The sequence below is a fragment of the Achromobacter sp. HZ01 genome (genome assembly GCF_003267925.1).
Lineage (GTDB): Bacteria > Pseudomonadota > Gammaproteobacteria > Burkholderiales > Burkholderiaceae_B > Achromobacter > Achromobacter pulmonis_A.
Window position 1 is genome coordinate 1 of sequence record NZ_LWKV01000003.1, and the last position, 114,194, is coordinate 114,194.

The 114,194-nt window shown below is 67.9% G+C and carries 94 protein-coding genes, 2 tRNA genes, 1 rRNA gene, 1 other RNA gene and 1 pseudogene (1 of these 99 running past the window's edge); 70 read left to right on the forward strand and 29 right to left on the reverse strand.

What is annotated here, in order from left to right; translation table 11 throughout:
• Nucleotides 1–110 precede the first annotated feature (110 nt).
• A 5S ribosomal RNA gene (rrf, locus tag A6B37_RS16085) occupies nt 111–223 on the forward strand.
• Between the two features lie 170 nt (nt 224–393).
• Entirely contained in the window at nt 394–759 is a 366-nt protein-coding gene (locus A6B37_RS16090) for a hypothetical protein (RefSeq protein WP_168202223.1), read from the forward strand.
• Between the two features lie 242 nt (nt 760–1,001).
• Here the strand turns inward: A6B37_RS16090 and A6B37_RS16095 are convergent, their stop codons facing one another.
• Nucleotides 1,002–1,280, reverse strand: a complete 279-nt coding sequence (locus A6B37_RS16095; RefSeq protein WP_006217453.1) for an SWIB/MDM2 domain-containing protein — start codon at nt 1,278–1,280, stop codon at nt 1,002–1,004.
• 147 nt (nt 1,281–1,427) lie between these two features.
• On the opposite strand from A6B37_RS16095, the gene A6B37_RS16100 reads away from it, so the two are divergent.
• Together A6B37_RS16100 and pyrC are read left to right on the forward strand one after the other, a co-directional pair.
• Nucleotides 1,428–2,621, forward strand: a complete 1,194-nt coding sequence (locus A6B37_RS16100; RefSeq protein ID WP_111826354.1) for a M20 aminoacylase family protein — start codon at nt 1,428–1,430, stop codon at nt 2,619–2,621.
• A 10-nt stretch (nt 2,622–2,631) separates the two neighbouring features.
• Entirely contained in the window at nt 2,632–3,696 is a 1,065-nt protein-coding gene (gene pyrC, locus A6B37_RS16105; RefSeq protein WP_102775392.1) for a dihydroorotase, read from the forward strand.
• Between the two features lie 66 nt (nt 3,697–3,762).
• Here the strand turns inward: pyrC and A6B37_RS16110 are convergent, their stop codons facing one another.
• Nucleotides 3,763–5,589 (reverse strand): ATP-binding cassette domain-containing protein, encoded by a 1,827-nt coding sequence (locus A6B37_RS16110; protein WP_111826355.1) that lies wholly within the window; start codon nt 5,587–5,589, stop codon nt 3,763–3,765.
• 123 nt (nt 5,590–5,712) lie between these two features.
• On the opposite strand from A6B37_RS16110, the gene rnpB reads away from it, so the two are divergent.
• The 16 genes from rnpB (at nt 5,713) to lpxC (ending at nt 24,777) form a co-directional block, all read left to right on the forward strand.
• Nucleotides 5,713–6,118, forward strand: an RNA gene (gene rnpB / locus A6B37_RS16115) — RNase P RNA component class A.
• 343 nt (nt 6,119–6,461) lie between these two features.
• Nucleotides 6,462–6,890, forward strand: coding sequence for a division/cell wall cluster transcriptional repressor MraZ (mraZ, locus tag A6B37_RS16120; protein WP_043542651.1), 429 nt, complete (start codon nt 6,462–6,464; stop codon nt 6,888–6,890).
• A 7-nt stretch (nt 6,891–6,897) separates the two neighbouring features.
• On the forward strand, nt 6,898–7,995 hold the full coding sequence (gene rsmH / locus A6B37_RS16125; protein ID WP_102775394.1) for a 16S rRNA (cytosine(1402)-N(4))-methyltransferase RsmH: 1,098 nt from the start codon (nt 6,898–6,900) through the stop codon (nt 7,993–7,995).
• Complete coding sequence (ftsL, locus tag A6B37_RS16130) at nt 7,995–8,285, forward strand: cell division protein FtsL (protein WP_111826356.1); 291 nt, start codon at nt 7,995–7,997, stop codon at nt 8,283–8,285. The genes rsmH and ftsL overlap by 1 nt, the downstream gene beginning before the upstream one ends.
• A complete protein-coding gene (locus A6B37_RS16135; RefSeq protein ID WP_102775396.1) occupies nt 8,282–10,012 on the forward strand; it encodes a penicillin-binding protein 2 in 1,731 nt (576 codons plus the stop codon). The genes ftsL and A6B37_RS16135 overlap by 4 nt, the downstream gene beginning before the upstream one ends.
• A complete protein-coding gene (gene murF, locus A6B37_RS16140) occupies nt 10,009–12,870 on the forward strand; it encodes a bifunctional UDP-N-acetylmuramoyl-L-alanyl-D-glutamate--2,6-diaminopimelate ligase MurE/UDP-N-acetylmuramoyl-tripeptide--D-alanyl-D-alanine ligase MurF (protein ID WP_111826357.1) in 2,862 nt (953 codons plus the stop codon). The genes A6B37_RS16135 and murF overlap by 4 nt, the downstream gene beginning before the upstream one ends.
• The gene (mraY, locus tag A6B37_RS16145; RefSeq protein ID WP_102775398.1) at nt 12,860–14,029 is read left to right on the forward strand and encodes a phospho-N-acetylmuramoyl-pentapeptide-transferase; all 1,170 of its coding nucleotides are present in this window, start codon (nt 12,860–12,862) and stop codon (nt 14,027–14,029) included. The genes murF and mraY overlap by 11 nt, the downstream gene beginning before the upstream one ends.
• Complete coding sequence (gene murD, locus A6B37_RS16150) at nt 14,026–15,558, forward strand: UDP-N-acetylmuramoyl-L-alanine--D-glutamate ligase (RefSeq protein WP_111826358.1); 1,533 nt, start codon at nt 14,026–14,028, stop codon at nt 15,556–15,558. The genes mraY and murD overlap by 4 nt, the downstream gene beginning before the upstream one ends.
• Nucleotides 15,555–16,748: a putative lipid II flippase FtsW gene (gene ftsW, locus A6B37_RS16155; RefSeq protein WP_111826359.1), complete on the forward strand. Its 1,194-nt coding sequence runs from the start codon at nt 15,555–15,557 to the stop codon at nt 16,746–16,748. The genes murD and ftsW overlap by 4 nt, the downstream gene beginning before the upstream one ends.
• Nucleotides 16,745–17,821 carry an undecaprenyldiphospho-muramoylpentapeptide beta-N-acetylglucosaminyltransferase gene (gene murG, locus A6B37_RS16160; protein WP_111826360.1) on the forward strand — a complete coding sequence of 359 codons (1,077 nt, stop codon included), beginning with the start codon at nt 16,745–16,747 and terminating at the stop codon, nt 17,819–17,821. The genes ftsW and murG overlap by 4 nt, the downstream gene beginning before the upstream one ends.
• Entirely contained in the window at nt 17,818–19,224 is a 1,407-nt protein-coding gene (gene murC, locus A6B37_RS16165) for a UDP-N-acetylmuramate--L-alanine ligase (RefSeq protein WP_102775402.1), read from the forward strand. Before murG ends, murC begins: the two co-directional genes overlap by 4 nt.
• Nucleotides 19,221–20,171 (forward strand): D-alanine--D-alanine ligase, encoded by a 951-nt coding sequence (locus tag A6B37_RS16170; protein ID WP_111826361.1) that lies wholly within the window; start codon nt 19,221–19,223, stop codon nt 20,169–20,171. The genes murC and A6B37_RS16170 overlap by 4 nt, the downstream gene beginning before the upstream one ends.
• A gap of 12 nt (nt 20,172–20,183) precedes the next feature.
• A complete protein-coding gene (locus A6B37_RS16175) occupies nt 20,184–21,008 on the forward strand; it encodes a cell division protein FtsQ/DivIB (protein ID WP_102775404.1) in 825 nt (274 codons plus the stop codon).
• A 4-nt stretch (nt 21,009–21,012) separates the two neighbouring features.
• On the forward strand, nt 21,013–22,239 hold the full coding sequence (ftsA, locus tag A6B37_RS16180; protein ID WP_102775405.1) for a cell division protein FtsA: 1,227 nt from the start codon (nt 21,013–21,015) through the stop codon (nt 22,237–22,239).
• Between the two features lie 190 nt (nt 22,240–22,429).
• Nucleotides 22,430–23,611, forward strand: coding sequence for a cell division protein FtsZ (ftsZ, locus tag A6B37_RS16185; RefSeq protein WP_102775406.1), 1,182 nt, complete (start codon nt 22,430–22,432; stop codon nt 23,609–23,611).
• Nucleotides 23,612–23,853: 242 nt separating this feature from the next.
• Entirely contained in the window at nt 23,854–24,777 is a 924-nt protein-coding gene (lpxC, locus tag A6B37_RS16190; RefSeq protein ID WP_102775407.1) for a UDP-3-O-acyl-N-acetylglucosamine deacetylase, read from the forward strand.
• A gap of 285 nt (nt 24,778–25,062) precedes the next feature.
• Here lpxC and A6B37_RS16195 read toward each other — a convergent pair whose 3' ends face one another.
• The gene (locus A6B37_RS16195; RefSeq protein ID WP_102775408.1) at nt 25,063–25,470 is read right to left on the reverse strand and encodes a DciA family protein; all 408 of its coding nucleotides are present in this window, start codon (nt 25,468–25,470) and stop codon (nt 25,063–25,065) included.
• A 127-nt stretch (nt 25,471–25,597) separates the two neighbouring features.
• On the opposite strand from A6B37_RS16195, the gene A6B37_RS16200 reads away from it, so the two are divergent.
• The 7 genes from A6B37_RS16200 (at nt 25,598) to A6B37_RS16230 (ending at nt 34,626) form a co-directional block, all read left to right on the forward strand.
• Nucleotides 25,598–26,566 carry a M23 family metallopeptidase gene (locus A6B37_RS16200; protein WP_102775409.1) on the forward strand — a complete coding sequence of 323 codons (969 nt, stop codon included), beginning with the start codon at nt 25,598–25,600 and terminating at the stop codon, nt 26,564–26,566.
• Nucleotides 26,567–26,771: 205 nt separating this feature from the next.
• Complete coding sequence (gene secA / locus A6B37_RS16205) at nt 26,772–29,507, forward strand: preprotein translocase subunit SecA (RefSeq protein ID WP_111826362.1); 2,736 nt, start codon at nt 26,772–26,774, stop codon at nt 29,505–29,507.
• A gap of 16 nt (nt 29,508–29,523) precedes the next feature.
• On the forward strand, nt 29,524–30,243 hold the full coding sequence (locus A6B37_RS16210; RefSeq protein WP_111826363.1) for a VOC family protein: 720 nt from the start codon (nt 29,524–29,526) through the stop codon (nt 30,241–30,243).
• Between the two features lie 103 nt (nt 30,244–30,346).
• Nucleotides 30,347–31,099: a GntR family transcriptional regulator gene (locus tag A6B37_RS16215; protein ID WP_111826364.1), complete on the forward strand. Its 753-nt coding sequence runs from the start codon at nt 30,347–30,349 to the stop codon at nt 31,097–31,099.
• Nucleotides 31,096–32,082: a tripartite tricarboxylate transporter substrate binding protein gene (locus A6B37_RS16220; RefSeq protein WP_102775413.1), complete on the forward strand. Its 987-nt coding sequence runs from the start codon at nt 31,096–31,098 to the stop codon at nt 32,080–32,082. Before A6B37_RS16215 ends, A6B37_RS16220 begins: the two co-directional genes overlap by 4 nt.
• Before the next feature lie 55 nt (nt 32,083–32,137).
• The gene (locus A6B37_RS16225) at nt 32,138–33,832 is read left to right on the forward strand and encodes a thiamine pyrophosphate-binding protein (RefSeq protein WP_102775414.1); all 1,695 of its coding nucleotides are present in this window, start codon (nt 32,138–32,140) and stop codon (nt 33,830–33,832) included.
• 11 nt (nt 33,833–33,843) lie between these two features.
• Nucleotides 33,844–34,626 carry an SDR family oxidoreductase gene (locus A6B37_RS16230; protein WP_111826365.1) on the forward strand — a complete coding sequence of 261 codons (783 nt, stop codon included), beginning with the start codon at nt 33,844–33,846 and terminating at the stop codon, nt 34,624–34,626.
• A 5-nt stretch (nt 34,627–34,631) separates the two neighbouring features.
• Here A6B37_RS16230 and pagP read toward each other — a convergent pair whose 3' ends face one another.
• From pagP to A6B37_RS16250, 4 genes are all read right to left on the reverse strand, one after another.
• Nucleotides 34,632–35,186, reverse strand: a complete 555-nt coding sequence (pagP, locus tag A6B37_RS16235) for a lipid IV(A) palmitoyltransferase PagP (protein WP_102775416.1) — start codon at nt 35,184–35,186, stop codon at nt 34,632–34,634.
• Between the two features lie 139 nt (nt 35,187–35,325).
• Entirely contained in the window at nt 35,326–36,798 is a 1,473-nt protein-coding gene (gene mgtE, locus A6B37_RS16240; RefSeq protein WP_102775417.1) for a magnesium transporter, read from the reverse strand.
• 10 nt (nt 36,799–36,808) lie between these two features.
• Nucleotides 36,809–37,219, reverse strand: a complete 411-nt coding sequence (locus A6B37_RS16245; RefSeq protein WP_102775418.1) for an acyl-CoA thioesterase — start codon at nt 37,217–37,219, stop codon at nt 36,809–36,811.
• 105 nt (nt 37,220–37,324) lie between these two features.
• Nucleotides 37,325–38,410, reverse strand: a complete 1,086-nt coding sequence (locus A6B37_RS16250) for a YeiH family protein (RefSeq protein WP_246842499.1) — start codon at nt 38,408–38,410, stop codon at nt 37,325–37,327.
• A gap of 114 nt (nt 38,411–38,524) precedes the next feature.
• On the opposite strand from A6B37_RS16250, the gene A6B37_RS16255 reads away from it, so the two are divergent.
• On the forward strand, nt 38,525–39,418 hold the full coding sequence (locus A6B37_RS16255) for a LysR family transcriptional regulator (protein WP_111826366.1): 894 nt from the start codon (nt 38,525–38,527) through the stop codon (nt 39,416–39,418).
• Between the two features lie 5 nt (nt 39,419–39,423).
• Here A6B37_RS16255 and A6B37_RS16260 read toward each other — a convergent pair whose 3' ends face one another.
• A complete protein-coding gene (locus A6B37_RS16260; protein ID WP_111826675.1) occupies nt 39,424–40,620 on the reverse strand; it encodes a M20 aminoacylase family protein in 1,197 nt (398 codons plus the stop codon).
• 78 nt (nt 40,621–40,698) lie between these two features.
• On the opposite strand from A6B37_RS16260, the gene A6B37_RS16265 reads away from it, so the two are divergent.
• On the forward strand, nt 40,699–42,396 hold the full coding sequence (locus tag A6B37_RS16265; RefSeq protein WP_168202224.1) for a long-chain-fatty-acid--CoA ligase: 1,698 nt from the start codon (nt 40,699–40,701) through the stop codon (nt 42,394–42,396).
• Here the strand turns inward: A6B37_RS16265 and A6B37_RS16270 are convergent.
• Entirely contained in the window at nt 42,393–43,268 is an 876-nt protein-coding gene (locus tag A6B37_RS16270; protein WP_102775422.1) for an inositol monophosphatase family protein, read from the reverse strand. The two genes, A6B37_RS16265 and A6B37_RS16270, sit on opposite strands and share 4 nt — an antisense overlap.
• A 163-nt stretch (nt 43,269–43,431) precedes the next feature.
• On the opposite strand from A6B37_RS16270, the gene mnmC reads away from it, so the two are divergent.
• From mnmC to A6B37_RS16300, 6 genes are all read left to right on the forward strand, one after another.
• Nucleotides 43,432–45,303, forward strand: coding sequence for an FAD-dependent 5-carboxymethylaminomethyl-2-thiouridine(34) oxidoreductase MnmC (mnmC, locus tag A6B37_RS16275; RefSeq protein ID WP_111826368.1), 1,872 nt, complete (start codon nt 43,432–43,434; stop codon nt 45,301–45,303).
• Nucleotides 45,304–45,572: 269 nt separating this feature from the next.
• Nucleotides 45,573–47,798, forward strand: coding sequence for a TIM-barrel domain-containing protein (locus A6B37_RS16280; RefSeq protein ID WP_111826369.1), 2,226 nt, complete (start codon nt 45,573–45,575; stop codon nt 47,796–47,798).
• Nucleotides 47,799–48,007: 209 nt separating this feature from the next.
• The gene (locus tag A6B37_RS16285) at nt 48,008–49,096 is read left to right on the forward strand and encodes a methionine ABC transporter ATP-binding protein (RefSeq protein ID WP_102775425.1); all 1,089 of its coding nucleotides are present in this window, start codon (nt 48,008–48,010) and stop codon (nt 49,094–49,096) included.
• The gene (locus A6B37_RS16290; protein WP_102775426.1) at nt 49,053–49,706 is read left to right on the forward strand and encodes a methionine ABC transporter permease; all 654 of its coding nucleotides are present in this window, start codon (nt 49,053–49,055) and stop codon (nt 49,704–49,706) included. The genes A6B37_RS16285 and A6B37_RS16290 overlap by 44 nt, the downstream gene beginning before the upstream one ends.
• 43 nt (nt 49,707–49,749) lie before the next feature.
• Nucleotides 49,750–50,547, forward strand: a complete 798-nt coding sequence (locus tag A6B37_RS16295) for a MetQ/NlpA family ABC transporter substrate-binding protein (RefSeq protein WP_102775427.1) — start codon at nt 49,750–49,752, stop codon at nt 50,545–50,547.
• A 68-nt stretch (nt 50,548–50,615) separates the two neighbouring features.
• A tRNA-Lys gene (locus A6B37_RS16300) sits at nt 50,616–50,691 on the forward strand.
• On the opposite strand, the gene A6B37_RS26090 is transcribed toward A6B37_RS16300, so the two are convergent.
• Entirely contained in the window at nt 50,681–50,878 is a 198-nt protein-coding gene (locus A6B37_RS26090; RefSeq protein ID WP_168202225.1) for a hypothetical protein, read from the reverse strand. The genes A6B37_RS16300 and A6B37_RS26090 overlap by 11 nt on opposite strands.
• Here A6B37_RS26090 and A6B37_RS16305 point away from each other — a divergent pair.
• From A6B37_RS16305 to A6B37_RS16320, 4 genes are all read left to right on the forward strand, one after another.
• The gene (locus A6B37_RS16305; RefSeq protein WP_168202226.1) at nt 50,877–51,116 is read left to right on the forward strand and encodes a type II toxin-antitoxin system Phd/YefM family antitoxin; all 240 of its coding nucleotides are present in this window, start codon (nt 50,877–50,879) and stop codon (nt 51,114–51,116) included. The two genes, A6B37_RS26090 and A6B37_RS16305, sit on opposite strands and share 2 nt — an antisense overlap.
• Complete coding sequence (locus tag A6B37_RS16310) at nt 51,113–51,508, forward strand: type II toxin-antitoxin system VapC family toxin (RefSeq protein ID WP_111826371.1); 396 nt, start codon at nt 51,113–51,115, stop codon at nt 51,506–51,508. Before A6B37_RS16305 ends, A6B37_RS16310 begins: the two co-directional genes overlap by 4 nt.
• Before the next feature lie 62 nt (nt 51,509–51,570).
• Nucleotides 51,571–51,810 (forward strand): BrnA antitoxin family protein, encoded by a 240-nt coding sequence (locus tag A6B37_RS16315; protein WP_246842500.1) that lies wholly within the window; start codon nt 51,571–51,573, stop codon nt 51,808–51,810.
• 87 nt (nt 51,811–51,897) lie between these two features.
• Complete coding sequence (locus A6B37_RS16320; RefSeq protein ID WP_146748012.1) at nt 51,898–52,557, forward strand: hypothetical protein; 660 nt, start codon at nt 51,898–51,900, stop codon at nt 52,555–52,557.
• 20 nt (nt 52,558–52,577) lie between these two features.
• Here the strand turns inward: A6B37_RS16320 and A6B37_RS16325 are convergent, their stop codons facing one another.
• The gene (locus tag A6B37_RS16325) at nt 52,578–52,913 is read right to left on the reverse strand and encodes a hypothetical protein (RefSeq protein ID WP_111826373.1); all 336 of its coding nucleotides are present in this window, start codon (nt 52,911–52,913) and stop codon (nt 52,578–52,580) included.
• A gap of 201 nt (nt 52,914–53,114) precedes the next feature.
• Between A6B37_RS16325 and A6B37_RS16330 the strand changes: the two genes are divergently transcribed.
• The 15 genes from A6B37_RS16330 (at nt 53,115) to A6B37_RS16400 (ending at nt 80,394) form a co-directional block, all read left to right on the forward strand.
• Nucleotides 53,115–53,723 carry an STN domain-containing protein gene (locus A6B37_RS16330; RefSeq protein ID WP_168202227.1) on the forward strand — a complete coding sequence of 203 codons (609 nt, stop codon included), beginning with the start codon at nt 53,115–53,117 and terminating at the stop codon, nt 53,721–53,723.
• A complete protein-coding gene (locus A6B37_RS16335) occupies nt 53,720–54,253 on the forward strand; it encodes an RNA polymerase sigma factor (RefSeq protein ID WP_102775439.1) in 534 nt (177 codons plus the stop codon). The genes A6B37_RS16330 and A6B37_RS16335 overlap by 4 nt, the downstream gene beginning before the upstream one ends.
• A 74-nt stretch (nt 54,254–54,327) precedes the next feature.
• Nucleotides 54,328–55,284, forward strand: a complete 957-nt coding sequence (locus tag A6B37_RS16340; protein ID WP_246842501.1) for a DUF4880 domain-containing protein — start codon at nt 54,328–54,330, stop codon at nt 55,282–55,284.
• Nucleotides 55,285–55,411: 127 nt separating this feature from the next.
• On the forward strand, nt 55,412–69,328 hold the full coding sequence (locus A6B37_RS16345) for a filamentous haemagglutinin family protein (RefSeq protein WP_111826376.1): 13,917 nt from the start codon (nt 55,412–55,414) through the stop codon (nt 69,326–69,328).
• A gap of 144 nt (nt 69,329–69,472) precedes the next feature.
• Nucleotides 69,473–71,194: a ShlB/FhaC/HecB family hemolysin secretion/activation protein gene (locus A6B37_RS16350; RefSeq protein WP_246842502.1), complete on the forward strand. Its 1,722-nt coding sequence runs from the start codon at nt 69,473–69,475 to the stop codon at nt 71,192–71,194.
• Nucleotides 71,195–71,230: 36 nt separating this feature from the next.
• Nucleotides 71,231–73,102, forward strand: a complete 1,872-nt coding sequence (locus A6B37_RS16355; protein WP_111826378.1) for a MotA/TolQ/ExbB proton channel family protein — start codon at nt 71,231–71,233, stop codon at nt 73,100–73,102.
• An 11-nt stretch (nt 73,103–73,113) separates the two neighbouring features.
• A complete protein-coding gene (locus A6B37_RS16360; RefSeq protein WP_102775444.1) occupies nt 73,114–73,533 on the forward strand; it encodes a biopolymer transporter ExbD in 420 nt (139 codons plus the stop codon).
• Between the two features lie 10 nt (nt 73,534–73,543).
• Nucleotides 73,544–74,269, forward strand: a complete 726-nt coding sequence (locus A6B37_RS16365) for an energy transducer TonB (protein WP_102775445.1) — start codon at nt 73,544–73,546, stop codon at nt 74,267–74,269.
• Between the two features lie 42 nt (nt 74,270–74,311).
• Nucleotides 74,312–76,045 (forward strand): putative porin, encoded by a 1,734-nt coding sequence (locus tag A6B37_RS16370; RefSeq protein ID WP_102775446.1) that lies wholly within the window; start codon nt 74,312–74,314, stop codon nt 76,043–76,045.
• A 14-nt stretch (nt 76,046–76,059) separates the two neighbouring features.
• The gene (locus A6B37_RS16375) at nt 76,060–76,764 is read left to right on the forward strand and encodes a DNA repair protein (protein ID WP_168202229.1); all 705 of its coding nucleotides are present in this window, start codon (nt 76,060–76,062) and stop codon (nt 76,762–76,764) included.
• A gap of 33 nt (nt 76,765–76,797) precedes the next feature.
• Nucleotides 76,798–77,313, forward strand: coding sequence for a YbjN domain-containing protein (locus A6B37_RS16380; protein WP_102775447.1), 516 nt, complete (start codon nt 76,798–76,800; stop codon nt 77,311–77,313).
• A 55-nt stretch (nt 77,314–77,368) separates the two neighbouring features.
• Nucleotides 77,369–78,388, forward strand: a complete 1,020-nt coding sequence (locus A6B37_RS16385; RefSeq protein ID WP_246842522.1) for a peptidylprolyl isomerase — start codon at nt 77,369–77,371, stop codon at nt 78,386–78,388.
• A 175-nt stretch (nt 78,389–78,563) separates the two neighbouring features.
• Nucleotides 78,564–78,779, forward strand: a complete 216-nt coding sequence (locus tag A6B37_RS26095; RefSeq protein ID WP_168202231.1) for an MbcA/ParS/Xre antitoxin family protein — start codon at nt 78,564–78,566, stop codon at nt 78,777–78,779.
• The gene (locus tag A6B37_RS16395; protein ID WP_146196947.1) at nt 78,776–79,249 is read left to right on the forward strand and encodes an RES domain-containing protein; all 474 of its coding nucleotides are present in this window, start codon (nt 78,776–78,778) and stop codon (nt 79,247–79,249) included. Before A6B37_RS26095 ends, A6B37_RS16395 begins: the two co-directional genes overlap by 4 nt.
• Nucleotides 79,250–79,419: 170 nt before the next feature.
• A complete protein-coding gene (locus tag A6B37_RS16400) occupies nt 79,420–80,394 on the forward strand; it encodes a tripartite tricarboxylate transporter substrate binding protein (protein WP_102775451.1) in 975 nt (324 codons plus the stop codon).
• 12 nt (nt 80,395–80,406) lie between these two features.
• Here the strand turns inward: A6B37_RS16400 and A6B37_RS16405 are convergent, their stop codons facing one another.
• Nucleotides 80,407–80,826, reverse strand: a complete 420-nt coding sequence (locus A6B37_RS16405) for a hypothetical protein (protein ID WP_102775452.1) — start codon at nt 80,824–80,826, stop codon at nt 80,407–80,409.
• The gene (locus tag A6B37_RS16410; protein WP_102775453.1) at nt 80,823–81,263 is read right to left on the reverse strand and encodes a transcriptional repressor; all 441 of its coding nucleotides are present in this window, start codon (nt 81,261–81,263) and stop codon (nt 80,823–80,825) included. Before A6B37_RS16410 ends, A6B37_RS16405 begins: the two co-directional genes overlap by 4 nt.
• A gap of 99 nt (nt 81,264–81,362) precedes the next feature.
• On the opposite strand from A6B37_RS16410, the gene A6B37_RS16415 reads away from it, so the two are divergent.
• On the forward strand, nt 81,363–82,142 hold the full coding sequence (locus tag A6B37_RS16415) for an AraC family transcriptional regulator (RefSeq protein ID WP_102775454.1): 780 nt from the start codon (nt 81,363–81,365) through the stop codon (nt 82,140–82,142).
• A gap of 10 nt (nt 82,143–82,152) precedes the next feature.
• Here A6B37_RS16415 and A6B37_RS16420 read toward each other — a convergent pair whose 3' ends face one another.
• Complete coding sequence (locus A6B37_RS16420) at nt 82,153–82,614, reverse strand: YkgJ family cysteine cluster protein (protein WP_102775455.1); 462 nt, start codon at nt 82,612–82,614, stop codon at nt 82,153–82,155.
• A gap of 119 nt (nt 82,615–82,733) precedes the next feature.
• On the opposite strand from A6B37_RS16420, the gene A6B37_RS16425 reads away from it, so the two are divergent.
• Nucleotides 82,734–83,339 carry a DNA-3-methyladenine glycosylase I gene (locus tag A6B37_RS16425; RefSeq protein WP_111826380.1) on the forward strand — a complete coding sequence of 202 codons (606 nt, stop codon included), beginning with the start codon at nt 82,734–82,736 and terminating at the stop codon, nt 83,337–83,339.
• Between the two features lie 4 nt (nt 83,340–83,343).
• Here A6B37_RS16425 and A6B37_RS16430 read toward each other — a convergent pair whose 3' ends face one another.
• Complete coding sequence (locus tag A6B37_RS16430) at nt 83,344–85,248, reverse strand: LTA synthase family protein (protein ID WP_111826381.1); 1,905 nt, start codon at nt 85,246–85,248, stop codon at nt 83,344–83,346.
• Nucleotides 85,249–85,579: 331 nt separating this feature from the next.
• Here A6B37_RS16430 and A6B37_RS16435 point away from each other — a divergent pair, with 331 nt between their 5' ends.
• Entirely contained in the window at nt 85,580–87,670 is a 2,091-nt protein-coding gene (locus tag A6B37_RS16435) for an AsmA family protein (RefSeq protein ID WP_111826382.1), read from the forward strand.
• A 13-nt stretch (nt 87,671–87,683) separates the two neighbouring features.
• Here A6B37_RS16435 and A6B37_RS16440 read toward each other — a convergent pair whose 3' ends face one another.
• The gene (locus tag A6B37_RS16440) at nt 87,684–88,295 is read right to left on the reverse strand and encodes a TetR/AcrR family transcriptional regulator (protein WP_102775459.1); all 612 of its coding nucleotides are present in this window, start codon (nt 88,293–88,295) and stop codon (nt 87,684–87,686) included.
• Nucleotides 88,296–88,411: 116 nt separating this feature from the next.
• On the opposite strand from A6B37_RS16440, the gene A6B37_RS16445 reads away from it, so the two are divergent.
• Both A6B37_RS16445 and A6B37_RS16450 read left to right on the forward strand, forming a co-directional pair.
• Entirely contained in the window at nt 88,412–89,158 is a 747-nt protein-coding gene (locus A6B37_RS16445) for an SDR family oxidoreductase (RefSeq protein WP_111826678.1), read from the forward strand.
• Between the two features lie 118 nt (nt 89,159–89,276).
• A tRNA-Lys gene (locus A6B37_RS16450) sits at nt 89,277–89,352 on the forward strand.
• Between the two features lie 246 nt (nt 89,353–89,598).
• On the opposite strand, the gene A6B37_RS16455 is transcribed toward A6B37_RS16450, so the two are convergent.
• The gene (locus A6B37_RS16455; RefSeq protein ID WP_102775460.1) at nt 89,599–90,189 is read right to left on the reverse strand and encodes a hypothetical protein; all 591 of its coding nucleotides are present in this window, start codon (nt 90,187–90,189) and stop codon (nt 89,599–89,601) included.
• A gap of 366 nt (nt 90,190–90,555) precedes the next feature.
• Here A6B37_RS16455 and A6B37_RS25985 point away from each other — a divergent pair, with 366 nt between their 5' ends.
• The 5 genes from A6B37_RS25985 (at nt 90,556) to A6B37_RS16475 (ending at nt 93,207) form a co-directional block, all read left to right on the forward strand.
• The gene (locus A6B37_RS25985; RefSeq protein ID WP_146748013.1) at nt 90,556–90,876 is read left to right on the forward strand and encodes a hypothetical protein; all 321 of its coding nucleotides are present in this window, start codon (nt 90,556–90,558) and stop codon (nt 90,874–90,876) included.
• A 119-nt stretch (nt 90,877–90,995) separates the two neighbouring features.
• Nucleotides 90,996–91,289, forward strand: coding sequence for an antibiotic biosynthesis monooxygenase (locus A6B37_RS16460; protein WP_102775645.1), 294 nt, complete (start codon nt 90,996–90,998; stop codon nt 91,287–91,289).
• Nucleotides 91,290–91,392: 103 nt separating this feature from the next.
• Complete coding sequence (locus A6B37_RS16465) at nt 91,393–92,040, forward strand: HAD family hydrolase (protein WP_111826383.1); 648 nt, start codon at nt 91,393–91,395, stop codon at nt 92,038–92,040.
• 107 nt (nt 92,041–92,147) lie between these two features.
• Complete coding sequence (locus tag A6B37_RS16470; protein WP_102775463.1) at nt 92,148–92,795, forward strand: OmpA family protein; 648 nt, start codon at nt 92,148–92,150, stop codon at nt 92,793–92,795.
• Between the two features lie 82 nt (nt 92,796–92,877).
• Entirely contained in the window at nt 92,878–93,207 is a 330-nt protein-coding gene (locus A6B37_RS16475) for a 4a-hydroxytetrahydrobiopterin dehydratase (protein ID WP_111826384.1), read from the forward strand.
• 54 nt (nt 93,208–93,261) lie between these two features.
• Here A6B37_RS16475 and A6B37_RS16480 read toward each other — a convergent pair whose 3' ends face one another.
• The 3 genes from A6B37_RS16480 to A6B37_RS16490 form a co-directional block, all read right to left on the reverse strand.
• The gene (locus tag A6B37_RS16480; RefSeq protein WP_102775465.1) at nt 93,262–93,960 is read right to left on the reverse strand and encodes a DUF6776 family protein; all 699 of its coding nucleotides are present in this window, start codon (nt 93,958–93,960) and stop codon (nt 93,262–93,264) included.
• Between the two features lie 171 nt (nt 93,961–94,131).
• A complete protein-coding gene (gene murU, locus A6B37_RS16485) occupies nt 94,132–94,818 on the reverse strand; it encodes an N-acetylmuramate alpha-1-phosphate uridylyltransferase MurU (protein WP_111826385.1) in 687 nt (228 codons plus the stop codon).
• Complete coding sequence (locus A6B37_RS16490; protein WP_111826386.1) at nt 94,818–95,858, reverse strand: phosphotransferase; 1,041 nt, start codon at nt 95,856–95,858, stop codon at nt 94,818–94,820. The genes murU and A6B37_RS16490 overlap by 1 nt, the downstream gene beginning before the upstream one ends.
• Before the next feature lie 188 nt (nt 95,859–96,046).
• Here A6B37_RS16490 and A6B37_RS16495 point away from each other — a divergent pair, with 188 nt between their 5' ends.
• The 3 genes from A6B37_RS16495 to rsmA are packed head-to-tail and all read left to right on the forward strand — an operon-like array spanning nt 96,047 to nt 100,851.
• The gene (locus A6B37_RS16495; RefSeq protein ID WP_111826387.1) at nt 96,047–98,443 is read left to right on the forward strand and encodes an LPS-assembly protein LptD; all 2,397 of its coding nucleotides are present in this window, start codon (nt 96,047–96,049) and stop codon (nt 98,441–98,443) included.
• The gene (locus A6B37_RS16500) at nt 98,440–100,041 is read left to right on the forward strand and encodes a peptidylprolyl isomerase (protein WP_102775469.1); all 1,602 of its coding nucleotides are present in this window, start codon (nt 98,440–98,442) and stop codon (nt 100,039–100,041) included. Before A6B37_RS16495 ends, A6B37_RS16500 begins: the two co-directional genes overlap by 4 nt.
• Nucleotides 100,042–100,059: 18 nt before the next feature.
• Nucleotides 100,060–100,851: a 16S rRNA (adenine(1518)-N(6)/adenine(1519)-N(6))-dimethyltransferase RsmA gene (gene rsmA / locus A6B37_RS16505; protein WP_111826388.1), complete on the forward strand. Its 792-nt coding sequence runs from the start codon at nt 100,060–100,062 to the stop codon at nt 100,849–100,851.
• 26 nt (nt 100,852–100,877) lie between these two features.
• Here rsmA and A6B37_RS16510 read toward each other — a convergent pair whose 3' ends face one another.
• Complete coding sequence (locus A6B37_RS16510) at nt 100,878–102,020, reverse strand: glycerate kinase (protein ID WP_111826389.1); 1,143 nt, start codon at nt 102,018–102,020, stop codon at nt 100,878–100,880.
• A gap of 103 nt (nt 102,021–102,123) precedes the next feature.
• On the opposite strand from A6B37_RS16510, the gene pyk reads away from it, so the two are divergent.
• Complete coding sequence (gene pyk / locus A6B37_RS16515; protein WP_111826390.1) at nt 102,124–103,566, forward strand: pyruvate kinase; 1,443 nt, start codon at nt 102,124–102,126, stop codon at nt 103,564–103,566.
• Nucleotides 103,567–103,579: 13 nt separating this feature from the next.
• Here the strand turns inward: pyk and A6B37_RS16520 are convergent, their stop codons facing one another.
• On the reverse strand, nt 103,580–104,809 hold the full coding sequence (locus A6B37_RS16520; RefSeq protein WP_111826679.1) for a spore maturation protein: 1,230 nt from the start codon (nt 104,807–104,809) through the stop codon (nt 103,580–103,582).
• A 132-nt stretch (nt 104,810–104,941) separates the two neighbouring features.
• Here A6B37_RS16520 and A6B37_RS16525 point away from each other — a divergent pair, with 132 nt between their 5' ends.
• The gene (locus A6B37_RS16525; protein ID WP_111826391.1) at nt 104,942–107,218 is read left to right on the forward strand and encodes an acyl-CoA dehydrogenase; all 2,277 of its coding nucleotides are present in this window, start codon (nt 104,942–104,944) and stop codon (nt 107,216–107,218) included.
• Here A6B37_RS16525 and def read toward each other — a convergent pair.
• The 7 genes and pseudogenes from def to glyQ all read right to left on the reverse strand — a co-directional run bounded on the left by def (nt 107,172) and on the right by glyQ (nt 113,439).
• Nucleotides 107,172–107,705: a peptide deformylase gene (gene def, locus A6B37_RS16530; protein ID WP_102775474.1), complete on the reverse strand. Its 534-nt coding sequence runs from the start codon at nt 107,703–107,705 to the stop codon at nt 107,172–107,174. The two genes, A6B37_RS16525 and def, sit on opposite strands and share 47 nt — an antisense overlap.
• An 18-nt stretch (nt 107,706–107,723) precedes the next feature.
• A complete protein-coding gene (gene gloA, locus A6B37_RS16535; RefSeq protein WP_102775475.1) occupies nt 107,724–108,119 on the reverse strand; it encodes a lactoylglutathione lyase in 396 nt (131 codons plus the stop codon).
• Nucleotides 108,120–108,155: 36 nt separating this feature from the next.
• Entirely contained in the window at nt 108,156–109,133 is a 978-nt protein-coding gene (locus A6B37_RS16540; protein ID WP_111826392.1) for a SprT family zinc-dependent metalloprotease, read from the reverse strand.
• Nucleotides 109,120–109,848 (reverse strand): lysophospholipid acyltransferase family protein, encoded by a 729-nt coding sequence (locus tag A6B37_RS16545; protein WP_102775477.1) that lies wholly within the window; start codon nt 109,846–109,848, stop codon nt 109,120–109,122. The genes A6B37_RS16540 and A6B37_RS16545 overlap by 14 nt, the downstream gene beginning before the upstream one ends.
• 4 nt (nt 109,849–109,852) lie before the next feature.
• A pseudogene (gene gmhB / locus A6B37_RS16550) lies at nt 109,853–110,455 on the reverse strand (D-glycero-beta-D-manno-heptose 1,7-bisphosphate 7-phosphatase); the annotation flags it as partial.
• On the reverse strand, nt 110,389–112,527 hold the full coding sequence (glyS, locus tag A6B37_RS16555) for a glycine--tRNA ligase subunit beta (protein WP_111826393.1): 2,139 nt from the start codon (nt 112,525–112,527) through the stop codon (nt 110,389–110,391). The pseudogene gmhB and the gene glyS, both read right to left, overlap by 67 nt.
• Entirely contained in the window at nt 112,528–113,439 is a 912-nt protein-coding gene (glyQ, locus tag A6B37_RS16560) for a glycine--tRNA ligase subunit alpha (protein ID WP_102775480.1), read from the reverse strand.
• A gap of 235 nt (nt 113,440–113,674) precedes the next feature.
• Here glyQ and A6B37_RS16565 point away from each other — a divergent pair, with 235 nt between their 5' ends.
• Nucleotides 113,675–114,194 carry the 5' portion of a crotonase/enoyl-CoA hydratase family protein gene (locus A6B37_RS16565; protein ID WP_102775481.1) on the forward strand. The gene runs 248 nt beyond the window's last position, so 520 of the gene's 768 nt are visible here — the first part of the coding sequence; it begins with the start codon at nt 113,675–113,677; its stop codon lies off the right edge, out of view.

A 114,194-nucleotide genomic window follows, 5' to 3' on the forward strand; every position in this document is an offset into this window, starting at 1 on the left:
ATGAGAGCCCTCCGCGGGCGCTTGTCGAGCAAGTCTCCAGGCGCGCGCTGGCAGGGCCGGCTCCAGAATCGGAGCGTTTGCCAGCATGGGCAGGCGTTCGAACAGCTATGCCTGACAACCATAGCGAGGTGGTCCCACTCCTTCCCATCCCGAACAGGACAGTGAAACGCCTTTGCGCCGATGATAGTGGACGGACGTCCGTGAAAGTAGGTCATTGTCAGGCGCCAATCCCGAAACCCCACAGCTCGCGCTGTGGGGTTTTTCTTTGTCTTGCGCAAACCTGCGATCAGGCTGCAAGCCGCGCCAGCGTTGAATGTGCCGAAATAACAACGGCCGTGGGCGGGTCGACTTTGTGCGGTAAGATTGACCGAGTCAATTCGTTGGAGCGTTATCGTGAGTGATCCCCAGACCCCCGTGCCCGGTACGACTTTAGATCTGCGCACGCTGACCCACGTGGCCTACGGCCTGTACGCGCTGGGCTTTCTGACGAGTGGATTTCTGGGCATCGCCACGCTGGCCGCCGTCGTGCTGATGTACGTCAAGCGCTCCGACGCCGCGGGCACCGTGTACGCCTCCCACTTCGACTGGCTGCTGCGCACCTTCTGGTGGGCCTTGCTGTGGCTTGCCATCAGCGCGATCGCCACGCTTATTTTCATCGGCTGGATCGGCCTGGCCGCCACCGTGGTGTGGGTGCTGTATCGCCTCATCAAGGGCTGGCTGGCGCTGCTGGAAGGCTCTGCGCCCACCACGTACGCCTGATTCGCGCAGACCCACGCAAAGGCCGGCATATGCCGGCCTTTTCCATTGGACGGCCGCAAGCAGCGCTCAGGCGCGAAGGCTTGGAGAGGAAGTGCGGAGGTAGGGGAGTCGCTGCGCTGCCGGCATGGCTGCCGCAGGCGGAGGAAGGCGCCAGGCGTGGGTCGGGAGGCTCGCCCGGCACTGGAGCCAGGGCGTCGAGGCGAGCTGGAGGCAGGGACGTACGGGGTACGCCCTTTGCCTGCTTACTTCAGATGTGCGTTGACCAGTTTGGTCAGTTCGAACATCGTGACCTGATCCTTGCCGAAGATCGGGCGCAGCTTGGCATCGGCGTTGATGTTGCGCTTGTTGCTGGCATCTTGCAGGTTGTGCTTCTTGATGTATTCCCAGATCTTCTTGGTGACCTCGGTACGCGGCACGGCTTCCGAGCCGATGACAGCAGCCAATTCGGCGCTGGGGGTCAGGGGCTTCATGAATGCAGCGTTCGGCTTGCGCGCGGTCGCGGGTTTGGAGGTTGTGGCCATAATGCGGCGCTCCTTCTCTGGCTGTTGGAAAAATTGTCCTGCGGCCGGAGCATAACGTGTCTCTACCCTAAAGACAAAGGCATTTATCCTCTGTAGCAACTAAAATGCACAGATTCTTCCTACTCTATCGTCTTTCTGTAACCTCCTATGTACGCACGTTCTCCGTTGGAATCGATTCGGCTGTTTCATGACGAATTGACGGCGCTGCGGCGCGATTTGCACGCGCATCCCGAGCTGGGTTTCGAGGAAGTGCGGACGTCCGGGATTGTCGCGGGCGCGCTGGAGGCGCTGGGGATCGAGGTGCACCGTGGCATCGGCAAGACCGGCGTGGTGGGCGTGATCCGCGGCAAGCGCTGCGACAGCGGGCGCATGATAGGGCTGCGCGCCGACATGGACGCGCTGCCGATGACGGAAGACAACGACTTCGCCCACAAGTCGACCAAGCCCGGCCTGATGCACGGCTGTGGCCACGACGGCCACACGGCCATCCTGATCGGCGCGGCCAAGTATCTGGCGCAGACGCGCAATTTCGACGGCACCGCGGTGCTGATTTTCCAGCCTGCGGAAGAAGGGCGCGGCGGCGCGCGCGCCATGCTGGAAGACGGCCTGTTCGATACCTTTCCGTGCGACGCGATCTACGCGCTGCACAACTGGCCCGGCCTGAAGCCGGGCACGGTGGGCATCAATCCCGGACCGATGATGGCCGCGGCCGACCGCTTCGAGATCCAGATAACCGGACGCGGCGGCCACGGCGCGCATCCGTATCAGACCATCGACCCCGTCACCATCGCGGGACAGATCATCACGGCCTTGCAAACCATCGTGTCGCGCAACGTGAATCCGCTGGATTCGGCGGTGGTGTCCATCGGCTCGCTGCAGGCCGGCCATCCCGGCGCGATGAGCGTGATTCCGCGCGAAGCGAAGATGGTGGGCACCGTGCGCACGTTCCGCAAGTCGGTGCAGGAAATGGTGGAGACGCGCATGCGCGAGCTGGTCTCGGCCATCGCCGGCGCGTTCGGCGGCACGGCCGAAGTGATCTACGAACGGATCTATCCCGCCACCTTGAACACGCCGCAGCACGCGAACCTGGTGGCCGACATCGCTACCGAAATGATAGGCAAGGAGAACGTGGTGCGCGACCTGGTGCCGTCCATGGGCTCCGAGGATTTCTCTTTCATGTTGCAGAGCAAGCCGGGCGCCTATTTCCGGCTGGGGCAGGGCGGAGCCGATTCCGGCTGCGTGCTGCACAACTCGCATTTCGATTTCAACGACGCCGTCATTCCCCTGGGCAGCGCGATGTTCTGCGCGCTGGCCGAACGGGGCATGCCGCTGGCAGACTAAGAAGCTTTCCATGTCCACGCAAAACACGACCCAGCTCACCATCACCCGGCCGGACGACTGGCACCTGCACCTGCGCGACGGCGCGGCGCTGGAGGCGGTGGTGGCCGACACCGCGCGGCAGTTCGCGCGCGCCATCATCATGCCGAACCTGCGTCCGCCGGTGACCAACACCGAACAGGCGCTGGCCTATCGCGGCCGCATCCTGGAGGCGCTGGCCAAGGCGGGCGGCAATCCCGCCGCGTTCACGCCGCTGATGACGCTCTACCTGACCGACAACACCTCGGCCGAGGAGATCTTCCGCGCGCACGAGTCGGGCCAGGTCTATGCGGTCAAGCTGTACCCCGCCGGCGCCACGACCAACTCGGACGCGGGCGTGACCGATCTGCTGGGCAAATGCACCAAGGCGCTCGAGGCGCTGGAAAAATGCGGCATGCCGCTGCTGGTGCATGGCGAAGTGACGGACCCGTCGATCGACGTGTTCGACCGCGAAGCGGTGTTCGTCGAGCGCGTGATGCTGCCGCTGCGCCGCGCCTTCCCGGCGCTGAAGGTCGTGTTCGAGCACATCACTACCAAAGAGGGCGCGCATTACGTGCGCGACGCCGAAGGGCCGATCGCCGCGACCATCACGCCGCAGCACATGCTGTACAACCGCAACGCGATCTTCCAGGGCGGCGTGCGTCCGCACTGGTACTGCCTGCCGATCCTCAAGCGCGAAACGCATCGCCAGGCGCTGGTCGAGGCCGCCACCAGCGGCAGCCCGCGCTTTTTCCTGGGCACCGACAGCGCGCCGCATGCACGCGGCCTGAAGGAACATGCCTGCGGCTGCGCTGGCTGCTACACGGCGCTGCACGCGATGGAGCTGTACGCGACCGCGTTCGACGCGGCCGGCAAGCTGGACAAGCTGGAAGGCTTCGCCAGCTTCCACGGCCCGGACTTCTACGGCCTGCCGCGCAACACCGGCACGCTGACGCTGGTGCGCGAAGCCTACACGGTGCCCGAGGACCTGCCTTTCGGCGACACCACGCTGGTGCCGCTGGCCGCGGGCGAGGCGCTGGCCTGGCGCGCCCACGTCTGAGACGGAAAAAGGGCTGCCTCGCGGGCAGCCCTTCGCAGGTGCGCTATATAGATATGGCGCGTCGGATCACAGCGAGCTTTCGCGCCGCGCTTCCAGCAGTTCCCAGCGCGCGAAGCGTTCTTCGAGCTCGCTTTCCAGCTTGGCCAATTCGCTGTTGATGCGTTCGACCTCGGCCGGCGCGTCGCGGTACAGGCTGCCGTCGGCCAGCTTGCCGGCCAGTTCGGCCTGCTGCGCTTCCAGCGCCGCGATGGCGTCGGGCAGGCCTTCCAGTTCACGCAGCTCCCACGAGTTCATCTTGGCGGCGCGCGCCGGCTTGGGACGCGCGGCCTTGGCGCGCGCCGCGCCGTCGTCGGCCGGCCTGGCGGCGGGCGCGGCCTCCTCGGCGGGCGCGGCCGGCGCGGGCCGCTGCGCGAGCCATTCGTCGTAGCCGCCGACGTAGTCGCGCCAGCGGCCATGGCCTTCGTAGGCGATGGTCTGGGTGACCACGTTGTTCAGGAAGGCGCGGTCGTGGCTGACCAGCAGCACGGTGCCTGCGTATTCCTGGAGCAGCTCTTCGAGCAGCTCCAGCGTTTCGATGTCGAGATCGTTGGTGGGCTCGTCCAGCACCAGCACGTTGGCGGGCCGCGCGAACAGGCGGGCCAGCAGCAGCCGCGCGCGTTCGCCGCCCGACAGGCTGCGCACCGGCGAGCCGGCGCGTGCCGGCGAGAACAGGAAATCGCCCAGGTAGCTCATGACGTGCTTGCGGGCGCCGCCGATTTCGACCCATTCGCTGCCCGGGCTGATGATGTCGACCAGCGTGGCGTTCTCGTCCAGCTGCGCGCGCATCTGGTCGAAGTAGGCGACCGAGACGTTGGTGCCCATGCGGGTGGCGCCGCTGTCGGGCTGCATTTCGCCCAGGATCAGCTTGAGCAGCGTGGTCTTGCCGGCGCCGTTGGGGCCGATGATGCCGATGCGGTCGCCGCGCAGGATGGTGGTGGAGTAATCGTCCACCACGACTTTGTCGCCGAAGGCCTTGCTGACGTGCTCGAGTTCGGCGACCAGCTTGCCGGAACGCTGGCCCTCGGCCAGCGCCAGTGACACGTTGCCCACGCGCTCGCGGCGTTCGGCGCGTTCGACGCGCAGGCGCTCCAGGCGGCGCACGCGGCCTTCGTTGCGGGTGCGGCGCGCCTCCACGCCCTTGCGTATCCAGACTTCCTCCTGGGCCAGCAGCTTGTCGAAGCGGGCCTGCTCCAGCCGTTCGGACTCCAGCCACTGGGCCTTGCGTTCCTGCCATTGCGAGAAATTGCCGGGAAAGCTCAGCAGCCGGCCGCGGTCCAGTTCGACGATGCGGGTGGCGATGGCGTCCAGGAAGCGGCGGTCGTGGGTGATGATGACCGCGGCGCCCTTCCAGCCGCGCAGCATGTCTTCCAGCCAGGCGATGCCGTCGAAGTCGAGATGGTTGGTGGGTTCGTCGAGCAGCAGCAGATCGGGTTCGTCGACCAGCGCGCGGGCCAGCGCGACGCGCTTGCGCGTGCCGCCGGACAGGCCGGCGATCTGCGCGTCGGCGGGCAGGCCGAGCTTTTCGATCACGGCGCGCACGCGCGAAGGGCGCTGCCAGTCTTCGTGGTCGCCTTCCACATTGCAGACCACGTCGAAGACCGTGGCGTTCTCGTCGAGCTCGGGCTCCTGCTCGACGGTGGCCACGCGCAGGCCCGAGCTGCGGGCGATGTCGCCGTCGTCGGGCAGGGTGCGGCCGTCCAGCAGCCTCAGCAGGGACGACTTGCCGGCGCCGTTGCGGCCGATCAGGCCGATGCGCTCGCCGGCCTGGATGGCGAAATCGGCGTGGTCCAGCAGCGGATGGTGGCCGTAGGCGAGCTGGATGTCGGTAAGGGTGATGAGAGTAGCGAGTGCCATGTAATGGAGCAGCGTCTGCGTCTGTGCGAATCAAGGCGTATTGTCGCAGGAACCCGCGCGGGCGTCGGCGGTGGCGCGGGCCTTGGGGGACGGAGCCGCCACCTGTACTAGAATACGAACCGCAAGACGGGTCGGGCGATCGCGGTGGATGCGAATCCATCGAGGAAGGTCCGGACTCCACAGGGCAGGATAACGGCTAACGGCCGTCCGGCCGCGTCCTCGGGCGCGGTTGAGGAACAGGGCCACAGAGACGAGTCTGCGGGGCGGGCGCGCGGCGCGCGCACAGGTACGGCCATCTCCGTATCGCGCCGTCCGGCAACGGGCGGCGGCATCGCAGGGTGAAACGCGGCAACCTCTATCCGGAGCAACATCAAATAGGCATGCGTGCGGCCTTCGGGCCGCGAAGGGCGGCTCCGTCCGAGCATGCGGGTAGATGGCTACAGCGGCCCAGCAATGGTCCGCGCAGAGGAATGATCGTCCGCCAGGGCAACCTGGTGTACAGAATCCGGCCTATAGACCCGTCTTGCAACTCATTCTCGAATGCGCGGCCGTCCCGGCGCCGGGCGGACCGGGCTGCGCCATTTTTCGGGCGGCCCCGGACGCCGCAGGCGGTGGGAAGCCTCGCCAATAGGAGCGAAGGACCGATCGTAAAACAATGCAAAGCCATTGTTAGCCGCTACTTCTGAAGAAGGACTTTTAGATAGTGCCGCAACCTCCTGATTTATTGGGAGGTTTTTGTTTTTGCGGATTTACATATTGGCCTAAGTCCTTGTTGTGATTGAAAAAATTGCAACCTCTCCCTTGACCGCCCCTTTCCCATACCGTAGAGTGGGAAATAGTAGGAAATTGTGCAATTAAGTGGGGTAAAAGTGGTGTTTCAGGGAAGCAGCGCGCTCACGCTGGATGCCAAGGGACGGATCTCGATTCCGACCCGGCATCGTGACGCGCTCATGTCGCAGGCCGATGGCCGGCTGACCCTGACTCGCCACCCCGACGGCTGTCTGCTGGTCTACCCGCGGCCCGAGTGGGAAAAGAAGCGCGAGCAGATCGCCGCGTTTCCCATGTCGGCCCGCGCGTTGCAGCGGCTGTTGCTGGGCAACGCTCAGGACGTGGAACTGGACGGCTCGGGCCGGGTCCTGATCGCGCCTGAACTGCGCAACGCTTCCGGTATGACGCGCGATGTGATGCTGCTCGGATTGGGCGCGCACTTCGAGCTGTGGGACGCCGCTACCCTGGCCAGCCGCGAGGCTGAGGACCTGGCCAAGGGTATGCCGGATGTGTTGAATCAGTTTTCGTTCTGAAAAAGTTATGGAATTCGAACATCGGCCCGTCTTGCTGGAGCCGACGGTGGACGCGTTACTGCTGGCCGGCTTCGGCGGCAAGGGCGCGGCACGGTCGCAAGAGCAAGGCGGGCCGGCTGCGGCTACGCGGGCGCAAAGCGGCGTCTTCGTCGACGGCACTTTCGGCCGCGGCGGGCACAGCCGCGAGCTGCTCGGCCGTCTCGGCCCGGACGCGCGGCTGGTGGTGTTCGACAAGGACCCGGAGGCGATCGCCGTCGCCAATGTATTGGCGGCAGCGGACCCGAGGGTCACCGTGGTGCATGGCGGCTTCGCCACCATGGCCGAAGAATTGCAGCAGCGCGGCATCGGCAAGGTCGATGGCGTGATGCTGGATCTGGGCGTTTCGTCGCCTCAGATCGACGATGCCGAGCGCGGTTTCTCGTTCATGCGAGACGGCCCGCTCGACATGCGGATGGACACCACTCGTGGTCCCACGGTGGCGGATTGGCTGGCGCAAGCCAGTGTGGATGAGATGCGGGAGGTCATAGCGGATTATGGCGAAGAACGGTTTGCTTTTCAGGTTGCAAAGGCGATTGCTGCTCGCCGCGCAACAAGGCCGCTGCGCACCACGCTCGAGCTTGCCGAGTGCGTCGCCGGCGCCGTCCGCACGCGCGAAAAGGGGCAGCATCCGGCCACACGCACCTTTCAAGCTTTACGGATTTACATCAATCGGGAACTCGAAGAGCTCGCGCGCACCCTCGCGGCAGCTCTAGACCTGCTGGCTCCGGGGGGGAGATTGGCGGTGATCAGCTTTCATTCGCTCGAAGACCGTATGGTCAAGCAGTGCATCGCGGCGGCGGCTCGTCCGGCTGCCGCGCATGCGCGCCTGCCGCTGCGTGAAAGCGAAATGCCCCAGCCGGTGCTGCGTTCCCTGGGCCGCGTGGTGGCCGAGGACGACGAAGTCTCGGGCAACGCGCGCGCCCGCTCCGCCATCCTGCGCGTGGCCGAACGCACGGAAACCCCGCTGCCCGCAGAGGGCGGCGCCGCGTTCGTCAAGATCGGCTCCCTGCCGGGCAGCGATCTGGCTCCGCCGCCGCGGCGCGGCGGCAAGGGAGGGCGCCGCTGATGGGTCGCGTCAACCTGATCGTTGCGGCTTTGCTGATGCTGTCGGCCATTTCCCTGGTCACCAGCCGGTATCAGTCGCGCCAGCTCTTCATCGAGCTGGGGCGCGATCAGGCCCAGGCGCGCGACCTGGAAACCAACTGGCGGCGCCTGCAGCTGGCGCGCGCCGAACTCGCCCGCAACGCGCGGGTGGACGCCATCGCGCGTGAGGGCCTGAAGATGATCTCCATCGTTCCGGACCGCACGCTCTATCTGAACCAGGCGCCCGTCTCCACCGCCGGAGGTGCCCAATGAAGCGGGTGCCCTTCTTCGACAACCCCGTGCTGCGCGGGCAATTGCCCACCTGGCGCGCGCGCCTGGTGCTGATCCTGCTGTTCGGCGGGTTCGTCGTGCTGGCCGGCCGCGCCCTGTTCCTGCAGGGGCTGTCCACCGAATTCCTGCAGCAGCAGGGCGAGCGCCGCTACGAGCGCACGCTGACCCTGCCCGCCACGCGCGGCAAGATCCTGGACCGCAACGGCGCGGTGCTGGCCTCCAGCGTGCCGGCGCGCGCCATCTGGGCGATTCCCGAGGACGCCAAGCAGGCCACGGCGGCGCAGCTCGACTCGCTGGCCAAGCTGCTGGAGATGCCGGTGGCCGACCTGCGCCGCCGCCTGGTCGACGAGGACAAGAACTTCGTCTACCTGAAGCGCCAGGTCGCCATGGACGTGGCCGACCAGATCAAGCAATTGGGCCTGCCCGGCATACACCAGCAGCCCGAAACCCGCCGCTACTATCCGGACGGCGACGTGATGGCCCACGTGGTGGGCTTCAACAGCGTCGAGGACCAGGGCCAGGAAGGCGTCGAACTCACGTTCAACCAGCAGCTCTCCGGCCGTCCGGGCAGCCGCCGCGTGATCAAGGACCGGCTGGGCCGCGTCATCGAGGACGTGCAGGCCGTGACCCTGCCGGTCGACGGCCGCGACCTGCGCCTGTCCATCGACACCCGCCTGCAGTACCTGGTGTTCAAGGCCCTGAAAGACGCCATGGACAAGCACCAGGCCAAGGGCGCGACCGCCGTGGTCGTGGACGTGCATACCGGCGAGATCCTGGCGCTGGCCAACGTGCCGACCTTCGATCCCAACAAGCGCGAAACCTTCCACGGCGCCAACCTGCGCAACCAGGCGATCACCGATACCTTCGAGCCCGGCTCCATCATGAAGCCGTTCACCGCCGCGCTGGCGCTGGACCTGGGCCGCATCAGCACCAAGACCCTGTTCGAGACCGGTAATGGCCGCTTCCAGTACCAGGGCAGCACGATCAGCGACGTGAGCCGCAACGGCACGCTGGACGTGGCCGGCGTGCTGCGCAAGTCCAGCAATATCGGCATGACCATGATCTCCGAGAAGCTGGAATCCCGCGAGATGTGGGACCGCTTCACCGAACTGGGCCTGGGCCAGGCCCCCCAGGTGGGATTCCCCGGCGCCGCGCCCGGCCGCCTGCGTCCCTGGGACCGCTGGCGCCTGATCGAAAAGGCCACCATGGCCTACGGCTACGGCCTGTCGGTGTCGCTGCTGCAGGTGGCGCGCGCCTATACCGTCTTCGCGCGCAACGGCGACATGGTCTCGCTCACGCTGGTCAAGCGCGACAGCGATCCCACCAGCGTCAAGATCTATACGCCCAAGACCACCGCGCTGGTGCGCGGCATGCTCGAGGCCGCCGCCGGTCCCGAAGGCACCAAGGCCGCGCAGGTGCAGGGCTACCGCGTGGCCGGCAAGAGCGGCACCGCGCGCAAGATCGTCGACGGCAAGTACAGCAAGCAGCGCTACCGCAGTTCGTACGTGGGCTTCGCGCCGGTGTCCGATCCCAAGATCGTCGTGGCCGTGTCCATCGACGAACCGACCGTCGGCGGCTATTACGGCGGCGCGATCGCCGCGCCGGTGTTCTCCCAGATCGTGGGAGGCGGCCTGCGGCTGATGGGGGTGCGTCCGGACGCGCCCTTCGAATCCACAATTGTTGCTGGTCTCAAGGAGCCAGGCAGATGAGCGCCAAAGGCTTCCTCTCTACTTCCCCCGCCGCCACGGTCGCCGAGATCGTGGCGTGGTTGCATGCGCGCGTCTCGCTGACCGCGCACCTCAAGCTGGACTCCCGCGATATCGAGCCGGGCGACGTGTTCGTCGCCTGCCCGGGCCTGTCCAGCGATGGACGCCTCTATATAGATAAGGCATTGGCGCTGGGCGCCAGCGCGGTCCTGTTCGAAGCGCCCGCCAGCGCGGCCGTCGAGGCCGCGGCCGGGCAGGCGCAGATGCTGCCGGTGACCGGCCTGCGCGCCCTGCTGGGCGATCTGGGCGACACCTGGTACGGCCGGCCGTCGGCCGCGCTCGCGGTGGTGGCCGTGACGGGCACCAACGGCAAGACGTCTTCGGTGCAATGGATCGCCCATGCGCTCAGCCGCAACGACAAGCCCTGCGGCACCATCGGCACGCTGGGCGCGGTGCTGCCCGACGGGCAGACGCTGGGCGGCGAGCTGACCACCCCCGACGTGCTGACCGTGCACCGCACCCTGGCCGCCATGCGCGACGCCGGAGCCAAGGCGGTGGCCATGGAGGCCTCGTCCATCGGCATCGAGCAGGGCCGCATGGACGGCGTGCGCGTGGCGTTGGCGGCGTACACCAACCTGACGCGCGACCATCTCGATTACCACGGCACCATGGAGCGCTACGAAGCGGCCAAGGCGCGCCTGTTCACGTGGCCTGGCCTGACCGCCGCCGTGATCAACGCGGACGACGAGGCCGGCCGGCGCCTGATCGCCAGCCTGCCCGCGGAACTGGCGATGGGCTACAGCCTGAGCGATGCGCCGGAGGTTCCCGCCCGGATGCGCGCGCGCGACCTGCAGGCGACCGCCCAGGGCCAGATCTTCACGCTGGTGTCGCCGCATGGCGAGGCCCAGATCGTCACGCGCCTGCTGGGCGCGCACAACGTTTCCAACCTGCTGCTGGTGGCGGGCGTGCTGTATCAGCTGGGCCTGCCGTTCGCGCAGATCGCCCGCGAGCTGGCCGCCACCGATCCGGTGGACGGCCGCCTGCAGACCGTGGAACCGCTGGGCTCGAACGGCGCCCAGGCCGGCACCGGCCGCGGCCCGCTGGTGGTGGTGGATTACGCCCATACGCCCGACGCGCTGTCGCGGGCGCTGTCCGCGCTGCGCGCCGTCGCCGCCGCGCGCTCGGGCCGCCTGGTCTGCCTGTTCGGCTGCGGCGGCGAGCGCGATCCGGGCAAGCGTCCCGAGATGGGCCGGATCGCGGCCGAGCTGGCCGACCACGTGGTGGTGTCCAGCGACAATCCGCGCCGCGAATCGCCCGAAGACATCGTCCGGCAGATCCTGGCCGGCATTCCCGAGTCCGCGCATGCCGTGGTGCAGGTCGATCGCGCGCGCGCCATCATGCAGACCATCTGGGCCTCGGCGCCCGAGGACGTGGTGCTGCTGGCCGGCAAGGGCCACGAGACCTACCAGGACATCGGCGGCGAGAAGCTGCCGTTCGACGACCGCGAATGGGCGCGCCTGGCGATGCTGCTGCCGCAGGTCAAGGGCGTGTCCACCGACACGCGGCGCATCGACGCCGGCGAGCTGTTCGTGGCGCTGGTGGGCGAGAATTTCGACGCGCACGATTACCTGGACCAGGCCGAGGCGCGCGGCGCCTGCGCGGCCGTGGTGGCGCATCCGGTCGCCGGCGCGCGCCTGCCGCAGCTGGTGCTGGGCGATACCCGCGTGGCGCTGATGCGCATCGGCGCGGCCTGGCGCGCCCAATTCTCGCTGCCGGTCATCGCCGTGACGGGCAGCAACGGCAAGACCACCACCAAGGAAATGATTTCGGCCATGCTGGCCGAGTGGCGCGGCGCGGAAGGCCGCCTGGCCACCGCCGGCAACCTGAACAACGACATCGGCGTGCCGTTGACGCTGCTGCGCCTGCGTCCCGGGCATCGCGCCGCGGTGTTCGAGCTGGGCATGAACCACCCCGGCGAAATCGCCCAGCTGGCGGCGCTGGCCGCGCCCACGGTGGCGCTGGTGACCAACGCCCAGCGCGAGCACCAGGAATTCATGCACAGCGTGGAAGCGGTGGCGCACGAGAACGGCGCGGCCATCGCCGCGCTGCCCGACGACGGCGTGGCCGTCTATCCGGGCGACGAGCCGTATTCGACGGTCTGGGATGCGCTGGCCGAGCCGCGCCGCGTGCTGCGCTTCGGCCTGCAGCCCGGCCTGGACGTGTACGCCGAGCAGATCCTGGCCGACGTCGACGCCACGCGCTGCCGCGTGGTGACGCCGATCGGCACGGCCGACCTGGCGTTGCCGGTGCCAGGCCTGCACAACCTGCGCAATGCGCTGGCGGCCATCGCCAGCGCCATCGCGGCGGGGGCGCCGCTGGACGCCGCGGTGCGCGCGCTGGCGGGTTTCAGCCCGGTGGCCGGCCGCATGCAGCGCAAAAAATTGAGTGACGGAACGTTGCTCATCGACGACACCTACAATGCGAACCCCGACTCGGTTCGCGTGGCCATCGAAGTGCTGGCGCGCGTCGACGGCACGCGCGTCCTGGTCCTGGGCGACATGGGCGAAGTCGGGGACAACGGCCCCGCCATGCATGAAGAGGTGGGCAATTACGCGCGCGAGCATGGGCTCGACGCGCTCATCACGCTAGGCGAAGCCAGCCGGGCGGCAGCGGCCGCATTCGGTGTGGGCGCGCACGCCTGCGCATCGGTAGACGAAGTCGTTGCCGCGTTGCGCGGCTTGCGCCCGTCCTGCGTATTGGTAAAGGGATCGCGCTTTATGCGCATGGAGCGGGTAGTGACGGCTTTTTCGACGAATGAAGGGATGACGGCCAAGGGGCAGGGAGAGCACGATGCTGCTTGAAATCGCCCGCTTGCTTTCGGATGACGTGCGCGCGCTGGGGGTGTTCGAATACATCACCATGCGCGCGGTGCTGGCCTGCGCGACGGCGCTGCTGATCGGCCTGGTGGCCGGCCCGCGCGTGATCCGCAAGCTGACCGAAATGAAGATCGGCCAGGCCGTGCGCTCCTATGGCCCGGAGTCGCACCTGGTCAAGACCGGCACCCCCACCATGGGCGGCGTGCTGATCCTGATTTCCATCGCCATCAGCACCTTGCTGTGGGCGGACTGGACCAACCGCTTCGTGTGGGTGGTGTTGTTGGTGACCTTTGGTTTCGGCTGGATCGGCTGGATGGACGATTACCGCAAGGTGGTCTATCGCGATCCGGAAGGCATGCCGGCGCGGCAGAAGTTCTTCTGGCAGGCCACCATCGGCATGGTGGCCGCCGTGTATCTGGCGTTCGCGGTGTCGGCGCCGGCCAATACCGAACTGTGGCCGCTGTTCAAGGCCTGGGTCGGCAGCGGCTTCACGATGTCGCTGCCCACGCGCGCCGACCTGATCGTGCCGTTCTTCAAGACCGTGAGCTATCCGCTGGGCGTGCTGGGCTTCGTGGCGCTGACCTGGGCGGTCATCGTCGGCACCAGCAACGCCGTGAACCTGACCGACGGCCTGGACGGCCTGGCCATCATGCCCACCGTCATGGTGGGCAGCGCGCTGGGCATCTTCGCCTACGTGGTCGGACGGGTCGACTATTCCAAGTACCTGCTGTTTCCCTACATCCCCGGGGCGGCCGAGCTGATGGTGCTGTGCGCCGCGATCGGCGGCGCCGGCCTGGCGTTTTTGTGGTTCAACGCGTATCCGGCGCAGGTCTTCATGGGCGACGTCGGCGCGCTCGCGCTGGGCGGCGCGCTGGGCACCATCGCCGTGATCGTGCGCCAGGAAATCGTGCTGTTCATCATGGGCGGCGTGTTCGTGGTCGAGACGCTTTCGGTGATGCTGCAGGTGACCTGGTTCAAGTACACGAAGCGACGTTATGGAACAGGTCGACGCATATTCCGCATGGCTCCGCTGCATCATCACTTCGAAGTGGGCGGCTGGAAAGAAACCCAGGTGGTCGTGCGTTTCTGGATCATCAGCATGATGCTGGTGCTGATTGGCCTCTCTACCTTGAAGTTGCGATGAATACGATGGAAACCTCCCGTGACGGCGCGCCGCTCGTCCTGATCCTCGGATTGGGCGAGACGGGCGCGGCCGCCGCAAGCTGGTGCGCCCGCCAGGGCGCCCGCCTGCGCGTGGCCGACACGCGCGCCGAACCGGGCGGACTGGCCTCGCTGCGCGCCGCGCTGGCGCAGGCCGAAGTGGAATACCGCCTGGGCTGCGACGGGTCTTTCGACACCGCGCTGCTCGACGGCGTGGACCAGGTGGTGCTCAGTCCCGGCCTGGCGCCGACGCAGGCCCCGGCCGCCGACCTGCTGCGCGAGGCCGAGGCCCGCGGCATCGAGATCGTCGGCGAGATCGAACTGTTCGCACGCGCGCTGGCCGAACTGGCCGAGAAGCGCGAATACCGTCCGCGCCTGCTGGCCGTGACCGGCACCAACGGCAAGACCACCGTCACCGCGCTGACGCGCCAGCTGATCGAGGCCGGCGGCCTGTCGGTCGTGGCCGCGGGCAACATCAGCCCGGCGGCGCTGGCCGCGCTGATGACGGCGCTGGACGCCGATGCGCTGCCGCAGGTCTGGGTGCTGGAGCTGTCGAGCTTCCAGATGGAAACCACGCGCTCGCTCAAGGCCGACGCGGCCGTGGTGCTGAACGTCACGCAGGACCACCTGGACTGGCATGGCGATATGCAGGCCTACGCGGCCGCCAAGGCACGCCTGCTGAAGATGGCCCGGGTGGCCATCGTCAACCGCGAAGATCCGTACACCATCGACATGGTGCCGGCGCTCGACGCCATGAACGTGCGCACCTTCGGCCGCGACGTGCCGGAGCTGGTCGGCGACATGGGCCTGGAGCTGGGCCAGGGCGTGGCCTGGCTGACCGCCTGCGAGCCCAACGATTTCGACGAACCCGCGCCGCCCTCGCGCCGCAAGAAGGACGCGCCCGAGCCGGTGCGCGCCAAGGGCCGCATGAGCCGGCTGATGCCGGTCGACGCCCTGCGCATCCGCGGCATCCATAACGCCTTGAACGCGCTGGCCGCCCTGCAGCTCGCGCGCTGCCTGGACCTGGGCTGGGGCCCGATGCTGCGCGCGCTGCGCGACTACGCGGGCGAGCCGCATCGCGCCGCGTTCGTGCGCACCATCGGCGGCGTGGACTACATCAACGACAGCAAGGGCACCAACGTGGGCGCCACCGTGGCCGCGCTGGAAGGCCTGGGCCAGCAGGTGGTGCTGATCGCCGGCGGGCAGGGCAAGGGCCAGGACTTTTCGCCGCTGATTCCGGTGGTCTCGCGCCACGCGCGCGCCGTGATGCTGATCGGCGTGGACGCGCCCGAGATCGCCCGGGTGCTGGCCGCCACCGGCGTGAACTGCGTGACCGTCGAGACCCTGCGCGACGCCGTGCGCGGCGCCGCCGAACTGGCGCAGCCCGGCGACGCCGTGCTGCTGTCGCCGGCCTGCGCCAGCCTGGACATGTTCCGCAACTACCCGCATCGCGGGCAGGTGTTCGTGGAAGAGGTCGAGGACCTGGCCCGCGACCGTGGAGAGATCGCATGAGCCTGATCGCCGATCTCACCGCCAGCGTCAACGCCGTACGGCCCGGCCGTACCAAGATGCGCAACTTCGATCTGCCGCTGGTCATCGCGGCCTCGACGCTGCTGCTGCTCGGCCTGCTGATGGTGTATTCGGCGTCGATCGCGCTGGCCGACGGCCCGCGCTACGCCTCCTATGGCCGCTACTATTTCGTGATCCGCCACGGCCTGTTCGTCACCGCCGGCCTGATCGGCGGGGCCGTGGTCCTGGCCATCCCCATCCGCGTCTGGCAGCGCCTGGCGGTGCCGCTGTTCGGGGTGGCGATCGTGCTGCTGGTCGCCGTGCTGATTCCCGGCATCGGCCGCGAAGTCAACGGCGCGCACCGCTGGATTCCGCTGGGTCCGCTGAACTTCCAGCCTTCCGAACTGATGAAGCTGGCCGCGCTGCTCTACGCCGCCGACTATACGGTGCGCAAGCAGGAACACATGCAGGCGTTCGCGCGCGGCTTCATGCCCATGGCGGTCGCGCTGGGCGGCGTGGGCATGCTGCTGCTGCTGGAGCCCGACCTGGGCGCCTTCATGGTGATCGTGGCCATCGCCATCGGCATCCTGTTCCTGGGCGGCATCAACGGCAAGTACTTCAGCAGCCTGCTGGCGGTGCTGGTCGGCACCTTCCTGATGCTCATCTGGCTGTCGCCGTGGCGCCGCGCGCGCCTGTTCGCCTACCTGGACCCCTGGAACGAAGACAACGCCTACGGCAGCGCCTACCAGCTGTCGCATTCGCTGATCGCGCTGGGCCGCGGCGAATGGCTGGGCGTGGGCCTGGGCGCCAGCGTCGAAAAACTGCACTACCTGCCCGAGGCGCACACCGACTTCCTGATGGCCGTGGTGGGCGAGGAGCTGGGCTTTGCCGGCGTGATGCTGGTGATCATCCTGTTCGCCATCATCGTGTACCGCGGCTTCGACATCGGCCGTCAGGCCATCGCCATGGAACGCACTTTCGCGGGCCTGGTGGCGCACGGCGTGGCGATGTGGATCGGCGTGCAGGCCTTCATCAACATGGGCGTGTGCCTGGGCCTGCTGCCCACCAAGGGCCTGACCCTGCCGCTGATGAGCTACGGCGGTTCCGGCGTGGTGATGAACCTGTGCGCGCTGGCCATGCTGATACGGGTCGACGTGGAAAACCGCATCATGATGCGCGGAGGACGGGTATGACGGCCGCGCGCACCATCCTCATCATGGCCGGCGGCACCGGCGGGCACATCATGCCCGGCCTGGCCGTGGCCGACGTGCTGCGCGCGCGCGGCTGGCGCGTGCTGTGGCTGGGCAATCCCGACAAGATGGAAGGCCGGCTGGTGCCGCCGCGCGGCATCGAGCTGGTGCCGCTGCGCTTTGCCGGCGTGCGCGGCAAGGGGGCGGCGGCGCTGCTGAAGCTGCCGTTCCTGCTGGTGCGCGCGTTCGCGCAGGCCTGGTCGCGCCTGTCCGAGGTGCGCCCCGACGTGGTGCTGGGCATGGGCGGCTACGTGGCCTTTCCCGGCGGCGTGATCGCGGCGCTGCGCGGCACGCCGCTGGTGGTGCACGAGCAGAACGCCGTGGCCGGCACCGCCAACAAGTGGCTGGCCCGCATGGCGCGCCGCGTGCTCAGCGGCTTCCCCGGCGTGCTGTCCAAGGGCGAGGCCCTGGGCAACCCGGTGCGCGCCGACCTGTGCGCGCTGCCCGATCCGGCCGCGCGCTACGCCGGCCGCAGCGGCGCGCTGCGCCTGCTGGTGGTGGGCGGCAGCCTGGGCGCCCAGGCGCTGAACACCACGCTGCCGCAGGCCTTGGCGCTGCTGCCGCCGGACCGGCGGCCGGAGGTCGTCCACCAGGCCGGCGAACAGCATCTGCCCGCGCTGCAGCAGGCCTACGCCCAGGCGGGCGTGGCGGCCGACTGCCGCGCTTTCATCGACGACATGGCGGGCGCGCTGGGCCAGGCCGACCTGCTGATCTGCCGCGCCGGCGCCATGACGGTGTCCGAAGTGGCGGCGGCGGGCGTGGCGGCGCTGTTCGTGCCGTTCCCGCATGCCATCGACGACCACCAGACCGCCAACGCGCGCTTCCTGAGCGACGCGCAGGCCGCCTGGCTGCAGCCGCAGACCGCCTTGACGCCCGAGTGGCTGGCGCAGTGGCTGGGCCAGCGCAACCGACAAGAACTCCAAGCCGTCGCAGAACGGGCCCGCGCGCATGCGCGCCCCGAGGCGGCGGCGCATATCGCCGACGCATGTGAACAAGCAGCGGGGCGCGCATCATGAAGCACAGAATCCAACATATCCATTTCGTAGGCATCGGCGGCTCGGGCATGAGCGGCATTGCCGAAGTGCTGCTCAACCTGGGCTACACCATCAGCGGCTCCGACCTGCACGAGTCGGCCGTGACCCGCCGCCTGGCCGAGCTGGGTGTGAAGATCGCCATCGGCCACGTGGCCAGCAACGTCACCGGCGCCGGCGCCATCGTGACCTCGACCGCGGTGGCCGGCGACAACCCCGAAGTGATCGCGGCGCGCGCCGCGCGCATCCCGGTGGTGCCGCGCGCCATCATGCTGGCCGAGCTGATGCGCCTGAAGCGCGGCATCGCGGTGGCCGGCACCCACGGCAAGACCACCACCACCAGCCTGGTGGCCAGCATCCTGGCCGCCGGCGACCTGGACCCCACCTTCGTGATCGGCGGCCGGCTGAATTCCGCCGGCGCCAATGCGCGGCTGGGGCAGGGCGACTACATCGTGGTCGAGGCCGACGAATCCGACGCCTCGTTCCTGAACCTGCTGCCCGTGATGGCCATCGTGACCAATATCGATGCCGATCACATGGATACCTACGGCCACGACGTGGCGCGCCTCAAAAGCGCCTTCATCGAATTCACGCAGCGCCTGCCGTTCTATGGCAGCGCGGTGCTGTGCCTGGACGACGCCAACGTGCGCGAGATCATGCCGTTCGTGTCGCGTCCCATCACCACCTACGGCCTGGCCGAGGAAGCGATGGTGCGCGCCTACGAGGTGCAGGCCGAAGGCACGCGCATGCGCTTCAACGTGCAGCGCACCCACCTCGACACGCTGCTGCCCCCGCTGGAAGTGGAGCTGAACCTGCCGGGCCTGCACAACGTGCGCAACGCGCTGGCGGCGATCGCCGTGGCGACCGAGCTGGGCGTCTCCGACGAAGCCATCCGCGAGGCGCTGGCCTCGTTCAAGGGCGTCGGCCGCCGTTTCACGCAGAGCGGCGAATTCGCGGTGCCCGCCGCCCACGGCGGCGGCAGCTTCACGCTGATCGACGACTACGGCCACCATCCGGTGGAAATGGCCGCCACGCTGGCCGCGGCGCGCGGCGCGTGGCCGGACCGCCGCATCGTGCTGGCGTTCCAGCCGCACCGCTACACCCGCACGCGCGACTGCTTCGAGGATTTCGTGCGCGTGCTCGGCTCGGCCGACGCCGTGCTGCTGACCGAGGTCTACGCCGCGGGCGAGCCGCCGCTGGTGGCCGCCGACGGCCGCGCCCTGTCGCGCGCGCTGCGCGTGGCCGGCAAGGTCGAGCCCCTGTTCGTCGAGGACGTGGCCGAACTGCCGCAGGCGGTGCTGGACTTCGTGCGCGACGGCGACGTGGTGATCGTCATGGGAGCGGGTTCGATCAGCAAGGTCCCCGCCCAGGTAGGAGAGCTGGCATGAACAAGCAATTCGGCAAAGTGGGCGTGTTGTACGGCGGACGCTCCGCCGAGCGCGAGGTGTCCCTGATGTCGGGCGCCGGCGTGCACCAGGCGCTGCTGAGCGCCGGCGTGGACGCGCACCTTTTCGACACCGGCGAACGCAGCCTGGCCGAACTGGCGGCCGAAGGGTTCGAACGCGTCTTCATCGCGCTGCACGGCCGCTACGGCGAGGACGGCTCCATCCAGGGCGCTTTGGAACTGCTGGGCATTCCCTACACCGGCAGCGGTCCGCTGGCTTCCGCGCTGGCCATGGACAAGACCATGACCAAGCGCGTGTGGCTGCAGCAAGGCCTGCCCACCCCCGAATTCGAAGTGCTGGACGCCGATACCGAGCTGCGCCTGGTGCCCGACCGCCTGAACCTGCCGCTCATCATCAAGCCGCCGCACGAAGGTTCGACGGTCGGCATCACCAAGGTGGTGGGCTATTCCGACATGAAGGAAGCCTATGCCGCGGCCGCGCGCTTCGACAGCGAGGTGCTGGCCGAGCAGTTCATCGCCGGCCGCGAGCTGACCGTGGCGGTGCTGGGTTCGGGCAAGACGGCGCGCGCGCTGCCGGTGATCGAGATCGCCGCGCCCGGCGGCAACTACGACTACGAGCACAAGTACTTCTCGGACGACACGCAGTACTTCTGCCCCGCGACCCTGCCCGCCGAGGTCGCCGAGGAAGTCGCGGCCATCGCCGTCAAGGCCTACCGGGCGCTGGGCTGCGAAGGCTGGGGCCGCGCGGACTTCATCCTCGACCGCTACAACCGGCCGTGGCTGCTCGAAATGAACACCTCGCCCGGCATGACCAGCCATTCACTCGTCCCCATGGCCGCCAAGGCCGTGGGCATCAGCTATGCCGAACTGTGCGTGGCGATCCTGGCCGAGGCCGCGTGCAAAGTGCGCAGCCCCGCTCGCAACGCTTGACCTGGACATTCTGTGTGGAACGACGCCCGAACTACCAACCTGATCGCCAACACGCTAGCCGTGCTGGCGGTCTGCGCCATGCTCGTTGCGGGCGTGGTGTGGGTAGCGCAGCGCCCGTACTTCACGCTGTCGGCCATCGAGCTGGAATCGATGCCGGACACCGAGCTGCACTACGTGTCGCCGGGGGCGGTGCGAGCCGCGATCGCCGGCCGCTTCAAGGGCAACTTCTTCACGGTGGACCTGGACGACGCGCGCGAGATCTTCGAATCGGTGCCCTGGGTGCGGCATGCCACCGTGCGCCGCATCTGGCCCAACGTGCTGCGCGTGCGGATCGAGGAGCAGCAGCCGCTGGCGCTGTGGAACGAGAACCAGATGATCAACACCTGGGGCGAGGCCTTCACGGCCAACACGGGCGAGGTGGACGACGACGTCGTGCTGCCGCAGTTCGTCGGGCCCGAGGGCACCGAGTCGCTGGTGGTGCAGCGCTACGCCGAGCTGGCGCGCTGGTTCGCCCCGCTGGACATGCACGTCAAGCAGCTGGAGCTGAGCCCGCGCTACGCCTGGCGCGTGGTGCTGTCCAACGGCATGCTGCTGGACCTGGGCCGCGATCCGGGCGCCGACGCGCCGGACCCGCACGGCCTGCCCGGCGCCTTGCCCTTCGCCGCCCGAATTCAACGCTTCGTGCAAGCCTGGCCCGACGTGGCGGGGCGCCTGGAAGGGCGCACCGTGACGCAGGCCGACTTGCGCTATCCCAATGGTTTCGCACTGGCGCTGGCTCCGTTGCCTGCGTCGGAAACCAAAACCAAATCCACACCGAAACCTCCGAAGAAACGCTAACGCCATGACCCGTGACATCAAGGACCTTATCGTCGCCCTCGATATCGGCACCAGCAAGGTGGTGGCTGTGGTGGCTGAAATTTTGCCTGAAGGGCGATTCGAAGTGCTGGGCCTCGGCCAGCACGAGTCGCGCGGCATGCGCAAGGGCGTGGTCGTCAATATCGAGACCACTGTGAATTCCATCCAGCGCGCGCTTGAAGAAGCCGAGCTGATGGCAGATTGCAAGATTCGCGACGTCTACACCGGCATTGCCGGCAGCCATATCCGCAGCTTCAATTCCAGCGGCATGGTCGCCGTGAAGGACAAGGAAGTCACCGCCACCGACGTCGCCCGCGTCATCGAGACCGCCAAGGCGGTGAACATCCCGACCGACCAGCAGGTGCTGCACGTGCTGACGCAGGAATTCATCGTCGACGGCCAGGAAGACATCCGCGAGCCCATCGGCATGAGCGGCCTGCGCCTGGAAGTGCGCGTGCACATCGTGACGGGCGCGGTCAGCGCCGCCCAGAATATCGTCAAGTGCGTGCGCCGCTGCGGCCTGGAAGTGCAGGACCTGATCCTGCAGCCGCTGGCCTCCAGCCTGGCCGTGCTGACGGCCGACGAAAAGGAGCTGGGCGTCGTGCTGGTGGACATCGGCGGCGGCACCACCGACGTGGCCATCTTCACCGGCGGCGCGATCCGCCACACCGCCGTGCTGCCCATCGCCGGCGACCAGATCACCAACGACATCGCGGCCATGCTGCGCACGCCCACGCCCGATGCCGAGGAAATCAAGCTGCGCTACGGCGTGGCCAAGCAGGTGCTGGCCAGTCCCGACGAATCCGTGGAGGTTCCCGGCCTGGGCGACCGCGGCCCGCGCCAGGTCAAGCGCCAGGCGCTGGGCGCGGTGATCGAGCCGCGCGTCGAAGAGCTGTTCACCCTGGTGCAGCAGGTGGTGCGCGACTCCGGCTACGAGGACCTGCTGGCTTCCGGCGTGGTGCTGACCGGCGGCTCGGCGCAATTGCCCGGCATGGTCGAGCTGGCCGAGGACGTGTTCCTCAAGCCGGTGCGCGTGGCGGTGCCCGAATACGAAGGCAGCCTGGCCGACGTGATGCGCAATCCGCGCTTCTCGACGGTGATGGGGCTGTTGCAGGAAGCGCGCATGCAGCGGGTGCGCGGCCGCAAGGTCGCCGCCCAGACCGGCAACTTCAAGAGCCTGCTGGCGCGCATGAAGGAATGGTTCATGAACTAGGTTGAGGGGGGCAGGTTGGGGCCTGCTCCTTGGTCCGGTCGGCTGGCGGTATCGCAGGCCGGGCCAGAAGAGGGGAGGCGCTTCAAACCCGCTGCGGGCGACGCCGGCGACGTGTTTGAGGCGATTCACAAAAAATAGGTTGTTGGGGAATTTTTGTGATTTGCAAAATCGGACTTGTGAGGGAGTCATCATGATGAACTTTGAGATGCTTGAAAACACCACCAAAGGGACCGTTATCAAGGTCGTTGGTGTGGGCGGTGCGGGCGGCAATGCCGTCGCGCACATGATTCGCAACGGCGTGCACGGCGTGGATTTCATCTGCGCCAACACCGATGCGCAGGCGCTGGCGGCGACCAACGCCCCGGTGCAGATCCGTCTGGGCCGCACCGGCCTGGGCGCGGGCGCCAAGCCCGAGCAGGGCCGTGCCTCGGCCGAAACCGCGCGCGAAGAGATCCGTGCCGCCCTGAACGGCGCGCACATGGTCTTCATCACCGCCGGCATGGGCGGCGGCACCGGCACCGGCGCCGGTCCGGTCGTGGCCGAAGTGGCCAAGGAACTGGGCATCCTGACCGTGGGCGTGGTCACCAAGCCCTTCACCTTCGAAGGCAACAAGCGCCTGAAGATGGCCGAGGACGGCATCGCCGAACTGGCCAAGCACGTGCATTCGCTCATCGTGGTGCTCAACGAGAACCTCTATGAACTGATGGACGAGGACGCGACGCAGGAAGACTGCTTCCGTTCGGCCGACGACATCCTGCACAACGCTTGCGCGGGTATCGCCGAAATCATCAACGTCGAAGGCAACGTCAACGTCGACTTCGAAGACGTCAAGACGATCATGGGCGAGCAGGGCCAGGCCATGATGGGCACGGCGTCGGCTTCCGGCGCGGACCGCGCCCGGGTCGCCGCCGAGCAGGCCATTGCCTGCCCGCTGCTCGAAGGCGTGGATCTGAACGGCGCGCGCGGCGTGCTGGTCAACATCACCGCCAGCCGCTCGCTGAAGATGCGCGAAACGCGCGAAATCATGGAAACGATCCGCAGCTACGCTTCGGACGACGCCACCGTGATCTTCGGCACCGCCTACGACGAATCCATGGGCGAAACCCTGCGCGTGACCGTGGTCGCGACCGGCCTGGGCCGTGCGCAATCGCGTCCGCAGCTCGTGCAGAACACCGCCGAGGTGCTGCGCACCGGTACCGACAACATGCCCATGGGCGCGATGCCGGCCGGTCAAGGCGACTACCGCAACCTGGACATGCCCTCGGTCATGCGCAACCCGCGCAGCCAGGCTTCGGCCCAGGTGCGCGCGCTGGAAAGCTCGGGCATGGATCATTTCGACATCCCGGCGTTCCTGCGCAAGCAGGCGGATTGAACCAAAGAGCCCATTCCGGGCTCTAAAGCGCACTCCCTCATCTCCGGCCCGCCTGTCCCCTCGGGCGGGCCGGAGGCGGAGCGGTCCGTGTCTCCCTTGCACGGCATAAATAAGGGGACGGAGGTATAGGTCGGTCCGGACGCCTGATGGCGCCAGGGATCGGACAGCGTTACAATACGTCAGTTACGCCGGCAATCTATTGGTTATCTTGCCGGCTTTCTGGCTCAAATCACCCAAGTCTCATGTTCCGACAGCGCAGCATTCAGAATCTCGTCCGCACGACAGGCGTCGGCGTCCACTCCGGACGGCGGGTCGAGCTCACCTTGCGCCCGGCACAACCCAACACCGGTATCGTTTTCCATCGGGTCGATCTGCCCGAGGTCGTGGACCTGCCTGCCCAGGCGTCCGGCGTGGGCGACACGCGCATGGCGTCCGTGCTGCAGCAGGGCAACGTCCGCGTCTCCACCGTCGAACACCTGATGTCCGCCCTGGCCGGACTCGGCATCGACAACCTGCACGTCGACCTGACCGCGGAAGAAGTCCCCATCATGGACGGCAGCGCGGCGACCTTCGTCTACCTGCTGCGCTCGGCCGGCATCGTCGAACAGAACGCGCCCAAGCAGTTCATCCGCGTGCTCAAGCCCGTGGAAGTGCGCGAAGGCGAAGGCCGCAACGAGAAGTGGGCGCGCCTGGAGCCGCACGAAGGCTTCGCGCTCGCGTTTTCCATCGACTTCCGCCACCCCGCGATCGACTCCACGGCCAATTTCGCCGAGATCGATTTCGCCACCCATTCCTACGTGCGCGAGATCGCCCGCGCGCGCACCTTCGGTTTCGTCAACGAGGTCGAGGCCCTGCGCTCGATGGGCCTGGCCCGCGGCGGCAGCCTGGACAACGCCATCGTGATGGACGAGTACCGCGTGCTCAACAGCGACGGTCTGCGCTACGACGACGAGTTCGTCAAGCACAAGATCCTGGACGCCATCGGCGACCTGTACCTGCTGGGCAAGCCCCTGGTTGCGCGCTACGTGGCGTGCAAGTCTGGCCACGGCCTGAACAACCAGCTGGCGCGCGCGCTGCTGGCCCAGCGCGATGCCTGGGAACTGATCAGCTACGAATCGCAGGCGGAGGCGCCCCAGGCGTTCCGCCACGAGTGGAAGCTGGCCTGAAGGCTCCCCCCCTACGCGCTTACGCGCGCCCCCCCAGGGGGGCGACACCTGCAGACCGGCGGAGCCGGATCTGGCGTTGTCCCCGCTTGCTCCTGGCAGCAGCGGGTTAATGCCCCGACTGTCTTTGCGGGCCTCAGCGTTGCGATGGCTCCCCTTGGACGATGGGGGGCGTCATCCTCTCGCGCTTAGGGCGTAAACCGGTGGCAAACCATAGTATGGCTCCGTCCGAGAACTTGGTTTCGCTTGGTTTCGGGACGCGGCTGCGGCCGCACAAGCGGGGCGGGTTCAGCTACTCTTGTGGTGCCTGAGCAGTTTGGCGACCGCGTCGGCCAGCGGTCCGGGACGCAGCTTGCCTTGCAGCGTTTCGAAGGCGCCCAGCGCGGTTGCGCCCAGCGGTTGCGCTTCCTTCGGGGGGCGGGGCTGGCGGGCGCCGGGCGTGGGCAAACCCGCTTGTACCTTGACGGCGATTTCGTTAAGGTTCCAGCCTTGGTCGGCCAGAGTCCGCGCGATGCGCGGGGCCAGCTGACGCATCTTGGCCGCATGAGCGGCACTCGGCACCACCAGGTGCAGGCACTGGTTTTCCAGCTTGCCCACCTGGCAGACGGCGCCCAGCGGGGCGGGCAGAACCGCCGCCACCGCGTACTGGATTTGCAAGTGCTTGCGGGCGGTCGCCAGGACGCCGGCGCCCCGCATGTCATGACCCAGCCATCCCAGGGCGGTATTGTCCTCGCGCCGGCTGGAACTGGAACGTTGGCGGTATGAAGTGGGTCTATTCATGCCGGCTCTATGAATTAGGAAGCAAACCTTGAAAATCGTGATTATGCACGCCCGTGACGGGAAGGACGGGCATTTCACCCTGGGCGGCGGCCACCTCGCGCTGTTCCTGGGGCTCGCCTTGATCACGGCCGCCATCTGCGGCGCCGCGCTACAACGATACCTTACTCCGGTATCGCCGGCCGTACACACCGTGGGCTGGCCCCTGGCCAGCCAGCCGGGGCGCGACGCCGATTTCCTGCGCGGCAACATGAACCTGCTGGCGGCCAAGGTGGGGGCGCTGCAGGCCAAGCTGGTCAGCATCGACGGCCTGGGCCAGCGCGTGGCCAAGGTCGCCGGCGTGGCCTACACCGATCCCGAACTCGCCAAGCAGCTGGCCGTGGCCCAGCCGGAAGCGCTGATCCAGCCCGAGGCCACCGAGGTCATGGACGACCTCTTCACCGACCACCCGCCGCCCAGCGCCGCGTCGGCCGAAGCCCTCGGGCGCCAGCTCGACGAGATCCAGGCCAGATTGTCCCAGCAGACCGATAACCTCAAGCTGCTGGACGCGGCGCTGACCCGCCGCTCGGCCGACCAGGCCCGCATGCCGACGGCCATGCCGATCACCGACTATCCCTACCTCAGCTCCTCCTACGGCTGGCGCCGCAACCCGGTGACCGGCCGCAGCGCCATGCACGAGGGCCTGGACTTCGCCGCGCCCTCGGGCACGCCCATCCTGGCCGCCTCCGGCGGCGTGGTGCTGGAATCCAAATACCATCCGGGCTACGGCAACATGGTCGAGATCGACCACGGCGACGGCCTGATCACCCGCTACGCCCACGCCTCTTCGCTGCTGGTCAAACAGGGCCAGCTGGTCGACCGCGGCCAGCCCGTGGCCCGCGTCGGCAGCTCGGGACGCTCCACCGGCCCGCACCTGCACTTCGAAGTGCGCCTGGCGGGCCAGCCGCTGGACCCGCGCCTGTTCCTGGGACCGCAGCAGAACGCGCCGCCCGCCGTGGCCCACGCCTCGCGCTGAACTGCCGCTGAACTGGCGGCACTCTGGCCGGTCAAACTGCCCGACAGTGCTACCCTGGTGTTGATAGATCCAGGCTATTGCGCTTCAGGTGCGTTAAACTGGTTCGTTTCCCAGCGGACCCCCGCTCAACCAATAACATCAAGTCACGGGCGACGCTGCCCATCCCTGGCGACAGGGCGGCGTGTCCCGTGCGGCCGACATACGCATGGTTTCTCTGCTCAAAAAACTCATAGGCAGTCGCAACGACCGGCTGCTTAAGCAGTATCGCAAGCTGGTAACCCAGATCAATGGGCTCGAGTCCAAGATCTCCGCGCTCTCCGATGCGGAGCTGGCGGCCAAAACCGAGGAGTTCCGTTCCCGCCACGCCCAGGGCACGTCCCTGGACGAGCTGCTGCCCGAGGCCTTCGCCGTGGTGCGCGAGGCGGGCAAGCGGGTGTTCGGCATGCGCCATTTCGACGTGCAGATGCTGGGCGGCATCGCCCTGCACAACGGCAAGATCGCCGAAATGCGCACGGGCGAAGGCAAGACGCTGATGGCGACCCTGCCGGTCTACCTGAACGCGATCGCCGGCAAGGGCGTGCACGTGGTCACGGTGAACGACTACCTGGCCCGCCGCGACGCCGAATGGATGGGCCGGCTGTACCGCTTCCTGGGGATGAGCACGGGCGTGGTGGTGCCGCAGCAGCCCAACGAGGAAAAGAAGGCCGCCTACGCCGCCGACATCACGTACGGCACCAATAACGAGTTCGGCTTCGACTACCTGCGCGACAACATGGAATACCGTGTTGAGGACCGCCGCCAGCGCGGCCTGTTCTACGCCATCGTCGACGAGGTGGACTCGATCCTGATCGACGAGGCCCGCACCCCGCTGATCATCTCCGGCCAGGCCGAGGACCACACCGAGCTCTACATCCGCATGAACGCGGTGCCGCCGCTGCTCAAGCGCATGGCCGGCGAACCCAAGCCGCAGGAACCGGAACCCGAAGGCGACTACTGGGTCGACGAAAAGAGCCAGCAGGTCTACCTGTCCGAAGCCGGGCACGAGAACGCCGAGGGCATCCTGGCCCGCCTGGGCATCCTGCCCGAAGGCGAATCGCTGTACGACCCGCGCCACATCGCGCTGATGCATCACCTGATGGTGGCGCTGCGCGCCAACACGCTGTTCTTCCGCGACCAGCAGTACGTGGTGCAGGACGGCGAAGTGGTCATCGTCGACGAATTCACCGGCCGCCTGATGGTCGGCCGCCGCTGGTCCGACGGCCTGCACCAGGCGGTCGAGGCCAAGGAAGGCGTGAAGATCCAGCACGAGAACCAGACGCTGGCCTCGATCACGTTCCAGAACTACTTCCGCATGTACGAAAAGCTGTCCGGCATGACCGGCACGGCCGACACGGAAGCGTACGAATTCCAGGAAATCTACGGGCTCGAAACGGTCATCATCCCGACCAACAAGCCCATGGTCCGCAAGGACCAGAACGACCAGGTCTTCAAGACCGACCAGGAAAAGTACAACGCCATCCTCAACGACATCCGCGACTGCCACGAGCGCGGCCAGCCGGTGCTGGTGGGCACCACCAGCATCGAGAACTCCGAGCTGCTGTCGGGCCTGCTGAAAAAGGCCAAGCTGCCCCACGAGGTGCTCAACGCCAAGCAGCACGCGCGCGAAGCCGAGATCGTCGCCGAGGCCGGCAAGCCGGGCCACATCACCATCGCCACCAACATGGCCGGCCGCGGTACCGACATCGTGCTGGGCGGCAGCGTCGACAAGCAGGTCGACCTGATCCGCGCCGACGAATCGCTGTCCGAGGAAGAAAAGCAGGCCCGCATCGAAAAGGTGCGCGCCGAATGGAAGCCGCTGAACGAGCAGGTCAAGGCCGCCGGCGGCCTGCGCATCATCGGCACCGAACGCCACGAGTCGCGCCGTATCGACAACCAGCTGCGCGGCCGCGCCGGCCGCCAGGGCGACCCCGGTTCCTCGCGCTTCTACCTGTCGCTGGAAGATTCGCTGATGCGCATCTTCGCCGGCGACCGGGTGCGCGCCATCATGGAACGCCTCAAGCTGCCGGAAGGCGAGCCCATCGAGGCCGGCATGGTGACGCGTTCGATCGAGACCGCGCAGCGCAAGGTCGAAGGCCGCAACTTCGACATCCGCAAGCAGCTGCTCGAATACGACGACGTGGCCAACGACCAGCGCAAGGTGCTGTACTCGCAGCGCAACGACGTGCTGGAGGCCGCGAGCGTGGGCGAGACCGTGCAGAGCCTGCGCGACGCCGCCGTGATCGAGATGTTCAACGTCCACGTGCCGCCGGAATCGGTGGAAGAGCAGTGGGACGTGCCGGCGCTGCAAAAGGCGCTGGAAGCCGATTGGCACGTCCAGCTTCCGCTGGTGGAAATGCTGGAAAAAGAGGCCAACCTCACCGACGACGACCTGCGCGAACGCGTGGTGGCCGCCGCGCGCGATGCCTACCAGGCCAAGGTCGACCAGGTCGGCCAGGAATCGTGGTCGCAGTTCGAGCGCTCCATCATGCTGCAGGCCATCGACACGCACTGGCGCGAGCACCTGTCGGCGCTGGACTACCTGCGCCAGGGCATCCACCTGCGCGGCTACGCGCAGAAGAACCCCAAGCAGGAATACAAGCGCGAAGCCTTCGAACTGTTCTCGGGCATGCTGGACCGCATCCGCGACGACGTGGTGCGCGTGCTGATGACGGTGCGCGTGCAGTCGCAGGAGCAAGTCGACCAGGCCGAGGCCGAAGCCGCCCAGTCGCACGTGCAGAATGTGCAGTACCATCATTCCGACTACGACGAAGCGCTGGCCCAGCAGGATTCCGAGGGCGGCGCCCAGCCGGTGCGCAACGTGGTGCCCAAGGTCGGCCGCAACGATCCGTGCCCCTGCGGCAGCGGCAAGAAGTACAAGCAGTGCCACGGCAAGCTCGTCTGAACCCGGAGACCTGACCATGCTGCATCCCGTCGGCCGTACCGAATTCGATCACGCAGTGGTCATGGTGCGTGACCGGCTGGATGCGTTGGCGCCGCATTTCGAGCGCCAGGGCTTTCGCCTGAGCGACAAGTCGGTGCATAACCTGGGGTCGTGCAACCGCCTGATCGTGCTGGAAGGCGCTTACGTCGAACTCCTGGGCTGGCCGCCCGGCGCGCCGCCGGCGCGCAAGGAGATCGCCGACTCGCCCTTCGGGCTGGAGGCGCTGGTGTTCCGCACCTACGACGCCGAGGCCACCTACGAACGCCTGCGGGCCGCGGGGTTCGCCGTCAATCCGGTCCAGGAACTGACCCGCGCGGCCATGCTGGACGGCGAGGAAGTCCAGGCCCGTTTCCATACCGTGCGTTTCGCCGAGCAGCCGCTGCCCGGCATCCGCATGTATTTCTGCCGCCACCTGACGCCGGAATGCGTGTGGCAGCCCGACCTGATGGCGCATCCCAACGGTGCGCGCAGCCTGCTGCGCATCGACGCCCGCGCCGCCGACGCGCGCGCGGTGGCCGAGCGCCTGGCGCAGGTCGCCGACGTCGTCGCGGAGCCGGCCGGCGAAGGCTGGGACGTGCCGCTGGCCAACCTGCGCATCCACGTGCGGCCCGACGAGTCGGCCGCCCGGCCGGTGCTGTGCTCCCTTACCCTGGAAAACCGCGACGGCGCCCATTACGCGCTGGATACGGGGCTGTAATACCGTAGGTCGTTCACGTCCCGCCCCGGACAAACCCGCATTGCCGCCCAAAGTGTATGCACTTTAGTATGCACTTAATCCGACCACGCAATCCGGCGGCGCCATGCCCACTCCCAACCCGATCCGTCCCGCCGCCCGCACGCAGGCGGCCCAGGCCGAACTGTACGGCGCCGTCAAGGCGATGGCCGTGCGGTTCGAGTTCAAGCCTGGCGAGCGCATCAACGAGGTGGAGCTGGCGCGCCGGCTGAACGTCAGCCGCACGCCGCTGCGCGAGGTGCTGAACCAGCTGATGGTCGAGGGTTTCCTGACGCGCTCGGTGAACCGGGGCTTCATCGCGCGCCTGCTCGACGCCAAGCAGATCCACAGCCTGTACGAGTACCGCGCGGTGCTGGAGGCCGGCATCGTGCGCGCCGCCTGCGAGCGCGCCAGCGACGAAGAGCTGGCCGGCCTGCGGGCCTTCGTCGAGCGTTCGCGCGACGTGCCCGAGGACAGCGAGGCCACGCGCCTGCTGGAACTGGACGAAGCCTTCCACCTGACGCTGGCGCGCTATTCGCGCAACGAGGAATTCGTGCGGGCGCTGGAAAGCGTCAACGCGCGCATCCATTTCGTGCGCTGGATCGACATGCAGCAGGGCCGCCGCGGCCATACCCAGGGCGAGCACCTGCGCATCGTCGAGGCGCTGGAGCGCCGCGACATCGAGACGCTGCCGGGGCTGATGAGCGCGCACATCGGCCGCCGGCTGGACCAGATCACCGACGTCATCCGCACCGGTTTTTCCACGATCTACATGCGGGACCAGGCCGAACCCGCATCGCCAACGCCGGCCAACACCATATCAGCAGGGGAAAAGCAATGAACCACAGCTTGAAACGCGGACTGGCGGCGTTATGCGTGCTGGCCGCCGCAGGGGGCGGCCTGGGCGCGGCGCCCGCCTGGGCGGAAGAGCGGCCGCTGGTGATGGTGGTGCCCTATCCGCCGGGAGGCAGCACCGACATCCTGGCCCGCATCCTGCAGCCGCGCCTGTCCGAGGAACTGGGCGGGCGTCCGGTGGTGGTCGAGAACCGCCCGGGCGCGGCCAGCCAGATCGCCACCGCCTTCGTGGCGCGCGCCGAGCCCGACGGCAATACGCTGCTGGTCAGCTTCGACAACCACGGCATCAATCCCGCCGTAAAGCCCAAGCTGCCGTACGACACCTTCAAGGACTTCGTCGCGATCTCGCAGACCGTGCGCTTCCCGCTGGTGATCGGGGCCAACCCGAGCGTGCCGGGCAAGACGCTCAAGGAGTTCCTGGCGGCGGCGGCCAAGCAGCCGCCCAACAAGTTCAACTACGCCTCCACCGGCGTCGGGTCGCTGAATCACCTGGCGCCCGAAGAGCTCAAGCGCCTGTCCAAGGTCGAGCTGCTGCATGTGCCGTACGGCGGCGGCGGGCCGGCCATCCAGGCCGTGGTGGGCGGGCAGGCCAGCATGACCTGGCTGAGCTTCGCGGCGCTGCGCGGGCAGATCCAGGCCGGCAAGATCAAGCCGCTGGCCGTGGCCGGCGACAAGCGCCTGCCCGACCTGCCCAACGTGCCGACGGTGGCCGAGTCCGGCTTTCCCGGTTTCGTCGCCTATTCGTGGAGCGGCATGTTCGCGCCCAAGGGCACGCCCGAGGCCACGGTGAAAAAACTGACCGCGGCGTTCCAGGCCGTGCTGGCCGATCCCGCGATCAGGAAGAAAGTGACCGAGGCAGGCTTCGAGATCGTGGCCTCCGACGGCCCGGCGCTGGACGCCTACGTGAAGTCGGAATACGAGCGCTGGAGCGCCTTCATCAAGAGCAGCAAGATCAACCTGGACAACTGAACGGCGCGCGGCCGGCATGCCCGGCCGCCGCGCGAGCCACAACACTGGAGACGACATGGAAAACCTGACCGGCGCCGAAGCAATGGTGCGGATGCTGCAGCACAACGGCGTCAAGCATATTTTCGGCCTGTGCGGCGACACCAGCCTGCCGTTCTACGACGCGCTGTACCGCCTGGACCACGGCATGCGCCACATCCTGACGCGCGACGAGCGCAGCGCCGGCTACATGGCCGACGCCTATGCCCGCGTGACCGGCAAGGTCGGCGTGTGCGAAGGCCCCAGCGGCGGCGGCGCGACCTATCTGCTGCCGGGCCTGGTGGAGGCCAATGAATCGTCCGTGCCGGTGCTGGGCATCACCTCCGACGTGGCGGTGGGCTCGCGCGGCAAGTACCCGCTGACCGAGCTCGACCAGGAGGCGCTGTACCGCCCGCTGACGAAATGGAACCGCACGATCGACCGCGCCGACCAGATCCCCGGCATGGTGCGGGCGGCGTTTCGCGCGATGACGACCGGCAAGCCGGGCGCGGCCCACCTGTGCTTCCCGTACGACGTGATGAAGCAGCAGGTGGACGCCTCCGACATCTGGGCCCAGCCCGAGCACGGCAGCTACCCGGCGATGCGCTGCGCGCCGGACCCGGCCGACGTGGCGCGCGCGGCGCAGCGGCTGGTCGGCGCGCGTTCGCCGGTCATCATCTGCGGCGGCGGCGTGGTGATCGCCGGCGCCAGCGCCGCCCTGCAGCAGCTGGCCGAGGCGCTCAAGGCGGCGGTCTGCGTGACGGTGAGCGGGCAGGGCAGCCTGGCCGACACGCATCCGCTGAACGCGGGCGTGGTGGGCTCGAACGGCGGCGTGATGGCGACGCGCGAAGTGGTCGCGGCCGCCGACGCGGTGCTGTTCGTGGGCTGCCGCGCCGGTTCGACCTCGACCGAGCACTGGCGCTTCCCCAACCGCGACGTACCCATCCTGCACATCGACATCGACCCGATGGTGATCGGCGCCAACTACCTGACCGAAGTCGGCATGGTGGGCGACGCCAGGCTGGCGCTGGAGGCGCTGGGCGCCGAAGTGGCCGAGCGCCTGGCCCATCGCCCCGCCGACGCGGTCGACGGCGCGGTGCTGGCCGGCCGCGCCAAGGCGGCGCGCCGCGCCCAGCTGGAGCCGCTGGCCGGCAGCCTGGACACGCCCATCCGCCCCGAGCGCGTGGTGCAATCGCTCAACCGCCTGCTGCCCGACGACGCCGTGGTGTGCGCCGATCCCGGCACGCCTTGCCCGTATTTCTCGGCCTATTACGACGTCTCGCGCCCGGGGCGCCACTTCATCACCAACCGCGCGCACGGCGCGCTGGGCTTTTCCATGTCGGCCGCGCTCGGCGCCTGGGTGGGCCGGCCGCAATCCAAGTGCGTGTCGGTGATGGGAGACGGCAGCTTCGGCTTCACCGTGGGCGAGCTGGAGACCATCGTGCGGCACAAGGCGCCGCTTTTGATGGTAGTGTTCTCGAACTCGGTCTACGGCTGGATCAAGGCCAGCCAGAAAGCCGGCTACGACAAGCGCTACTACAGCGTGGACTTCGATCGCACCGACCACGCGCGCATCGCCGAGGCCTACGGGGTGAAGGCATGGCGCGTCGAGGACCCGGCCAAGCTGGACGCGGCCATCAAGGCGGCCATGGAGCATGACGGTCCGGCGCTGATCGACGTGGTGGCCCAGCCGCTGCAGGACGCCGCGGCGCCGGTCAGCCAGTGGATGGGTTGAAGGAGACAGGCATGGATCTGGGCATCAGCGGCAAGACGGCACTGGTATTCGGCGGCAGCCGCGGCATGGGCCGGGCCTGCGCCCTGCAGCTGGCGCGCGAAGGCGTGGCGGTCACGATCGCCGCGCGCAATCCGGCGACGCTGGAGCAGGCCGCCGCCGAGATTTCGCGCGAGACCGGCGTGGGCGTGGGCTGGGTGTCGGCCGACCTGACCCTGCCGCAGGGCCGCGACGCCGCCATCGCCGCCTGTCCGCGGCCCGATATCCTGATCAACAACGCCGACGGGCCGCTGCCGGGCGACTTCCGCGACTGGTCGCACGAGGACTGGATGGCGGCGCTGGACGCCATGATGCTGGGGCCGATCGACATGATCCGGCGCGTGGTGGACGGGATGATCGAACGGCGCTTCGGCCGCATCGTCAACATCGTCTCGCGCAGCGTCAAGGCGCCGCACGCCGAACTGGGCCTGTCCAACGGCGCGCGTTCGGGGCTGATCGGCTTCGTGGGCGGGCTGGCCCGGCAGACCGTCAGGCACAACGTCACCATCAACAACCTGCTGCCCGGCGCCTTCGCCACCGATGCGCAGGTCAGGCACATCCAAGGCATGCTCGAGCAGTCCGGCGGCAAGACCTTCGAGCAGTTGTGGGACGAGCGCGGGCGCTCGAACCCGGCGGGCCGCTACGGCCAGCCCGAGGAGCTGGGCGCGCTATGCGCCTACGTCTGTTCGGCCCACGCGGGCTACATGACGGCGCAGAACATCCTCATCGACGGCGGCGGCTACCCCGGCACGTACTGAGCGCTTCAGAACTGCCAGCGGCCGAACATGAACAGCACGTTGCCCGCGCCGCTGGAGCCCGGGATGTAGGTCGCGTAAAGCATGGCGTCCTTGTAGCCCGCGCTCACCAGCGGCAGGATGCCGGGGAAAGGCACGTAGCTCATGATGTCGCTGCGCGCCGTCAGGAACACGGTATAGCCCGCGCCCAGGCGGAAGTTCTCGCTGACCTGGCCGATCTTCAGGAAGCCGTAGCCGGCGATGGGCTCGATCTTGCTGTGCGAATCCAGGAAGGCCATGGCGTACAGGCCCTGCCAGTCGCCGTCTTCGTCGTAGATGCTGCGCCCGTAGCCGCCGCCCCAGGCCAGTTCGTTGAAGCTGTCGATCTTCTCTTTGCTGTAGGTGGCGCGGTTATGCCACGAATAGCCGGTCAGGTAGAGATCGTTGCCGCCTTCCGACCAGATCTGGTCCAGGCGGTTGCAGGCCGATTGCGCCCACGAGGGCATGCTGTCACAGGCTTGGGCGGCGGAGGCGAAGAAGGAGAGCAGCAGACAGAGGAGCGCTGCCCGGAGTCTGGCGGTCATTGCGGGCGCTGATGGGATGGATATGACAATCCCATTACTGTAATGGAATGACCGCCGCTATCCCTGTCAGCTAGCTGTCAAGAATGCCGTCCCCCTGGGAGAGCCAGGAGGACGGGCGCCGCAATGTGTTGCAGGTAGGCTACAGGAGGAAGATGGTCGCCAGGCCGAGGAAGATGAAAAAGCCCAGCGAGTCGGTGGCGAAGGTCAGCAGCACCGAGGAGCCCATCGCCGGGTCCTTGCCGAAGCGCGCGCGCACCATCGGCACCAGCACGCCGACCGAGGCGCCGACCAGCATGTTGCAGATCATGGCGGCCATCATCACCAGCGCGATCGACACCGAGTGCGAGATCGCCCAGGCGAACAGCGCGGCCACCACGCTGCCGCACAGCCCCACCAGCAGGGTCACGAAGAGCTCGCGCTTGACCAGCTGCCACAGGTTGCGTCCGGTGATGCGGCCCATGGCCAGCGCCCGGATGATGAGCGTCATGGTCTGGTTGCCGGAGTTGCCGCCGATGCCGGCCACGATGGACATCAGGAAGGCCAGGATGACGATCTGGCTGACCGTGCCTTCGAACTGCGAGGCCACGAACGAAGCCGTAGCCGCGGTACAGAGATTGAACAGCAGCCACGGCGCGCGGTTGCGCAAGGCGGTGGCGACCGGCGCGAAGATGTCTTCTTCCTGCAGACCGGCGCGCGACAGCGCCTGTTCCTGGGAGTCCTCGCGCATCACGTCCACCACGTCGGCGATGGTGACGCGGCCGATCAGCCGGCCCTGGTCGTCCATCACGGGGGCGGACACCAGATCGTAGCGTTCGAACGCGCCGGCGGCGTCCGCGTCGGAATCGAGCGGATTCAGCGTCAGGAAATCCGAGTTCATGACCGCGCGCACCTCGGTCTCGGGCTCGCTGACCAGCAGGCGCGACAGCGGCAGGATGCCTTGCAGCTTGTCCTGGCGGTCGACCACGAAGATCTGGTCGGTGTGGTCCGGCAGCTCGTGCAGGCGGCGCAGGTAGCGCAGCACGACCTCCAGCGTCACGTCCTCGCGCACGCGGACCATTTCGAAGTCCATGATCGCGCCCACGCTGTCTTCCGGATAGCCCATGGCTTCCAGCAGCTGCGCGCGTTCTTCTTCGGTCAGGCCCTTCTGGACTTCGGCCACCACGTCCGGCGGCAGGTCGGGCGCCAGGTCGGCCAGCTCGTCGGCGTCCATGCTGCCGGTGGCGGCCACCAGGTCCTGGCGGTCCATCGCTTCGATCAGCGATTCGCGCACCCAGTCTTCGACTTCCAGCAGCACGTCGGCGTCGTGCTCCGGGCTGACCAGCGCCCAGATCGCCTGGCGCTCGTCCTTGGGCAGCGATTCGAGGATGAAGGCGATGTCGGCCGGATGCAGCCCGTCCAGCAGCGTCTTGAGTTCGGCTTCGTGCTGGCGGTGGACCAGGTCTTCGACCAGCGAGGCCTTCGAGTCGCCTTCTTCCTGGCGATGCACGAGGTCGGCGACCAGCTGCTGGCGGCGCAGGCGCTCCTGCACTTCGGCCAGGGCGTGCTGGGCGTCTTCCGGGTCGAGGCGGCGGGGCGTCGCGGGCGGTTTCTGCGCGGCGGCGGACTGCGTCATGCGTTACGGCTCAAAGGGTGGGGAGGGGGCGGCCGCGCCGCGCTTCGTCGGTGGCGACGTAGGTCAGCGTGGCTTCGGTGACCTTGACGATCTCGGCGTCCAGGCGCTGGCGTTCCGCGTAGACCTCGACCGACACCGTGATCGAGGTGGTGCCGGTTTTGATGATGGAGGCGTAGAAGCTGAGCAGGTCGCCCACGAACACGGGCTGCTTGAACTGGAAGGCGTTGACCGCCACGGTGGCCACGCGTCCGGCGGCGCGCCGCGCGGCGGGGATGGAGCCGGCGATGTCGACCTGGGACATGATCCAGCCGCCGAAAACGTCCCCGTGGATATTGGCGTCCGCCGGCATCGGCATGACGCGCAACACCGCGTCGCGGTCGGCGGGCAAGGTCGTGGTAGGGGTTTTGTGGCTGGAGGCCATGCGGCTGACTCCGCTGCAAGAGAACCAGCCGATTATGCAGGAAAAATGCGACTGCCGCGTGCGTGTGCAAGGCCCGCCGCGGCAAGCAGCCGCGGCGGGCGCGCATCAGTAGGCCAGCTTGACGATGGCGTAGCCGCCGGCCAGCAGCCACACGTACAGGATCAGGCCCAGCGCCATCACGCGCGGGCCGGCCTTGCGGATCTGGGCGAAGCGGGTTTCGATGCCCAGCGCCGTCATGGCCATGGTCAGCGCGAACACGTCCAGGCGGCGGATGGCGGCCACGATGTCGGCGGGAATGATGTTCAGCGAATTGACGATGGCCAGCACCAGGAAGCCGACCGCGAACCAGGGGATCGGCAGCTTGGCGCCCTTGGCCTGGCCGCCGGCGTGCGAGGCCGCGCTGCGCAGGTACATGCCCAGCACCAGCAGGACCGGCACCAGCAGGGCGACGCGCGTCATCTTGACGATGGTGGCGACTTCGGTGGTGGCGGGGTCGACGTTGCTGGCCGCGCCGACGACCTGCGCCACTTCGTGGATGGTGCCGCCGATATAGATGCCCAGCGCCTGGGTGTCGAAGCTCAGCCAGCCCGCGTGGTAGAACACCGGGTACAGGAACATGGACAGCGTGCCGAACAGCACCACCGTGGCGACGGCCACCGCGCTCTTGTGCGGCGCGGCCCGCAGGGTGGGCTCGAAGGCCAGCACGGCGGCGGCGCCGCAGATGGCGCTGCCGGCGGCGGTCAGCATGGCGGTGTCGCGGTCCAGGCCCAGCAGGCGCTGGCCGGCCACGGTGCCGATCAGCAGGGTGCTCAGCACCACCGCCACCGAAACGGCCAGCCCCGGCAGGCCGACGGCCGCGATCTGCTGGATGCTGATGTTCAGGCCGTAGAAGGCCACGGCGATGCGCAGCAGGCGGCGGGCGGTGAAATTGACGCCCACGCCCCAGTCGGCGGGCATGGTGCCGCGCAGGAAGTTGCCATACAGCATGCCGCAGACGATGCCCACCACCAGGGGCGAAAAGCCCAGCTGGCGGATGGCGGGCAGGTCGGCCAGCTGCATGACCGCGGCCGACATCAGGCCGACGAACAGCACGCCGTTGAGCTTGTCGCGCCAGGGCGTGGCCGCGGCGGCCGCGGACACCGGCGGCGTGGCGGGCAGGGGGGCGGCGGCGGTGCTGGAGGAATTGCTCATGGTTGGACCTGGTACATATCTAAATAACTAGACGAAATATTAGGGGCTGGTCTGTTATTTGAAAAATTGTTATTTTGAATATGTAATATCGGATTAACTGATAATTAGCCCGCCATGACTCCGGACCAGCTGCTTACCTTCGCCTCGGTGGCCGATACCGGCAACATCAGCCGCGCCGCCCTGGTGCTGAACCTGTCCCAGCCCGCGGTGTCGGGCCAGCTGCGCATGTTGCAGGAATGGTTCGGCGAGCCCCTGTACCGCCGGAGCGGGCATGGCATCGTGCTGACCGAGGCCGGCGAGCGCCTGGCCGAACAGGCCCGGCAACTGCGCCAGGTGTACCGCCAGGCGCAGGCCGTGCGCGAATCCTGGCGCGGCCTGGAAACCGGCGCCCTGCGCCTGGGCGCCAGCACCACGCCGGCCAGTTATCTGTTGCCCAGCCTGGTGGCGGACTTCCGCCGCGCCTTTCCCTCGGTCAGCCTGCATCTGTCCGACGGCAACACCCGCGAAATCGTCGAGCGCTTGCCGGCCCTGGACCTGGCCTTCATCGAGGGCGACGTGCCGACGGGCCTGCCGGCGGACACGGCGGTGCACGCCTGGCGGCAGGACGAAGTGGTGGCCATCGTGCGGGCGGACCACGCGCTGGCGGGCAAGGGGGCGGTGACCCTGCGCGACCTGGCCGCTTCGGCGCTGGTCATGCGCGAACCCGGTTCGGGCGTGCGCCGGCTGGTGGAGCGCGCGTTTTCGGACGCCGGGCTGGCGCCGTCGGTGGGCCTGGAACTGGCCGGGGTGGAAGGCGTGAAGCAGGCGGTGCGCGCGGGCCTGGGCGTGGGCTTTGTGTCGGTCATGTCGATGCGCCACGAGGACGGGGCGCTGGCGGCCCTGCGCCTGTTGCCGCGGCCGCTGACGCGGACCCTGAGCATCCTGGTGCCGCACGCGGACGCGGCGGCGCGGGCGGCCGAACGTTTCCTGGCGATGTGCCTGGCGGTCGGCGCGCCCGAAGCGGTGTAACGGAACTAGTCCTTGGCCAGGCGCTTGAGCGCCAGCTGGACCCAGTAGGTGCCGCCCAGCGGCAGCAGCTCGTCGTTGAAATCGTAGCTGCCGTTGTGCAGCATGCACGGGCCCAGGCCGTGGCCGCTGTCGCGGTGCTCGCCGGTGCCGTTGCCGATCCAGACATAGCAGCCCGGCAGCTCCTGCAGCATGAAGGCGAAGTCTTCCGCGCCCATGGTCGGCTGCACGTGGTCGTTGACGTTGTCCTCGCCGACGATGTCGCGCAGCACCTCGGCACAGAATTCGGCCTCGGCGGGGTGGTTGATGGTGGGCGGATAGTTGCGCTGGAATGTGAATTCCATTTCGCAGTCCATGGCCGCGCAGGTATGGCGCGCGATCTCTTCCATACGGCGTTCGATCAGGTCCAGCGTCTCCAACGTGAACGTGCGCACGGTGCCGCGCAATTCGGCATGGTTGGGCACCACGTTGTCGGCGCTGCCGGCATGGATCTGGGTGATGCTGAGCACCGCGGCGTCCAGCGGATTGCGGTTGCGCGTGATGATGGTCTGCAGCGACTGGGCCAGCTGCACGGCCGCCATGACCGGGTCTATGCCCAGGTTGGGCATGCCGGCGTGCGAGCCCTTGCCCTTGACGACGATGGAGAACTCGTTGCTGGAAGCCATGATGGGGCCGGGGGTCAGGCCGAACTGGCCAGGCTTCATGCCGGGCCAGTTATGCATGCCGAACACGGCTTCCATGGGGAAGCGCGTGAACAGGCCGTCGTCGATCATGCGCTTGGCGCCGCCGCCGCCTTCCTCGGCCGGCTGGAAGATCACGTAGACGGTGCCGGCGTAGTCGCGGTGCTGCGACAGGTAGCGCGCCGCGGCCAGCAGCATGGCGGTGTGGCCGTCGTGGCCGCAGGCGTGCATCTTGCCCTCGTGCTTGCTGGCGTGCGCGAAGGTGTTGACCTCCTGCATGGGCAGCGCGTCCATGTCGGCGCGCAGGCCCACGGCGCGTTCGCCCGGCAGGTTGCCGCGGATGATGCCGACCACGCCCGTGCCGCCCAGCCCGCGATGGATTTCGATGCCCCATTCCTGCAGTTTCGCGGCGACCACGTCGGCCGTGCGGAACTCCTCGAAAGCCAGTTCGGGATGGGCGTGGATGTCGCGCCGGATCGTGGAAATATCGCGGTGCCACGCGACGATGGGTTCGAGCAGTTTCATGGCATTGCACTCGGGCGGAATATGGGAACGCAACAAGGTTATCATCAATCAAAAATCGATTTAATGGAGACAACTACCATGACGCGTCCGTGGCTTGCCCATTACCCGCAAGGCGTTCCGGCGGAGATCTCGACCGAGGGATATTCCTCTCTGACCGACCTGCTGGACCGGGCCTGCAAACAGTATGCCTCCCGCATCGCGTGCACCGCGATGGGCAGCGACATCACGTACGCGCAACTGGACGCCCATGCCCGCGCATTCGCGGCCTGGCTGCAAAGCCTGGGCCTGCCCAAGGGCGCGCGCGTGGCGCTGATGATGCCCAACGTGCCCGCCTATCTGGTCAGCATGCTGGGCACGCTGCGCGCCGGCCTGGTCGTGGTCAACGTCAATCCGCTCTACACCGCCGAAGAACTGCAGCGCCAGCTGCTCGACAGCGGCGCCTCGGCCATCGTCATCCTGGAGAACTTCGCGCATACGCTGGAGCGCGTGACCGACCGCGGGCAGCTCAAGCACATCGTCGTGACCGGCCCCGGCGACCTGCTCGGCGGCCTGAAGGCGCCGCTGGTGAACCTGGTCGCCCGCCATATCAAGAAGCTGGTGCCCGCCTGGCGTATCGACGGCGCCCACGAACTGCCGCGGGTGCTGAGCGACGGCGCGAAGCTGCCTTTCAAGCCGCCGGTCCTGTCCATGGACGACGTGGCGGTGCTGCAGTACACCGGCGGCACCACCGGCGTGCCCAAGGGCGCCATGCTGTCGCACCGCAACCTGACGGCCAACGTGCTGCAGACCGAGGCCGTGGCCCAGCCCGTGGTGCACGACCTCGCCGGCCAGCAGCTCACCATCATCAGCGCGCTGCCGCTCTATCACGTGTTCGCGATGACGGTCTGCGGGCTGTATGGCCTGTACGCCGGCATGCGCAACGTGCTCATCATCAATCCGCGCGACCAGCCTTCGCTGATCAACGCGTGGCGCAAGACGCCCATCAACATTTTTCCGGGCGTCAATACGCTGTTCAACGCGCTGGCGCACAACGAGGATTTCGCCCGCCTGGACTTCTCCGCGCTGCGCCTGACGCTGGGCGGCGGCATGGCGGTGCAGCGCCAGGTGGCCGAGCGCTGGCTGAAAATCACGGGCCGGCCGCTGGTCGAAGGCTACGGTCTGTCCGAGACCTCGCCGGTGGCCACCGTCAATCCCACCAACGCGACCGAGTACTCCGGCTCCATCGGCCTGCCGCTGCCGTCGACCGACGTGGCCATCATGGACGACGAGGGCCGCGAGGTGCCGCTGGGCGAGCGCGGCGAAGTCTGCATCCGCGGTCCCCAGGTCATGCTGGGGTATTGGCAGAAGCCCGAGGAAACCCGCCAGTCCATGACGGCCGACGGCTATTTCCGCACCGGCGACATCGGCATCATGGACGAGCAGGGCTATACCCGCATCGTCGACCGCAAGAAGGACATGATCGCGGTGTCGGGCTTCAAGGTCTATCCGAACGAAGTCGAGGCCGCCGTGGCGCAGCATCCGGGCGTGCTGGAGTGCGCGGCCATAGGCGTGCCGGACGAGCATTCCGGCGAGGCCGTCAAGGTGTTCGTGGTGAAAAAGGACCCGTCTCTTACCGAGTCCCAGATCCAGGAATGGTGCCGCGAACGGCTCACCGGCTACAAGCGTCCGCGTTTCGTGGAATTTCGCGACGAACTGCCCAAGAGCAACGTGGGCAAGATCCTGCGCCGCGAACTGCGGCCCGATGCGCCGGCGTCGGACCCGGGCAAGGCCGCCTAGGCGGCGGCGCCGAGGTGCGGCGCGATCATCTCGTGCAGGGCGCGCTCGACGGCGCGGTTGCCGGCCACGACGCGCCCGCCGATGGGCCAGGGATCCTGCCGATGCATGTCCGAGCAGGCGCCGCCGGCCTCGCGCACGATGAGCGTGCCCGCGGCCACGTCCCAGGGCGCCAGCCCCATTTCCCAATAGCCGTCGTAGCGGCCGCAGGCGGTCCAGGCCAGGTCCAGGGCGGCCGCGCCCATGCGGCGCACGCCGCGCGAGCGGTTGATGGCGTCGTGCAGCATGGGCATGTACTGCGCGGCGAATGAAAAGTCGCGGAACGGGAAGCCGGTGGCCAGCACCGCGTCCTCGATGGTCTGGGTGCGCGAGCACTGGATGCGCCGGCCGTTGAGCCAGGCCCCCAGCCCGTAGACCGCGGTGAAGAGCTCTTCGCGCTGCGGGTCGTAGACCGCGCCGGCCACGGGGGTGTCCTGTTCCAGCGTTTCGGTGGCCGAGACCGCGGTGCCGGCGTGGGCCACCAGCGCGATCGACACGGCGTAGTGCGGAATGCCGTGCAGGAAATTGGTGGTGCCGTCCAGCGGGTCGATGTACCAGGTGGCGTCGCCCTGCGGCTTGCCCCCGGTTTCCTCGGCGACGATGCCGAACTGGGGCGTGCGGGCTTGCAGTTGCTCGATGATGGCGGCTTCGGCCTCGCGGTCCGCCTGGGATACCAGATCGTTGCGCGCCTTGCGGTCGATCACCAGGTCGCTGCGGTGATGCGCGTAGGATTGCAGGATGGCGGCGCCGGCATGCGAGGCTGTGACGGCCGCGTCGATCGCGGCGCACAGGTCGATGGGCGAGGCCAGCGAACGGGGCTGATCGTAAGTATCCATGAATCGAGTGTAAGCCCATGTATGAGTCAAATCGGTGGCAAGCGGCCCGAAACCGCGCCGCCGCGTGGCTTTCGCCCAACGTATGGACCGCGGTCCGCCGATAATTTGCGTTTATCCCGAATTTCCGGGCTTGGCCCGATACTGTTTGTTTCCGCCGCACCCAATGTCCGTTACCTATTCCCCCCTGATTCCCGCCGTGGCCGAGTTCGACGCCGAAGGCAGGCTGTTCAGCCCCGCCTATGGCGACGTCTACCATTCGCCCTCCGGCGCGCTCGGGCAGGCCGAACACGTGTTCCTGCGCGGCAACGGGCTGCCCGGGCGATGGCGCGGCCGCGGCGCCTTCACGGTCTGTGAAACCGGCTTCGGGCTGGGACTGAATTTCCTGGCGCTGTGGCGCGCCTGGCGCGAGGACCCCCAGCGTCCGGCCGCCCTGCACGTGCTTGCCATAGAAGGACACCCCTTTGCGCGCGCCGACCTGGCGGCCCTGCTGGAGCGCTACGCGCCCGAACCGCTGGCCGGCCTGGGGCGGCAGCTCGCCGATCGCTGGCCGGAGCTGCTGCCCGGACTGCACCGCCTGGAATTCGAAGGCGGGGCCGTCACGCTGACGCTGGGCTTCGGCGAGGCGCAGGCGCTGGCGCCCCGGTTGAGCGCGCGGGTGGATGCTTTCTTCCTGGATGGCTTCGCGCCCGAGCGCAATCCCCGCATGTGGGCGCCGCCGCTGCTGCGCGATCTGGCGGCGCTGGCCGCGCCGGACGCCACGGTGGCCACCTGGGCCTGTACCGGCGAGCTGCGCCGCGCCTTGCAGGAAGCGGGCTTCAACGTGCGCCGCGCCCCGGGCTACGGCGGCAAATGGCACATGACGGCGGGCGAGGCCGCGCGGGAAGGCGCGGTGGCCGCCGGGCTGCGTCCCGTGGCCCACCGCCACGCCGTGGTGGTGGGCGCCGGCCTGGCGGGCGCGGGCATCGCCCAGGCGCTGGGCCTGCGCGGCTGGCGCGTGACCGTGGTCGACGCCGGCCGCGCGCAGGGCGCGCCCGCGCATGCCGGGCACGTCGCCGCGGCGCTGACCCCGGTGCTGGCGCGCGACGACAATACGCGGGCGCGCCTGTCGCGCGCCGGCAGCCAGCGGGCGCAGGCGCGCTGGCTGGGCCTGGCAGGGGACGCCGCCCCGCGGGTCTGCGGCACCGTCCAGCTCGAACGCGACGCCGGCCGGTCCGCGGCGATGGCCGGCACCCTGGAGGCGCTGGCGTTTCCGGCGCAATGGGTGCGCCAGGTCGACCGCGACGAGGCCAGCCAGCTGGCCGGCCTGCCGCTGGCGCGCGGCGGCGTGTTTTTCGCGCAGGGCATGCTGGTGCAGCCCGGGCGGCTGATAGAAGCCCTGCTGGCCACGCCCGGCGTCACGGTCCAACCCGGCGCGGCGGCGCGGGTCGAGCGGGCCGGGCAGGGCTGGCGCGTGCTGGACGCAGCCGGCGCCGAACTGGCGCAGGCCGATACCGTGATCCTGGCCAATGCGGCGGGGGCGCAGGGCGTGCTGGCGGCCAGCGGACTGCTGGAGCCGCTGCCGCGGGTGGCGCAGATGCATGCGCTGGCCGGGGAGGTCACGCTGGTGCCGGCCGCGGCGCTGGCGGGCGGACCGCGCTGCATCGTCGGCGGCGAAGGCTATCTGCTGCCGGACACCGGCGCGGGCTGCGTGGCCGGCAGCACTTATGTGCATGGCGCCGCCGAGGCCCGGGTGAGCGCCGAGGGCCAGCGCGTCACGCTGGACAAGGCCGCGGGCCTGCTGGGCAGCGTGCCCGCGGCGTTCCAGGCCCTGGAGCCGGGCAGCCTGCCGGGCTGGGCGGGATGGCGGGCGGTGCTGCCCGGCCGCCTGCCGGCGGTGGGCGAACTGCCCCAGGCGCCCGGCCTGTGGCTGGCCGTGGGCTATGCCTCGCGGGGGCTGTCGTGGTCGGCGTTGATGGGCGACTTGATCGGCGCCCGGTTGCAGGGCGAACCCGCGCCGCTGGAGACCGACCTGGCCAGGCTGGTGGCGCCGCGCTGAAAAAGTCGGGACGCAGGGCGGGGCGCACGGGGACGGTGGCGTAGAATGCTGGAATTGCCAGGATTTGACGCCAATTGGGCCGGAATTGGTGCCACACCCGGCGCGTCGAGGGCCCGGCAGGCATTCCGCCCGTGGGCGATGACCGGGGGCTTTAGACCCCTTTTTTGGACGATATGGCCGTCCAAAAGAGGGACCGAGTTTATTTCAAAGCCCAAATCCGTCAAAATAGCGTCTTTTGATGGTTTTTGGCTTAAGCCGGGGGATGCTCTGTGCCGCCCAAGTTCGACTTTGCCCATACTACCCAGCTCGATACCGTCGAGCTGCTGACGTCCCGTCCCAGTCGCGTAGATTTCGACGCGGGCGATGGGTTGCACCTGGTAGTCGAGGCGCATGCGCCTGGTGTGTTCCGCCTGCGCTGCGGCGAGGCGAATCACCTTACCGATGACAAGCCCACTGCGCGCGCCCGCGCCGTGGCGGAGATGCTGCTCGCGCGCCAGGAAGCGGTGGGTGAAGCCACCGTCGCCCCGCGCGACGACGGCGACGGCTGGCGCATCGCCCAGGGCGACGTGGTGCTGGAGCTGCTGTCCAACCCCGTGCGCGTGGCGCTCTACCGCAACGAAGAGCGCGTGCTGGAATCCGAGGTCTCCGCGCATACGCCCGCGTTCGGGCACAACGCGCTGGACCAGGCCGAAGACGCCGTCTGGACGGCCGGCTTCACGCTGCAGGCCGACGAGCGCGTGTACGGCCTGGGCGAAACTCCCGGAGACCTGAACCGCCGCGAAGAGTCCGTGGTGTCCGACGATCCGGAGCACCGCGCGCTGCCGCTGGCCTGGAGCCCGCGCGGCTGGGGCCTCTATGTGAATTCCATGCGCCGCGTCGAGCACTCGGTCGGCGTCGCGCCGGCCGATTCCGCCTACGTGCTGACGCTGGACGACGCCGTCCTCGACCTGTTCCTGTTCGTCGGCGAGCCGGGCGAAATCCTCAACCAGTACACCGCGCTGACCGGCCGCGCCGGCCAGCCCTCGCTGTGGGCGATGGGCGCGTGGCTGCAGCAGGCCTCGGGCGAAATGCCGACCGAGACCGTGGCGCTGGTGGCGCGCATGCGCGAGAACCAGATCCCGGTCGACGCCGTGACGCTGGCGCAGCCGGCGGCCTGGGGCTTCCAGGCGGACAAGACCGTATTCGAATGGGACGCCCAGCGCTTCCCGGACGCCAAGCAGATGCTGGCGCTCTTCCACAAGCACAACGTGCACGTCGCGGCCTCCGGTTTTCCCGGCGTGCTCAAGACCAGCCCCTTGTTCGAGGAACTGGAAGACCGCGGCTGGCTGCTGACCAGGGACGACGGCTCGGCCCAGGTGTTCGACGGCAACGCCGCCACCTCGGGGCAGCCCTACGGCCTGCTGGATCTGACCTACCGCGACATCTATAACCTGTGGGTGGAGCGCCATCGCCAGCTGGTCGAAGACGGCCTGGACGCGCCCGCGTGCGACGCCCAGATCGCCATTCCCGACGGCGTGAGCGCCCGCAACGGCGAAACCGGCCCGGCGCTGCGCAGCATGTACCCGCTCCTGGTGCGCCGCGCGCTGTTCGACGCGGTCGCCGGCCTCAAGGTCCCGCCCGAGGGCGTGGTGCCCAGCGCCGACCTGTTCCCGGCCGCGCAGCGTCTGCCGTGGCAGGTCGGGCCGCAGGTCGAGAACAGCTGGGAAGGCCTGCGCCATACCCTGCGCACCGCCTTGTCCATCGGCGCCAGCGGCGTGCCGGTGCAGGTGCACGGCATCGGCTCGGCCTCGCGCGACCGCGCCGGCATGACGCCCGAACTCTATTTGCGCTGGCTGACCGCCGGCGTGTTTTCGTCCAACTTCTCGTTCCAGGGCGTGGCGGGCCTGATGCCCTGGGACTTCGGCGAAGAGATCCTGGGGCACGCCAAGACCTGGCTGCAATGGCGCTACCGCCTGGTGCCCTACGTGCTGGGCGCCATCGAGGATTCGGCGCGCACCGGCCTGCCGGTGCAGCGCTCCATGGCCATGTCGTTCCCCAACGATCCCCATGCCCACGACTGGGACCTGCAATACCTGCTCGGCCCGGCGCTGCTGGTGGCCCCCGTGACCGAGCCCGGCAAGCAGGTCCGCGTATACCTGCCCAAGGGCGAGGCCTGGTGGGACCTGAACACCGGGCACCGCTACGAAGGCGGCACCACCTGGACCATGGATTGCGACTTCGGCCAGTTCCCGGTGTTCGGCCGCGAGGGGCACATGCTCTGTCTGGGACCGGCCGCGCAGCATACGGGCGAGTTCAACTCGGCCCGTATCCTCGACGAGGTCTGGATGTTCGGCATGCCGGTGCACAATCCGGTCGTCATGCGCAACAAGATCCGCGTGATGCAGATGCAGGGCTCCAGCTACATCAAGGGTCTGGAAGGCCTGCGCATTTCCCCGTCCGAGGGGCTGGAAGTCAAGCGCCGCGGCGCCGAGGTCCGCATCTCGCGCGCACGTTGATCGCGGGGCCCGCCTCCACGGAGGCGGTCCGGAAAGCAGATGGGCAGTCAGGAGGACATTCCTTCCCGGCTGCCCATTTCCGCCTTTATGAAGGACACTTGCCGCAGGGCCGGCAAGCGCGGATTCGGGCCTTTATATTACTTAAAGTTATAAAAAATGGAAAAAACGGTCGTTCTCTTTAGAAGAGAGAAGATACAAAATCGCTTGCCATGATTCACATCGAGAACCTATCCAAGACCTATGCCACGCCGCATGGACAATTCCAGGCGCTGCGGGGCATCAACCTGCACATCGCGCAGGGCGAGGTCTTCGGCATCATCGGCCCCAGCGGGGCCGGCAAAAGCACGCTGGTCCAGTGCATCAACCTGCTGGAGCGGCCCAACGAAGGTTCGATCGCCATCGGCGGCCAGCCCCTGACCGGCCTGTCCGAGGCGCAGCTGCGCGCCCAGCGCCGCCGCATCGGCATGGTGTTCCAGGGCTTCAACCTGCTGTCGCGCCGCACGGTGTACGGCAACGTGGCGCTGCCGCTGGAAATCGCCGGCGTGGACAAGGCCGAGATCCCGGCGCGCGTCGAGCGCCTGCTGGCGCTGGTCGGCCTGGAGCATCTGCGCGACCGCTATCCCAGCCAGATCAGCGGCGGCCAGAAGCAGCGCGTCGGCATCGCCCGCGCCCTGGCCAACAACCCCGACGTGCTGCTGAGCGACGAGGCCACCTCGGCGCTGGACCCGGAAACCACGCACAACATCCTGGCCCTGCTGCGCGACATCAACCGCAAGACCGGCGTGACCGTGGTCATGATCACGCACCAGATGGAAGTGGTGCGCGAAGTCTGCGACCGCGTGGCCGTGCTGTCGCAGGGCGAAGTGGTCGAGATGGGCAGCACGCGCGAAGTGTTCGCGCAGCCGCGCCATGAAGTGACCCGCGCCATGGTCTCGGCCGCCACCGCTTCCGAACTGACCGACGCCACGCTGGCGGCGGTCAGGCAGCGCATCGAGACGCTGGCCGCGGCCAAGCCGGACCAGGCCCTGCGCCTGCTGCGCCTGTCGCTGACCGGCAACGACGCATCCGGGTCGTTCCTGTCCGACCTGACCAAGCAGCATTCGCTCGACGTGGACCTGATCCAGGCCCGTGTCGAAGACATCCAGGGCGTGGCCGTGGGCACGATGTTCGTGCTGGCCCAGGGCGCGCCCGCCGCGGTCAAGGACGCCATCGCCGCCCTGACCGCCCGTGACATCTCCGTAGAAGAAATCGCCCATGAGCCCGCAACTGATCGACCTGCTTATTACGTCGCTGCTTGACACCCTCCTGATGGTGGGCGTGGCCAGCGCCATCGCGGTGGTGGTCGGCATTCCGCTGGGCGTGGTCCTGACCGTGACGGCCCGCGGCAACATGCTGGAAAACCAGTCCGTCAACCACGTGCTGGGCGCCATCATCAACGCCACGCGCTCGGTGCCCTTCGTCATCCTGATGGTCGCCATCATCCCGTTCACGCGCTTCGTGGCCCAGACCTCGATCGGCACCACCGCCGCCATCGTGCCGCTGTCGGTCGCCGCCATCCCGTTCATGGCCCGCATCGCCGAGAACGCCATGCGCGAAGTCGATCCGGGCCTGATCACCGCGGCGCGCGCCATGGGCGCCTCGCCCATGCAGATCATCCTCAAGGTGCTGCTGCCCGAATCCCTGCCCGGCCTGGTGGCCGCCACCGTGGTCACCATCGTCAGCCTGATCGGCTATTCCGCGATGGCCGGCGCCATCGGCGGCGGCGGCCTGGGCGACCTGGCCATCCGCTACGGCTACCAGCGTTTCCAGTCCGACGTGATGGCCGCGGTCGTCATCGTGCTGATCGTGCTGGTCCAGGTGGTGCAGAGCCTGGGCGACCGCTACGTGCGCCGCATCTCGCACCGCTGAGCGATTTTCTTCCCCCACTTCCGATATTCGGGATACACGCAACATGAGCATCAAGGTTTTGAAGTCGCTGGCCGCGTTCGCCCTGGGCGCCGCCGTATTCGCCCAGCCCGCGCTGGCCCAGGACAAGCCGCTGAAAATCGGCGTGACCGCCGGCCCGCACGCCCAGATCTTCGACGTGGTCAAGCAGGAAGCCGCCAAGCAGGGCCTGAAGATCGAAGTCATCGAATTCTCCGACTACGTGCAGCCCAACGTGGCCCTGGCCTCGGGCGACCTCGACGCCAACAGCTACCAGCACCAGCCCTACCTGGACAACGCCAACGCCGACCGCGGCTACAAGCTGGTCAGCATCGCCAAGACCGTGATCTTCCCCATCGGCATCTACAGCAAGAAAATCAAATCGCTGTCCGAGCTGAAGGAGGGCGCCCGCTTCGCGCTGCCCAACGATCCCACCAACGGCGGCCGCGCCCTGTTGCTGCTGCAGGCCAACGGCCTGATCAAGCTGCGCCCCGACGTTGGCCTGAAAGCGACCCCGATCGACGTGGTCGAAAACCCCAAGAAGCTGCGCTTCATCGAACTGGACGCCGCCCAGCTGCCGCGCTCGCTGGACGACACCGACGCCTCGGCCGTGAACACCAACTTCGCCCTGGAAGCCGGCTTGAACCCGGCCAAGGACGCCATCGCCCAGGAATCGCCCGACTCGCCGTACGCCAACGTGCTGGTGGTGCGCGAAAAGGACAAGGACCGTCCCGAATTCGCCAAGCTGGTCAGCGTCTACCACAGCCCGGCCGTGAAGCAATTCATCGAGACCAAGTACAAGGGCGCCGTGGTCGCGGCCTGGTAAGCACGGCAAGTCGGGAATCATTTTTTTGACAAACTTCCCGTAACACGCCATAATGTCTGGCTTCGGTCGGGTTGATAGCTCAGTCGGTAGAGCAGCGGACTTTTAATCCGTTGGTCGCGAGTTCGAGTCTCGCTCAACCCACCACCCCTTCCTTTTTTAGGAAGGCAGAAGAAGGCAGAAGAGAATCAAGCACTTGCGAGCAATCGCGGTGCTTTTTTTTCGCCTGTAGTGAACGAAAGCGGCAGTCGAGTCCGCCACCCATGAAATTACTATTTTCAATGGTCATTTTTGATAAGATGAACTGCATCATCCATCCATGGGAGGCCGTCATGTCGACCCTGCATGTGTCGAAAACCGAGTTCAAGGCCCGGGCGCTGGAGCTTTTCCGGCAGGTCGAAGCGACGGGCGAGCCCATTGTCGTAACCGACCACGGCAAGCCCGCGCTGGAAATCCGGCCCTATCGGGCGGCGCCGCAACGGGATCCGCTGGAGGTGTTGCGCGGGTCCGTTTTGCGGTTCGACGATCCCTTGTCTCCCGTCGGCGATGATGTGTGGGAGGCAGCGCAATGATCGTATTGGACACCCATGTGCTGATCTGGTGGGCGGCGGGCGATCCGCAGCTTAGCCGCGCCGCGCGCGACGCCATCGAGGCAGAGGCCCAGGATGGCGAAATCCTGGTCTCGGCCATCAGCGCTTGGGAAGTGGCGATGCTGGCCAAGGCCGGGCGTCTGGCTTTGACCATGGAGGCCGAGGCCTGGCTGGATACGGTCGCCCAGGTGCGCGCAATCCGGTTCGTTCCGGTGGATGTCGGCATTTCGATCCAATCTGTCTACCTGCCCGGGGAGTTTCACAAGGACCCGGCGGACCGCATCATCGTGGCCACGGCGCGGCGTCATTCGGCCCCTCTGATCTCTGCTGATATGAAGATTCGTGGTTACCCCCACGTTCAGACTATCTGGTGAGGCAACCGATCCTGCGAAAGCATAAGGCCGCCTACTGATCGTGTACGCAAAGGAGAAACTCGATGCCCAAGAAGATTGATCCCGAAGTGGCCGAGTTCGAGGCCGCGCTATTGCGCAGTGCGGACCAGGCGGTCGCAGGTCGCCACGCCCGTGTCCATACGCCGGAGCAAATTTCGGCACGGCGTCGTGGCCGGCCGGTCGGAAGCACTGCGGCCGTGCGTAAGTCCCCTACCACGATTCGTCTGGATGAAGAAGTCCTGGCTGCTTTCAAGCCACGGAGCAGGGGTGGCAGACACGAATAAACTGCTCTGAGGGACTGGCTGAAGATGCATCGGTTGACTTGACCAGCGCTCAGGCGACGTCTGTGCGATAAGCCAGCTCCAAAGCAAATGGGCCGCCTTTGGAACGTGGGGGGCTTTGTCTCGTCCGTTCAGGCTTGCAGGTTCACCAACTTTGCCATCAGCCGGTCTAGGCTGGATTTGCAGCAACACTTTGACCCTTCGAGCCGTCATCACGCGGTCAGAACAGCCGGTCACAATCGCGCATTCTTTTCAGTCGCCTTCAGCGAGATGCGCAGCACCCGTGCCACTTCCCATGACGTGACCCGCCGACCGGGCGTGATTGCCTGGTGGCGCCGCCTGCGCGCGATGTTGCAGGGGCTGTTGGGGCTGGGGCTGATCGCGGCGCAGGCGCCGTCGGTTCAAGCGCAGACCGTGCCGCAACATTGGATCAGCTATGCACAGTTGGCCAGTAACCAATTCCAGGCCTGGCTGAGCGACCCCGACAACGAAGCCGTGGTGCGCCTGCACGAAAAAATGCAGGACCGCCTGTTGAACAGTCGCTCGTCGACGCCGCCGGGGCCGCTGGTGGTGCGGGTATGGGTGGCGGCGGCCGGCAAGGTATATCGCGTGGAGTTCGCGAGCCTGGGCGATGCGCAGGCCGATGCGGACCTGCACCGGATATTGACGGCACAGCCGTTGTCAGCGCCGCCGCCGCGCGATATGCGCCAGCCGATGGCGCTGCGTCTGAACCTGGAATTTCCGACCTGAGATCCCGCTTTCTTTGAACGTCAGGGGCGGGGCGGGCGCTGCGGCCGGGCCGATGCGCCGAAGGTGTTGCCCATGCGATTGGACGTCGCCGCGCGATTGAACTGGCCGATCTGGTTGCCGGGGCGCGAGACGATGTCTTGGGACGCCAGGGCGGGGTTGTCGCGCGGCGCGTTCGGCGCAGGCGCGATCTGGGCGTTGAGGCACTCGTACGACAGGGCGCGATAGCCATTGACCTCGACATCGACACAGGCGGACTCGGCGGGCTTTCGGGCAGAGGCGGCCTGCTGGGCGGCGGCCGCGACGGGCAGGGCCAGGCCAAGCAGCAGTAACCATTTGGGCGTAAGGGCAACGGACATGAGACGGCTCCTTCAGTGCTACCGAGCGCGAACACAGTGTAGTGTTACCTGCTGCGGCGTGCCGTGAAAGATTCATGTCATGCGCCGGCTGCAAGATGTTGCATCCTTTTTCCGCGCCCCTGTTTTGTCGATGCCAGCACTTGGGCAATCCCCCTTTTTCCTCTGCTCCCGCCATCCATGCGTGTGGTCTGGTTGTTGACGATGACGGTCATGCTGTGGGCGGCCGGGGCGTCGGCATGGGCACAAGCGTCGGCCGAGACGCACGTGTTCGATCTGCCGGCCCTGCCGTTGGAGCAAGCCTTGCGGCGCTATGGCGAAATCACGGGGCTGTCGATTTTCTTTGACACCGAGCAGGTGCGCGGCAAACGCAGCCCGTCCGTTCGCGGCCGTTATGCCCGGACCGAGGGTTTGAGCCGTTTGTTGAAGGGCACGCAGATGCGCGCGCAGTCGGTGTCTTCGGGCGTGGTCACGGTCGTGCCGTTGGAGGCCGAGGCGCCCGCGCCGGATCGAGGCAATGTGCTGGCGCTGTCCTACGACGGATACCTGCAGCAAAGCATCTTGCATGTGCTGTGCGCGCAGCCTGGCTTGCAGGCCGACCGTCTACGCATCGCATTGCGCTTCTCCATCAATAAGGATCGCCGCGTCGAAGACCTGCGCGTGCGGGTCCAGGCGCGGCCCGAGCTGGAGCCCGTCGTGCGCCAGGCCCTGTCGCAGGCGCGCCTGCGTCCGCCGCCGGCCGGCCTGGCGCAACCCATGATCCTGCTGGTGTCGCCGCAGGCCGCCGCCCGGTGGGGAGGCTGCCAGCGATGAGCAGGAAGGGGGTGGAGCGCCTGCAGCAGCTGATCACGCAGGGTTACGACGCTTTGCGGCGGCAAGTGGCCTACCGTCTCGGGGGCTCGTCGGACATGGCTTCGGACGCGTTGCACGAAGCCTATGTGCGCCTGGCGTCGCAGGACAATCTCGATGAGGTGCGCCACCCGCACGCCTATCTGGTCAATACCGCCGTCAATGTGGCGATCGACCGCATCCGCAGCGACGCCCGCCTGCTGGGCGACGATGAGATCGAGGCCGTGTTCGAGCAGGCGCGCGGCGCGCAGCCGGGGCTGGATAGCGACCTGGCTTCGCGCCAGCGCCTGGACACGGCGATGCGGGCGCTGCAGGACATGCCGCCGCGCCAGAGCGCCTTGCTGATCGCACATCGCGTCCACGGCGAAGATACCGAAAGCCTGGCGCGCCGCTGGGGCATCTCGGCGCGCATGGTGCGCCGCGAGATCCAGACCGCCGCTCAAACCTGCATGGCCGCCATGGAGGCTCGCGATGTTCCGAAGAAAACCCGATGACCGGTTCCGGTTTTGCGCCGTCAATCGTCTGGTCTGTTGATAGCACTTATTTTTGAACGATGAACAAGGCCTTCATGGCGACCGAACCCAACGCTCCAGACGATGACGTTCTGCGTCAGGCGCGCGCGTGGGCGGTACTGCTCAAGACCGGCCAGCCGACCACGCGCGATCTGGAATCCCTGAAGGCCTGGTGCGCGCAAAGCGCCGGGCACGCCCGCGCCTGGTCGCAGGCCGCGCATGAATGGCAGGCCGTCGAGACCGCCGCGCGGCGCGTTCCGCAGGCCCGGCCTGCGCGCAAGGTCCACGGTTTCGCGGGTGCGCGCGCCGGGCGCCGCGCCTTTCTGGGCGGCGCCGTGGCCGCTGGCGCGGCGTATCTGGCCGTGAGCCCGCCCTGGGGGCTGTGGCCATCCTGGTCGGAGTTCAGGGCCGACTACCGTACAGGCGCGGGGGAACAACGCTCGCTGGAGCTGCCGGGCCAGGTGCGCGTCACCTTGAATACGCGCACCAGCATCACCGTGAACGACGCCGCCGCCAGGCCGCGCATCGACCTGATCAGCGGCGAGGCCGCCGTGTCCGCGCCCGCTTGTGAAATCGTGGCGGGCGTGGCCAGCGTCAGGTTCGACCACGCCGATATCGAAATGCGCCAGCTGGAAGACGGCCGCGTGCGCGTGCGCTGCCAGCGCGGCGCGGCCGAGTTGCGGCATCCGGCCGGCAGGGTGGCGTTGGCGGCGCAACAGGAAGCCTTTTACGACGAAAGACGCGTCGGCCCCGCGACGCCGCTGGCCAAGGCAGCGTCGGCGTCCGCCTGGCGCGAGGGGGTGGTGGTGTTCGATGACCTGCCGCTGGATCAGGCGGTGCAGGAGATCAACCGCTATCGGCCGGGCAGGGTGGTGCTGGTCGACGACGCCTTGGCCGATCGACGGTTCTCGGCCCGCGTGCGGGTAAGCGACTTGGACCAGGCCCTGGAGCTGCTGCGGACGGCGCATCACATCCGTTTGCGCCGCGTGGGTGAGCTGGTGCTGATCGGCTGAGTGTCACAAAAGCCTGTCATGAAAGATTCATGGCTTGGTATTTCCGCGTTTCGCGCGTCGAACGTCTAGTGGAAAAGCGTCCGCCCCGATGCTGCCATTTTCACGCTAGATCCTGGAACCGTCGCACATGACTCACCCCGCTGTTTCCGCTCGCTATCGCTTGACCCCTCTGGCCGCGTCGCTGTCGGCCTTGGCCATGCTGAGCGCATTGTCGCTGGGCAGCGCATCCGTTGCGCACGCTTCCGGCGCGTGGTGGGTCGGCGCGGACGTCGCCAAGCAGACGCGCACCCTGCGCCAGAACTCGCCGGGCCTGAGCGCGCAGACGGCGGCCGAACAGCGCCGCCAGGCGACGCAGCAACTGCGCCGTTCGGTCGACAACCTCAATCGCGTGGCCGGCGAAGCGGGCGCCATCGCCCAGGCCCAGGCGCGCCAGACAGCCGCCTGGCAGAAGGAGCGCAATCGCCCGGCGCAGGCCGGCGACTCCCCCGACGGCCTGACGCAGGGCGGCTTGTGGGACAAGGACGCCAACGGTCAGGCGCTGCCCTGGATCGGGGTGTCCGACAAACGCGCCGTGGCCAGCAATGCCCAGGGCAAGACCACGGTGACCGTCGAGCAGACCCAGGCCAAGGCGATCCTGGACTGGGACACTTTCAACATCGGCCGCAACACCGAGGTGGTGTTCGATCAGGCGACTTACGCCAACGCGGCCGCCCGCAGCGGCGCGCGAACCGCGCAGTCGGAGTGGGCGGTGCTCAACCGCGTGGTCGGGGCCTCGGCCAAGCCCAGCCAGATCCAGGGTTCGATCCGCGCCGATGGCTCGGTCATGGTGGTCAATCAGAACGGCGTGATCTTCACCGGCAGCAGCCAGGTCAACGCGCGCAACCTGGTGGCGGCGGCGGCCAGGATCAGCAACGACCAGTTCCTCAGCCGCGGCATCTACGGCGCCGACGCCAACACGGCCTCGTTCACCGAAGCCCTGGGCAACGTCTCTGTGCAGGCGGGCGCATTGATTCAGACCCATGAGCCCGCCAGCGTGACGCAGGGCGGCGGCTATGTGCTGCTGATGGGCCAGGAAGTGCGCAATGACGGCGACATCCGCACCCGCAAGGGCCAGACGCAGTTGGCGGCGGGCGACAGTTTCGTGATCCGCAAAGGACTGGTCACCAACAGCACCGATGGCGGCACGACCTACTCGACCACGCGCGGCAATGAAATCGCGCCCAAGGCCGACGCCAATCTCGACCTCGCGCGCATCGACCCGGCGATTCAGCGCGGCCTGGTGCAGAACACCGGCCTCATCCAGGCCCGCGAAGGCGACATCACCCTTGCCGGCCACGACGTGCGCCAGAACGGCGTGGCGCTGACAACGACCTCGGTCAACGCGCGCGGCACCATCCATTTGCTCAATAGCGCGGGCGACGCGCAAGGCCAGGTCACGCTCGGCAAGGATTCCATTACCGCCATCCTGCTCGAAGACGATGGCCAGTCCGCCTTCGATGGCCAGCGCAATGCCTTGATCGAAGCGTCCGCCACGCTGGACCAGCAGCGGCGGGGCATCAGCGGCACCTTCGATAATCTGTCCAAACAGTCCGACCGCCGGGACCAGTCCCGCATCGAGATCGTCTCGGGCCAGAACGTGGATTTCACCGACGGCAGTCTGACGCTGGCTACCGGCGGCCAGGTGGCGGTGAGCGCCGAAGGCAGCGCCACGATCCACGCCGGCGCGGCCGTGGACGTCTCGGGCGCCGTGGGCGTGCAAGTGGCGATGGCCTCGAACAACGTCCAGATCAACATTCAGGGCAACGAGCAGCGCGACGCCTCGGGCAATCGCGAGTCCGGCAATCTGAACAACACCAATGTGTGGGTGGACCGCCGTTACCTGGTGCTGGTTCCGGCCGGTACGGGCGGCTATGAAACCGACCGATGGTATACCCAAGGCGGCCTGCTGGAAGTGGGCGGGTACCTGGGCACCACCGGCCATACCATCGGCGAGTGGATGGCGCAGGGCGGCACGGTCAACTTTGCCGGCGGCGGGGTGACGACGCGAGCGGGCTCGAGCATCAACCTCTCGGGCGGCTCGCTGGACGTGCAAAGCGGCTATCTCAACCAGAGTTGGCTGCGCGGCGGCGACGGCCGTCTCTATACCGTGGATCGCGCGCCGGGCGATCTGCTCTTTCCCGAGGACGCCTCGTACACGGGCTATGAACGCAAGAGCGTGCGCTGGGGGCGCACGGACACCTTCCTCAATCCCTTAATCGCCAAGGCGCAGCGCTGGGAGGAAGGCTACACGGTGGGCCGCGACGCGGGCCGCCTGATCATCGGCACGCGCCAGGCCACGCTGGACGGCGATGTGGAAGCCAAGGCTTTTCAGGGCGTGCGGCAGATCAACGCGCCGCAGTCGCGCCTGGACGGCTATCAGCAGAGCCAGACGGCCGCGCCGCGGCGCGCGGGCCTGATCCTGGGCAGCTGGCAGCCGGTGTATGACGAGGCCTCGGGCAATCTGCGTTATACGCCGGGGGCGGTGGCTGACGAGATCGTGCTGGGCATGCCGCGCGATCCGGAGGACGCCGAGGCGGCATCGACGCAAACCGGCCCTGCGCGCATCACACTGAACGCAGACTGGCTCAATGGTCTGGAACTGGGCGAGTTGCGCGCCTACGCGAACGGCGCCGTGCAGGTCGACGGCGCGGTCAAGGTGGCGGCGGGAGGCGAGATCGCGCTGCATGCGACGCAAGTCGACGTCAATGCAGACCTGACCGCGCGCGGCGGCGTCATCACCTTGGGCGACATGGTCGAGCAATACCCCAACGTCAGCTCGGGTTGGCAGGACCTGCCGTTGGCGACGACGGCGCCGGCGGGCTATACGGCGCGCGTGTCGATCGGCGAAGGCGTGACCCTGGACGCGCGCGGCGTCTGGAGCAATCTGCAGCAAGGCGACGGCAACCTCGGCGGTATGCCGTACATCGACGGCGGTCGCATCGTCGCGCGCAGCAGCGGCGACGTCACCGTCGGCAAGCGCGCACTGTTGGATGTGTCCTCGGGCGCCGCGCTGCTGGGCGATGACAGTCTGCTCGGAGGCAAGGGCGGCGACATCACGCTGGCCGCCGATGCCTACGCGGCGGCCACCGCCGCCAAGGGAGGGCTGACGCTGCAAGGCGAATTGCGCGGTTACGGCGTCGAAGGCGGTGGCACGCTGACCCTGCAAAATGGCAGCGCCGTCGTGATCGGCGGACTGGTGGCTGGCGCCGACGGCGCCTTGCAGGCAGGCCAGAGCGCGCCGGTGGACCTGGTCACGAGCGAAGATTTCACCATTGCCGAAGGCGCGGTGTTGCCCCTGGACTACCACTCCATCCGCACGCACGCCAATCCCGGCGAGGCGGTGGGCGGCGCGCCAAGAGTGATCGCGAGCGATTCGTCGACCTGGCTGACGGTGGGAGCCGATTGGACCCTGCCCAAGGCCAGCAGCGAAAACGCCTCCTATAGCGTCAACCTGTCGAACGGCCAGTCCCTGAGGGTCGCGGGCTATACCGGCAGCTGGTACGTGCCGCCGACGTTGCCTGCGGGTACGGTCATCACAGGGATCGTCAACCCGGCGAACTTTCCGACCAACTATGTCGTGGATGCCGCGATACATGCCAATGGCATACCGCTTGCGCCCACGCCGGTTGTGATCCCGGCGGGTAATCTCGCGCCCACGGATGTCACCTTCTCGGCCGGGACCTTGATCCGCGCGGGCGCGAGCCTGCCGCGCGCGGTAGCGGTCGAGCCCTTGCTGCTGCTGGACGCCGGCCTTTTCCAGCAGGGGTTCTCGCATTACGCGGTGACGGGCGGCGATGGCCTGGCCGTGGCCAAAGGCGCCGATCTGCGCGTGACCATGCCGGTCTTGCAGGCCGACCTCTCCACCGCGCGCGGCGTCGCCACCGGCGCCGATCCGCACGCGGCGCTGGCGATGTGGCTGCCGCCTTTGTTCACCGAAAGCCCGACGCGCGGCGCGCTGACGCAGCGAGGCGGCGCAAGCCTGACTCTGGCCGCCGGCAACGCGCGCAGCACGTTGGAGAACGCCGATGCGCCGCCGCTCGTCATCGCCGAGGGCGCGCGCATCGAGGTCGATCCGGGCAAAAGCATCGTCTTGCGGAACAACGGCCAGATCACCATCGACGGTACGCTGCGCGCGGCGGGCGGACGCATCGGCGTCTACGGCCTGGGCGCCGGCGCGCAGGACGTCACGCGTCTCAAGGGGCATGACGGCTCGGTGTGGATCGGGCGCGAGGCGGTGCTGGATGTCGCGGGCCTGGCTCAAAGCGCGCTGGATAGCCAGGGCCGTCGTTACGGCACGGTGCTCGATGGCGGGCGCATCGAGATCGGCGGCGCGTACCGGGCGTACGCCACCGAGGCCGACGCCATCGACAATTTCATCGTCATCCGCGAGGGCGCGCGCCTGGACGCCTCGGGTGCGGCGACGACGCTGGATATGAACGGAATGGGCGCGTTGCGGGTGGCCTCCGACGGCGGCGTGATCCATCTGGCCAGCTTCAACGGCCTGTATCTGGATGGAGAGATGACGGCCGCCTCGGGCGGCGCGGGCGCGGCCGGCGGCACGCTGTCGCTGGCGCTGGAGTCGCCCAACTACCGCATCGGGGGCAGACCGGCAGACCGCGTGCTGGCGCCGCGTGAGTTTCAATTGCTGCGGGAGCAGACGCCGGAAGGCCTGGCAGCAGACCTGCGGCCGGGGCAATCCGATGCCGGGCTGGTCTATGGCCATGGCCGCATAGGCGCCGACCGCATCGAGGCAGGCGGTTTCGATAACCTGTCCTTGTTGGTCAGCGGCGTCTTGTCGCTGGAAGGCGGCGTCGATCTGACGCTCGGCCAGGGGCTGAACCTGGCCGCCACGGCCTTCGCGCTGACCGACGGCGCTTCCGCCGGCAGCCGCGTCGCGCTGGCCGCGCCCTATGTGCGCCTGGCGGGCGCCTCGCGTCTGGGCAAGGACCAGCACATCATGCCGGCCCTGAACGCACCCACCTCGACCCAAGGCGGCATGGTCGAACTGGGCGACGCCACGCAGCTGCGCGTGGAAGCCGGCGTGCTGGATGTCATCAACAAGGTTGCGTTCGGCGCCTATGGCTATTCGATGCAGGGCGACAAGGCACTGGTGTCGCGCCAGGGATTCGAACTGGTGGAACTGCGCAGCAGGAACGATCTGCGGTTCCTGAAGCATACGGTCGGCGACCGTACGTCCCTGACGACCGAGGGCGATCTGTTGCTGGCGGCCAGCCAGATCTATCCGGCCACCGGCGCCCTGGGCGAGGTGATCGCCGGGCGTCGCGGCGCGTTCAACCAGTGGGGCTCCTATGAAACCCGCTACGACGCCGCGCGCAGCCTGCGTATCGAACGTAGCGGAGACGGCGCCGCGCCGCCCACGCCGTACTCGGCCTTCGGCACGTTGCGCCTGTATTCGGCCAATATCGAACAGAGCGGCGTGCTGCGCGCGCCGCTGGGTATCCTGGAACTGGGCATCGCCGCGAGCGGCGAACAACCGCCGGGCACGATCACCCTGCGTCCGGGCAGCATCACCTCGGTGAGCGCGGCGGGCCTGCTCATGCCTTATGGCGGCACCGTCGACGGCCTGACCTATAACTACGCGAGCGCGGATGCCTTCTATGCCGGCCTGGGCGGCGCGCTGGGCAATGTGAGCCTGACGGCCGACAGTATCGAGGTCCAGTCCGGCGCGCGGATCGATCTGTCCGGCGGCGGCGAGCTGACCGGCGCGGGCTTCTTGACGGGGCGCGGCGGGTCGACCGACGCGCGCCTGAATCCGTTGATGCAGGTGAAGTGGGATGGCAGCGGCTTTACGCTGCCGTCGCTGTCCAGCAACCCGGTCTACGCCATCGTGCCCGGCGCGCAGCCTGCCGCCGCGCCCATCGCGGCGGAGAAGGGCGCGGGCGATCCGATGATCGGCCGGCAGATCACCGTCGGCGACGGCGTGCCGGGCCTGGCGGCCGGAACCTATACCTTGTTGCCGTCCACCTATGCATTGCTGCCTGGCGCTTTCCGCGTCGAGTTGAATGGCCGGGCCGTCGGCAACGCCGCGTTCGGCAGCGGCGGGCGCATGCGCAATGCGTCCTACACCACGGCCGCCCGCCTGGGTTTCGCCAATACCGGCATTGCCGACGTGCAGACCACCTCGGTGGTGTTGACGCCGGCCGACACGCTGCGCACCTACTCGAACTTCAACGAGACGAGTTACGCGCAGTTCGGCCAGAATTGGGCGCTGCGCGACGGCGCGCCGCGCCCGCAGCTCGAGCGCGACGCGCGGCAGCTGAACCTCACGCCGGGCAGCCGGCTGGATGTCGCCGCCGGCACGGTGGACTTCACCCCCGCCAAGGACGGGCGAGGCGGCGCCGCGGTTCTGAACGGCAGCCGCATCGAGATTCTGGCCGACGGCGCCACGCCCACCGAAGGCTTTGTGGGCACGTCGGTTCATGCCAGCACGCTCAACAACTTGAAGGCGGCCACCATCAGCATCGGCGGCGCGCCGACCTCCACCTTTGTCACGCAGACCGCCAGCGGATTCTCCACAGAAAATTCCTGGCAGGTCGGCCTCGGCAGCGGCACGACCGGCGAGCTCATCCTGCGCCGGGGCGCCATGCTGGAAGCCGGCTCCGTCTTCCTGGTGGTGAGCAACAAGGAACAAGGCCTGACCATCGAGCAGGGCGCGGGCATCAATACGCTGGGACAGGGCAGGGCGGCCTGGGATTCGAACGACGGTTATGTGCTGCGACCAGGACAGGCCGGCGTGCTGGCCGTCACCAACGGTTGGCTGAACCTGACCTCGCCGACGGCTGACGATTACGGCATGAACGGGGCGGGCTATCTGCACATCGGCACTTGCGCGGCGGGCGCAAGCTGCGCGGGCGATACCATGCTGTATTCGGAAGGCAGCATTACCGCCGCGACCAACAAGTCGCTGGAACTGGGCGAGTCGGTACGCTACGGAACGCGCAACCTGACGCTGGCCGTGGGCGGCATCAACATCGGCACGACCGCGACGCTGGCGCAGGCCAAGGCCGCGGGTGTCCTGCCTGCCGGCCTCACGCTGAACCAGGACGTGCTGTCGCGCCTGTTGCGGGGCGACATCAGCACCGGCGCGCCGGCGCTGGAGAACCTGATACTTACCGCAAGCGACTCGGTCAATTTCTATGGCAGCGTGGACCTCAGCACCATCGACAAGGCGACGGGAAAATCGTCGCTCGAGCGCCTGGTGCTGGGCGCGCCGGCCTTCTACGGGCATGGCGGCGCGGGCGACGTGGCCCGCATCGAGACCGGCACGCTGGTCTGGAACGGCGCGACCACGCCTGCCGGCAATGTCATCGCGGGCGGCGCGGGCACGGGCAGCGGCCGCTTTGTGGTCGATGCCCGGACCATCGAGTTCGGCTACGGCCCGCTGAGCCAGCCCGACACCGTGGGCACGCATGAGCGTCTGGCATTGGGCTTTGCCGGCGTCGACCTCAACGCCAGCGAGCGTATCACCGCCAACCATAAGGGCACGCTGTCGGTCTATCAATCGCAGGGGGCCTGGGACGAGGCGGCCAAGGCCTGGACCTACAGCGGCGGCAATCTGCGTCTCAACACGCCGTTGCTCACGGGCCAGGCGGGATCGGTCAACAATATCAAGGCGGGCGGGGCGATCGTGGTTGCCGCGCCGGCCGGTTCGGCATCGCCCCTGGCCGACAACGCGACCCTGGCGAATGCGCTGGGCGCGACGCTGGGCCTGGATGCCGGCACGCGCCTGACGCTGGATACCGCCGTGCTGCTGCCCAGCGGCAAATTCACCGCATCGGCGCAGCAGGATGTGGTGCTGGAAGACGGCGCGCAGCTGGACCTGGCCGGGCGTGAACTGCATTTCTTTGACGTCAGCAAGTACAGCTGGGGCGGCGACGTCATTCTCGACAGCCGTCAGGGCAGTGTCGTGCAACAAGCTGGGTCGACCATTGACCTGTCGGCGAAGCAGAACCGTGCGGGCAGGCTGACGGTGCTCGCCCTGGCGGGTACGGCCGACCTGAACGGCACGATGCGCGGCGGCAGCACCGGCCATTACGATGCGGGCGGCACGCCCGTGCCATATGCGGCAGGCTACATCGACGTACGAGCCGGGCGGATCGCGGATTTCTCCGGCCTGAATTTGCGCCTGACCGAAGGCGAAGTCTTCGGCGGCCGCAGCTTCCAGCTCAAGCAAGGCGATCTTGTCATCGGCAGCGAACTCAAGGCCCGCGAGATCAACATCTCGGTCGATAACGGCAGCCTGACGGTCAACGGCACGATCGACGCCAGCGGAGAACGCGCCGGCAGCATCCGCCTCGCCGCCAACCAGGGCGTGACGCTTGCCGGCGGCGCCGTGCTCGACGCCAGCGCCAGCGTATTGCGCCGCGACAGCTACGGCCAGGTCATCGAGGCGCCCAACCGCGCCATCGTGGAGATCGACTCGGGCTATGGCCGTCTGACATTGGCCGACGGTGTGCGCATGGACCTTGCCGTGGATGGCGCAAGCGCGAACTACGGCACGGTGACCTTGAATGCCCCGCGCCTGGGCGGCGCCAGCGGCAACGACGTCGACATCGACGCCCGGGGCGCGGTAGTCATTACCGGAGCCAGGTCCATCGCCGTCAACGCCTTCCATTCCTATGACGATGCGCCGGTTGGCACGGACGCCTCTGTCGACGGCCGCAGCTATCAACGCATAGACCAAGCCTACCTGGACGCCAAACACGCCGACAGCATTGCCTTCATCAACAACGCCCTGGCCAACGACACGCTGATGCAGGGCAAGCTCGCGGGGCTGCGCGGCTATACCGAGCAGTTCCACCTGCGCCCCGGCGTGGAGATCGTCAGCAACGCGGCGGTCAATCCCCATGGGGATCTGCATGTGGATGGCGATATCGATCTCTCGGGCTATCGCTATGCCAGCGTCAACCCGGGTACGCAGCGCACCGGCGTCTACGGTTCGGGCGAGGCCGGCGCGCTGGTGCTGCGCGCCCAGGGCGATCTGACGCTGTTCGGCAGCATTACCGATGGCTTCGATACGACCCGGCTGGGGGTGACGAACGACGACAACGGCTGGGTCCTGCCCGCCGGCCGCATGCCCTTCGGCGGCGATCTCGTCATCCCGCACGGCGGCATGGCGACGCTGGATGCGGGCACGCAATTCGCCAGCGGCCGCACGCTGAACTATGACTTGCCGGTCGACGGCCTGACGCTTCCTGCGGGAACGCGTCTGCCCGTCACCATGCCGCTGGCGCAGCGCTTGACGCTGCCCGCCGGCACGGTGCTGGCCTCGGCGGTGTTGGATGCCTCGGGCAACGTCGTTCACCCCGCCGGCTCGGTGGTGCAAACGCCGCTGACGCTGGACGCCGGCATGCAGCTGGCCGCGGGCTTCCGCCTGCCCACGCAGGCGGAGATCGGCGCCACCATCTGGCCCAAGGGCGTCATGCTGCCGGTGGCGATGAAGCTGTCACGGCCGCTGGCGCTGGCCAAGGGCGCGCTCGTGCCTTCCGAGACCGACGTGGTGCTGCCAGGCGGCGTCGAGATGGTCAACTTGCGGCCCACCGGCGCCGATGGCACGCAGGGCCGCAATCTTGCACTGGCGCCGATGCTGCCGGCCGGCTCGCAGTCCTGGGATCTGCGCCTGGTGGCGGGCGCCGACCTGCAGGCCGCGGACACGCGCCTGACCCTGGCGAACACGACGGCCCAGCTGCGCCTGGCGGATCCGCATTTCGGCCTGGGCGCCATGGTCACCGAGGTCCCGGGCACCGGCGGCAAGCCCTCTTACGTATGGGGCGACCTGAGCCAGTTCCAGGCCTTCATGGACATGATGGGGGTCGCGCTCAGCTCGCCGCCGGTATCGGGCGAGCCCGTCACGCAGGCGCAGATCGACGAGCTGGTGGCGTTCGGGCTCATCGGTTCGACTCCCGACGAACTGAATGTCTACGGCATGGGAGAGATGGTCAATGTGAAGGCTCCGGGTTTTGCGTGGGCCGACCTGAGCCAGTTCCAGGCCTTCATGGACATGATGGGAGTCGCGCTCAGCACGCCGCCGGTATCGGGCCAGCCTGTCACGCAGACGCAGATCGACGAGCTGATCGCGTTCGGGCTGATCGGTTCGAGTCCCGATGAATTGAATGTCTACGGCATGGGAGAGATGGTCAGCGGGTCGGCCGGCGGCCCGCCGGAGACGGTCACGTCCTATCATCCCGCGCGCCAGCAGCTGTTCAGCGTGCTGCGCACCGGCGCGGGCGACCTGGACCTGGTGTCCGGGGGCGATTTCAATATGACCTCGCTTTACGGCGTCTATACGGCGGGCACGCCGTCGGCCTCGATGGGCGACGCCTATCAGCGGGCGCGGGGGCGCTTGAGCGACGGCACGATATTGCGCGCCGAAGGCGCGGGCTTCGAGTCGCTGGTCGATGGCGGCGCCCAAAGCCTGTACGCGGCCTGGTATCCGGAGCGCGGCGGCAACGTGCTCCTGCGCGCGCAAGGCGATATCAAGGGCGACCTGATCGGCGGCAACGAGAACTACGGCGATCCTGCGGGTTATAAGTTCTGGAACTCGCGCGAGCAGATTCCCACGGTCACGGTGGGCAGCTGGTTATGGCGCCAGGGCACGGGCAGCATCGGAACCGGGCCCGAAGCCACGCCGGCTTCGTGGTGGATCAACTTCGGCACCTATGTGGCGGGCGATGCCAGAGGCACCTACGACGCGTTCGGTTCACGCTTGTTCAACAACGATCCGTTCCTTGTGGGCTTTACCGGCATCGGCACGCTGGGCGGCGGCAATCTGACCGTGGAAGCGGGCGGCGACGCCGGCATCATCGATGCGCGCGGCATCGCTTCGAGCTGGAACCTGCGGGCGCATACACCACGCAGCCAGGGCCTGCACCTGGCCGTGGCCGGCACCGGCCGCATCACGCCGGCCGGCGAGCTGGTGCAGACCGGCGGCGGCGATCTTACCTTGCGCCTGGGCGGGGCGCTCAACCCCAACCCGCAATTGCGGCGCAACGAATACGACCTCAACGGCACTTTCGTCAACCTGCGCGGCGCCACGGCGATTCATGCCGGAACTGTCGGCGGCGTGAAGGTGAACTACGGCGGCGGGCGGGACCAGATGGACTCGCGCCTGGGCAACGTGTATACGGCCGCGGGCGGTGTGGCCGCCGGCGGCCCCATCCTGGTGCTGGGCGACTCGGCCGTCCGTATCGATACGCGCGGCGACCTGGTGCTGGGCGGCGCGGCCGATCCGGGCCGCACGATGCAGCTCAGCGCGACGCCATTCACCTACCAGGGCGCGGCGCATGACGGCGACGGCTGGAGCTGGTTCTCCCTTTGGACGCCGGCCACCGCGATCGATCTGTTGAGCGCGGGCGGCAATCTTACGCCGACCTCGGCCTGGGATGACATCGCGGGCAGTGAAGACGCGCGTTGGGACAGCGCGGGACATAATCAGTCGGCCAACGGCGACGGCTCGTTCTATCCGTCGATCCTGCGCGCGGTTGCGGCCAACGGCAGCCTGTACTACGGCGCCAGCGCAAGCGGCGCGACCGCCGCCATCCAGGGCCCGGTCCTGCGCTATGGCCACGGCACCGTACTGGCGCCGTCGCCGGTGGGCGCACAGTTTGTCAACGCCACCGGCAAGGGCGAACTGCAATTGCTGGCGCAGGACTCTATCCTGGGCGCGGGCTATGTGCTCTCGGCCTCCACGGCCGATCCGCTGGCCATGGCCAGCCCCTTCCGCCCCGGGTTTGTCGGCAAGCTGGCCGAGACCGGCGGCGGCCCCTGGGGCGGGTCCGCCCTGTTGGTCACCAACGCCGCTGCCGAATCGCAGCCCTACAACGACTGGATCACGATCGGGTACAGCGGCGCGCCGAACCCCGATGGCGGACGACGGAATACGGCTGCGCTGTTCACCTTTGGCAGCCCCGCGACCATCGCGGATGCGGTCGCGGGGCGTGCGCCGGCGCGCTATTACGCGGTGCAGGGCGATATCGTCGGCTTGCGCGTCGGCCAGGCGGTGCTGCCCAGTTTTCAGGCGGATTTCGAGCAAGGGCGTTATGAGGCGTCGATCCCGGTGTCGATCCGCGCCGGCCGGGATATTGTCGGGTCCGGCACCACGCTGGGCGAGAAAGACGCCACCGTGGGCGCCGCCAAGGCGGGTAACGCTTCGACGCGCGGCAACCTGATCGCGCATGCCTATGCCGACGAGATATCGGTGGTGGAGGCCGGCCGCGATGTCCGTGACAGCAGCTTCTACATCATGGGGCCCGGCCTGCTCGAAGTGTCGGCGGGCCGTCACGTCTACCTGGGCAACAAGGGTGAAATCAAGAGCCTGGGGCCGATCGGCGGCGGCGCCGCGTCGGGGGATCGCAGCGGCGGCGCCGGTATTTCGGTGTCGGCCGGCATGGGCGAGGGCGTGTACTGGAACGCCTTTGCCGAGCGCTATCTGAATCCGGCCAATCAGGCAGCGCTGGATCTGCCGCTGGCCGACCAGCCGGGCAAAGTCGTGACGGTCTACGGCGGCTCGCTGAAGCTGGAGCAATGGCTGCAAGACGAGTTTGGCTATACCGGCGACGCGTCGGGCGCCGAGGCTTTCCTGACGCAAAAGCAGGCCGAGCTGTATGCGGCGCGCGCGGCCGCGCTTGCCGAGGGGCGTACCGCCAGCAGCCGTTCGCTGGCGCGCGAGTTCCAGCGGGAGAGCCAGCTGCATCTGGTGAACTGGTTGAGCGAGCGCTTTGGCGGCGCCAACGGTCTCGCCCTGCATTACGATGCGGCGACCATGGACGCGCGGACCTTCTTCGACGCGCTGCCGGCGCAGCAGCAGCGCGCCTATCTGCGCAATGTCTACTACGCCGAGTTGCGTGAGTCCGGCCGCGAATACAACGAGGCCGGGGGCAAGCGCGCCGGCAGCTATCTGCGCGGCCGCGAAGCCATCGCCACGCTGTTCCCCGCGCAGGACGCGCAGGGCAAGGCGTTGAGTCATGAAGGCGACCTCACCATGTTCAGCAGCGCGATCTACTTCAACGCTGACTACGTGAGCAACCCCATCGGGCAGTCACGTCCGCGCGCGGGCGCCAAATACATCACCAAGGCGCAGTGGGAGGCCATGGGCAGCCCCGGCTACAACGTGTCGTTCTATGACGTGTTGGACGCGGGCATCCACACCAACTTCGGCGGCGACATCAACCTTATGACGCCGGGCGGGCGCACGCTGGTCGGCATAGACGGCGGCTTCAATCCGGGGCCGGGTTCGGGCGTGATCACGCAGGGCGACGGCAATATCAACATCTATGCGATGGACAGTATCCTGATGGGTCAGAGCCGCGTCTTCACGACCTTTGGCGGCAGCATCCTGGCCTGGTCGGCGCAGGGCGACATCAACGCCGGTCGCGGCAGCAAGACCAGCATGGTCTACACCCCGCAGCGCCGCGTGTACGACAGCATCGGCAACATCGCGCTGTCGCCGACGGCGCCCAGCACCGGCGCCGGTATCGCGACGCTGAATCCGATCCCCGAGGTTCCGCCGGGCGATATCGATCTGATCGCGCCGCTGGGCACCGTCGACGCGGGCGAAGCGGGTATTCGCGTCTCCGGCGATGTCAACGTGGCCGCCTTGCGCGTGGTCAACGCGGAAAATATCCAGACGCAGGGCGAGGCCACCGGCATTCCGGTGATCGCCGCGGTCAACGTCGGCGCGCTCACCAGCGCGAGCACGGCGGCCTCGAACGCGGCCACGGCCGCCTCCGATGCGGCCCAGGGTGCGCGCGCCGCCGCGCAGAAGGCCCTGCCGTCGATCATCAGCGTGCAGATCCTGGGCTTTGGCAATGAACCGCTTTCGGGCGGCGCCCCGGCGACCGAGCCCACCAGCGCGGTGCCTCCGGCCGGGCAGCAGGCGCAGCGCTATACGCCCAACCACATGGTCCAGGTGCTGGCCCGCGGCTCCCATCCGCAAGGCGACGTGTCGAGCCTGACGCCGGACGAGTTGCGAAGTCTGGGCTTGTAAGCCCGATGCGGGGTGGCGAGTCAGGCCGCGGCGGCAGGGGACGCGCCGCGGCTGAGGCGCGCGCCCCGCTTCCGCGGATTTCTGCATGAAGTTTTTGTGACATCGAGCACTCCGCACGATCGCCGTTCGTCTAGGAATGTGTAAATGAGCATGACAGCCGGTTTTCTGGCGTATCTGCCCGAGCCACGGCTGTCTCCATTCCTAAAACCAACCGGTATTGAGTGCGGTTCCATGCATCAGTTGAAAAACGCAGGACAGGGCGTGTGGTTCAAGGTCTTGGGCGCGGCATTGCTGGCGCTGGGCATGCAGTCCGGCGCCCACGCCCAGGATGGCGCAGACGAGGCTGCCGCGCCGCCTTCCCGGCAAACGGACGAGCGCCGCGTCAACATCAGCGAATACATCGTGCGCGGCAACTCGGTGCTCAACGCGACCGATATCGAAAAAGCCGTCTACCCATTCCTCGGGCCTGAACGCACGATGTCCGACATCGAGTCGGCCCGTAATGCTTTGCAAGACAGCTATCACCAGAAAGGTTATCAATCCGTGTACGTCGACCTGCCCGAGCAGCAGGTGACGGGCGGGGTCGTGATTCTGCAGGTGACCGAGACCAAGGTGGGGCGTTTGCGCGTGGTGGGCGCGCAGCACTATTCGCCGCTGGAGATCCGCGAAGAGGTGCCGGCGCTGCAGGAAGGCGAGGTGCCCAACTTCAATAAGGCGCAGGTCGAGCTGACGGCGCTCAACCGTACGTCCAGCCGCCAAGTCATGCCGCTGGTGCGGGAGGGCAAGTTCCCCGGCACCATGGACGTCGACCTCAAGGTCGAAGATAAAAGCCCCTGGAGCGCCAGCGCCGGCCTGAACAACGATTACAGCGCCGACACCGAGAAGCTGCGCGCCATGTTCACGCTCGGCCATGACAACCTGTGGCAGCGCGGTCATGCATTCTCGCTGACCTTTTTCACCGCGCCCCAGGAGCCGTCCAACGCCCGGGTGTGGTCGGGCTCGTACTCCATGCCCCTGTCCGACCGCTGGAGCCTGCAATTCGCGGGCTACAAGTCCGACAGCGACGTGGCCACCATCGGGGGCACCAATGTGCTGGGCCGCGGCCACTCGTTTGGCGCGATGGCGACCTACAGCATGGAGCCGTTGGGCAATTGGTACAACAGTTTCTCCTTCGGCCTGGACTACAAGGATTTCGACGAGCAGATCCGTTTCGGCGATGATCGCGATCGCGTGCCGCTCAAGTATCTGCCGTTCACGCTGTCGTACGACGGCTATCGCTATACGGAGATTGCGCAGAGCTCGGTCAGCATGAGCCTGGTCGCGGCCTCGCGCAGCATGTTCGGCGTGGGCAGCAGCGAAGAAGACTTCGACTACAAGCGCTACATGGCCAGCCCCAGCTTCGCGCTGTTGCGCGGCGATCTGACCCACACCCAGAACTTTGGCCGCGATTGGCAGCTGTTTGCGCGCGGCGGCTTCCAGCTGGCGTCGGGCGCGCTGGTGTCCAACGAGCAGTTCTCGGCTGGCGGCGCGACCAGCGTGCGGGGCTACCTGGCCGCGGAACGCGCGGCCGATGAAGGCCTGATGGCGTCGCTTGAATTGCGCACGCCATCGCTGTCGCGCTGGACCGGCCCGCTCGTGAATGAATGGCGCTTCTTCGCTTTCGCCGATTGGGCATTCCTGCGCCTGCGCGATCCGCTGCCCGAGCAACAGCATTCCTTTGGCCTGGCCAGCGTCGGCCTGGGTACCCGCATACAGGTTTTCGACTGGCTGTACGGCGGCCTTAGCTGGGGCTATGCCCTGCGCGACGGCGACGTCACCAAGAAAAACGATTCGCGCCTCAACTTCAATCTGCGCGCCACCTATTAACCCATACGGATGAAGGCCTTCCGGAGCACGACTACCATGCAACGCTTACTCTTTCTGATGCTGACCCTGGTCGTCAGCGCGTTCCCGCTGACCGCCAAGGCTTGGTGGCAGGCGGATTGGAACTTTCGCAAGCAGATCTCGGTGGATACGACGGCGCAGGCCGGCGCCATCAATGACAACGTGGGCCGCGTGCCGCTGCTGGTGCGCCTGCACACCGGCAACTTCGCCTTTGACGGCGTCAATGAAAACGGCTCGGACCTGCGCTTTGTCGCCAGCGACGACAAGACCGTGCTGAACCATCAGATCGAAAGCTTCGATCCGCTCTTGGGCATGGCGCTGGTCTGGGTCGACATTCCGGAGGTCGTGGGCGCGCAGCGCCAGGATATCTGGATGTACTACGGCAACCAGCAGGCGCCGGCGACTTCCAACGGCCAGTTGGCTTTCGACCCCAACTACACGCTGGTGTACCACTTCAACGGCGCGCCCGACGCGCCGCCGCGCGATGCCACCGCCTACAGCAACCACGCGCAGACCGCACCGAACGGCCTGGTGGACGGCGTGATCGGTCGCGCCGCGCAGTTCTCCGGCGGCGCGCCGCTGATGCTGCCCGCCAGTCCCTCGATGGCGCTGCCTTCCGCCGGCGCCTTCACGTTCAGCGCCTGGGTGCGCGCCGATCAGCCCGCCGGCACGCAGCTCGTCTATGCCCGTCGCGATGGCGGCAATTCGCTGCTGATCGGCTTGGACAATGGCGTGCCCTTTGTCGAGGTCAGCGGCCAGCGCTCGCAACCCGGCCAACCGCTGTCGCCGGCCGCCTGGCAACACCTGGCCGTGACCGCCGATGGCAGGCAGGTCGTGCTGTACGTCAACGGGCAGCCCGCCGCCACCCTGGGCGTCAGCCTGCCCGCGCTGAACACGGTCGCCGCGATCGGCGGCAACGTGCCCGGGGCCGCGGCGGCGGTTCCTGCTGCCGCGCCCGCCGAAGGCGATGCGGCGACGGCTGTTCCCGCCGCTGACGCGCAAGCCGCCGCGCCTGTAGCGCCTGCCGTGGTTTACACGCCTTTCATCGGGGCCATCGACGAAATCCGCATCTCCAAGATCGCGCGTCCGGCGGCGGTCATCAGGGCCGACGCGTTGGCCCAGGGCGCCGAGTCGCGCCTGGTGGCCTACGGCGCCGACGAAGAGCAATCGGGCTTCGGCTTTGGCGGCCTGGGCTATCTGCTCAATGCCGTCCCGCTGGACGCCTGGATCGTGATCGCCGTGCTGGTCTTCATGATGATCCAGTCGTGGGTGGTCATGATCTCCAAGAACCGCAAGGTTGCGCGCGTGGAAGAAGGCAATGCCCGGTTTCGCCAGGCTTTCTCCAAGGTCGGCAACCGTCTTGAGATGCTGATGGACGACGCTGCGCTGAAGGGCGCCTTGGGCGAGGCTCCGCTGTGGCGTCTGTACGAAGTCGCCGTCAACGAACTGCGGGTGCGCCGTGCGCAGGGCGCCGACACCTCGTCGATCTCCGGCGCCACCATAGAAGCCATCCGCGCTTCCATGGACGCCGTTCGCACCAGAGAAGCGCAGACGCTGGGCCGCCGCATGGGAGTGCTGTCCAACGCCATCGCCGGCGGCCCGTACATCGGCCTGCTGGGCACGGTGCTGGGGATCATGGTGGTGTTCCTGGGCACCGCCATGGCGGGCGACGTGAACATCAACGCCATCGCGCCGGGCATGGCGGCCGCGCTGCTGGCTACCGCCATGGGGCTGTTCGTCGCGATCCCGGCGCTGTTTGGCTACAACCGGCTGCAGGGTCGCAACAAGGACGTGGGCGCCGACATGCGCGTGTTCGTCGATGAGTTCGTGACCCGCCTGGCCGAGGTGCATGGCGAAAGCCAGGTCGCCGAAATCGCTCGCGCTGCTTAAGGAGATTCGACATGGCATCCGTGTCCACGAGCGATGACGATGACGGCGCGCCCGTCGACGGCATCAACATCACGCCGCTGGTCGACGTGCTTATGGTGGTGCTGGTCATGTTCATCCTGACCGCCACCGCCCAGATCTCCGGCATCCAGGTCAAGCTGCCCAAGGCCAGCAGCACGGTGTCGCTGGCCCAGCCCAAGACCAAGGCCATTTCCATCAACGAGGCCGGCCAGGTGTTCCTGGACGCCTATCCGGTGACCCTGCAGGAGCTGGAAGACCGTCTGCGCACCGAGAAGGCGCTGAATCCGGACTTTCCGATCATCGTGCGCGGCGACGCCGTCGTGCAGTACCAGAAAGTGGTCGAGGTACTGGATCTGCTGCGCCGTCTCGAACTCTCCCAGGTTGGCCTGGTAACCGGCAAGCCGACCCCTTAGAGCGCGCAACATGTCGTCGAACTTTCCTGATCCAGCCGAACGCAAGGGCAAGCGCCGGGCGGTCCGCATCGCCAAGGGCGTGGGGATCGTGGCGGTGCTGGCCGCGCTGGGCTATTTCGCCTGGCAATGGGCCAACGATATGGCGGGCGTGAAGCGACAGGCGCCGCAGGTGCCCGCGATCATTCCGCTGCCGCCGCCTCCGCCGCCGCCTCCGGAACCCGAACAGCCGCCGCCCGAGCCCGAGACAAAGCCGGAAGAAGTGGTCGAGCCGGAACCGCAGCCCGAGCCCGAGCCGATGGAAGAAGCGCCCAAGCCCGAGGACAACGCGCCGCCTTCGCCGTCGGACGATCTGGCCGACCCCATGCAGATGGACGCCGATTCGCAGGCGGGCAGCGACGCCTTCAATATCGGCGCGGGCCAAGGGCGCGGCATGTCGGGCTCTGGCGGCGGCCGCGCCGGCAACGCCACTTACAGCCAGTACATGGCCTACGCCCTGCAGAAGATCCTGCGCGAGGACGATCGGACTCGCAATCTGATTTTCCGCATGAACGTCGACATCTGGCTGAACCAGGCCGGGCAGATCCTGCGCGTCGAGCTGACCCGTTCCAGCGGCGATGCCGAGATCGACGAAAAAGTGATAGCCGCGCTGCGCGCCGTGCCCTCCGTGGGCGAACGTCCGCCAGCCTCGGTCAGCATGCCCATCCGCGCGTCCTTGTCGGGCCGCCGCCCATCCTGACCGCATCGTCCTGAACGTGATTCCTAGATTCGGAGTTTGAAGATGAAATTTGAATCCACACGATTGGCCGTTGCATTGGCCGTCGCTATGGTGATGGGCGCGAACCCTGGCGCCGCGCAGGCGCAGACCTCCTCCAACGCCACGATCAACCTGATCCGCATGCTGGTCGAGCAGGGCGTGCTCAAGCAGGAGCAGGCCGACGCCCTGGTCAGGCAGGCCGAGGCCGAAGCCGCCCAGGCCCAAAAGACCCAGACGGCGCAGACGGCCCAGATCGGCGCGGCGGGCGCCGCTATCGCCCAGCCGGGCGACGTGCGCGTGCCCTACATCCCCGAGTCCGTGCGCGCCAGCATCCGCGACGAGGTCAAGCAAGAGGTCATGGTCCAGGCCAAGGCCGAGAACTGGGCCCAGCCCAATACCTTTCCCGACTGGGTCTCCCGCATCACGGTCGAAGGCGACGTGCGGGCGCGCTACGAGTCGCGCCTGTACGACTCGTACAACGCCGACAACATCATCAACTTCAACGCGTGGAACAACAACGGCCCGATCCGCATCACCGCCAACGGCCAGGATTACTCGCTGGATTTCCCGTACACCAACACCCGCCAGGATCGTCGCAATATGCTGCGCGTCCGCGCGCGCCTCGGCGTCAAGGCCCAGATCTCGGATCAATGGCTGGCCGGCGTGCGCCTGGCTTCGGGCAGCGATGACAGCCCCGTGTCCACCACCCAGACGCTGGGCGGCGGCATGAGCAAAAAAGACGTGTGGCTGGACCAGATGTACATCGCATATCGCCCCAGGGAGTGGGTCAACATGACGGCAGGTCGGGCCGCCAACCCCTTCCTGTCGACCGACATGCTGTATTCGAACGACTTGAACTTCGACGGCGTTTCGGCCGTGTTCAAGCAAGCCCTGGCCGACCGTCCGGTCACGATGTTCGGCACCCTGGGCGCATTTGCCCTGGAACAGACCTTCGGCAAGTGGTCCGACAGCAGCTGGAGCGAAGGCGAGACCGAGAACAAGTGGCTGTTTGGCGCGCAGGTCGGCGCCAAGTGGGAAATCAACAAACGCAACACGCTGACCGGCTCCCTGGCGTATTACCGCTTTGACAATATCTCCGGTCAGCGGTCGTCGCCTTGCCGCACCGACTACGCGGTCTGCGATACCGATTGGTCGCGCCCGGCCTTCATGCAGCAAGGCAACACCGCCTTCCTGCTGCGCAACCTGATTCCCGCCATTCCCGGGGACCCGACCAACGCCGCCAACGACCAATACCAATACGTCGGCCTGGCCTCGAAGTTCAACCTGCTCGATATGAACCTCATCTGGGATACCGAGGCTTTCGACGGTCTGGGCCTGCGTCTGCACGGCAACTACGTGCGCAACCTGGCCTACGACGAAGGCGAGATGCGCAGCCGCGCCGGCGGTGTCGGAAACATCGTCAACAATCGCGCGGGCGCGAACGGCGCGTCGATAGAAAGCGGCCCCAATGCCTGGATGCTGCAGGCGGCGTTGGGCCGCGGCCTGGACTTGCGCAACAAAGGCGACTGGATGGTGTTCGCGGGCTACAAGTACATCCAACCCGACGCCATGCCGGACGGCTACAACGATTCCACGTTCCATCTGGGCGGCACCAATGCGCGCGGCTACTTCCTGGGCGGCGGTTACGCCTTTGACGACAACGTCTACGGCCTGGTGCGCTGGACCAGTTCCAAGGAAGTCTACGGCGCGCCGTACGCGGTCGACATCGTGCAAGCGGAAATCAACGCGCGCTTCTGATGGGAAAGGCAAACATGAGAACTTCAGTTCGTACCCGCATGCAGGCGCCGGGCCGCCTGGCGGCATTGGGGCTCGCGCTCGCGGCGGTCCTGGGCGCGCCCGTGACGGCCCAGGCGCAAAGCATGGAAGAGCGCCTGCGCACCGAGCTGCGCAGCGTCACGCAACAACTGCAACAGCTGCAAAGCGAACGCGCTCAGCTCAACGCCGCCAAAAGCACGGCCGAAGCGCAACGCGACGCCGCGCAAAAAGAGATCGAGCAACTGCGCGGCCAAGGCAAGCAACTGCAGCAAAAGCTGGAGGCGGCGCAGACCGAAGCCGGCAAGTTGGACCAGGTGCGCGAAGCTGCCCGGGAACAGGTCGCCGCCAGCCAGGCGCATGCCGCCCAGGTGCGCGGCGCCTACGACGAATTGCTGGGCATGGCGCGCGCCAGCGAGGCCAGGCGCAACAGCCTCGAAACCGCGCTCAAAGCAAGCGAAGGCCTGCTGACGATGTGCGAAAGCAAGAACGCCGATATGTATGCCGCCGGCAAAGAACTGCTGGCGGCCTACGAGTCGTTCGGCACGGGCGACATGCTGAAGATCCGGCAGCCCTTTGCCGGCAAGGCGCGAGTCCTGTTCGACGAGCAGGCCCAGGCCTATGGCGACAAGCTGTACGACGCGCAGTTCATTAGAGACGCGCGCCAGCCGCCGGCCGCCGCGGAATCCAGGCCCGCGGATTGAGTTTTCATTTTTCTTACATGGAAGCAACACACAATGACTGACAGCACTTCTCTCATTCAGACCGTCACGGCCGACAGCCTGACCGAGCTGCTGCAAGACGCCGGCCTGCGAGTGAGCCGTTCCGATCAGAACGGCCCGGTGCAGTTGCTGAGCGCCAGCCAAGGGGCGGGATTTTCCGTGCGTTTCGGTAATCCCGGGCCGAAGGAGGGCGAGTTCGTCGACTACACGTTCAGGTGTGCGCTGCACGTACAGGGCGAACTGCCCGACGACCTGGTGGGCTCATGGAACGTGGGCAAGCGTTTTGCGTGCCTGACGGTGCAGGGCGGCTCCTTCCTGGTGCTGGAAATGGACGTGGTCGTCGCCGGCGGCGTCAGCCAGAACCACCTGCGCGCCATGATCGAACTGTGGGACCGCCTGCTGCAGGAGTTCTTGATGTTCCTGCGCCAGTATGTTCGGCAGGAGGGCGGGCAGCAGCCGGAGGCGGCCGAGGCCGCGGCGCAGGAAGAGGGGGGAGCGGCCAGCCACGCGGCGCAGGAAGCCGTCGCGTGATCGTGATCAGTCCTTTTCGAGAACGTTTATGAACGAATGCAATATCTTGCGCGCGGTGGCGGCAGCGGGTTTGAGCGTGGTCTTGCTGGGCGCCTGCGGCGACAAGAGCGAAGCCCAGGCCAAAACGTCGGAAAAAGCCGCCGCACCCGCGCAGGCCAGCGCCGACGGGACGCGGGCGGCCAGGCAGACCGCGACGCCTGCGGACAAGCCTGTCGCCACGCTGGGCGAGGTCTCGATCTCGCGGGCCGACATCGAGGACGTCCTGCGCGGCCTGACCATCGAGCAACGGACGCAGCTGCAGGCGGACCGGGCCTCGCTGGACCAGTGGCTGCGCGCGCGCCTGGCCGAAAAGGCCCTGATCGCGCAAGCGGGCAACCAGGGGTGGGCCAGCCGCCCGGAAATCCGTCGCGCGCTGGAACTGACCCGCGACCAGGTCGTGCTGCGAACCTATCTGGAGTCTGTCAGCGAACCGCCCGCGGACTACCCTTCCAGGCAGGAACTGCAGGCCGCCTACGATCAGAACAAGGCGCGTCTGACCGTGCCGGCGCGCTATCGCATCAGTCAGATCTACCTGGCCGCGCCGTATACCGACGGGCAGGCCGTGGCGCGCGCCAGCAAGCAGGCCGCCGATCTGGTCAAGCGCGCCCGCGCCGAGAAAGCGGATTTCGCCGCCCTGGCGCGCGAGTACTCGCAAGACAAGACCACCGCGGAAAAAGGCGGAGACAGCGGCGAAATGGCGCTGCAGCAGTTGATCCCGGGCCTGCGCGAAGTCGTGCAGAAAATGGCCGAGGGCGAGGTCAGCGATCCGATCCAGCTGCCCGGCGGCATCCACATCGTCAAAGTCGTGGACGTCCGCGAAGCGCAGGCGCAACCTCTGGCGCAAGTGGAAGATCAACTGCGCGCCGCGTTGCGCACCCAGCGCCAGCAGCAAGCCGCGCGCGCCTACCTGGAGGGTCTGATCAATGGCGGAACAGTCAGTATCGATGGCGGGGAAGTCAACGCCGCTTTCGAGGCGGCATCTCATCCAGCAGTCAGCGCGGCGAGCCCCCCTCCATCCCCGGTGGCCGTTCAATAAGGACGATGCCGGGCAGGGTGCGCGCGTCCGGCTCAACCAGCGCATCCGGGCGTCGCTGGGCTATGTCAGCTCGCCCAGGTCCGTCGCCATCGGGCCGGCGCTGCTCGACGCCCTCCAGGACAGCCTCACGCCGGAACGCCTGGCGCGGCTGTTGCCCCAACCCGGGCCCGCCGCGATGAGCCGCGAGTATGTCGTCGCGCTGTACCGGGGCTTGCGCGTCGTCTGGCTGGCCGAGTTGGTCTTTGGCGATCGGGACGCGGCCCGCGCCTGGCTGGACCAGCCCAAGGTCCGTCTGCAAGGCCGCGCGCCGCTGGACTCGGCACGCACCGCGAGAGAAGCGGATTTGCTCGAACGTTGGCTGATCATGATCGACGAAGGCAGCTTGATATGACGACACTTTGGCGCTTGAGCAACCGCGACGCGCTGATCGGCACGGCGCCCCTGGCGAGCCGTTGGACCCACGCCGGCGCGCCGGTCATCGTGCTGGATGCGTCTCCCGTCGCCGCGTTGCTTGCGCGCCTGGCCCTGGTCGAGGTTCGACGTCCCGACGAGCTTCCGCGCGGCTATCGCCTGCTCGAAGTGCAGGTCCCGGCGCGCTGCATCGCCAGTCCCGAGCCGCCGCGTTTCTGGCCGCACGACCTCGGCGTCACCCGCGCCTTCGGCCGCAAGTGGCTGGAACAAGGCCCCTTGCTGCTGCGCGTGCCTACCATGGCAGGCGCCCCGCAGTTTCTGCTGAACTGCGCGCATTCCGATTTGTCCCTGTGCAAGACCAGGGAGGGAGAGGCGCATCCTTTCCTGGGGATGATGGGCGCCGTCGAGTCGGTGCTCGCGGACGGCAGCGACTGGTTGAGCTATTCGTAGGCTTCGGAACGCCGTCGGCCATCGCGGGAAATCCTGTCCTATGCCAACAGGACTTATTGGCATGGGATTTTCTGCAGAATGGGCGCGAGCCAGTATCGCGGCGCGCCGACGGACGACCGGCCAGGTCGAGTCTCCCGCGCATGTTGGCCGCACTAGCCAAGGAGACAGACTTGAACCGACGCCACTTTCTTGAAGCGCTCGCGGTCACGGCCATGGCCGCCGCCCCGCTGGCCCGCGCACAGGGCACCTATCCCAACCAGGTCATCAAGTGGGTGGTGCCGTACTCCGCCGGCGGCGGCTCAGACACCCTGGCGCGCACGCTGGCCGAGGCCATGCGGCCCATGCTGGGCCAGCAGATCATCGTGGAGAACCGGCCCGGAGGCGCAACCAATATTGCCGCGGAATACGTGTCCCACGCCAAGCCCGACGGCTACACCATCATGTCCACGGGCAGCGGCGTGTTGGCCTTCAACGAGCACCTGTTCAAGAAGCTGTCTTTCAGTCCGGAAAACGACTTCACCTATATCGGCGCCATCGGCAAGTTTCCGCTGGTGCTGGTGGCCAGCCCGGAGTTTCCGGCAAAGGACTTCAAGGCTTTCCTGGCCATCGCGAAAGAAGCCCCGGGCAAGCTGGACTACGCGTCGCCCGGACATGGATCGTCGCACCGCCTGGCCATGGAGCTGCTGCAGCGCCAGACCGGCACCCGCATGACCCACGTGCCCTACCGGGGCGCCGCCCCGGCCATCCAGGACCTGCTGGGCGGCCGGGTGCCGGTGATGTTCCTGGACCTCGCGTCGGGCGGCTCGATCATCAAGGCGGGCAAGGTCAGGCCGCTGGCCATCGGTTCCAAGGCGCGTTCCCCGCTGCTGCCCAACGTGCCCACGCTGGCGGAACTGGGCGTGCCGGACGCCGAAGTCTTCGCGTTCCAGGGACTGCTAGGCCCGGCGGGCCTGCCGCAGGACGTCGTCGCGCGGCTGAACCTGGCCTTGAACGCGGCGCTGACTTCTCCGGCGGTGGTCAAGCGTTTCACGGACTTCGGCTTCGAACCCCTGCTGGGCTCGCCCGAGGCCTTCAAGACGCTGGCGCGCGCCGAAGCGGCGCGCTGGGGCAAGGTCATCCGCGCCAACAACATCTCGCTCGATTGAGACGGCGGGCGGTCAGTCCACGATGAAGCCGCCCGGCCCGCTCTGGCCGAGCAGTTCGCGCGCGCACTGCGTGGCCTGGTCCCGGGTCGCGACCGCCAGGAACGGCAGGCCGAAAGCGCGCGTCATTTTCTCGCTGCGCTGGCGCAGCTTGCCCAGCATCTCGGCGTTGCTTTCCACCGCGATGAACGCCCGGCAGCGGGCCTTCAGGCGCGGCATGTTCACGGTCTGCCATTCGATCATGGCCTTGCGGTCGTCCTGGCCGGCTTCGTGCTGCATGTCGGGCACCACCATGACGAAGGGGCGGGGATTGTCCACCAGCAATTCCATCTCGCGTATCCAGTCGGCCGAATAGCCGGCCGGCGCGCCGGCGTGCTTCGAGGTGACGATGGGAAAGCGGGATAGGTCGTGGAAGCGAAACTGTTCTGGATTCATTCGAAGGCTCCATGTAGTGGGGTGGGGGCGTCGCGCCGGCAGCCGCAGGCGCCATACAGCACCAGGCTGTAGGAATCCAGCAGGAAGCCGCTGCGCTTGGCGATCTTTCTGACCAGCTGCGCCATGGCGGGGTCGCTGGACTCCAGGATGCGGCCGCAATGCGTGCAGACCAGGTGGTCGTGATGCCCCTTGTCGTTGAGCTCGTACACGGTGGTGTGCGTGTCGAGCTGAGTCCGTTTGAGCAGGCCGACGGCTTCAAGTTGCGTAATCACGCGATAAACCGTGGCCAGGCCGATGTTGCTGCGGTCGGAAATCAGGTAGCGGTAGACGTCGGCCGCGCTCAGGTGCAGGCCGGCGTACTGGTGGAAAATGTCCAGGATTTTCATCCGGGGGAAAGTGGCTTTGATGCCGGCATGGCGCAACGGTGTGTGGTCCATGGGTATATCTCGGTCGGGAGTCGTTGATGAGAATGATGTACATTTTCAAAAACTCCCGCTCGCCGGAAACCGTCAACCTGTAGCTCAAACCTGCCAACCATGCTCCACGTCGCCACCGTTCCTTCCTTGCCGGACGTATTGCTGACGCCGTTCAACGTCCATGGCCCGCGCGAATCCAAAGGCATCGCCGTGCCCGAGCACGTCCATGAAGAGGGCATGCTGGTGCTGGTGCACGCCGGCCTGGTGGTGGTGCAGGCCGGCGCCGAAGTCTGGACGGTGATGCCGGGCAGCCTGGGCTGGATTCCGCCCGACGTGCAGCATGGCGCGCGCTGGTTCGGCGAGGCGCGCGGATCGTTCCTGTACGTGCGGCGCGACGCCTGCGGGCGCCTGCCGCCGGTCTGCCGGTCGTGGCCGTCGTCCAGGCTGGTCGAGGCCCTGATCGACCGCTTCACCGGGCCCGACGCGCAAGCGGTGCCGCCGGCCTACCAGGCGCAGCTGTTCGACGTGCTGCTGGAAGAACTGAGGCAGCGCGAGCACGAACCCGTGCCGCTGCCCATGCCGACCGATCCGCGCCTGCAGGAACTGGCCCATACGCTGCTCGACACCCCGGACGACACCGCCGGTATCGACGAATGGGCCCAGCGGCTCAATATGTCTTCGCGCACCCTGATGCGGCGCTTCCGCCATGAAACCGGCGTCACGCTGGGGCAGTGGCGGCAACGGGCCCGCCTGCTGCGCGCGCTGGAATTGCTGTGCCGCGGCGGTTCGGTCACCGAGGCCGGACTGGCGGTGGGATACGAAAGCACCAGCGCGTTCATCGGCAGCTTCCGCGCGGCGTTCGGCGCCACGCCCACCCGCTACCTGGCCGGGCGCGGGTAAAGACGGGCGTTCAGGCCGCAGCCGGCTGGTTGGGGTGCATCGGCCCTTGCGGGTCGTTCTCGGCGTCCGGGCGCGGCGGCACCGGCGCCAGGCCGATCGCCAGCCGCAGCCGCTGGCAGTCCGGATTGGGCGAGCCGTCGGGCATCCAGATGTCGAATTCCCGGCACGGCGTGGGGCGGTTTTCGTAGATGGCGCAATGGATGCCGGGCTGGCCCAGTTCGCCGCGCAGCGCGATGCAGCGGCCGCCGCCGGTTTCGGTGCCTTTCATGCAGGCGCGCAGCGGGCTCATCTGGGTCACCAGCTCGACAGGGACCTGGCCGCCGCTCTCGCCGGCGAGTTCGCCGCAATAGAACGAAACCCGGAAATGCGCGCAGCATGCGCCGCAGTCCAGGCACGGATTGGCGGCCGGGTCGTCGCCGGCCAGGACGGCGGGGGAGACGAAGGTGATGAGGGAGGAGTCGAGCAGGGACATGGCGCGAGTGGGGCGAAAACCCGGGCGGGGTGCAAATATTAGCTGGAGAGGCGCCCCGCCCGCCACGGTTTTTTCGCGCCCGCTGCGGTAGCATCTGAGGCCGAACGCAGGAGTCCGAATTGAACGCCAAAACCGAATTCCCCGACGGCCTGGCCCGTTGCGGCTGGGTCGACACCTCGGCCGAATACATGGCCTACCACGACACCGAATGGGGCCGCCCCGAAGCCGACGACCGCGCGCTGTTCGAACAGCTCTGCCTGGAGGGTTTCCAGTCCGGGCTGAGCTGGCGCACCATCCTGGCCAAGCGCGAGGCGTTCCGCCGCGGTTTCGCCGGTTTCGATCCGGCCAGGGTGGCGCGCTTCGGCGAAAGGGAAGTGCAGGCGCTGCTGGCCGATCCCGGCATCGTGCGCCATCGCGGCAAGATCGAAGCCGTCATCAACAACGCCGCCCGGGCGCTGGAAATGATCGAGCGCGAAGGCTCGCTGGGCGCCTACCTGTGGCGTTTCGAAGCCCCGCCCGGCGCGCCGTCCACCTATGGCGCATCCACCTCGGCGCAATCGGACGCGCTGTCCAAGGCCTTGAAGAAGCTGGGCTGGAAGTTCGTGGGGCCCACCACGGTCTATGCGTTCATGCAGTCCGTGGGCATGGTGAACGACCACAGCCCCGGCTGCCATTGCCACGCGGCCAGCGAACGGGCGCGCAAGGCGTTCAAGCGGCCGGCCTAGCGGCTCAGGGGGCCGGTCCGGGTACGACGGCGCCGGGCAGGCAATAGCGGCCTTCCCGGTAAGCCCAGCTCGGCCACAGCGCATGCGCCAGCGCCTCGCGGGCCAGGGCGGGGTCCAGCGCCACGGGCGCGTAGTCTTCGGGCGCGGTGTAGCGGTACTGCACCGGCGTCTTGTTGGGCGCCATCACCAGCAGCTCGTCTTCCTTCAGGTAGCCATAGGTGTTGTCGTACTGCATGATGGCCCGGCCGGGAGAACTGCGGGTCAGGTCGTGGCCGATCATCGGATGTTCGGTGTCCACGCCGATCAGCGACAGCAGGGTCGGCGGCAGGTCGACCTGGCTGATCAGGCGGTCGTCGCGGCGCGCTTCGATGCCGGCGCCCAGGATCACGGCCGGGATGTGAAAGTGCCGCACCGGCACCAGGCTGGCGCCGAAGACCCGCGAATCGTGGTCGGCGGCGATCAGGAACACGGTGTTTTCCCAGTAGGGCGCGGCCTTGGCGCGTTCGAAGAAGCGGCCCAGCGCCCAGTCCGCATAACGCACCGTGTTTTCCACCGTGGCGGGGTTGCCGTCGGTCTGGATGCGTCCGGCCGGGTACTCCCAGGGCGAATGGTTGGATACGCTGAAGGCCAGCGTGAAGGTGGGCCGGTCCGCGTCGGCGCGCAGCAGCCGGTCCAGCTGGTTGAACATGTCCTCGTCCGAGGCGCCCCAGGTGCCCACGAACGCGGGTTCGACGAAGTCGGCGCGGTCCACGATCTCCCGGAAGCCGTTGCCCAGGAAAAAGCCCTTCATGTTGTCGAAGTGCGATTCGCCGCCATAGATGAAGCGCGAATGGTAGCCGTGGCGTCCCAGCAGGTCGGCCAGCGAGAAGAAGCCGCGCTGCGAGCGCGGCAGCTTCAGCACGGCCTGCGCCGGCGTGGGCAGGAAGCCGGTCGTCACCGCTTCCAGCCCGCGCACCGAGCGCGTGCCGGTGGCGTAGGCCCGGGTGAAGGCCCAGGCCTCGCGCGCCAGCGCGTCCAGCTCCGGCGTCAGGTTGGCCCCGCCCAGCGCGGCGCTGTACTGCGCGCCCAGGCTTTCCTCCAGGATGATCACCAGGTTGAGCGGGCGCGCGGTCTGCCGGCTGGCGGGCTGGCGGTGCAGGCTGGGATAGTCGGCGTTGGCCGGAGGATGGGGCAGGCCGGCCTGCGCCAGCACCAGCCGGTGCATCTCGTCGTCGTCCATGTTGCCGTAGACGGCCGAGGCCGACTTCTCGTTCTTCATGCTGTAGACGGCATAGAAGACGTTGTAGAGCGAATTCAGCGCCAGCGTATTGAGCATGCCGTCCGAGCAATAGGCCACCGAGGACGGGTTGATCGGGCGGTGGCCCAGGGTGCCGCGGATGGCCAGGATCACCAGCGCCAGGATCGCCAGGCTGGCCAGCGGCATCTGCCACCAGGTCAGCGGCGCGTCCGGCCGGGCGTGGCCGAACAATCCGTAAGCGGCCCAGCCGATCAGCGCCAGCGCGGCCAGCCCGCCCAGCAGCGCCGTCTTGTAGCCGCGCCACAGCATGCCGGAGACCTCGCGCGGGTGCTTCAGGTATTCGACGAACAGGCGGTTGGGGCGCGAATCGTATTCCAGGATGAAGGGCGGCGTGGCCACCTCCAGGAAGGCCAGCAGCACGAACGCGACCAGATACCAGTACCCGGCCAGCGTGGCGGCCAGCGGTATATGACCCAGCAGCGGCGACAGCACCGCCGGCAGCGCCGCCAGCACCGCGATCTGGTGCGCGTCGATGCGCAGCCCGCCCAGCAGCAGCGGCAGCAGGCCCCGGGCGTTGCGCACGCGCCGGTACTGCCACGCGGCCAGCGCCAGGCGGCTGAGCGTCAGCAGCGCGAACGCCGCCGCCACGAAAATCAAGGTCGAATGCCGCATCGGGCCTCCAGGTTAATCAGCCAAACGGCGTGCGGGGCCGGACGGCGCCAGGGGTGGGACATTTGAACCATGCCGACGCCAAAAATTCACCCGCCGCGGGTATGCGGCATGACTTCATTTTGTAACCGCCCGCTTCGCCCGCGGGCACGCTTCCTGCTGCGCAAACGCCGGACGAGACGCGACTTGCGTCGCCGCGGGGGCGTTTCGCCATGGAAAGATCCGCATACATTATGGGGCCGGTAGGCCCGAAGGGCGCTGCCGGGCGCGCTACCCTTAAAGGGCAGCGTAAGCCGGCAGCGGTAGGCCGGCCGCAACGGCAAGGATCAAGACCATGACGCGCTCAAGAAAAATAGCGATCGGGATTGTAGGGGCAGCGGGGCTCCTCGTGGCGATACTCGCGGTAGGGATCGCCACTTTCGACTGGAACCGCGCCCGGCCCATGATCAACGAACGGGTCAGCGCCGCGATCGGACGCCCCTTCGCCATCAACGGCGATCTCGCCGTCAAGTGGGAGCGCCAGCCCGACGAAGGCGGCTGGCGGGCCTGGGTGCCGTGGCCGCGCATCATCGCCAACGACATCTCGGTGGGCAATGCGCCCTGGGCCAAGGCGCCGCAGTTCGCCACCCTCAAGCGCGGCGAATTCAGCCTGGCGCCGCTGCCGCTGCTGCGCCAGCGCGTGGTCATCCGCCGCATCCAGCTGACCGAGCCCGCCGCCGACCTGGAACGGCTGGCCGACGGCCGCGCCAACTGGGAATTCACCCTGCCCGAGACCGGCGAACCCTCGCCCTGGGTGCTGGACATCAACGAAATCGGTTTCGACAAGGGCCGCGTCGGCCTGGTCGACGAAATCCTCAAGGCCGACCTGACCGTGCAGGTGGACCCCCTGGGCAAGCCCGTGCCGTTCGCCGACGTGGCCGGCGCGGCTTTCGCCGGCGAGCCGGACAAGCAGGAAGCGGACGCCAAGGCCGCGCCGCGCGACTACGTATTCGGCTGGAAGGTGGCCGGCAAGTACAAGGGCCTGGCCACCAAGGGCGAAGGCAAGGTCGGCGGCATGCTGGCGCTGCAGGACGACAAGCAGCCCTTCCCGGTGCAGGCCGACGTGACCATAGGCGGCACCCGCGCGGCCGTGGCCGGCACCCTGACCGACCCCGCCAACCTGGGCGCGCTGGACCTGCGGCTCAAGCTGTCGGGCGCCTCCATGGCCCAGCTGTACCCGCTTACCGGCGTCACCCTGCCCGACACGCCGCCGTACTCGACCGACGGCCACCTGGTCGCCAAGCTGCGCAACCCGGGCGGCGCAGTGTTCGACTACAAGGGCTTCAACGGCAAGGTCGGCAACAGCGACCTGCACGGCGACATCGCTTTCGCCCTGGGCGCGCCGCGGCCCAAGCTGACCGGCAAGCTGTCGTCCAGGCAATTGCGCATGGTCGACCTGGGGCCGCTGATCGGCGTGCCTTCGGGCAAGGTCGCCGGCGCCGAAACCGACAAATCCAAGGACGCGCCGGCCAAGCCCAAGGGCGGCAAGGTCCTGCCCACCCAGGCTTTTCGCACCGACCGCTGGCGCGACATGGACGCCGACGTGGCGCTGGAGGCCGGCCGCATCGTGCACGACAGCAAGCTGCCGCTGTCCGACCTCAGCGTCCACGTGATCCTGCAGGACGGCAAGCTCACGCTGGACCCGCTGCGCTTCGGCATGGCCGGCGGCAGCATCAATTCCACGGTCCGCCTCGACGGCGCCGGCGCGCCGCTGACCGGCCGCGTGGAACTGCATGCGCGCCGCCTGCGGCTCAAGCAGCTCTTTCCCGCCACGCCCGCCATGCAGAAGACATTGGGCGAACTGAACGGCGACATGGCGGTGAGCGGCACCGGCAACTCGGTCGCCGCGCTGCTGGGCTCGGCCACCGGCGACGTCAAGATGCTGGTCAACGACGGCGTCATCAGCCGCAGCCTGATGGAGATCGCCGGGCTGAACGTGGCCAACTACGTCGTCTCCAAGCTGTTCGGCGACGACGAAGTGAAGATCAATTGCGGCGCCGCCGACCTGGCCATGAAGAACGGTGTCATGACCCCGCGCGTGTTCGTGTTCGACACCGAAAACGCCTTGATCAGCATCACCGGCACGGCCGACTTCAAGAACGAAACGCTGAACATGGACGTCACGCCGGACAGCAAGGGGTTTCGCATCTTCTCGCTGCGTTCGCCGCTGTATGTCAAGGGCACCTTCGGTTCGCCGGACGTGGGCGTGCACGCGCTGCCGCTGGCCGCGCGCGGCGCCGGCATGGTGGCCCTGGGGGTGCTGCTGACGCCGGCGGCCGGCCTGCTGGCCCTGATCGCGCCCAGCGCCAACGAAGAAAACGCCTGCGGCCCGCTGCTGGAACAGATGCGCAAGCCGCCCAAGGCGCCGGCGCCGGGCAAGAAATGACGGAGAAGGGGACTCAGGCGGGCGTTGCGGTCAGCGCGTCCCAGGCGCACATGGCCTGACGCGCCACCGCCTGCAAGGTCTTGCGGCTCGCGCCGTCGCGCGCCTGGATCGACATGCCGTGCAGCACCGTGGTGTAGAACGCGGCCAGGGCCTTCAGATCCGCGTCGGGCGGCAGTTCGCCCGCGGCGGCGCCGGCCTGCAGGCGCGCCAGGATGCGGCCTTGCATCTCGCGGCGGCTGTCGCTCAGGAAATCGCCCACGCTGGCGTGGTTCACGCAGCCCGCGGGCGCGCCCAGCACGATCATGCATCCGTGCGGATGGCCCGGCGCGGTGAAGCGCTCGGCCGAAGCCAGCAGCATGGCCTCGATGGCTGCGCGCGCCGTCGGCGCGTCCTGCAGCGCGCGCCGGCCCGCGCCGCCCTCGGTCTCGCGGTACAGCTCCACCGCTTCGCGGAACAGGCTTTCCTTCGAGCCGAAAGCGCCATAAAGACTGGGCGAGTTGATGCCCATCGCTTCCGTCAGATCGGTCAGCGATGCCGCTTCATATCCCTTCGACCAGAACACATCCATGGCCTTGCGCAAGGCCTGGGCCCGGTCGAAGTTACGAGGACGCCCACGTTCTGCCATGGCCGGGATTTTACCCGCGGCGTGAATTTTGTGTCGGTCGATAAAAAAATCATTGACGCCCGGTCATCCGTTCGGCGAATATATTTGTACCGATCACTACAAATATGGATCCCGTCATGCACAAGCTCACTGGAAAAATCGCCTTCGTCACCGGCGGCAGCCGCGGAATCGGCGCCGCCATCGTGCGCCGCCTCGCCGCCGACGGCGCCGACGTGGCCTTCACCTACGTCAGCGCCTCCTCGGCCGCCGCCGCGCAGGCGCTGGCCCAGGAACTGTCCGCCGACGGCCGCCGCGTGCGCGCCATCCAGGCCGATGCCGCCGACGCCGCCGCCGTCAAGCAGGCCGTCGAACGCGCCATCGCCGAACTCGGCCCGATCGACGTGCTGGTCAACAACGCCGGCGTCTTCCTGGCGGGCGTCATCGGCGAAGCCAGCCTGGACGACTACGAGCGCACCATGGACATCAACGTCCGCGCGCCGTTCGTCGCGATCCAGGCGGCCCAGGCGTCCATGCCCGACAACGGCCGCATCATCAACATCGGCAGCTGCCTGGTGGAGCGCGCCGGCCGCCCCGGCGTGGCGCTGTACGCCGCCAGCAAGGCCGCGCTGGTCGGCCTGACCCAGGGCCTGGCCCGCGACCTGGGCGCGCGCGGCATCACTGCCAACGTCGTGCACCCCGGCCCGATCGACACCGACATGAATCCCGCCAACGGCGAACGCGCCGACGCCCTGGTCGCCACCCTGTCCCTGCCGCACTACGGCGAAACCCGCGACATCGCCGGCATGGTCTCCTTCCTGGCCGGCCCCGACGGCCGCTACGTCACCGGCGCCAGCCTGGCGGTCGACGGCGGCTACGCTGCCTGACGCGCGATTCGCCAGATTTTTTGCAGCTGACTTGCACAAACCAAAAAAGCTGCATATAATCTTTCTTCTTCGCACTGCACGCATCGCTGAACAAGCTTCGGGGTTGTGTGGATTGCAAGGGCTGTTAGCTCAGTTGGTAGAGCAGCGGACTCTTAATCCGTAGGTCGAGTGTTCGAGCCACTCACAGCCCACCACCAAGATTCGAGATCGGGCACCCCAGTTGGGGTGCCCGATCTCATTTCCGGCGCGTGTTCTTCGGCACCGCCAGGGTTGATTTCTTACCCAGAAATGGGTAATTTGTTCACAGATAGATGAACCGGGGCCTGAGAAGGCGTCTATCTGCCTCCTGGCAACAGGATCCAGCCGTGCTGGTATTTCAAAGAGCGCCCGCGACACATGAGGCCCCGTTCTACGGGGCCTCACCTTTTCTGGCTTGCGAATCAACGCCGATTGCGGCCCGGGTCGCGCAGCGGCTCTCCGCGGGCGATCTTGGCGGCCATCACCTGAAACCGTATCCGGCCTTTGCGTGCATGGGGAATGCCCGGACCAGGTGAACCGGGTGCGCGAACGTAGGCGCTTTCGACCACCATGCGCAGTGTGTGCTCGCCCAGGCGGCGCAGGCGGAAGTAAATCTCATAGTCCACCTCCCGGCCCTGATCGTCGATGGCCCGGATAACCAGCCAGTTTCCCTGGCCGGTGAAGTTGCAGTCGTGGCGCTCGATGGTGCGGATCAGGTCGGGCAGGGACAGCGACCAGCGGTAGCGATCGAAGCAAAAGGCGCGAGCTACGTTTCGATGGTCGAGAATTCGGCGGTCCTGGCCGAGGACGTCGAAATCGAGGGCCTGGCCTGCTTTAGGCCCGAACGATACGCAATGCGAGGTGAATTCCACTTGGATACGCAACAGCAAGGCCCGATAGCGCGGCGTTGCTGCGATGGCAAGCTCCAAGACGGGGCCATGCATGTGCATGAGATCGTAGCGTTGGCTCTCTACTTCTATGAAACCCTGCTGCAGATACTGAATCCACCTCATGTTGGAGCCACCCAATGAACCCGGATACCAAGCGTCTTGCGAAGCGTAGATCAGCGGCTGGCATGTAGTAGAGACCGACTGCGTCCTATTTCTCTCGCATCCATCGCCGCCCGTCCTCCCGATCCCGAAAATGTGCCAAATTCGACCCTGTCGCCGACAGGTGGCGGGGCGCAGCGGGTTTTGGCGTACGGGGAATCCGGCCAGCAAGCAATAAGTCCCGGTCTGCCAGAATTGATAGAGATCAATGCCGAAACATCGATACTGAAAGAGGGTAACGGCTTCCCATTCTCTCCTCGTCGCCTGGTCGGCGGCACCTGCAGGCGGTGCATGGTGCTTCGCGGTCCTCGGGGTCCATTGGTTGGTTTTATGAGTTTTCTTCATCACTTCTCCGGCGCGTTGGCGCTGCTGGCGTTCTTGCCGTTTGCGCATGCGCAGCCGACGCCTGCCCCGTCGTCGCGGGACACGGGTTCTATCTTTCAGGCGCAGGATGAGGGGGCGCGGAAGCATTGCAAGGCCTTGCAGCGCAAGATCGAGCAGGCGCGCAACAATCCTGGCAATGAAGCCAACCGGGTGGTGCCGCCGGGTTCCATGTCGCGCTCCCAGCGGGAGTTGGCCAGGCAGGGCTTGCAGGACAACCGCCATGCCTTCGAGCGGCAATGGCTGGAGGCGGGCTGCGACGCGCCGTGAACCTATCCGGGTTTTCCCATGGCCCGGCATTCCGCGCGCTTGATGGGAGTCAAGGATTCCGGGCTGTCCATGTCGATACCATGGGTTGCAACGGTCCGCGCGGCACATCGGGAGGCATCGTGTTCGTCAATTTGATCTACTTTCCGGAAATCAAGAAAGGCAAGGAGGAGGCCTTTCTTGCGTGGTTCGACGAGTCCAACCGGCGGCTGTCGAGCTTTCCGGGGTTTGTGCGGCGCACGCTGCTGGAGCCGGTCAGCGCGGGGCAGTACGTCGGGTTGATCGAGCATGCGAGCAAGAAGACGTTCATGGACATGCATCACAGTCCGACGCAGGCGGAACTGCGCATGCTGGGGCGAAGCATTTTCGACGGCGAGCCCGACCCGCAGTTTTACGAAATCGTGCGGGGCGTCTGAGCCGCATTAAGCTGCGGCTTAATCGTGGCTAAACCCGCGGTTCACCATGGAGCGCGCGGCGATATTTATAGTGGGCCTCTGTCTTTTATGGAGAGCGCGCCGCATGTCCCATCCATCCGCCTATCCCCGTGTGGTGCTGTTCGACCTGCTGACCGCCTTGCTCGATTCGTGGACGGTCTGGAACCGGGCCGCGGGCTCGGAATCCGCCGGCCGGGCCTGGCGCGCGGAATATCTGCGCATCACTTATGGCTGCGGCGCCTATCGGCCCTATGAGCAGCTGGTGGAGGAGGCTGCGGCCGCCGTGGGCCTGCCGGCCTCGGCCGCGGCGGCGCTGGAGGCGCAATGGGACGGCCTGCCGGTCTGGGACGGCGCGCGCGAGTTGTTGGCGGCGTTGCGTCCGCATTGCCGGCTGGGCGTGGTGACCAACTGCTCGAACCGGCTGGGGCGGCGCGCCGCCGCCTTGCTGGGCGTGGATTGGGACGTGGTGGTGACCTCGGAGGAGGCCGGCTATTACAAGCCTGACCCGCGCCCTTATGCGCTGGTGCTGTCGCGTCTGCAGGCCGAGCCGGCCCAGGCGGCCTTCATCGCCGGTTCGGGCTACGACATGTTCGGCACGCGCCAGGTGGGGCTGCGCACGTACTGGCACAACCGGGCGGGGCTGGCCTTGCCCGAAGGGGCGGCGCGGCCCGAGCTGGAGTCGCCGCGGCTGGAGGCGGCGCTGCCGTGGCTGGCCGGTTTCAGCGCCGGGTGACCGGTCCTGCCGGGCAATACAAAATGTTGCCTGTTGTCGCAGTGGCGCTTGCTAGCATGGGCAGGCCGGAATGATCCGGCATACCGATGGGCTAAGTGGAGGTTGCCATGCGTTCAAGAACAATATTCAACCGTATCGCAATTGTTGCGGCATCTGGGGCCTTGCTGGCGGGATGCGCCACGCAACAGCAGACCAATACGGCCGTGGGCACGGGCGCCGGGGCGGCGATCGGCGCGGGCATAGGCGCGCTGATCGGGCACGGCAAGGGTGCGGCCATCGGCGCCGGCATCGGCGCGGTGGCGGGCGGGCTGGTCGGCTATAACTGGAAGGTCGTCAAGGAAGACGTGCAGAATTCGGGCGCGTCCTCGCTCGGGATCGACGTGGTGGAAATGCCCGACGGCAGCCTGAAGGTCAATATTCCCAGCGGCGTGTCGTTCGATACCGACAAGACGCAGCTCAAGCCCGCCCTGCTGCCCGTGCTGGACAGCGTGGCGCGCTCGCTCAACCAGCATGCCGAACTGCGGGCGAAGGTGGTCGGCCATACCGACAGCACCGGTTCGCTGGCTCACAACCAGACCCTGTCGGTCAACCGGGCCAAGAGCGTGACGGACTACCTGAGCAAGCAGGGCGTGGCCGCCAGCCGGCTGTCGGTGGAAGGGCGCGGGCCCAACGATCCGATCGGCGACAATGCGACCGCCGAAGGCCGCGCGCTGAACCGGCGCGTCGAAATCTACCTTTACGCAGTGAAGCAGTAATGCGGGCCTAGGCCCCTGTTCCTGTGTTCCGGGCGGCCGGCGCGTTGCGCGGGGCCGCCCTTTGTTTTTTCAGGAGTCCGTCATGAGCATGTTTCCTCCCGCCCGTATAGGCACCGATACCGCGGTCGCCGCGCTGTCCGGCTGGCAGGCGGTGGCGATGCGAGACGCCATCGAGAAGCGCTTTCGCTTCGCCAGTTTCAACGCCGCGTTCGGCTTCATGGCGCGCGTGGCGATGTTCGCGGAGAAGCTGAACCATCATCCCGAATGGACCAACGTCTATAACCGGGTGGACGTGATCCTGACCACCCACGATGCCGGCGGGGTGACCGAGCTGGACGTGCGCATGGCGCAGTTCATGGACGAGGCCGCCGCGCAACTGGGCGCGACCGCGCCGAAGGCGCACGGGGCCTGAGCGAAAAAAAACCCGCCGTCGGGCGGGCGGGTTTCTGCGGTGGCCGGAGCCGGTTCAGTTGCGCACGTAGTAGATGCGCATTGCGTGCTGCTTCTGCGCGGCGTCCACGACGCGCAGCGTCACGACCTTGGAGGTGAAGCCGTCGGGCAGCTTGAGCTGGCCCATCGCGTAGTCGTAGCGGTCCACGTTCACCGGAGCGCCTTCGGGCGTGATGGTGGCGGAACGGCCGTTGGGGTAGGTGCCCTGGATGGAGAAGGTCAGCGTACCCTGGAACGGAGCGCCCTGGCGGTCTTCGCGCATGACCAGGACCTGGAAGTCGAGCAGGCCGGGGGCGCGCTTGAAGGTGGCCGAGCGGATGCCGAGGTTGCCGCCGCGCGGGTCGGCGGGCATGGCGTCCTGGAACAGGACCAGCTCCTTGTTCAGGGTTTCGATCTTGCTGCGGGCCGCGGCCAGGTCGGTGGTCAGCTTTTCATGGGTGGACTTGTTGGCGTCGCGCTGCTGCGTGGCTTCTTCGAGCTGGCTTTGCAGGCGCTGGCGCTCGAGGTTGGCCGCGCTCAGTTCGCTGTGCAGCTGTTCGGATTGCTCGACGGTCAGCCGTTGCGGGCCGTAGTTGGTCTGCAGGAAGAGCACGCCGCCCGCGCCCAGGGCTATGCCTACCAGCAGCAGCACCAGCCAGCGCGGCATGCGGCGCGTGCGTTGGCCCGGCTGGTATACGGAGGGCTTGAACACGGCCCGTTGCGATCTTCCGAACATCCCCATTTCCTAGAAAACTTCCTGTAGTGATTGCCCGCTGTGCGAGTGCCGACTGAGGTTTTGCCCGCGCCTTGCGCGCGGCAAAACGCAGAAGAATACCCCGTCAGCCCGGGCGGTTGGGTGCGCGGACAATCCTGGTTGCGCACGTTGATATTGTGAAATATGTGGACATCAGCGGACCGTACCGGCCAGTTCGGCGTCCAGGTCGGCCAGCCGCTGCGGCGTGCCGACGTCGGTCCAGCGGCCGTCGTGGCGGGCGCCGCGCACCAGGCCGCGGGCCATGGCCTGCCTGAGCAGCGGCGCCAGCGGCGCCGCCGTGCCCGCGGCGATGTCCGCGAATAACGAAGGATGGTAGACGCCGATGCCGGCGAAGGTCAAACGCGGTTCCCCCTGGGCATGGACGCGGCCGTCGGCCGCCAGATGGAAATCGCCGGCCGGGTGCTGCACGGGGTTGTCCGCCAGCAGCAGCCAGGCGCCGCCCGCCGGCAGCTCGCGGGCCAGGCCGGGCGCCCGGGCCGGGTCCCAGTCGCACCAGACGTCGCCGTTGATGACCAGGAAGGGCGCATCGCCCAGCAGCGGCAGCGCCTGGGCGATGCCGCCGGCGGTTTCCAGGGCGCTGGCCTCGGCCGAATAGCGGATGCGCACGCCCAGGGCGCCGCCGTCGCCCAGGGCGCGTTCGATTTCGTGGCCGAGCCAGGCATGGTTGATGACCACGTCGCGGATGCCTGCGGCGGCCAGCCGCCGCAGGTGCCAGACGATCAGCGGCTGGCCGCCCACGGACAGCAGCGGCTTGGGCAGGCGGTCGGTCAGCGGGCGCATGCGCTCGCCGCGGCCGGCCGCAAGTATCATGGCCCGCATCAGAAGGTGTATCCGACGGTGACCTGGCGGTCGTCCAGCTGGTCCAGCAGGCGCAGCAGCGGCGTGAACACGCCGTAGCGCTGGGCGACCTGGCGCACGTAGCCGTTCACGCGGGGCATGTGGGCCAGGTAGTGCGCCTTGCCGTCGCGATGGTTCAGGCGCGCGAACACGCCCAGGATGCGCAGGTTGCGCTGCAGGCTCATCCATTCGTAGGCGCGGTGGAACTCGGCGAAGTCGGCGTCCACCGGCAGGCCGGCCTTGCGCGCCATTTCCCAGTAACGGATGGCCCAGTCCAGCTGCTGGGGTTCTTCCCAGGTGGTGCGGGCGTCGGTGACCAGCGAGGCCAGGTCATAGGTGATGGGGCCGGCCAGCGCGTCCTGGAAGTCGATGATGCCGGGATTGGGGCCGTACTGCGGCTGGTCACAGACCATCAGGTTGGGCGAGTGGTAATCGCGGTGCACCAGCACGCGGGCCTGGCCGCCGTTGCTGGCCGAGAGCAGCGCGAAGATCTTGTCCAGCGCGTTGGCGGTCTTGTCGTCCAGCGTGACGCCGTGGTGCCGGCCTACGTACCATTCGGGAAACAGCTTCAGTTCTTCGGCCAGGCGGGCCGTGTCGTAGACGCCCAGGCCGGCGGTGGAGGCCTGCTGCAGCTGGACCAGCGCGGCCAGGGCCTCGCGGTACAGCGTCTGGAGCTGGGCGTCGGTCAGTCCGGCCTGGATGCGCTGGTAGTAGGTCTGCTCGCCCAGGTCGGTCAGCAGCATCAGGCCGAGGTCCAGGTTCTTTTCCAGCACCGCAGGCACGTTCAGGCCGGCGTCGGCCAGCAGCTGGCCCACGTGCAGGAACGGGCGGGAATCTTCGTGCTCGGGCGGGGCGTCCATTACTATCAGGGTGCGCTCGCCGGCGTCCAGCCTGAAGTAGCGCCGGAAGCTGGCGTCGGCCGAGGCCGGGCGCAGCGTGTCCACGGCGAGATTCAGGGCGGCGGGCAGGCTGCCCAGCCAATTGCGGATCAGCTCCAGGCGGGGGTCGTGATCGTTTTTCAAGAAAGATCCGTATCAGAAAGGCAATATTGCAGAAGTGTTTCGTGCGCGCGCGGGCGGCATGCCGTGAGCATCGGGGGCTGGGCCTGTGGCGCGGCTTCTCTATAATACCGGCTCGTTTCCGTTAGCATTGGCCCTTCGTGGGTGCCGGTGTCGGGTTTCCCCATCGTCGAAAAGGGCTGTTTACACTCGTGCGCAAGGTTCGCTGGTTGATCCTCTCCGCTGTCGGCATGGCCGCCGGGGCCGTCCAGGCTCAGGGCAGCCAGGGCGCCGTTCCCGCCGCCACGTCGGCCACGCAGGCGCCGGTGCTGCGTACATCGCCCGGGCTGCGGATGCACCGGCTGCCGGACGACGACATCCCGGCCTTCATGGAAGCGGACACGATCGAGGGCGATCCCGAGTCGGACCTGACCCTGTCGGGCAACGCGCAGGTGCGCCGCATCGACGGCGTGATCAAGGGCGACCGCATCAATTACCGCAAGGACACGGGCGAAGTCGACGTCCAGGGCAGCGCGCGCATGATGCGCGACGGCACCCTGGTGGCCGGGCCGAACGCCAAGTTCAACGTGGACAAGTATTCGGGCGAGGTCGAAAAGCCGAATTTTTGGATGGGCGCCACCGGCGGCTTCGCGGTCGCCGAGCACGCGGACATTTTCAGCAAGTCGCAGATGCGGCTGCATACGGTGACCTACAGCGGCTGCGCCTGCGAGACGCCGTCCTGGTACATCAAGGCCAAGACCGTCGACGTGGATTTCGACGAGAACGAAGGCGTGGCGCGCAACGGCGTGCTGTATTTCAAGGATTTCCCGATTCTGGCCTCGCCCTACATGACCTTCCCGGTCAAGAAGGAGCGCAAGTCGGGTTTCCTGGTGCCGACCTACGGCACCACCAGCCAGGGCGGCATCGACATTTCGCTGCCGTACTACCTGAACCTGGCGCCCAACTATGACATGACCATCCAGCCGCGCTATTTCTCCAAGCGCGGGCTGCAGCTGGGCGGCGAGTTCCGCTACATGGGGTACACCTACGCGGGCACCCTGAACGGCACCTACCTGCCCAACGACAACGTCACCGGCGACGACCGCTGGATGTACTGGTGGCGCCACCAGCAGCAGTTCTCCCACGGTTTCTACACGGATTGGGACATCGCCAAGGTATCGGACGACGATTACTTCCGCGATATTTCCCAGCTGGGGCTGAACCAGGCGTCCACCACCTATCTGCCGCAGCGCGCGCGGGTGGGCTGGGCCTCCACATACTGGAGCGCGTACGCCCAGGTCTACAAATACCAGACGCTGCAGGACCCCGAAGCGCCGCTGACGCCGCCGTACGACAAGGTGCCCGAGCTGTACCTGCGCGGCGCGCGCTACGACTGGGGCGGTTTCGACGTCGACTGGACCTCGACCGCCGTGCGTTTCAGCATTCCCAAGGTCGGCGGCGTGCGCCAGGGCCCGCAGGGCGACCGGCTGCAGAGCTATCCGACGGTGTCCTATCCGATCGTCAAGCCGGGCTGGTTCATCGTGCCCAAGGCGGGCGTGAACTACACGCAGTACCAGACCAACTGGTATGGCCGCGACTGGCTGGGCCTGAACGCCGGGACGCCCGACGCGACCACGTCGATGGGGTATCCGCGCTCGCAGTCGCGCACCGTGCCCATCATGTCGCTGGACACCGGCCTGATCTTCGAGCGCGACACCACGCTGTTCGGCAAGGCCTCGACCCAGACGCTGGAGCCGCGCCTGTACTACCTGTACGTGCCGTACCGCGACCAGTCCAAGATGCCGGTGTACGACACTTCGCTGGCCGACTTCAGTTTCTCGCAGGCCTTCGAGGAAAACATCTATACCGGCGGCTGGGACCGCATCTCCAACGCCAACCAGCTGACCGCGGCGCTGACCACGCGCTGGCTGGACGCCAACACCGGTTTCGAGCGCATGTCGCTGGCCGTGGCGCAGCGCCTGTATTTCGCCGACCAGAAGGTGACGCTGCCCGGCGAGACGCCGCGCGAGAACGTGCGTTCGGACTTCCTGGTGGGCGCCAGCGCGGCCCTGACCGATACGCTGACGACCGAGGTCGCGGCCCAGTACAACCCGTACGACAACAACTGGTCGCGCGGCCTGGTGAGCGCGCGCTGGACGCCGCAGCGCCTGACCACCGTGGCGCTGTCCTACCGCTACCAGCGCGATCCCCAGCAGGGCGTCGCCTACCAGCCGCAGGGCCAGAACCAGGTCAGCCTGGCGTTCCAGTGGCCGTTCAGCAAGCGCTGGTACGGCGTGGGCCGGGTCGACTACTCCTTGCGCTCCGGTCCCTCCAGCACGGTCGCCAACACCACCGAGTCTCCCCGCGTGACGCAGGCCATCGCCGGCCTGGAGTACAAGGGGGATTGCTGCTGGGTGGGCCGCGTGGTCTACCAGCGCTACGCCGTGTCGGCCACGGACGCCAACTCCGCGGTGTTCCTGCAATTGGAGCTGACCGGCCTGGGTTCCCTGGGAACCGACCCGATGAACCTGCTGAACAGAAGCATCCCCGGCTACTCGCGCATTACGCCGCCTGTACCCACCGGGACCACATTTGAAAGGTATGAATGATGCGTAGGTTGCACTCTTTGCGCCGCCTCTCCCGCAATGCACTGCTGCTGGCCGTCTGCGCCGGCTTGCCTGCCGCGTATGCGGCCGAGCAGAACGGCAAGGGCACGAACAACGGCGCCAAGCCCGCCTCCGCACAGAACGGCGCGAAGACAGCGGCCGCGCAGAAGAACGCCGCTCCCGCGGCGCCGCGCGAGCAGTTCGTCGACGGCATCGCCGCGGTGGTCGACAAGGACGTGATCACGCTGCGCGAGCTGCGCGAGGCGTCCCTGCGCATCAGCGGCGAGCTGAAGGCGCGCGGCATCCAGGTGCCCGACGACCAGACCCTGCAGCATCAGGTGCTGCAGCGTCTCATCATGGAGCGCGTGCAGCGCCACGAGGCCGACCGCATGGGCATCCGCGTGGACGACGCCCAGGTCGACAAGGCCGTGGAGGCCATCTCCGCGCGCAACAAGATCACCGTGGCGCAGCTGCGCCAGGAGATCGAGAAATCCGGCATCACCTGGGACGCCTATCGCAAGTCGCTGCGCGAAGAGATCCGCTCCGACCGCCTGCGCCAGCGCGCGGTGGACTCGACCATCGTGATTTCCGACGCGGAAGTCGACGCCTTCCTGAAGGACCAGCGGCGCAATCCGGCCTTCGGCGCGGCGCCCGCGGCGCAGCAGCCCCAGGCGCAGCCGCAACCCGCGCCCGAGCAGGCGCAGGCGCCTGCCGGTCCGATGCTTTACGCGCTGGCCCAGATCCTGGTGCGGGTGCCGGAAGGCTCCTCGCCCGAGCAGCTGGCGGTGCTGCGCAAGAAGGCCGAAGGCCTGCTGGCGCGGGCCAAGCGCGGCGATGACTTCGCCAGCCTGGCCGCGGCGTCCTCGGACGGCCCCGAAGCGCTGCAGGGCGGCGTCATGGGCGTGCGTCCGCTGGACGGCTGGCCCGACCTGTTCGTGCAGGCCATCAGCAATCTGCAGAAAGGCCAGGTCAGCGGCCTGATCCAGAGCGGCAACGGTTTCCACATCATCAAGGTGATGGACCGCGGCTCGGCCCAGCCGGCGCCGGCCCGCACGGCCCGCGCCCCGGCGCCCGCTCCCGCGCCGGCGCCCGCCGCGCGCCCGCAGCCGGCGCAGCAGGGGCCGGTCGAAGTGGTGCAGACCCGCGCCCGCCACATCCTGATCAAGACCTCCACCGTCATGAGCGACGAACAGGCCCGCCAGCGCCTGGAACAGGTGCGCCAGCGCCTGGTGAGCGGCAGCGCCAAGTTCGAGGACATGGCTCGCCAGTACTCGCAGGACGCGACCGCTCCGCAGGGCGGCGAGCTGGGCTGGCTGAACCCGGGCGAAACCGTGCCCCCGTTCGAGGCCGCCATGAACGCGCTGCAGCCGGGCGAAATCAGCCCGCCGATCCAATCGCCTTTCGGCTGGCACCTGATCCAGGTCGAAGAGCGCCGCCAACATGACGCGTCCGACGAAGTGGCGCGGATGAAGGCGCGCCAGGTGCTGTTCGAGCGCCGCGCCCAGCCCGCATTCGAAGACTGGCTGGAGCAGCTGCGCGCGCAGGCGTATATCGACAACCGCCTGGAAAAGCAGCAGCAGATCCAGCAGAACAACCGCTAAACGCATTACGGGCCTTACATGTCTCAGCACCAGGCGCGCAAGCGTTTCGGCCAGAACTTCCTGACCGACGAAAGCGTGGTCGAGTCCATCGTCCGGGCGGTGGCTCCCGCCCGCGGCGATACCGTGGTCGAAATCGGTCCGGGCCTGTCGGCGCTGACCCGGCCGCTGCTGGAACGCCTGGACCACCTGACCGCGGTCGAGATCGACCGCGACCTGGCGGCCCGCCTGCGCAAGCAGTTCGAACCCGGCTGCTTGACCGTGGTCGAGGCGGACGCCCTGACGGTGGATTTTTCCCAGTTCGGCGGCGCGCTGCGCGTCGTGGGCAATTTGCCCTACAACATCTCCAGCCCCTTGCTGTTCCATCTGATGACCTGGGCCGACCACGTGCGCGACCAGCATTTCATGCTGCAGCGCGAAGTGATCGACCGCATGGTGGCGCAGCCGGGCTCGGGCGACTTCAGCCGGCTGTCGGTGATGCTGCAGTCGCGCTACCGCATGCACAAGCTGTTCGACGTGCCGCCCGAGGCCTTCGACCCGCCGCCCAAGGTGGTGTCGGCTATCGTGCGCATGGTGCCGCTGCCGGCCGAGCGCCTGCGCCCGGTCAGCGAACGCGCTTTTGAAACCGTGGTCGCGCGCGCGTTCTCGCAACGCCGCAAGATGCTGCGCCGGGTGCTGGCCGACTGGGCCGCGCAAGTGCCATGGGAAGCGCTGGACATCGCGCCCACCGCCCGCGCCGAGGATATCTCGGTGGACCGCTACATCCGCCTGTCGGACGCGCTGGTCGAGGCGGGGGTGTTGCAGGCGGCGTGAGGCGGTTTCGCGTCACGCGCGTCCTTCTACAACATCCGTTTCTGCGCCGCCATCCACAGTTGTATGACGTCGCGCGCGCGCTCGGTCAGCAGTTTTTCCGCGTCCGTCAGCGCCTGTTGCAGCGTGATGGGGCCGGGCGCCAGGCTGAACGCGGCGCTGATGCCGGCCGCGTGCAGGCCTTCGTAGCCGGCGCCCAGCGAGCCGGCCAGCGCCACCACGGGCACGCCGGCGCGCTGCGCGATCCGGGCTACGCCAGCGGGCGTCTTGCCGCGCAGGGTCTGCGCGTCCATGCGGCCTTCTCCGGTGAAGACCAGCGCGGCGCCTTCGACCGCGGCGGCCAGGCCGCCCAGTTCCGCCACGATCTCCACGCCCGGACGGAAGCGGGCGTTCAGGAACGCCTTGGCCGCGAAACCCAGGCCGCCGGCCGCGCCGGCGCCGGGGGCGTCGCGGTGGTCCGCCGCCAGATGGCGCGCGCACACGTCGGCGAAGTTCGCCAGCATCCGGTCGAGGATTTCCACCTGTTCCGGCGTGGCGCCTTTCTGCGGGCCGAACACGTGCGAGGCGCCCTGCGGGCCGCATAGCGGGTTGTCCACGTCCGAAGCGATGTCGATCCGGATCTGCGCCAGGCGCGGGTCCAGGCCGCGGGCGTCGATGCTGGCCAGCCTGCCGAGCGCGCCGCCGCCCGGCGGCAGAGTGCGGCCGTCGGCGTCGAGCAGCCGCACGCCCAGCGCGGTCAGCATGCCGGCGCCGGCGTCGTTGGTGGCCGATCCGCCCAGGCCCAGGATGATGCGGCTGGCGCCGGCGTCCATGGCGGCCAGCATCAGCTCGCCCACGCCGTGGCTGCTGGCGCGCATCGGGTCGCGCCGCGCGGGCGGAATCAGTTCCAGGCCGGCGGCGGCGGCCATTTCGATCACCGCCGTGCCGTCCGCCAGCAGGCCCCAGTCCGCGTCCACCTTGTAGCCCAGCGCATCGTTCACCGTCTGCTGGCGGGCCTGGCCGCCGGTGGCCGCGAGCACGGCCTCGACCGTGCCTTCGCCGCCGTCGGCCATGGGGATGCAAACGGTATGGGCGCCGGGGAAGGCGAGCTTGACGCCGCGCGCGATGGCCGCGGCCGCGTCGGGCGCGGAAACGCTTTCTTTGAAAGAGTCGGGGGCGATGACGATTTTCACGGGTTCGGACGGGTCTGTTGGGGTTGTCTGATCACCATGATACCTGCGCGCGCGCAGCCGGCGTACCATAACGCTTTTGTCGTTTTAGCGAGAGTGGACCGTCATGCCCGTACTGCGCCGCACCAAAATTGTCGCCACCCTGGGACCCTCGACTTCGACGCCGGAACGCATCGAAGCCATGATCCGCGCCGGGCTGGACGTGGCCCGTCTCAACTTCTCGCACGGCAGCGCGGACGACCACCGCGCACGCGCCCGGCTGGTGCGCGAGATCGCCGCCAGCCAGGGCCGCTTCGTGGCCATCATGGGCGATCTGCAAGGCCCCAAGATCCGCATCGCGCGCTTCATCGACAAGCAGGTGCAACTGCAGGTGGGCCAGCCTTTCACGCTGTCGCGCGCGCATCCCAAGGAGGCCGGCACCGCCAGCATCGTGGGCATCGATTATCCGGAACTGGTGCAGGACTGCCGGGTGGGCGACGAGCTGCTGCTCGATGACGGGCGCGTGGTGCTGGTGGTCGACCGGGTCGAGGGCGACGAGGTCCACACCACCGTGACCGTGGGCGGCCCGCTGTCGAACAACAAGGGCATCAACCGGCGCGGCGGCGGCCTGTCCGCGCCCAGCCTGACCGACAAGGACCGCGTCGACATCAAGCTCGCCGCCGAGATGGAGCTGGACTACGTGGCGGTGTCGTTTCCGCGCTATGGCAGCGATATCGAAGAGGCCCGCACGCTGCTGGCGGCGGCCGGCAGCCAGGCCTGGATCATCGCCAAGATCGAGCGCGCCGAGGCCGTGGCCGACGACGAGGCGCTGGACTCGCTGATCCGCGCCAGCGACGGCGTGATGGTGGCGCGCGGCGACCTGGGCGTGGAAGTGGGCGACGCCGAGCTGGTCGGCATCCAGAAGCGCATCATCCAGCACGCGCGCACGCTGAACAAGGTCGTCATCACGGCCACGCAGATGATGGAGTCCATGATCTCCAGCCCCATGCCGACGCGGGCCGAGGTGTCAGACGTGGCCAACGCGGTGCTGGACTACACCGACGCCGTCATGCTGTCGGCCGAAAGCGCCTCGGGGCAGTATCCGGTCGAGACGGTGCAGGCCATGGCGCGCGTCTGCCTGGGCGCCGAAAAACACCCCACCTCGACCAAGTCGCACCATCGCCTGGGCGAGACCTTCTCGCGCTGCGACGAGACCATCGCGCTGGCCGCGATGTACGCGGCCAACCATTTCCCGGGCGTCAAGGCCATCATCTCGCTGACCGAAAGCGGGCACACGCCGCTGATCATGTCGCGCATCCGTTCGGGCGTGCCGATCTACTGCTACAGCCCGCACAGCGTCACGCAGAACCGCGTGGCGATGTTCCGCGGCGTCTATACCATCCCGTTCGCGCCGTCCGACTACGATCCGGCCGATCTCAGCAATGCCGCCATCGACGAGCTGCGCCGCCGCAACCTGGTGCAGACCGGCGACTGGGTGATCCTGACCAAGGGCGATTTCTACCGCGACAGCGGCGGCACCAACGGCATGAAGATCCTGCTGGTGGACTGAGGCCGCGGCGGCCTCAGCCGAAGAACCAGTAGCACACGCCGATGGCCGCCAGCACGCCGGCCAGGTCGGCGGCCAGCGCGCAGCCCACGGCGTGGCGCGCGCGCAGGATGCCCACCGAGCCGAAGTACACCGCCAGCACGTAGAAGGTGGTCTCGGTGCTGCCCTGGACTACCGCCGACAGCAGCGCCGGGAAGCTGTCCACCCCGAAATGCGTCATGGTCTCCAGCATCATGGCGCGGGCCGCGCTGCCCGAGAACGGCTTGACCAGGGCCGTGGGCAGGGCGTCCACGAAGCGCGTGTCCCAGCCGGCCGACTGCGCCAGCCAGCGGATGCCGTCGAGCAGGAAGTCCAGCGCGCCGGAGGCGCGCAGCACGCCCACCGCGCACAGCATGGCCACCAGATACGGCAACAGGCTCTTGGCGATGTCGAAGCCTTCCTTGGCGCCTTCGATGAAGGCTTCGTAGACCGGCACCTTCTTCCAGGCGCCCGCGATCAGGAACGCCAGCAGGATGCCGAACAGGGTCAGGTTGCCCAGCAGCGAGGACAGCGACGCGATGGCGGCGGCCGACATGCCCGCCAACAGCGTCATGAAGCCGCCCATCAGCAGCGCCGCGCCGCCCAGCCACAGCATGACGACTGGGTCGGCCAGGCGCAGGCGCTGGCAGGCCGCCACCGCCAGAAAGCCGGCCAGCGTCGAGGCGCTGGTGGCCAGCAGGATGGGCAGGAACACCAGGGTCGGGTCGGCCGCGCCCTGCTGCGCGCGGAACATGAACAGCGTGACCGGCAGCAGGGTCAGCGACGAGGCGTTGAGCACCAGGAACAGGATCTGCGCGTTGCTGGCGGTCTCGGGCGTGGGGTTGAGCGACTGCAGCTCGCGCATGGCGCGCAGCCCGATGGGCGTGGCGGCGTTGTCCAGCCCCAGGCCGTTGGCCGCGAAGTTCAGCGTGATCAGGCCGATGGCGGGATGGTTGCGCGGCACTTCCGGCATCAGGCGCGCGAACAGCGGCCCCAGCAGATGCGCCAGCTTTTCCACCAGCCCGGCGCCCTCGGCGATGCGCAGAAAGCCCAGCCACAGGGTCAGGGTGCCGAACAGCAGCACCATCACATCCACCGACACGCGCGCCATGTCGAACAGGCTGGTCACCATCAGGTGGAACACTTCGGGTTCGCTGGCGATCAGCCAGCGGTACAGCGCCGCCGCTGCCGCGGTAAGAAAAAAGCCCAGCCAGAGTTTGTTCAGCATGCGGAAGTTGCCCGGATAGCGATTCGTTGCGCCGCCCATTGTCGCATCCCGACAGGGCTAGGATTGGTCCGAGGGCTGCAATTCTGGTACTTTGGCCCCAAGGGGAGCAACCCGTCACTGCGAGGACCGCTCATGGATTTCAATGCCTGGCGCCGACGCCGCATTTCGGAACCCGCGTACCGCTGGGCGCGCAAGGCGCTGCCGCCGATGTCGGCCACCGAGCGCGAAGCCATCGAGGCCGGCGACACCTGGTGGGACGCGGACCTCTTCACCGGCAACCCCGACTGGCGCAAGCTGCTGGACGTCCCCGCCGCCGCGCTCACCCCGGATGAACAGCGCTTCATCGACGGCCCGGTGGCCCGGCTGTGCGCCATGCTGGACGAATGGGACATCACCTGGACGCGGCGCGACCTGCCGCCCGAGGTCTGGGCCTTTCTCAAGTCCGAACGCTTTTTCGGCATGATCATCCCGCGCCGCTACGGCGGCCTGGGTTTCTCCCCCTATGCGCATTCCGAGGTGGTGCGGCGGATCTCGGCCTATTCCATCACCGCCGGCGTGACCGTCATGGTGCCCAACTCGCTGGGGCCGGGCGAACTGCTGCTGCAGTTCGGCACCCCGGAACAGCGCGACTACTGGCTGCCGCGCCTGGCCGACGGCACCGAAGTGCCGTGCTTCGGCCTCACCAGTCCGGAGGCCGGCTCGGACGCGGCCTCGATGGTGGACACGGGCGTGGTCTGCAGGCAGGTGGTGGACGGGCGCGAACTCGTCGGCATCCGGCTGAACTGGCGCAAGCGCTACATCACGCTGGGGCCGGTGGCCACCGTGCTGGGCCTGGCGTTCAAGATGTCGGACCCGGAAGGCATCCTGGGCGGCCCCGAGGACATCGGCATTTCGGTGGCGCTGGTGCCCACCGACGCGCCCGGCGTGGAGATCGGCCGCCGCCATCTGCCGGCCATGCAGGTGTTCCAGAACGGCCCCAACCGCGGGCGCGACGTGTTCGTGCCGCTGGACGCGCTGATCGGCGGGGCGGGGCGCGCCGGCCACGGCTGGCAGATGCTGATGAGCGCGCTGGCCGCGGGGCGCGGCATTTCGCTGCCGTCGCTGTCGGCCGCCGCCGCCGTCATGTGCGCGCACACCACCGGCATGTACGCGCGCGTGCGCGAGCAGTTCGGCATCCCCGTGGGCAAGTTCGAAGGCGTGCAGGAGCGGCTGGCCGCCCTGGCGGGCAACGCCTATCTGGTGGAGGCCGCGAGGCGCCTGACCTGCGCCGCGCTGAACCAGGACGTCAAGCCGGCGGTGGTGTCGGGCATCATGAAGTACCACGCCACCGAACGCATGCGCGGCTCGGTCAACGACGCGATGGACATCCACGCGGGCCGCGCCGTCATGGACGGCCCCGGCAACTACCTGGGCGCGCTGTACCGCGCCGTGCCCATCGCCATCACGGTCGAGGGCGCGAATATCCTGACGCGCAACCTGATCATCTTCGGCCAGGGCGCGATCCGCGCCCATCCCTACCTGATGCCGGAAATGCTGGCGCTGGCCAATCCCGACGAGGAGCGCGGCATCGCCGTGTTCCACGACGTGTTCTGGCGCCACCTGCGCCATGCGGCGCGCAACGCGCTGCGCGCGATCGGCCGCGCCTGGACCGGCGGGGTGCTGGCGCCCGCGCCGGTCTCCGGCCCCACGGCCGGGCATTACCGCCGGCTGGGCCGCTACGCGGCGGGCTTCGCCCTGCTGGCCGACGCCACGCTGGCGCAGCTGGGCGGCGCGCTCAAGCGCCGCGAGATGATCTCGGCCCGGCTGGGCGACATCCTGTCGGAGCTGTACCTGCAGTCCGCGGTGCTCAAGCGTTGGGAGGACGAGGGCCGCAAGCACGACGACCTGCCCCTGGTGCACTGGTGCCTGGAGCAGGGCTATGCAAGCATCGAGAAAAGCATGGACCAGGTGCTGCGCAACCTGCCCGGGCGCGCGCTGGCCTGGGGCCTGCGCGCGGCCATCCTGCCGCTGCGCCTGGCGCGCGGGCCGGGCGACGCGCTGACGCGCGAATGCGCCGAACTGCTGCTCAGGCCTTCGCCGACCCATGCGCGGCTGGCCGCCGACCTGCAGCGCGAGCCGGGCGGCGCGCAGGCCGGCGACGATCCGGTAAGCCTGCTGACGCGCGCCTTCGCGCTGGCCGACGCGGTGCAGCCGCTACGCGACCGGCTGCGCCAGTCCGGCGTGCGCGACTGGCGCGAGGCGCACCGGCGCGGCGCCATCACGGATATCCAGGCCGCTCAGATCGAGGAGGCCGAGACCGTGGTGTCGCGGGTGTTGCAGGTGGATGATTTCGCGCCGGAGGAATTGACGCCGCCGGACGGCGTCAATCGTCCTGCTTCGGGTCCATGCCCGGAAACAGGATCTCGGTGAATCCGAACTTCGAGAAATCCTCGATGCGCGACGGGTACAGGCGGCCGATCAGGTGGTCGCATTCGTGCTGCACCACGCGGGCGTGGAAGCCTTCGGCCTCGCGTTCGATGAGCTGGCCGTAGGGGTCGCGTCCGCGGTAGAGGATGCGGCGGTAGCGCGGCACCAGGCCGCGCAGGCCCGGCACCGACAGGCAGCCTTCCCAGCCGTCCTCGCGCTCGTCGGACAGCGGCGTGATGACGGGATTGCACAGGATGGTCTGCGGCACCGCGGGCGCGTCGGGATAGCGCTCGTTGCGGTCGAAACCGAAGATCACCAGCTGCAGGTCCATGCCGATCTGCGGCGCGGCCAGGCCCACCCCCTGCGCGGCGGCCATGGTCTCGAACATGTCGTCGATCAGCGCGTGCAGCTCGGGCGTGTCGAAGCGTTCCACGGGCGCGGCCACGCGCAGCAGGCGCGGGTCGCCCATTTTCAGGATGGGGTGGATCATGGGCGGGCCTCTTGGCGCTCAGTCTTCGCGGCCTTTCTTCTCGATGAACTCGATCTTGTAGCCGTCAGGGTCCTCGACGAAGGCGATGACGGTCTTGCCGTGCTTCATGGGGCCGGCCTCGCGCGTGACCTTGCCGCCTTTCTGCTTGACCTTTTCACAGGCCTCGTAGGCGTTGTCCACTTCCAGGGCGATGTGGCCGTAGCCGGTGCCCAGGTCGTATTTGTCGGTGTCCCAGTTGTGGGTCAGTTCGATGACCGCGCCTTCGGACTCGTCTTGATAACCCACGAAGGCCAGCGTGAACTTGCCGTCGGGATAGTCCTTGCGGCGCAGCACGCGCATGCCGAGCACGTTGGTGTAGAAGTCGATGGATTTGTCGAGGTTGCCGACTCGCAGCATGGTGTGGAGCATACGCATGGGGATATTCCTTGTACGGTGGAGAGGCGCGCCGCCTCAGAACTGAGGGAGGGACGCGGGATCGTGGCGCCGCAGGATCTTCTTGGCGTCTTCGAAGCCGGGCAGGATCTGTCCCACTTCGCGCCAGAAGTCCTGACTGTGGTTCATTTCGCGCAGATGGGCAAGTTCGTGCGCGATGACGTAATCGATGATGGCGGGCGCGAAATGAATCAAGCGCCAGTTGAGCATGATGTTGCCGTCGCTGGTGCACGAGCCCCAGCGCGTGGCGGCCGAGGACAGGCGCCAGCGGCGGATCTTCAGCCCGCTGATTTGCAGGAAATGGGCCAGGCGCGCGCCGAACCAGGCGCCGGCCCGCTGCTGCAGCCAGGCCTGGGCGGCGTCGCGGATGCGGCCCTGATCGGCCGACGAAGGCAGCGCCAGCCAGAGCGTGTCGCCGTCCTCGGGGGCCTCGGCGTCGCCCGACAGATAGGCCTGGCGGCTGTCGCCGCCCACGCCGATGACGATGCGCTTGCCCAGGTAGGGCAGTTCGCCGCCGGGCTGCCAGCGGGTGTGCGCCATGGCCAGCTGCTGCTTGCGGGAATGCCATTCGCGCAGCTTGGTGAGGATCCAGCGGGATTTTTCGCGCACGGCGTCGTCGATCTGCCCCAGCGTGACCCAGTTGGGGGCGGTGACGCGCAGGCCGTCGTCCGTGACCACGAAGCCGATGCTGCGGCGGCGCGAGCGCAGCAGCACGAAGCCGATGGGCTGCTGCTCGGTCGCGACTTCGCGCCAGCGCGCGCCGGGCGGCAGCGGATCGGGGCAGGGCGTGGGCACGCGCGAGGCGGCGTTGGGAGACAGCGTCAGCAGCGGCTCGCCGGCGGCAGCGGAAGGCTGCGGGGCGCCGGGGTGGAGCGGTTTGGGCGGGACCGGCCTGGGCGCGGACGCGGCGGGTCCGGCGGGCGGCCGCGAGGCGCCTTCGGGCGCGCCTTGCGGCTGCACGTCGAACAGGAGCTCTAGCTGGTCAGGGCTGGACATACCTTTCAGGATTGAGACGCCGCATTTCCCCTTCGATCCAGTCCTGAACCTTCTGGTTCAGTTCCTCGGGGGAGAGTCCCTGGGATTCTATCGCGGGTCCGATCGACAGGGTGACCATACCCGGACGCTTTACGAAGGCGTTGCGCCGCCAGCATTCGCCGGCGTTATGCGCCACCGGGATGACCACGGCGCCGGTGCGCGAGGCCAGCAGCGCGCCGCCCATCTTGTAGCGGCCGACCTTGCCGGGCGCGACCCGGGTGCCCTCCGGGAACAGCAGCGGCCAGCGGCCTTCGTCCAGGCGGGTCTGGCCCTGCCTGACCACCTGTTCGAAGGCGTCGCGCCCCTTGGCGCGGTCGATGGCGATCATGCGCAACAGCGCCAGGCCCCAGCCGAAGAACGGCACCATGTGCAGTTCTTTCTTGTAGACGAAGCAGACCTCGCGCGGCATATAGGCCGGGAAAAACAGCGTTTCCCAGGCGGACTGGTGCTTGGACAGCAGCACCGCCGGGCCGTCGGGCAGGTTTTCCCAGCCCTTGACCTGCCAGCGGATGCCGCAGAAAAAGCGCGCGCCCCAGATGGCCAGGCGCGGCCAGCCCACCGTCAGCCTGTAGCGCCAGTGCAGCGGCAGCGGCGCCCACAGGATGCAGGCGAAGGCGTAGGGGATGACCGTGACGGCCAGGAACAGGGCGTACAGCAGCGAACGGAGCCAGGCCATCGGGTCAGGCGTCCTGCAGCAGGGCGTCGACCACGGCCGACAGGTCGTCGCACACCCGCGTGTTCTCGGGCAGGCCGCCCTTGGCCAGCGCCTTCCTGCCGTTGCCGGTCAGCACCAGCCACGGCGAGCAGCCGGCCGCCGACGAGGCCTGCAGGTCGCGCAGCGAGTCGCCCACCGCCGGCACGCCGGCCAGGTCCACGTCGTAGCGGTGCCCGATCTGCTCGAACATGCCCGGCCGCGGCTTGCGGCAGCTGCAGTTGTCGTCGGGGCCGTGCGGGCACATGAAGATGGCGTCGATGGCGCCGCCCACGGCGGCCAGTTCGCGGCGCAGCTTGGCGTGGATGGCGGTCAGCGTGTCCATGTCGAACAGGCCGCGCGCCAGCCCGGACTGGTTGGTGGCGACCACCACTCGCCAGCCGGCCTGGTTCAGCCGGGCGATGGCCTGCAGGCTGCCGGGCAGGGCGATCCATTCGTCGGGATTCTTGACGAACGCATCGCTGTCCTGGTTGATGACGCCGTCGCGGTCGAGGATGATGAGTTTCACTGTGCGAGCCTGGAAATGTCTGCCACCTGGTTCATCAGGCCATGCAGCTGCGCCAGCAGGGCCAGCCGGTTGGCGCGCACGGCCGGGTCTTCGGCCATGACCATGACGTCGGCGAAAAAGGCGTCCACCGGCTCGCGCACCTGCGCCAGCGTGCTGAGGCTGCCGGCGAAGTCGCCGGCGGCCAGCTGCGCCTCGGCCTGCGGACGCAGCGCCGACATGGCGGCGGCCAGCGCTTTCTCGGCGGGCTCGGCCAGCGCGGCCGCGTCGACCGCGCCGATCTCGCCTTCGGCCTTCTTCAGCAGGTTACCGATGCGCTTGTTGGCGGCCGCCAGGCTGGCGGCCTCGGGCAGCTGCGCGAACGCGGCGGCGGCGCGCACGCGCTCGGCGGCCTGGTGCAGCGGCGGGGTCAGGGCGATCACGGCTTCCACCGCGTTGCGGTCGAAGTCGTTGATGAGCTGGTTGCGATAGCGCTCGTAGATGAAGGCGCGCACCTCGGCCAGCGTGCCGGCCGGGATCTTGCCGGCCGGGAAGGTGCCGGCGGCCAGTTCCAGCAGGCCGTCCAGCGACAGCGGACCGTCTGCGCTGATCTTCAGCCAGCCGCCCGCGGCCAGCTGCTCGAACGCGCTGATCAGGCCCAGCGCCGCGCGGCGCAGGCCGAACGGATCGCGCTCGCCGGTGGGGGCCAGGCCGATGGCCCAGATGCCGACCAGGGTTTCCACGCGTTCGGCGATGAACAGCACGGCGGCGGTCAGCGATTCCGGCGTGACGGGCGTGTCGTAGCGGTTGCGGTACTGGTTGCGCAGGGCCTGCACCACGCTGTCGGGCTCGCCGTCGCCCGCCGCGTAGTACGCGCCCATGACGCCCTGCAGCTCGGGGAATTCGCCCACCATGTTGGAGCCCAGGTCGGCCTTGGCCAGCAGGGCGGCGCGGTCGGCGGCGGCGACGTCGCCGCCCAGCTTTTCGGCCACGCCGCGGGCGATGGCGCGCACGCGCTCGACGCGTTCGAGCTGGGTGCCCAGCTTGTTGTGGTAGACGATGGAGCCCAGCTGCTCGACGCGCGCGGCCAGCGGCGTCTTGCGGTCGGTTTCAAAGAAGAACTGCGCGTCGGCCAGGCGCGGGCGCACCACGCGCTGGTTGCCTTCGATGATGTTCACCGGATCGTCCGTGCGCATATTGCTCACGATCAGGAAACGGTGGGTCAGGCGGCCGGTGGCCGGATCGAACAGCGGGAAGTATTTCTGGTTCAGCCGCATGGTCAGGATCAGGCATTCCTGCGGCACTTGCAGGAACTGTTCCTCGAACTGGCCGACGTAGACCGTGGGCTGCTCGACCAGCGCGGTGACTTCGTCCAGCAGCGCCGCCACTTCCGGGTCGTCGCCCAGGGTGGCGGACAGGCGGGCGGCGTGGTCCTGCAGCTGGCGCGCGATTTCGTCGCGGCGGCCTTCGAACGAGGCCACCACGTTGCCGCGCTCGGCCAGCGTGGCGGCGTAGGCGTCGGCGTCGGTAAAGGAGACGGGGCCGGCGCTCATGAAGCGGTGGCCCAGCGTTTCGCGGCCGGCCGCCAGGCCCAGCGCCGACACCGGCACCACGTCGGCGCCGAACAGCGCCACCAGCCCGTGCGCCGGGCGCACGAACTTGACGGTGGTGACCCCGTCGGCCAGCTGGTAGCGCATGACCTTGGGGATGGGCAGGCCGTCGATGGCGGCGTCCAGGCCTTCCTGCAGGCCGGCGGCCAGCTGCGCGCCGGGGGCCGTGCCGCGGGCCACCAGGTAGTCCTGCTTGCCGTCGGACTCGCGTTCCAGCTTGGCGACGTCCAGGTGCTCCAGGCCCTTGGCGGCCAGCTTCTTCTGCAGCGCGGGCGTGGCGCTGCCGTCTTCGGCCAGGCCGATCTTCACCGGCATCAGTTTTTCGGCGTAGGGCTGGTCGGGCGCCTGCGCCAGCACGGCCGACAGATGCACGGCCAGGCGGCGCGGCGTGGCGTAGGCGGTCGCGGCGCAGCCCTCGGCCAGCAGGCCGTGGCGTTCAAGCGTGGTGCGCACGCCTTCGGCAAAGGCCTGGCCCAGCTTTTGCAGGGCCTTGGGCGGAAGTTCTTCGGTCAGCAGTTCGACCAGCAGCGGGCGGATGTTCGTCGTCATTTATGCTGCCTCCCCGGCGGCCTTGTCGCGGCCCAGCATGGGAAAGCCCAGTCGTTCGCGGGAATCGTAATAGGCCTGTGCGACGGCGCGCGACAGGTTGCGGATGCGGCCGATGTAGGCGGCGCGCTCGGTCACGCTGATCGCGCCGCGCGCGTCCAGCATGTTGAAGGTGTGGGCGGCTTTCAGCGCGGCCTCGTAGGCCGGCAGCGCCAGCGGCACGTCCATCAGGCGCTTGGCCTCGGCTTCGTAGTCGTTGAAGTGCGCGAACAGCATCTCGGCCGAGGAGTGCTCGAAGTTGTAGGTGGACTGCTCCACCTCGTTCTGGTGGAACACGTCGCGGTACAGCACGCGGTTGCCGTTGGCGCCTTCGGTCCAGACCAGGTCGTACACGCTTTGCACGTCCTGCAGGTACATGGCCAGGCGTTCCAGACCGTAGGTGATTTCACCGGTGGTCGGGGTGCAGTCCAGGCCGCCCACCTGCTGGAAGTACGTGAATTGCGTGACTTCCATGCCGTTGAGCCAGACTTCCCAGCCCAGGCCCCAGGCGCCCAGCGTGGGGTTTTCCCAGTCGTCCTCGACGAAGCGGATGTCGTGCTGCGCGGGGTCGATGCCCAGCGCCTTGAGCGAACCGATGTACAGATCCAGGATTTCGGGCGGCGCCGGCTTCAGCACGACCTGGTACTGGTAATAGTGCTGCAGGCGGTTGGGGTTTTCGCCGTAGCGCCCGTCCTTGGGACGGCGCGAGGGCTGCACGTAGGCGGCGCGCCAGGGTTCCGGGCCGATCGCGCGCAGGAACGTGGCGGTGTGCGAGGTGCCGGCGCCGACTTCCATGTCGTAGGGTTGCAGCAGGGCGCAACCCTGCTTGTCCCAGTATTCCTGGAGCGTAAGGATGATTTGCTGAAAGGTGAGCATAGGATTCTTGGAATTCGGCCGCCGGGCAAGGCCTGCCCTGGGCGTGGGAAACCTGGCATTTTAACTGGCGCCGGGCCGGCCCGCCGGCGGGCGGCGCATGGACGGTTACATTCCTGCCCGCGCGGGGGCCGGAAGCAGGGGGCAACCAATGGTCGTATGATTCCGGGTTGAGCCAAGTCTTATATAAAAGCCAGGAACCCGATTCCTCGGAATCCCGAAAAAGGAGCAGCCCCTCATGTCCGACCTGATCAAGGTAGAAGTCACCGACGGCATCCAGATCATCACGATCAACCGTCCCGAGGCCAAGAACGCCATCAACCTGGAAACCGCGCAGGCCCTGGCCGCGGCGCTGGACCAGCTCGACGGCAGCGACGACATCCGCATCGGCATCCTGACCGGCGCCGGGGGCACGTTCTGCTCGGGCATGGACCTCAAGGCCTTCGCCGCCACCGGCCAGCGCCCCTACGTGGACGGCCGCGGTTTCGGCGGCCTGGCCGAACGCCCGCCCAAGAAGCCGCTGATCGCCGCGGTCGAAGGCTACGCGCTGGCCGGCGGCTGCGAGCTGACCCTGGCCTCGGACCTGATCGTGGCCGCCAACAACGCCAAGTTCGGCCTGCCTGAAGTCAAGCGCGGCCTGGTGGCCGGCGCCGGCGGCATGCTGCGCCTGCCGCGCCGCCTGCCGTACCATATCGCCATGGAGGTCATCCTGACCGGCGACATGTTCACGGCCGAGCGCGCCCACGCCTTCGGCCTGG

What these genes read in the sequence shown, in the direction of transcription:
- A6B37_RS16095 (WP_006217453.1), bottom strand. Translation starts at nt 1,280, where the DNA reads ATGGCCACAACCTCCAAACCCGCGACCGCGCGCAAGCCGAACGCTGCA.
- A6B37_RS16100 (WP_111826354.1), top strand. Translation starts at nt 1,428, where the DNA reads ATGTACGCACGTTCTCCGTTGGAATCGATTCGGCTGTTTCATGACGAA.
- pyrC (WP_102775392.1), top strand. Translation starts at nt 2,632, where the DNA reads ATGTCCACGCAAAACACGACCCAGCTCACCATCACCCGGCCGGACGAC.
- A6B37_RS16110 (WP_111826355.1), bottom strand. Translation starts at nt 5,589, where the DNA reads ATGGCACTCGCTACTCTCATCACCCTTACCGACATCCAGCTCGCCTAC.
- rsmH (WP_102775394.1), top strand. Translation starts at nt 6,898, where the DNA reads ATGGAATTCGAACATCGGCCCGTCTTGCTGGAGCCGACGGTGGACGCG.
- ftsL (WP_111826356.1), top strand. Translation starts at nt 7,995, where the DNA reads ATGGGTCGCGTCAACCTGATCGTTGCGGCTTTGCTGATGCTGTCGGCC.
- A6B37_RS16135 (WP_102775396.1), top strand. Translation starts at nt 8,282, where the DNA reads ATGAAGCGGGTGCCCTTCTTCGACAACCCCGTGCTGCGCGGGCAATTG.
- murF (WP_111826357.1), top strand. Translation starts at nt 10,009, where the DNA reads ATGAGCGCCAAAGGCTTCCTCTCTACTTCCCCCGCCGCCACGGTCGCC.
- mraY (WP_102775398.1), top strand. Translation starts at nt 12,860, where the DNA reads ATGCTGCTTGAAATCGCCCGCTTGCTTTCGGATGACGTGCGCGCGCTG.
- murD (WP_111826358.1), top strand. Translation starts at nt 14,026, where the DNA reads ATGAATACGATGGAAACCTCCCGTGACGGCGCGCCGCTCGTCCTGATC.
- ftsW (WP_111826359.1), top strand. Translation starts at nt 15,555, where the DNA reads ATGAGCCTGATCGCCGATCTCACCGCCAGCGTCAACGCCGTACGGCCC.
- murG (WP_111826360.1), top strand. Translation starts at nt 16,745, where the DNA reads ATGACGGCCGCGCGCACCATCCTCATCATGGCCGGCGGCACCGGCGGG.
- murC (WP_102775402.1), top strand. Translation starts at nt 17,818, where the DNA reads ATGAAGCACAGAATCCAACATATCCATTTCGTAGGCATCGGCGGCTCG.
- A6B37_RS16170 (WP_111826361.1), top strand. Translation starts at nt 19,221, where the DNA reads ATGAACAAGCAATTCGGCAAAGTGGGCGTGTTGTACGGCGGACGCTCC.
- ftsA (WP_102775405.1), top strand. Translation starts at nt 21,013, where the DNA reads ATGACCCGTGACATCAAGGACCTTATCGTCGCCCTCGATATCGGCACC.
- ftsZ (WP_102775406.1), top strand. Translation starts at nt 22,430, where the DNA reads ATGATGAACTTTGAGATGCTTGAAAACACCACCAAAGGGACCGTTATC.
- lpxC (WP_102775407.1), top strand. Translation starts at nt 23,854, where the DNA reads ATGTTCCGACAGCGCAGCATTCAGAATCTCGTCCGCACGACAGGCGTC.
- A6B37_RS16195 (WP_102775408.1), bottom strand. Translation starts at nt 25,470, where the DNA reads ATGCGGGGCGCCGGCGTCCTGGCGACCGCCCGCAAGCACTTGCAAATC.
- A6B37_RS16200 (WP_102775409.1), top strand. Translation starts at nt 25,598, where the DNA reads ATGCACGCCCGTGACGGGAAGGACGGGCATTTCACCCTGGGCGGCGGC.
- secA (WP_111826362.1), top strand. Translation starts at nt 26,772, where the DNA reads ATGGTTTCTCTGCTCAAAAAACTCATAGGCAGTCGCAACGACCGGCTG.
- A6B37_RS16210 (WP_111826363.1), top strand. Translation starts at nt 29,524, where the DNA reads ATGCTGCATCCCGTCGGCCGTACCGAATTCGATCACGCAGTGGTCATG.
- A6B37_RS16215 (WP_111826364.1), top strand. Translation starts at nt 30,347, where the DNA reads ATGCCCACTCCCAACCCGATCCGTCCCGCCGCCCGCACGCAGGCGGCC.
- A6B37_RS16220 (WP_102775413.1), top strand. Translation starts at nt 31,096, where the DNA reads ATGAACCACAGCTTGAAACGCGGACTGGCGGCGTTATGCGTGCTGGCC.
- A6B37_RS16225 (WP_102775414.1), top strand. Translation starts at nt 32,138, where the DNA reads ATGGAAAACCTGACCGGCGCCGAAGCAATGGTGCGGATGCTGCAGCAC.
- A6B37_RS16230 (WP_111826365.1), top strand. Translation starts at nt 33,844, where the DNA reads ATGGATCTGGGCATCAGCGGCAAGACGGCACTGGTATTCGGCGGCAGC.
- pagP (WP_102775416.1), bottom strand. Translation starts at nt 35,186, where the DNA reads ATGACCGCCAGACTCCGGGCAGCGCTCCTCTGTCTGCTGCTCTCCTTC.
- mgtE (WP_102775417.1), bottom strand. Translation starts at nt 36,798, where the DNA reads ATGACGCAGTCCGCCGCCGCGCAGAAACCGCCCGCGACGCCCCGCCGC.
- A6B37_RS16245 (WP_102775418.1), bottom strand. Translation starts at nt 37,219, where the DNA reads ATGGCCTCCAGCCACAAAACCCCTACCACGACCTTGCCCGCCGACCGC.
- A6B37_RS16250 (WP_246842499.1), bottom strand. Translation starts at nt 38,410, where the DNA reads ATGAGCAATTCCTCCAGCACCGCCGCCGCCCCCCTGCCCGCCACGCCG.
- A6B37_RS16255 (WP_111826366.1), top strand. Translation starts at nt 38,525, where the DNA reads ATGACTCCGGACCAGCTGCTTACCTTCGCCTCGGTGGCCGATACCGGC.
- A6B37_RS16260 (WP_111826675.1), bottom strand. Translation starts at nt 40,620, where the DNA reads ATGAAACTGCTCGAACCCATCGTCGCGTGGCACCGCGATATTTCCACG.
- A6B37_RS16265 (WP_168202224.1), top strand. Translation starts at nt 40,699, where the DNA reads ATGACGCGTCCGTGGCTTGCCCATTACCCGCAAGGCGTTCCGGCGGAG.
- A6B37_RS16270 (WP_102775422.1), bottom strand. Translation starts at nt 43,268, where the DNA reads ATGGATACTTACGATCAGCCCCGTTCGCTGGCCTCGCCCATCGACCTG.
- mnmC (WP_111826368.1), top strand. Translation starts at nt 43,432, where the DNA reads ATGTCCGTTACCTATTCCCCCCTGATTCCCGCCGTGGCCGAGTTCGAC.
- A6B37_RS16285 (WP_102775425.1), top strand. Translation starts at nt 48,008, where the DNA reads ATGATTCACATCGAGAACCTATCCAAGACCTATGCCACGCCGCATGGA.
- A6B37_RS16290 (WP_102775426.1), top strand. Translation starts at nt 49,053, where the DNA reads ATGAGCCCGCAACTGATCGACCTGCTTATTACGTCGCTGCTTGACACC.
- A6B37_RS16295 (WP_102775427.1), top strand. Translation starts at nt 49,750, where the DNA reads ATGAGCATCAAGGTTTTGAAGTCGCTGGCCGCGTTCGCCCTGGGCGCC.
- A6B37_RS16305 (WP_168202226.1), top strand. Translation starts at nt 50,877, where the DNA reads ATGTCGACCCTGCATGTGTCGAAAACCGAGTTCAAGGCCCGGGCGCTG.
- A6B37_RS26090 (WP_168202225.1), bottom strand. Translation starts at nt 50,878, where the DNA reads ATGACGGCCTCCCATGGATGGATGATGCAGTTCATCTTATCAAAAATG.
- A6B37_RS16310 (WP_111826371.1), top strand. Translation starts at nt 51,113, where the DNA reads ATGATCGTATTGGACACCCATGTGCTGATCTGGTGGGCGGCGGGCGAT.
- A6B37_RS16315 (WP_246842500.1), top strand. Translation starts at nt 51,571, where the DNA reads ATGCCCAAGAAGATTGATCCCGAAGTGGCCGAGTTCGAGGCCGCGCTA.
- A6B37_RS16320 (WP_146748012.1), top strand. Translation starts at nt 51,898, where the DNA reads ATGGGCCGCCTTTGGAACGTGGGGGGCTTTGTCTCGTCCGTTCAGGCT.
- A6B37_RS16325 (WP_111826373.1), bottom strand. Translation starts at nt 52,913, where the DNA reads ATGTCCGTTGCCCTTACGCCCAAATGGTTACTGCTGCTTGGCCTGGCC.
- A6B37_RS16330 (WP_168202227.1), top strand. Translation starts at nt 53,115, where the DNA reads ATGACGGTCATGCTGTGGGCGGCCGGGGCGTCGGCATGGGCACAAGCG.
- A6B37_RS16335 (WP_102775439.1), top strand. Translation starts at nt 53,720, where the DNA reads ATGAGCAGGAAGGGGGTGGAGCGCCTGCAGCAGCTGATCACGCAGGGT.
- A6B37_RS16340 (WP_246842501.1), top strand. Translation starts at nt 54,328, where the DNA reads ATGGCGACCGAACCCAACGCTCCAGACGATGACGTTCTGCGTCAGGCG.
- A6B37_RS16345 (WP_111826376.1), top strand. Translation starts at nt 55,412, where the DNA reads ATGACTCACCCCGCTGTTTCCGCTCGCTATCGCTTGACCCCTCTGGCC.
- A6B37_RS16350 (WP_246842502.1), top strand. Translation starts at nt 69,473, where the DNA reads ATGAGCATGACAGCCGGTTTTCTGGCGTATCTGCCCGAGCCACGGCTG.
- A6B37_RS16355 (WP_111826378.1), top strand. Translation starts at nt 71,231, where the DNA reads ATGCAACGCTTACTCTTTCTGATGCTGACCCTGGTCGTCAGCGCGTTC.
- A6B37_RS16360 (WP_102775444.1), top strand. Translation starts at nt 73,114, where the DNA reads ATGGCATCCGTGTCCACGAGCGATGACGATGACGGCGCGCCCGTCGAC.
- A6B37_RS16365 (WP_102775445.1), top strand. Translation starts at nt 73,544, where the DNA reads ATGTCGTCGAACTTTCCTGATCCAGCCGAACGCAAGGGCAAGCGCCGG.
- A6B37_RS16370 (WP_102775446.1), top strand. Translation starts at nt 74,312, where the DNA reads ATGAAATTTGAATCCACACGATTGGCCGTTGCATTGGCCGTCGCTATG.
- A6B37_RS16375 (WP_168202229.1), top strand. Translation starts at nt 76,060, where the DNA reads ATGAGAACTTCAGTTCGTACCCGCATGCAGGCGCCGGGCCGCCTGGCG.
- A6B37_RS16380 (WP_102775447.1), top strand. Translation starts at nt 76,798, where the DNA reads ATGACTGACAGCACTTCTCTCATTCAGACCGTCACGGCCGACAGCCTG.
- A6B37_RS26095 (WP_168202231.1), top strand. Translation starts at nt 78,564, where the DNA reads ATGAGCCGCGAGTATGTCGTCGCGCTGTACCGGGGCTTGCGCGTCGTC.
- A6B37_RS16395 (WP_146196947.1), top strand. Translation starts at nt 78,776, where the DNA reads ATGACGACACTTTGGCGCTTGAGCAACCGCGACGCGCTGATCGGCACG.
- A6B37_RS16405 (WP_102775452.1), bottom strand. Translation starts at nt 80,826, where the DNA reads ATGAATCCAGAACAGTTTCGCTTCCACGACCTATCCCGCTTTCCCATC.
- A6B37_RS16410 (WP_102775453.1), bottom strand. Translation starts at nt 81,263, where the DNA reads ATGGACCACACACCGTTGCGCCATGCCGGCATCAAAGCCACTTTCCCC.
- A6B37_RS16415 (WP_102775454.1), top strand. Translation starts at nt 81,363, where the DNA reads ATGCTCCACGTCGCCACCGTTCCTTCCTTGCCGGACGTATTGCTGACG.
- A6B37_RS16420 (WP_102775455.1), bottom strand. Translation starts at nt 82,614, where the DNA reads ATGTCCCTGCTCGACTCCTCCCTCATCACCTTCGTCTCCCCCGCCGTC.
- A6B37_RS16430 (WP_111826381.1), bottom strand. Translation starts at nt 85,248, where the DNA reads ATGCGGCATTCGACCTTGATTTTCGTGGCGGCGGCGTTCGCGCTGCTG.
- A6B37_RS16435 (WP_111826382.1), top strand. Translation starts at nt 85,580, where the DNA reads ATGACGCGCTCAAGAAAAATAGCGATCGGGATTGTAGGGGCAGCGGGG.
- A6B37_RS16440 (WP_102775459.1), bottom strand. Translation starts at nt 88,295, where the DNA reads ATGGCAGAACGTGGGCGTCCTCGTAACTTCGACCGGGCCCAGGCCTTG.
- A6B37_RS16445 (WP_111826678.1), top strand. Translation starts at nt 88,412, where the DNA reads ATGCACAAGCTCACTGGAAAAATCGCCTTCGTCACCGGCGGCAGCCGC.
- A6B37_RS16455 (WP_102775460.1), bottom strand. Translation starts at nt 90,189, where the DNA reads ATGAGGTGGATTCAGTATCTGCAGCAGGGTTTCATAGAAGTAGAGAGC.
- A6B37_RS25985 (WP_146748013.1), top strand. Translation starts at nt 90,556, where the DNA reads ATGAGTTTTCTTCATCACTTCTCCGGCGCGTTGGCGCTGCTGGCGTTC.
- A6B37_RS16465 (WP_111826383.1), top strand. Translation starts at nt 91,393, where the DNA reads ATGTCCCATCCATCCGCCTATCCCCGTGTGGTGCTGTTCGACCTGCTG.
- A6B37_RS16470 (WP_102775463.1), top strand. Translation starts at nt 92,148, where the DNA reads ATGCGTTCAAGAACAATATTCAACCGTATCGCAATTGTTGCGGCATCT.
- A6B37_RS16475 (WP_111826384.1), top strand. Translation starts at nt 92,878, where the DNA reads ATGAGCATGTTTCCTCCCGCCCGTATAGGCACCGATACCGCGGTCGCC.
- A6B37_RS16480 (WP_102775465.1), bottom strand. Translation starts at nt 93,960, where the DNA reads ATGTTCGGAAGATCGCAACGGGCCGTGTTCAAGCCCTCCGTATACCAG.
- murU (WP_111826385.1), bottom strand. Translation starts at nt 94,818, where the DNA reads ATGCGGGCCATGATACTTGCGGCCGGCCGCGGCGAGCGCATGCGCCCG.
- A6B37_RS16500 (WP_102775469.1), top strand. Translation starts at nt 98,440, where the DNA reads ATGATGCGTAGGTTGCACTCTTTGCGCCGCCTCTCCCGCAATGCACTG.
- rsmA (WP_111826388.1), top strand. Translation starts at nt 100,060, where the DNA reads ATGTCTCAGCACCAGGCGCGCAAGCGTTTCGGCCAGAACTTCCTGACC.
- pyk (WP_111826390.1), top strand. Translation starts at nt 102,124, where the DNA reads ATGCCCGTACTGCGCCGCACCAAAATTGTCGCCACCCTGGGACCCTCG.
- A6B37_RS16520 (WP_111826679.1), bottom strand. Translation starts at nt 104,809, where the DNA reads ATGCTGAACAAACTCTGGCTGGGCTTTTTTCTTACCGCGGCAGCGGCG.
- A6B37_RS16525 (WP_111826391.1), top strand. Translation starts at nt 104,942, where the DNA reads ATGGATTTCAATGCCTGGCGCCGACGCCGCATTTCGGAACCCGCGTAC.
- def (WP_102775474.1), bottom strand. Translation starts at nt 107,705, where the DNA reads ATGATCCACCCCATCCTGAAAATGGGCGACCCGCGCCTGCTGCGCGTG.
- gloA (WP_102775475.1), bottom strand. Translation starts at nt 108,119, where the DNA reads ATGCGTATGCTCCACACCATGCTGCGAGTCGGCAACCTCGACAAATCC.
- A6B37_RS16540 (WP_111826392.1), bottom strand. Translation starts at nt 109,133, where the DNA reads ATGTCCAGCCCTGACCAGCTAGAGCTCCTGTTCGACGTGCAGCCGCAA.
- A6B37_RS16545 (WP_102775477.1), bottom strand. Translation starts at nt 109,848, where the DNA reads ATGGCCTGGCTCCGTTCGCTGCTGTACGCCCTGTTCCTGGCCGTCACG.
- glyS (WP_111826393.1), bottom strand. Translation starts at nt 112,527, where the DNA reads ATGACGACGAACATCCGCCCGCTGCTGGTCGAACTGCTGACCGAAGAA.
- glyQ (WP_102775480.1), bottom strand. Translation starts at nt 113,439, where the DNA reads ATGCTCACCTTTCAGCAAATCATCCTTACGCTCCAGGAATACTGGGAC.